The following is a 107862-nucleotide window of genomic DNA, read 5'->3' on the forward strand; positions in this document are numbered from 1 at the left end:
GGAGAAGAACCTCAAGGCCCGCCAGGGCGAGGTGCCCAAGGTGGAGGTCCTCATAGAGGGAGCCATTGGGGACTACCTGGAGTGGTATGCGGGCCACCGGGTGCGGGAGGCCATACGGGCCCTGAAGGGCCTGGCCTATAAGGAGGTGGTGCGGGAGTACCCGGAGGCCGATCCCCTTACCTGGCACAAGGAGGCGGGGCGCAGGGCCCATCCCTGGATTCTGGCCGTAAAGGCCCGGACCCAGGAGTTTTTCCAGGGTCCTCCCTGCCCTGGGGAGTGCCCGCTTCTGGCCTTCCGTCCCCCACGGCTATGACCGCGGTTTCCCTGCTGGCCCTGGTGGGGGTTCTCCTCCTGGCGGTGGGGTTGTTCTGGCCTCGAGGGCTTTTCCTCGGGGCCTTTCTGTACCTGGGGGCCGCCTTGGCCGATGCCTTCGCCAAGGGGTTTTTCTCGGGTCCAGCCCAGCCCGCCTTGGTCCTGGGGGGGCTTTTGGCCTTGCGGGGGGAGAGTTTGTTGCTTCGGCCAAGGCTTACCCCTCTCCGCCGCTACTTGGTTCTCCTGGCCATGCTCCTTGGCCTCTTTGCCCTCAAGGCCCTGCCCCATCCGGGGGGAAGCCTGCCCCTCCTCCTTACCCTGGTGCACGCCGGGGCCTTCCTGGTGGCCTACCTGGCCCTGGCGGTGGGGGTGGGGGCAGGGGTGATGTGCGCCATGCAGGACCTGCGCCTAAGGTCGGTGCCGGAAAAAGCCCTGCTTTCCGCCCCCCTTTGGAGCCTGAGGCGGCTGGAGCAGGGCTACCTTCGGGTGGGGTACCTGGCCACCACCTTGGGCCTGACCAGCGGCATGGCCTGGGCCTGGGGGTATTTCGGTAGCCCTTTGGTCCTGGATCCCAAGGAGATCTCCGTGCTCCTGGGCTGGCTGGGCCTCACCCTTTACTTCCTTCTCGAGGAGAGGCTTCAGGGCTACCCGCGCATGGCCTTGCTCCTACTGGCCTATGCTCTTTTGCTCTTCGCCTTCATCGGCGCTCCTTTCCTGGGTTCCCGCCATCCTTCGGGCCTGGGGTTTTAGATATGGAAACCTCAACTTGACAGATTTGGAACAACGGGTTTATAATCCTTCACAAGGAGGTGAAGGATGTGGAGCCCATGGTGGGACCCGGGGGCGGGGAAGAGGAGGCACGAGGAGCTCCTTTTGGAGGCGGAGGGTGGAGGGGTAGTCCTGGAGGGCGGGATCCCGGTCTATCGGGTTTCCCTGGGCGAGGGGAGGCTTAGGGTTCCCGAGGGGGCCGAGGTTTTGCTTTTGGCCAAGGGAAGCCACGTGGAGCTTGCCGGGGTGCTCCTCAAGGGCCGGGCCCTAGGGGCCAACCTGGAAGGGGATGGGCTTTTGGGCCTGGACCTGGCCCTTTCGGGAGGCAACCTGGAAGCAGGCCTTTTCCTTCGGGATGGAGAGCACCGCCTGGAGGTGCGGGCGGGCAACGCCGAGCTCCGCTTTCTGCCGGGTTCGGACCTGGAGGTGGAGGCCCAGGTGCGCCTGGGGGGCCTCGAGGTGGCGGGACCTTGGCGGCAGGTGGCGGCCCATGGCGGGCGGCGCTGGTCCCTGGGAGAGGGGAAGGCCAAGCTCGGGGCCAGGGTGGCCATGGGGAATCTGGAACTGGAGGCATAAGATGGAGGAAAAACGGCGTATTCTGGAAATGGTGCGTTCCGGCGAGATTGGGGTAGAGGAGGCCCTGGCCCTGCTTCAGGCGGTGGAGGAACCCAGGCCCCGGGCGCAGATTCCTGCCAGGCTCCTCAGGGTGCGGATCCAGGCCCACGACAAGGGGAAGCCGGTTCGGGTCCACGTGAACCTTCCCCTGGCCTTGGCGGAGCTTTTGGAGAAGTTCCTGCCCGAAGAGGCCAAGCTCACCCTGGAGGACCGGGGGGTGCATTTGAAGGACCTCTTGCGCCTGGTGCGGGAGGGGGTGCCCGAGGGGAAACTGGTGGAGATCGAGGCGGAGGAGGAGGGCAATCCGGTGCAGGTGCTGGTGGAGGTGGTGTGAGGCCAGCTTGGCCCCCTTTGCGCCCCAGGTTCCTCTACCTTCGGGTGCGGGGGCCTTTCCCCCTGCCCCTGGTCTTCCCCCTTCCCCTTTGCGCCCTGGAGTGGGGTTTGCTCCTGGCCCTCTGGGTGTGGAAAACCCGGGCCCTTTTCCGGGGAGGAACGCCTATTCCCTTGCCTCTTGGTGCCCTTTGGACCTTTAGGGTGTTGCCGCCTTTAACCCTGCTGGAGGTGGAGGCGGGGGAAGTAGAGATCAAGGTGGGGCTATGGTGATGAAACCCGTTCCCGTGCGGTGCCCGGCCTGCGAGGCTCCTTTGGCGGTGAAGGTCCTCTTTTGCCCCTCTTGCGGCACCGAGGTGCACGGCCGCTTCCAGCTGAACGAGTTCGCCCTCCTTTCCAAGGACCACCTGGACTTCCTGCGGCTTTTCGTGAAGGCCCGGGGCAACCTGAAGGAGGTGGAGAGGATCCTAGGGGTTTCCTACCCCACGGTGCGGGCGCGGCTGGACGCTCTCCTCAAGGCCCTGGGCTACGAGGCCGCAGAGGAAGGGGAAGACAGGCTTGAGGTGTTGGAGGCTTTGCGCCGGGGGGAGATCAGCGTGGAGGAGGCGGTGGCGCGGCTGAAGGAAGGGAGAAGCTGAAGGCCGTTCCCTTGCCCACCTCGCTTTCCACCCAGATCTCCCCCCCGTGGGCCTCGAGGATGGCCTTGACGATGGCCAGGCCCAGCCCTGACCCCCCCCGCTCCCGGTCCCGGGCCTTGTCCACCCGGTAGAAGCGCTCAAAGATGCGGGGGAGGTGTTCCTGGGGAATACCTTCCCCGTCGTCCTCCACCCGCACCACCACCCGCCCTTCCACCCCGAAGGCCTTGAGGGTAATCCTTTGCGCCTTGGCCTTGATGGCGTTGGTCACCAGGTTGGCCAGGACCTGGTGGAGGCGGTAGGGGTCTCCCAGGAGGTAGAGGCCGGGGTCGGCCTCCACCCGGATTTCCCCCGCAAACCCGGGGGCGAACTCCTCCCGGATCTCCTCCAGGAGGTCCAAGACCCTTAGGGGCACGGGCTCTATGCGCCAGGTGCCGCTTTGGGAAAGCTCCAGGAGGTCTGAGACCAGCTTTCCCATACGTTCTGCTTCTCGTTTTACGATCTCCAGGCTTTCCCTTTGGGCCTCGGTGAGGGGGGTGCGGCGGAGGAGGTAGCCCACATGGCCCAGGATGGCGGTGATGGGGGTCCTGAGCTCATGGGAGGCATCCTGCAGGAAACGGGTCTGGGCCAGAAAAGCCTCCTGCATTCGGGAGAGCATCCCATTCAGGGCCCGCACCAGGGTGGCCACCTCGTCCCGCCCCTCGGGTTCGGGCAGGGGTTCGGGGCGGGTGGTGATGGCCTCGGCCCGCCGGGCCACCCATTCCAGGGGTTCCAGGGCCCGGGCCACCAGGCTCCTGGCCAGGAGGATGGAGAGGAGAAGCACCAAAAGTGCCGTACCCGCATAGATGCGGGCGAACTGGGAGAGGGTGCTTTCCAGGCTTTCCACGGGCTTCCCCACCAAGAGGGCTCCCTGCCACACGGTTCCCCCCAGGTTGACCTCCACCCGGCGGGCGTAGACCAGAAGCTTTAAGGGGGGTCCTTCCCGCGGCAGCTCGGCGTAGGCCCAGGCCTCGCCCCGCTCCAGAAGGGTGCGGTAGTCTGCCTCCTTTAGGAGAAGGCGCTGGCTTCCTAAGGCGGGGCTTTTCTGGAGGCTAATCCCCCCTTCCTGGGCCAGGAGGGCAGGGTTCTCCTCGGGGATGAGGACGAGTTCCGCATAGAGGCTTGCAGGTAGGCCGGCTTCCAGAAGCGCTTGTCCCCCCAGGTTGAGCAGGCGGGCCACCTGGTTGCTGGCTTCCTGGAGCTCCTGGCGCAGGGAGCGGTAGAGGAAGTTTCTTAATAGCCCTTCCAGGGCAAGCCCCAGGACCAAAAGGGTTACCAAAAGAAGGCCTGCGGTGAGGAAGGTTATGCGGGAGCGCAGGGTCATTAGTCTTCGCGGAGCACATAGCCCACGCCCCGCACCGTGTGGATGAGGCGGCGCTCCCCGCCCGCCTCCAGCTTCTTGCGCAGGTAGCCGATGTAGACATCCACCACGTTGCTACCTCCCTGGTAGCCGGGCCAGACCTTCTCCTCAATCTCGTAGCGGCTGAAGACCTTGCCCGGATTTTTGGCCAGGAGCTCTAGGAGCTCAAACTCCTTGTTGGAGAGCTCTATCCGGCGCCCCCCCCGGAAAACCTCCCGGCCTTCGAGGTTGATGATGAGGTCCGCCACCCGGATCTCCCCGGTGATGGCGGGGCTCACCCGGCGCAGGTGGGCCCGCACCCGGGCCAGGAGCTCCTCTATGGAAAAGGGCTTCACCAGGTAGTCGTCGGCCCCGGCGTCCAGGCCCTCCACCTTGTCCTCGATGCGGTCCTTGGCGGTGAGGATCAGGATGGGCACGTTGGAGGTCTTGCGGATGCGCTTGGCCACCTCGATCCCGTCCATGACGGGAAGCATCAGGTCCAGGATCACCAGGTTGGGGTTCACCTCCCGGAAGCGAGAAAGGCCGGTGATGCCGTCGTAGGCCACCTCGGTGCGGTAGCCCTCGGCTTGCAGTTCCAGCTCGATGAAGCGGGCGATGTCCTTTTCGTCCTCCACGATCAGGATAAGGGGAGGTTCCATACCCTCCAGGATACTCACTTTCTCATGAGAAAGCTAGGTGTACAGGCTTAGGACCCCCAGGTACATAAAAAGGCTTCCCACGAGGACCAGGAGATGCCACAGGCCGTGAAACCCCACTTTCCCCGGCCAGGGGTCAGGCTTCTTTCTCGCATACACCCAGGCTCCCAGGGTGTAGAAGGCCCCGGAGAGGGCCATGAGGGCAAAGGTGGAAAGGGGCAGGTGGAGCTTGGGGAGAAAGAAGACGGAAAGCCAACCCAGGGCCAGGTAGGCCAGGGTGTAGAGCCACCGGGGTGCCCTGAGGAAGAAGAGGCGGAAGCCCACCCCCAGGAGGGCCAGGCTCCACACCAGGCCCAGGGCGAAGGGTTTCCAGCTTTCCTGAAGGCCCTCCACCAGAAAGGGGGTGTAGCTTCCGGCGATGAAGAGGAAGATGGCCGCATGGTCCAGCCGCCTGAGCCAGGCCAGGGCCCGATCCCCCACCCGCAGGGCGTGGTAAAGGGTGCTGGCACCGAACATGAAGGCCATGGTGAGCCCGAAGATGAGGAGAGCGGGCCAGACCTCCCTGGGGGCGAGGAGAAGGAGGAAGGCGCTTCCCAAAAGGGCTAGGGGCACCCCCAGGGCATGGCTTAGGGCGTTAAAGGGTTCGCGGACCATGCCCCAGCGTACCCTGACTTGGGCTTCAGGCACCAGAGTCCAGGGCGGCTTCGATCTCCGCCACCTTCTTCACCGTGCGCAGGAGGGCGTCGGGGTTGAGGCTTAGGGAGTCGATGCCCTTGGCCACCAAGAAGGCGGCGAACTCGGGGTAGTCGGAAGGAGCCTGGCCGCAGATGCCCACCTTTTTCCCCTTAGCATGGGCCTTCTCGATCAGCATGGCGCAAAGGGCCTTGACCGTTTCCCTCCTTTCATCGAAGAGCCAGGCCACCCTTTCCGAGTCCCGGTCCAGGCCTAAAGCCAGCTGGGTAAGGTCGTTGGAGCCGATGGAAAACCCGTCAAAGAGCTCGGCGAAGGCCTCAGCCTCGAGGACATTGGAGGGAATCTCCGCCATCACGTAAACCTCGAGGCCCTCCTCTCCCCGTTTCAAGCCTCCCTCCGCCATCACCTCCAAAACCCTGGCCCCCTCCTCGGGGGTGCGGCAGAAGGGCACCATCACCATGAGGTTCTTGAGGCCCATCTCCTCCCGCACCTTCTTGACCGCCGTCACCTCGAGGAGGAAGCCCTCCTTGTAGTCGGGGTGGTAGTAGCGGCTCGCCCCCCGCCAGCCCAGCATGGGGTTTTCCTCCTTGGGCTCAAAGAGGTGCCCCCCGATGAGGCGGGCGTACTCGTTGGTCTTGAAATCGGAGAAGCGGAGGATCACGGGCCTGGGGTAAAAGGCCGCGGCGATGAGGCCGATCCCCTGGGCCAGGGTGTCCACGAAGTAGGCTCGTTTGTCGGGGTAGGCCTCGGTGAGCTCCTCCACCTGGCGCTGCACCTCCTTGGGCAGGGTGGCAAAGCGGGTTAAGGCCAAGGGATGGATGCGCACGTGGCTGGCGAAGACGAACTCCATGCGCAATAGCCCCACACCGTCCGTGAGCAGGAGGCTTACCCTTAGGGCCTCCTCCGGGGTACCCACGTTGACCAGGATCCGGGTGCGGGTCCTGGGGAGGGTTTCCGGGCGCACCTCCTCCACCTCAAAGGCCAGGGCCCCGCGGTAGACGCGCCCCACCTCCCCCTCAGCGCAGGAGACCGTGACCTCTTCCCCCTCGGGAATGAGCCGGGTGGCCCCCACCGCCCCCACCACCGCCGGTACCCCCAGCTCCCGGGCCACGATGGCGGCGTGGGAAGTGCGCCCACCCCGTTCGGTGACGATGGCCGCTGCCCGCTTCATGATGGGCTCCCAGTCGGGGTTGGTGGTTTCCGTGACCAGGACCTCACCCTCCTGGAAGCGATCCATCTCCCTGGGATCCTTAAGCACCCGGGCCCTTCCCGTGGCGATGGCTTCCCCCACCGCCAGGCCCTCGGCCAGGACCTCGCCCCTTTCCAAAAGGCGGTAGATGCGGAGCACCGGGGCCTTCTGGGAGTGCACGGTTTCGGGCCGGGCCTGCAGGATGAAAAGCTCCCCCGTGGGCCCGTCCTTGGCCCACTCGATGTCCATGGGGGTGGGAGTTCCCCGCTTCCCGCTGTAATGCTCCTCAATCTTGATGGACCAGTCGGCCAGGAGGAGGGCCTCGTCGTCGGACAGGGCGAACTGCTTGCGAAGGTAAGGCGGGGTGGGGCGGTTTCTCAGCCGGCCCTCCTTGGGGTCAAAGGCCAGGGTAAGCTCCTTGGGGCCCAGTTTCTTGTGGACCAGGGCCCGGTAGCCGGCTTTGAGGGTTTCCTTGTGCACGTAGTAGGCGTCGGGTCCCACCCGCCCTTGGACGATGTTCTCCCCCAGGCCGTAGATGGCGGTGATGTAGACGAAGCCCCGGTGGCCGGTGTCGGGGTCCAGGGTGAAGATCACCCCGCTTGTGGCGGTGTCCGCCCGCACCATGCGCTGCACCCCCACGGAGAGGGCCACCTTCAGGTGGTCAAAGCCCATGTGGGCCCGGTAGCTGATGGCCCGGGCGGTGAAGAGGCTGGCCATGGCCCGCTTCACATGGAGGAGGAGTTCCTCCTCCCCTTGCACGTAGAGGTAGCTTTCCTGTTGCCCGGCGAAGCTGGCGGTGGGGAGGTCCTCGGCGGTGGCGCTGCTGCGCACGGCCACAGGGAGGGCTTCCTCCCCGGCTTCCTGGGAAAGCGTTCGGTAGGCCTGGCGGATCTCCTCCTCCAGGTCCTCGGGATATTCCCCCTTCAGGATCAGGTTTCTCAGGCGGCGGCTTGCCCTTTGCAAGGCCAGGAGGTTGTCGGGATCCAGGTCCTTTAGCTCCTGGGCGATGGCCTCCTTGAGGCCGTTGGCCTCGAGGAAATACCAGTAGGCCTCGCTGGTGGTGGCAAACCCCCCGGGGACCTTCACCCCCAAAGGGGAAAGTTCCCGGATCATCTCCCCGAGGGAGGCGTTTTTACCCCCCACCAAAGGCACATCCTCCAGGCCCACCTCGTGAAAAAACCGGATCCAGCGCATACCTTGCCTCCTTCCTAGGGGATGCCCCCCTTCTTGAGAAGCTCCTTCAGGATTCCCTCGGCGCTTTCCCCCCCGTAAAGGGCCTCCTCCGTGAGGAAAAGCCGGTGGGGAAGGGCCAGGAAGGCAGCGTCCTTTAGTTCCTTCCAGTCCACCAGGGGCTTGGCCCTGAGGTAGGCCAGGGCCCGGGCCAGGGACAGCCAGGCCTTGGCCCCGCGGGGGGAGAGGCCCATGCGCAGGCGGCCATCCTCCTGCGTGAGAAAAGCCACGTGGGTGATGGCCTCGAGGGCCTCCCTGGCCACCCTGACCCCCCGCACCTCCTCCTGGGCCTTAGGGAAGTCCACCCCCAGGGGTTCGGGAATCCGGGGTTCCTCCGTGAGAATCCTGAGCCACACCTCCCGCCTGGGGGGGCGGAAGGGGATTTTGGCGGTGAAGCGGTCCAGCTGGGCCTCTGGGAGAGGGTAGGTGCCCTCAAGCTCTAAAGGGTTTTGCGTGGCCACCACGAAGAAGGGCTCGGGCAGGGGGTAGCGCACCCCTCCTGCGGTCACGGCCCGTTCCTGCATGGCCTCGAGGAGGGCCGACTGCACCTTGGGCGGGGCCCGGTTGATCTCGTCCGCCAGGACCACCTGGGCGAAGAGGGGACCTTTCACGAACTCAAACCGCCCCTCCCTAAACACCTCGCTTCCCGTGAGGTCCTGGGGCAGGAGGTCGGGGGTGAACTGGATGCGCTTGTAGCTGAGGCCGCTTCCCTTGGTGAAGCCCTCCGCCAGAAGGGTTTTTCCCAGGCCCGGAACACCTTCCAAAAGGGCGTGCCCCCGGGCCAGCAGGGTGGCCAGAAGGGCCTCTATGGCCTCTTCCTGGCCGAAGAGGACCTCCTGCAGGGCCTCCCGGAGCCGGGCAAGCGCTTGAAGGGGGGTTTCCGCCATGGCCTCCAAGGCTTAGGTTTCCTCGGCGCTCTTGCGCTCCTGCACGATCTTCTGCGCCAGGTGGGGGGGCACCTCCGCGTAGTGGCTGAACTCCAGGGTGTAGGCCCCTGCCCCCCCGGTGAGGCTGGGCAGGGCTTTGTAGTACTCCAAAACTTCCGCCAGGGGCACCTCGGCCCGCACCGCCGCCAGGGCCCCTTCCTGCTCCATGCCCAGGATGCGTCCCCGCCTTGCCTGGAGGTCGGAGAGGATATCCCCCACCCGCTCCTGGGGGGCGATCACCTTGATCTGGTAGATGGGCTCCAGAAGAACCGGGCTTGCCAGCTCCATCACCTTCTTGAAGGCCATGCTGGCGGCGATCTGGAAGGCGAGGTCCGAGGAGTCCACCTCGTGGTAGGAGCCGTTATAGACGATGGCCTTGAAGCCCATCACCGGATAGCCCGCCAGGACCCCCTTTTTGGCCGCCTCGAGGATCCCCTCCTCAATGGCCTCCTGGTACTTGCTGGGGATCACCCCCCCGGTGATGCGCCATTCAAAGCTGTACTCGGGGGCGGGTTCCAGCCTCAGCCACACATCCCCGTACTGGCCGTGCCCCCCGGTCTGCTTCTTGTACTTGCCCTGTCCCTCGGCCACCTTGCGGATGGTTTCCCGGTAGGGGACCTTGGGCACGGAGAACTCCACCTCCACCCCGTAGTCGGCCAGGCGCTCCTTGGCGGTGGTGAGGTGAAGCTCCCCGTGTCCCCAAAGCAGGAACTCCCCCGTCTCCTCCTGGCGCTCCAGCTTGAGGCTTGGGTCCTCCTCCAGAAGCTTCCTCAGGGCCTCCCCCAGCTTGGCCTCGTCGGTCCTGCCCTTGGGCCGGATGGCCACGGGCACGTTGGGCTCGGGCAGGCGGGCGAAGGGTACCGCCTCGCTTTCCGGCCGTTCCCCCTGCCAGAGCACCATGCCCCGGTGGAGGTTTTCCGCCTTGGGCACGCCCAGGACATACCCTGCCTCCGCCTCCTCCACCTCCAGGAGGTCCTTGCCCATGGGCACGTAGAGGTGGGGTAGGCGGATGGCGCCCGCTTCGCTTTGGAGGGTATCCCCTGGCTTCAGCCTGCCCCGGTAAAGGCGCACGTAGGCTACCTGGCCCATGAAGGGGTCCACCTGCACCTTGAAGACCTTGGCCAGGGCGGGGCCTTCCCCAAAGCGTTCCTCCGGGGAAGGGAGGGCCTCCAGGATCAGGTCCAAGAGGGGCAGGACCCCGATGCCTTCCGTGCCCGAGGCCAGGGCCACCGGGTAGAGGAGGCCCTGGCGCACCGCCTCGTGGAAGGCTTTTTCCAGGGCCTCCCCGGTCACCTCTTCCCCCTCCAGGTACTTTTCCAGAAGGGCTTCGTCGGTTTCCACGATGGCCTCGAGGACCTCCTGGCGGAAGCGCTCGGCCCGCTCCCGCTCCTCCTCGGGCACGGGGACCTCCACCTCCTGCCCGTTCTCGTACCGGTAAGCCTTGCCGTGGAAGACGTCGATGAGCCCCACCCAGCGCCCGCCTTCGAAAAGGGGCAGGTCGATGGGCAGGATGTGCCCCAGGGTGGCCCGGAGGTCCTCCAGAAGGGCGTAGTAGTCCCCGCCCTTGTCCAGCTTGGTGACCACCACCATGCGGGGAAGAGCAAGCCGCTCGGCCACGGTCCAGGCCCTTTCCGTGCCCACCTGCACCCCGTTTTCCGCGGATACGGCCACCAAGACGGCGTCGGCGGCCTCCAAAGCCCCCCTGATCTCCCCCACGAAATCCCCGTAGCCGGGGGCGTCCAGGAGGAAGATGCGGTGGTCCTTGTACTTCAGGGGGGCCACCCCGGTGCGCACCGTGGTGCGGTGGAGCTTGGCCTCGGGGGTGTAGTCGGTGGTGGTGGTGCCGTCCTCCACCCGGCCCATGCGTTCCTTGGCTCCCGTTCGGAAAAGCAGGGCCTCCGTGAGGGTGGTTTTTCCGCTTCCCGCATGGCCCACCAGGGCCACGGTTCGGATGGGAGAGGTTCCTGGGATCATCTTCCCTCCTTCTTGGTGCCCATAGTATAGGCCTAAGGAGGGGGCGATTGTCCCAAGTGCTCTACGTGCCCAGGAGGCTTCTGGAGGAAACCCGCACCCACCTCCAAAAGGAGGCGCCCAGGGAAGGGGTGGGGCTTTGGGCGGGGAGGCGGGAGGTGGAGAGGGTGATTCCCCTGCCCAACGCCCATCCCGAGCCTCTGGTGGGATATCTGGCCGAGCCCTTGGCCCTGCTTCGGGCCCTAAAGGAGATGGAAAGGGAGGGTCTAGCCCTCCTGGCCATCTACCACTCCCATCCTCGGGGGCCTGCCTTCCCCAGCCCCACCGATATCCGCGAGGCCCGCTGGCGGGTGCCCTATGTCATCTTCGGCACCGATGGGGTCAGGGCTTTCCTTCTACCGGAAGGGCTGGAGGTACCCGTGGCCTTGCTGCCCTAGCCCCCGTAGAACCAGCCCGTGTCCCACATGATGAGGGGCTTGGCCTCCTGCCTCACCCCGGCCTCCACCACCTCAGCCACCACCACGCTGTGGTCCCCGCCCTCGTAGATGTGGCGCACCTCGGCCTCGAGCCAGTAGGGAAGCTCGGTGAGGAGGGGAAGGCCAAAGGTGGGGGAGGGTTCAAAGGGATGGCCGTTCAGGGTGCTCCCTTCCCGCACCGTGGGTTTGAAGAAGTCCTGGGCGATCTGCTTCTGGTCCTGGGCCAGGGTCATGAGGGCCAGCCTGCCCGTGCGCTGGATAAGCTCATGCAGGCGGCTATCCCGCTTAACCCCCAGGGCGACGAGGGGAGGGGTGAAGGAGGCCTGGGTCACCCAGTTCACGGTGCCGGCGGCGTAGTCCTCCCCGTCCTTGGCTGTGAGGATGTAAAGGCCATAGGTGAAGCTCCGCAGGACTTTCTTCTTGGCCTCGAGGTCCATACCAGCTTCCATTCTAGCCCTGGGCCAGGAGGGTTTGGATGAGGGCCTCATGGATGTGGCCGTTGGTGGCCACGATGTAGCGGTGCCCAAGGCGGTAGGGCCTTCCTTCCAGGTCGGTGACCTTGCCCCCCGCCTCCTCCACGATGAGCCAGCCTGCGGCCACGTCCCAGGGGTTCAGCTTCACCTCCCAGAAGCCCTCCAGCCTCCCGGCAGCCACATACACCAGGTCCAAGGCCGCCGCCCCCGGCCGGCGCACCAGGAGTCCCCTGGACAGGGCCCGGTGAAAGTAGGTGAGGTTTTCCGGGTCCTTGGCCACATCGTAGGGAAACCCCGTGGCGAGGAGGCTACCCAAAAGCTCCTTCCGCTCCGTGACCCGGATGGGCCGGCCGTTTAGGAAGGCGCCTTCCCCCCGTACCGCGTAAAAGGCCTCGTCCCGGCTGGTGTCCAGCACCACCCCCACCTGGATCTTCCCTTCCACCTCGAGGGCAAGGGAAACCCCATAGAAGGGAAAGCCATGGGCGTAGTTCACGGTGCCGTCCAGGGGGTCCACGATGAAGCGGAGGGCCTTGCCCCCCTCGCTTCCCCCCTCTTCCCCCAAAAAGCCCGCCTCGGGGAAGCGGGAGAGGAGAAGTTCCTTGATGGCTTCCTCCGACTCCCGGTCCGCCTGGGTCACCAGGTCGGTGGGGCCGGATTTGGTTCCGTGGGTGAAGCCCTTGGCCTGGTAATAGGCGTGGATGCCCTTGGCCAGGTGGGCGGCTTCCAGCATGGCCTCGAGGTAGGGGAAGTAGGGATGCTTCCTGCCAATCACTTCCCCATCATACGTCGGGATTCCAGGCTCTTCCTTTAGTGAAAAGGGCTTTTAGCTTCGCCTCGTCCTTTATCCCCGGGGCCCTTTCCACCCCGCTGGCCAGGTCGATGGCGTAGGGCCTCAGGGCCAGAACCTCCTCCAGGTTTTCGGGGGTTATCCCACCCGCCAGGATGATGCGCTTTCCCGTTTGCAAAAGGGGTTTGGCCCAGTCCCTGGGGTAGGTTTGGCCGCTTCCTGGAGCCTTGCTATCCAGCAGAAGGGTGCCTGCGGGGTACTGGGCCCAGCCGGGATCCGCAGGACCGGTTAGGGGAAAGGCCTTGATGACGGGAAAGTGCTTGCCGATGGCCTCGGCCCACTCCGGAGGCTCCTGGCCATGCAGCTGGACCACCTGGAGCCTGGCCTGTTCCGCAAGCCTCAGCACCTCCTCGGGGCCTTGGTTTTGGAAGACCCCCACCCGAACCACAAAGGGGCCCAAAGCCTCCGAGATGGTCCGGGCCACCTCGAGGTCCACCCGCCTTCTGGAGCCCGGAGCAAAGACGAATCCCACGGCGAAGGCCCCCAGGGCTTCCGCCAGAAGGGCGTCCTCCAGCCGGGTGATGCCGCAGATCTTGATGCGGATCAAGGGAGAACCCTCCTCCCTTTGTCCTCCTGGATCACCCCTGTTTCCAAAAGGTAAGGGTGCTTCTCCCAGGTGAAGCGCCGGGGCTGGACCATGCCTTTAGTTTAAGGGCCCCACCAGGGCGGCTGGTGGGGCCTGGACACCCTTACCTGAGGTCTAACCGCACTTGGAGTAGCCGCAGGCCTGGCATTTGTAGCATCCTTCCTCCCGCACCAGGGCCACCTCCCCACAGGAGGGGCACTTGGTGGCTCCCGCCAGGGCCAGGCCGCCTTGGGGCCCCCATACCCCGAGCGAACCGCCAGAGAGAGCGGGTACCTCGGTCAACTCGTCAAGGTAGCCCCCACGGGGCTGACCAGGGACTGCCTTGGCAGCGGTGGCCTCCCCCTTCAGGACCTCGGGGATGGTTTCCAGGGCCACGGCGATCAGGTCCGCCTTGCTGGAAACCAGCCTGCCCTGGTAGGTGCCGTAAAGACCGCCGTTGATGCCCCTTAGGGTCCTCACGATGGCCTCCGCAGGCACCCCGTACTGGAGGGCGATGGAAACCACCCGGCCCAGGGCCTCGGAGTCGGCGTTGGCCTCGTCCCCTGCCTTGCCCGAGGTGAGGATGACCTCTATGGGCCTTCCCCCCAGCATGTTCACCGTGACCAGGAAGCTCCGCTTGCCCCCGTCGGGGGAGAGGAGCTTGACCATGTCGGTAAAGCCCATGAGCCTGCCCGGGCGCTCGTACATGGGGGTGCCCGGTTGAGGCGCTGGCGAGGGGGCCTGGGGAGCAGGGCGGGAAGCCAAGGGAGCTTCTTCCTTGTCCTCCTCTGCCTTCTTCTCCTCTTTCCTCACCGTGAGCACCTGGAACTCCCGGGAGCCGTCCCGGTAGACGGTGATGCCCTTGCACCCCGTGCGGTAGGCCTCCAGGTAGGCTTCCTCTACCTCCTCCACGGTGGCGTGGTTGGGCAGATTGATCGTTTTGGAGAGCGAGTTGGCAGCGTACCCTTCGGCGTCGAAGGCTCGCTGCACGGCTCCTTGCATCCGCACGTGGTCCAGGGGATGGATGTCGTGGGCGCACTCGAAGACCCGGCGAATCGCCTCGGGGACAAAGGGAAGGTTCTTGACCGAGCCGTGCCCGTCCTCCTGGATGGCGGCGATGATCTTCTCCCAGTCCCACTTTCCGTCCTTCTCGTAATCGGGATGGGGCGGGTAGGTCTCCATCAGCTCCACGAAGAGGGGGTGGAGGAGGGGCTTGTACTCTCCGCCGATCCGCCGCCACACGAAGGGGCTGAAGACGGGCTCGATGCCGCTAGAAACCCCCATGACCATGCTGGTGGTGCCGGTGGGGGCCACGGTGAGGAGGGCCACGTTGCGCCTGGGCCTGATTCCCAGGGCCTCAAAGTACTCCTGGTGCGCCTCGTAGAGGGGAAAGACCCCCCTTTCCTTTGCCAGGGCCTCCGAGGCCTTGATGGCCTCCTCCCGCACGGCGGACATGATCTCGTAGACCTTCTCCCTGGCCTCCTCGGAGGAGTAGGGGAGGCCCATCTTGATGAGGGCGTCCGCCAGGCCCATGACCCCGAGGCCAAGCCTCCTGAGCTTCTTGGCCGCCTCCTCGTTATCGGGGAGGGCGAACCTGTTCACGTCCAGAACGTTGTCCAGGAAGCGGATGGCTGTGTGGACATCCCTCCTGAACTCCTCCATCTGGAACTCCCCGTCCTGCACGTAGGCGGCGAGGTTAAGGGCGCCGAGATCGCAAGGTTCGCCCACGGTGAGCGGGATTTCCCCGCAATTGTGAGCTACAACGCCGTTTGCGATGAGGCTATGGCTTGCGGGTTCCGTAAGGTCGAAGACCGGGGCCTTCCCTGCAGGCTCCACGCTTTCCACCGTGGCCAGGAAGGGCTTGGTGTAGCTCCCCCGCTTCCTTCCCTGCAGGAAGGAAAGAAGCTTGGCCTGCTTCTCCTCCTGCAGGAAGCCTATGACCTCGGCAAACCGGTCCCGGTTTTTGCCTCCCAGGATGAGCTCGTACTGGGGGGCTACAGGGGACACCTTGCGGCCACCCTTGCCGTCGGGTAGGGCCTTGGTGCCCGCTTCCCGGCGCTTATGGATCTTTCCAAAGATCCCCAGGTTGAGGAGGAGGAGCTGGACGTCCTGGAGGAGGCCCAGGCTGGAGGAGGCCAGGCGAACGGTGGCGTCCTGTTTCTTCTCGTTTACCTGCACCGAGCCGTCGGCGCTGAAGAGGCCTTGGAGGAAGCCCACCACGGCTTCCCTGGGGGCACGGAAGAGGCTTTCCGGGACCCGTTTCTCCGTGGCCTTGGCGACCTTAACCCCTAGGGCCTGGAAGAACTCCGCGGGGATGCGGTTGAAGTGGAGGTGGAAGGTGTTAGAGGGGGTTTCCTGGAGGCTTCCTCCGCCGAACCAGTCCCGGAGAAGGTCAGGAAGCCAGCTGAGGGCGGCGAAGTCCTTGCGGGAGAAGTAGAAGCCCACCCCATCTTCCCGCAGGTAGCCGTCCCCTAAAAGCCAGCCTAGGGCTATCCCGAGCTCCCGGCTCCAATGGGTGGGGAGGTTGTGGTACTTTTCCCGGACGTCCGCCCGGCCTTTTCCTCCCCGTCCCCCTGCGGTGGCCACCCGCTCCCGGGCCACGGCCAGGGCAGGGGCGGGCAGGGTGTCCTCCTTGGGGAAAAGCCCCTCGCCGCTTTGCACCAGGACCTTGTCCCCCGGCTTCAGGCTCCCCGCCTCCTTGTACCCCCTCGGAGTCAGGAGGAGGTGGTCCGGGGTGAGGGTGAGCTCTAGCCCCTCCCGGGTGCGGAGGCGAACTACGGGCTTCACCCCGGTGAAGAAGGCCTGGGTTGCTTTTCTCACTACCGCACCCTTACCTGAGGCAGGCCGCCCCATCCCTCCAAGGGGGGCCCGGGCGTCCGTGACCAGGTAGAAGCTACCCCCTTCCTGGGCAAGCTCCTCGATGGGGACGAGGCCCCTTTCCGTGGGGATGCGGGTGGAGCCCACGAAGCAGGGGTTGGTGGAGCGGATCTGGTACCTGGGCCCGAGGCCCTTGAGGGCGGAAAGCTCGTTGATGCGGTCCACGAAGATAAGCCCTGGCTCCCCGGTGGCCCAGGCGTGCCAGGCGATCTCGTGCCAGAGCCAGCGGGCGGGAACCTTGCCCCCGAAAAGGGGGATGGGTTTGGCCCCATCCTCCCGCTCCGGCAGGGTAGGGATCTGGCCCGTGTAGGTGCTTCCTAGGGGATGGGGGTAGTACTTTCCCGGCACCTCAATGGGGGTCACGGGCCAGAGGGCGTCCTCCTCGAGGGCCTTCATGAAGGCTTCGGTGACCAGGACGGAGATGTTGAAGGTGGAGATATCCCCCTCGGCCTTTTCCCGGTCCAGGTCCTTGGCGGTGAGGAAGTCCAGGAGGTCGGGGTGCTCTATGGAAAGGGTAGCCATCCCCGCCCCGCGGCGGGTGTTGTGGCTCACCAGCCCGTTGGCGAGATAGGTGTGGTTCCCCTCCACGGAGAGGTCCAGGGTCAGGATCGCCCCGCCGGGCTCCACGGAGCGTACCCGGACGTAGTACTCGTTGAAGGAGAATTCCGGAAGAAGGGAACCGACGAAGGGGTCCTCTCGCAGGGAAAGGTAGCTTGTTGCCGTCAGGTTGCGCTCGCCCCGGATGTAGCGAAGAAGGGTTTTACGAATGCCCGTGTGCTCCGAAGGGGAACCCTTGCGCCCTTTAAAGGTGGCCGAAAAGGCCGGTTGGAGCAGGCCCTGGACATGGGGGAAGGGCCAGGAAGACTCCCGCCTCGTATCCGGCTTGGAGGCGTATAGCGCCTCAAAGCGGGAGCCCTTGGGTACCCCGATCCTCTCCAGGTAGCGCTCCAAGCCCTTAGCCGTCATTACCCGCACCCGGTAGTGCTCTCGCTTGGAGAATCGGCCCGGTAGAGGGTTGTAGCGCACAAGCTTAGCCGGGATGCCGAGGCCGCCGAGGGCGACCAGGACGTCGTGGGCAAGCCGCTTTGAGGCGGTGGTGAGCAGGGGGTAACCTGCCGTGATGGCCCCGTCTGCCTCAAAGAGGCCCCGAAGGAAGGCGGCAAGGACGGGACGGGGGCTTTGGCGGATGGCCCTAGGGACCTCCAGCTCCTGAGCCTTCCCCTTAAGAAGGCCGTTTTTCCTGAGCCAGGTGACCAGGGGACGGCTCCGGACCACCAAGGTGACGCTCCGGTCCCCCGGCTTCCGTTCTTCCCGGAGCTCTAACCCGAAAAGCTCGCGGAAGAGGCGCTTGGCCTCTTCCCGCATGGGCTCCTCCTCGTGGACGGAGAAACCGATCCGGTCCCCGCTCACGAAACCCTCCCCGAAGAAGAACCCCAGGAGGAAGGCCAGGTCCTCGGTGAGCACCTCCGGGGTGCGGATGGGGGTGGCGTTGGGGTGGAAGGCTTCATCCAGTGGGGCGAGCTGGACCGGGGTCCCAGTGTGCTCGTCCAGTACCCAGATCACCCAATCCCCCGGCTTGAGGTCCTGGAGTTCCACCCAGGACCGGGTGCCGTCTTCCCGGAGAACTTTGAGCTTGTGGTTGGGGGTTCCTTGGACCTCGAGGCCGTTTTCTAGGGTAACTTTCAGGGTTTCGGCAATGCCGTTGTTGTACCCCTCCGGGCTTCGCCGCCAACCCTCGTCCGTGGCCACGCTTAGGGCGTGGGGCTGCCAGCCCCGGAGAAAGGGGTCCACGATCTCCCGAAGGCGCAGGGTACCCCTATCGGTGTGGACTAGGGTGTCGGGGTGCAAGCACCCCCCCTGCCTCACCACCCGAAGCACCGGGGCGTACACATACCGTAAGGTGGCCACGGGCCCGGCTTCCTCCCCTCCCAGGGCGGCCCACTCCAGGAAGTTGTCGAAGATCTCCATAAGGAAGCTCACCGGGCCGGAGCTGGTACCCCCGGAGCCCCGGATGGGGGCTCCTTCAGGCCGGAGGAGGGAGAAGTCCACGTGGGGCTCGAGGCCCTTCAGGGCCAAGGCGGCTGCCGCCTTGGCGGCTTCCACAATGCCCCCCATGTCGTCGGGTACCTGGATGGCCCCGGGAGGGGGTTCCTGGACCACCAGGACCCCGTAGCGTTCCGCCAGGTCCCTAAGTTCAGGGGAAACCTCCCCGTAGACCGCCCGCACGAAGTTCTTCAGGGCGATCTCCTCCTTTTCCCCTTCCGGGTTGGTGGGGGGGCGCATGAGGCCCCGGATGAAGTCGGCCACGTCGGGGTGGCGGGCGGAAAGATAGGCCACGCCCCGCACCGCCTGGCGCTGGCGGTTCCCCTTGGAGCGGTAGGGGTCCAGGTTGACCCCGTTCCCCCCGCCCACCTTGGTGACCAGGGCCAGCTTTTTGGCCACCTCCATGATTCCATTGAAGCTTTCCGGGGGGTTCTCCGTGGCCCCCTGCACGAAGCAGTTCAGGAGGTTGCCGTGGGGGGTGCCTGCCCCGGCCAGGATGCGCCCGCCGGGGGAGAAGCGCTTGGAGGCCATGAGGTCATAGAACTTTTCCTCCCAGTAGACCCGGTCCTCGGGTTTTTCCACCTTGGCGATCTCCCGGGCCACCCGGCGGAACATCCCGAGAATATCCCCGTCCCCTTCCTGGAAATACTGGCGCCTGGCGATGGCTTGCGCGTGATCGTCAAAGAAATACCGTTCCATAAATCCTCCAGGCCCCCTCGGGGGGTTTCCCCCACATCTTGGGGCAGACGCCTGGAATACTACAACCTTTGGGGTTTTCCCGGCAAGTGGGGTCGGTCACACTCTGCTTGCGGTTGTTGACTAAGCCCCCTTAGCCTACCAGAATGGGAAGGATGCGCGCGGCTTTCCGCACCCTCGGGTGCAAGGTGAACCAGGTGGAAACCGAGGCCCTGCTGGGTTTCCTCAAGGCCCTGGAGCCGGAGGTGGTTCCCCTCGAGGCGGGGGCCGACCTGGTGGTCATCAACACCTGCGCCGTGACCACCACCGCCGAGGCCGATGCCCGCAAGGAGATCCGCCGGGCCAGGCGGGCCAACCCAGGGGCCTTCATCGTGGTCACGGGGTGTTACGCCGAGCTCTCCCCGGAGGAGGTGCGGGAGCTGGGTGCCGACGCCGTGGTGCCCAACTCCCGCAAGGCGGAGCTTCCCAAGGTGATCCTGGAGCATTTCGGGCTTCCCTCGGATCCCATCACCACCCCCCCCAACGAGTTCTGGGGGGCGGGGGAGAGGGGGCTTCTCAATAGCCGGGTCCGGGCTTTTTTGAAGGTGCAGGATGGCTGCCAGGTGGGCTGCGCCTACTGCATCATCCCCCGGCTAAGGGGCAAGGAACGGCATCGGGATTACCGGGATGCTTTGGCGGAGGCGGAGGCCCTTCTGAGGATGGGCATAAAGGAGATCGTGCTCACGGGGGTGCGGCTTGGAAGCTACCGGGGCCATCCCAGGGGCCTTGCCGGCCTGGTGGAGGACCTCTACCACCTGGGGGCCAAGGTGCGGCTTTCCTCCATCGAACCCGAGGACACGGGGGAGGACCTCCTTAGGGTCATCGCCCGGTATGCCCCTGGGGTCAGGCCCCACCTGCACCTTTCCCTGCAGACGGGTTCGGACCGCCTCCTAAGGCTCATGGGACGCCGCTACGACAAGGCCTATTACCGCAACCTGGTGCAGAGGGCCTACGAGCTCATCCCCGGCTTCGCCCTCACCACGGATGTCATCGCCGGGCTTCCCACGGAAACCGAGGAGGAGCACCAGGAAACCCTGACCTTTCTGGAGGAGCTAAGGCCCACCCGGGTTCACGCCTTCACCTATACCCCCCGTCCCAAGACCCGGGCGGCCTCCATGCCCCAGGTGCCGCCGGAGGTGCGCAAGCGGCGCACCAAGGAGATCATCGCTTTGGCCCAGCGTCTTGCGGAGGAGCGCATCAGGCCCAAGCTGGGAAGCCAGGTGGAGGTGTTGGTGGAGAGGATCCAGGGGGGCCTTGCCCTCGGCCACACCCCCGACTACTACGAGGCCCGCCTTTCCGGTTCTGCCCGGCCGGGGGATACGGTTTTGGCGCGGGTGGAGGGAGCGGAGGGATACACCCTTTTGGGCCGGGTGGAAAGGGTGGAGGAGGCTTTGCTTCCCTTGGAACTCCCCATAAGGTAGACTTTTTCCCATGGAGTGCGTGTTCTGCCGCATCATCGCCGGGGAACTTCCTTCCCGGAAAGTCTACGAGGATGAGGGTTTCGTGGCCTTCCACGACATAAGGCCCAAGGCCCCGGTGCACGTGCTGGTGGTGCCCAAGGAACACATAGCGAAGCTTTCCGACTACCCCGACACGGAGGAGGGGGAGAGGAAGCTCGGGGCCCTTTTCCGCACGGCAAACCGGGTAGCCCGGGTCCTGGGCCTCGAGGGGTATAAGGTCCAGGTGCACGTGGGGGAGAAGGGAGGGCAGGAGGTCTTCCACGTGCACGTGCACGTCATGGGGGGCTGGGAGTAAGGAGGAAGCGGTCCAGGACCGCCCCCCTTGGGTCCCGGGCATAGACCCAAAGCCCCTCAGGGGTCACCTCCAGGAAAAGGGCGTGGTGGGCCTTGTGGACCAGGAAGCCGGGGAGAGGCCTAGGGGTGTAAAGGCCGGCCCCGCCCCCCCCTGTGACCACGTGGACCGTGCCCCCCACCCGAGTGCGGGCGTAGAGGTGGTCGTGCCCCGCAAGGACCAGCCCCACCCGGTAGCGGACAAGGAGGGGCCCCAGGAGGGTCCTTAGGGTGGGGCTACCCCCGTGGGGCCCGGGGGAGTAGAGGGGACGGTGGAGGAGGAGGATCCGGAAGGGGGCTGGGCTTTTCCTTAGGCTTTCCTCCAACCAGGCCCGCTGGGCCGCAAGGTCCATCTCGGTGTAGAGGACGAAGACCTCGAGGTCCCCGAAGCGGACCCGGTAGTAGGGCCTTTCCAGGCCGAAGCGCTCCAGCTGGGCCCTGAGGTTCGGGGCATCGTGGTTGCCGAAGGCGGGGTAAAGGGGTATGGGAGGAAGCTCCTTTAGGAAACGCTCCACCACCAGCCCCCGGGGATAGAAGTTGTCCCCCGCGGTGAGGAGGGCGGCCAGGGGCTTGCGGGCGTGCTCGGTCCGAAGCAGGTTAGCCACCTGGGTCCGGCCCGGGGTGTCCTGCCCCCAATCCCCTATGACCGCCACCCGCTGGCCAAAGGCCAGTCCAAGGAAAAGAAGGAGGAAAAGGAGCCTGCGCACTAGGCCTCAGCGGCTCCGTGGGGCTTTAGGCTGGCTTCCTCCACCCCCGCTTTTTCCACCACCTCCTCGGCCACCAGGATGGGGGCCTGGGCCCTGAGGGCCAGGGCCATGGCGTCGGAGGGCCTTGCGTCCACCTCCAGCTCTATCCCCCGGTGCTCCAGGATGAGGCGAGCATAGAAGGTGCCATCCCGGAGGTCTATGATCTCCACCCGCTTCAGTTTAACCTGGAGCATTTCCATCACGGAGAGGAGGAGGTCGGGGGTAAGGGGGCGCGGGGGTTTTTCGCCTTGCAAGGCCACCACGATGTGGTGGGCCTCGAGGGGACCAATGACGATGGGGAGAAGCTTGTCGTTCTCCGTCCTGAGCAGGACCACCACGCTCCCGTTCTGGGGGTCCACGCCCAGGGTCTCGATCTTGGCGTTCAGCATACCTTGAGTATACTAGCGGCGTGAGGACTTACCCTGTGGAGATCGCTGGGGTTCGGCGCGAGCTTCCCATCGTCCAGGTGGGGCCGGATGTGGCCGTGGCCCTTTTAAACCTTCTGGGGGACACCGAGCTCACCGAGGCCGCCGCCGAGGAGCTGGCCAAGCGCTTACCCCCTGAGGTGGAAACCCTGGTCACCCCTGAGGTCAAGGCGGTGCCCTTGGCCCATGCTCTTTCCCGGATTGCCAAGAAGCCCTATGTGGTGGCCCGGAAGACGGAGAAGCCCTACATGATCAACCCTGTGAGCCGCCAGGTGCTCTCCATCACCACGGGCAAGCCCCAGCTTCTGGTGCTGGATGGGGCGGATATCCCCCTCATCCGGGGGCACAAGGTGGCCATCGTGGACGATGTGGTGTCCACGGGTTCCACCCTTTCGGGCCTCCGGGAGCTCATTGAGAGCGTGGGGGGGCAAGTGGTGGCGGTGCTGGCGGTCTTCACCGAGGGCACGCCCCGCCAGGATGTCATCGCTTTAGGCCACCTGCCCCTCTTTAAGCCGGAATAGGAGGTTTTTATGGAAACCTATCCCATCACCATCAGCGGCGTCACCCGCCACGTGCCCCTCATAGAGCCCCTCCCAGGACGGCGGATCCCCCTGGTGGAGTTTTTGGGGGACCCCGAGCTGGTGCGGGCGGCGGCCCAGGCCCTAAAGCCCTTGGTGCCCGCGGGTACCGAGGTACTCTTCACCACGGAAACGAGCCCGATTCCCCTCACCCACGTCCTTGCGGAGGAGATGGGCCTACCCTACGTGGTGGCAAGAAGGCGGCGCCGCCCCTACATGGAGGATCCCATCATCCAGGAGGTGCAGACCCTGACCCTGGGAGTGGGGGAGGTGCTCTGGCTGGACCGGCGTTTCGCCGAGAAGCTTCTTAACCAGAAGGTGACCCTGATATCCGATGTGGTTTCCAGCGGGGAAACCATGAAGGCCATGGAGAAGATGGTGCTCCGGGCAGGGGGGCGGGTGGCGGGACGGATCGCCGCCTTCCGCCAGGGTACGCCTGCTTTGGAAGTGCTGACCGTGGCTGAGCTTCCCGTGCTGTGACGAGCTCTTCCTTCATGGATGTGTTTATCTTGAAGAGTCCGGAATTGTAGCGAGATATACCGAGGCTTTGAGCCCCAGGTTTGAGGCTACTTCCACGTTCTCCGGGTCGTCGTCCAGGTAAAGGGTTTCCTCCGGAGCCAGACCCAGGGCCTCGATGGCCATCTGGAACGCCCTGGGGTCAGGCTTGGTCACCCCCAGGGTGCAGGAGGCAAAGAAGCCATCCACGTAGGCATCCAGGCCGTGGTAGGCCAGGCTTTCCCGTAGGCTTGGCAAGGTGTTGGAGAGCACGCCCACCTTAAGCCCCTGTTCTTTGAGGCTCCGCAGGAGGGCTTCCGCCCCAGGGGCTTTGCGCATGAAGTGGTAGTAGCGCCAGGAGTGGATCTCCTTGGATAAGGAGGTTTTCCCGAGGCCGGAAAGCCCAAGCTCCTCGGCCACCTTTTGGGCCAAGGTGTTCCAAAAGGTGGCTTCCTCCTCGAGGGTGCGCACCTGAAGGGTGCGCACCACCTCGTTGATCTCCCGCACCGCCCGGGCCAGAACCGCCAGGGTCTTTTCCAGGCCAGCCCCGTGGATGGAAAGCTCCAGGGCCTTCTTGTAAAGGGCTTCCTCGTTCAAGAGGATCAGAACCCCGTCCCGATCCAAAAGGGCTCCCCGCATGGGCCTAAGTGTAGCACCCTCGGGCCTGACCCACGGGTCATTTGACCGGATGCACCCCCTCCTCGGTGGCCAAGGAGCTTACCGGCACGTCCCAGGGATCCCGGGGAAGGCGGGGAAACAGCAGGGCCTTGGGGATGACCCCAAGCTTCTCGGCCCGGACCGTGGCCAGGAAACGGTCATAATACCCCTTGCCGTGCCCCAGGCGGTAGCCCTCCTCATCAAAGGCCAACCCGGGGACCACCACTAGGTCCAGAACCTGGGGGTCCATCGCCTGGGTGGTGGGTTCCAGGAGGCCGAAGGGTCCGGGGACCAGGGGGCCTAAGGGGTGAACCGTAAGCCCTGTGCCGGCCACCTTGGGCAGGTAGTAGCGGGCAGGGTAAAGCCGGGTGAGGGAAAGGAGGTCCAGCTCGTGGGGCAGGGGATGGTAGAGGAGGATTTCCCGGAAGCCCCTGGCCTTAAGCCAGGGCAGGAGAATCTCCACCATCCGCTCGGAGAGGGCCCTTCGGTCTAGGGTCCGCCAAAGGCGGAGGCAGTGGCGGCGTAGGCTGGGCTTGTCCACGGGGGGAGGGTACCACTGCCCCTCCTTGACACTCAACCACCTTGAGTGTCAAAATGCCCAAACAGGAGGGTGGGTATGCCGGTGTACGTCTACAAAGGACTGGAAACGGGCAACTACTACGAGTTTGAGCAGGGTTTCCACGACGAACCCTTGAAGGCCCATCCGGAGACCGGGGAGCCCCTTAAGCGGGTCATCACGCCTCCCGCCATCATCTTTAAGGGGTCGGGCTGGCACGTGAAGGATTACGCCAAGAAGGACTCGAGCTCCAAGTCGGAAGGCGGGGAGTCCAAGGAGTAGCTCCAGCGCTATCCTGGGCAAGGCCATCCTGCGGGCTGGATCTCAGCTAAGGAAGCACCCGGTCGCCCGGGGCAAGTTTGAGAAGGCCTTCCCGTACCTCCAGAACCCCCCGGTAGGCCAGGCCCGGGGCGTAGGTCTTCCCGGGTTCCAAACGGACCACTTTCAGCACCCGGCCCTTGGCATCTAGGAAGGCCAGGACCACGGAAAAACGGTAGCCTTCCGTGTGGAAAGGGGCGTCGGTGGCCTCCGGAAAAAGGTATAGGAGGGCTTCTAGATCCTCGCCCCGCACCCCCAGGCCCCGGCTCCAGGCCTCCGGGGTGCGGGCTAAACGGGCCTGGAGCACCCTTTGGCCATGGGCGGTTTCCACCACCACCTTTTGGGGTGGAGGGGGAGTTTGCAGCCTCCTGGCGGCGAGCAGGTAGCCCATGAAGGAAAAGACGGAAAGGGCGATCAGCAGGGCAAAGGCCATCAGGGGGAAGAAGGGGTTTCGTTCCACCTTACTTGGGCCAGAGCTTCAAGGCCTCACCCCCCACCCTGGCTCCGGGGGTGAGGCCCCGCCTTTGGAACCAGCCTTGGTTCACCTCGAGGGCTCCTTGGTACACCACCCCAGGGTAGTACACAGGGCAGGGGTCTTTGCGGCAGGGCTCCATGTCCAGAATGCGGAGGATCTGCCCCTGACGGTCAAAGAAGGCGATGGAAAGGGGGATAAGGGTGTTTTTCATCCAAAATCCCCCGGCCGTGGGGGTGGGGAAAAGAAACACCATACCCTCATCCTCCCCCAGGTTTTTGCGGAACATGAGGCCCTGGGCCCGGCGTTCGGGGGTGTCGGCCACCTCCACCTTGAGGGTGTAGCGCCTTCCTCCCTGTTCCACGTAAAGGGTGCTCTTGGGAAAGGATAGGCCCTGGGCCAAGGCTACAAGCCCCAGGCTTAGGAGGGCCAGCCACCGTGCGAGGGGCAAAAGGGGCATGGGACCATTATAGCAGAGGGGGATGCTTTTCTTCTAGGGAAAGAGCTTTAGGATGCTTTCCCGGATGGTGGTCTGCACCTCCTCCACGGGCCTGGTGGCGTCCACCACCAGGAAGCGCCCGGGCTCCCTTGCGGCCAGCTCTAAATACCCCTGCCGTACCCGCTTAAAGAACTCCAGTCCGGCCTTTTCCAGGCGGTCTGGCGTGGAAACCCGCTTAAGGGCCTCCTCCGGGGGCAGATCCAGGAGGAAGGTGAGGTGCGGCTGTAGGCCCAAGGTGACCTCCTTAGCCACCTGCAAAAGCCAGGAGAGGGGAAGGCCGCGGCCGTACCCCTGGTAGGCCAGGCTGGAGTCCAGGTAGCGGTCGGAGATGACCCAAAAGCCCTCCTCCAGGGCGGGAAGGATGACCTTGCGCACGTGCTCCGCCCGGTCGGCGCTGAAGAGGAGGTACTCGGCTTCCGGGGAAAGGGCTTCTCCCTTTAAAAGGAGGTCCCGCACTCCCGGAAGCCCCCCGCCGGGCTCTCGGGTTAGGCGCACTTTTATCCCCTTTTCCTCCAGGAACTGGGCCAGGAGCCGGGCCTGGGTGGTTTTGCCCGATCCGTCCAAGCCCTCGAGGGTGAGGAAGAAGCCCTTCATAGCCCCGTGGGATGGTCCAGGAAGACCCAGGGCAGGCCGAAGCGGGCCTCCAGGTGCCGGGCCAGGGCCTTGACCCCGAAGACCTCGGTGTCGTAGTGGCCGGCGTAGATGACGTTTAGGCCCCGCTCAAAGGTTTCGTGGAAGACGCTATGCTTGGGTTCCCCGGTGATGAAGAGGTCCGTGTCCACCTGGCCGATGAGGCTCGCCGCCCCGCCGGATACGATGGTCACCGTTTCCACCAGGCCTTTGCCCCCTTGGTGGACCAGGGGCTGCATCCCGGTGAGCTGGCCCAGCATGTCCGCCACCTGGACCAAGGGAGTGGGAAGGGGAAAGCGCCCCTTCACCCCCACGTCGAAGGGCTCCAGCTCCACCAGGCCCAGGGCCCGGGCCAGCTCGTGGTTGTTGCCCACCTCGGGGTGGGCGTCCAGGGGAAGGTGGGCGGCGTAGAGGTTGATGTCCCCTTGGAAGAGGAGTTCCAGGCGGCGCTTGTGGTGGCCCACGATGGGAAAGGGTTTGCCCCAGAAAAGCCCGTGGTGGACCAGGAGGAAGTCCACCCCCTCCTCGAGGGCCTTCTGGAAGATGGCCTCGGCGGCATCCACCGCCGCCCCCACCTTGCGCACCTCCTTCTTTCCCTCCACCTGCAGGCCGTTTAAGGAAAGGTCCTGAGGGAAGTCCTTCAAGCGCAGGTACGTGTCCAGGTAGCGCACCAGCTCATCCCGGTCCATGGCGCCCAGCTTACCGGAAAGGCGGACCTGGGGGCAGGCGAATGACCGGTCAGTATTATAGAGGCATGGAACCGGAAATCCTTTTCAAGCTCCGCTTCCTGTCGGACCTCACCCCTGGCCCCGATGGCTTCCCCCTTTTCCTGCTGACCGATATCCAGGAGGGGGACCCGCCCCGGTACCGCTCGAGGCTGGCTCTTTTTGACGGCGCCTTGCGCTTGCTCACCCAGGAGGAAGCCAAAAAGCCCCGCTATGCTCATCCTTACGTCTACTTCCTGCGGAAGGTAGGCGAAGTCCAGGAGCTCTTCCGCCTGGACCTAAGGGGTGGGGAGGCGGAGAGGCTTACGGAAACCCCGGGGGGTCTTGGACTACGCCCTGGGCCCTGAAGGGGAGGTGGTTTTCCTGGCCCTGAAGGAGGCTCCCAAGCCGGGTAGCCCCCGCGTGTACGAGGGGTGGCCCTTCAAGTTCGACGGCCGGGGCCTCCTGCCCGAGGGGAATGTGGCCCTTTATGCCCTCGAGGGGGGCCAGAAGAAACTTCTTCTGGACCGCTACCCCGCCCCTAAGGAGATGGTGCCTTCCCCCGAAGGGCTCTACCTGGTGATGGCCGAGGATAAGGGGGCGCAGGCGGAGTGGCGGGATACCCTCTACCTGCTTAAGGAAGGCAGGTTGCAAAAGGTCTACGGGGGCTTTGGCCCCATCTTTGCCCTGGAGTGGAGTCCGGAAGGGCTCTTCTTCCTGGGCCACGCCTTTGAGCGGGGAGGGGGTACGGAGGCCCGGCTCTACCACCTGCATGGCGGGGAGGTTCGGGTTCTCTTTGAGGGTAGCCTGCAGAACTCCATCAACTCCGATCTCCGCCACGGGGCCCATACCCAGGGGCCCAGGTGGGCCGGAAATGGGGTCTATATCGTGCGCACGGAGGAGGGGACAGGAAGGCTTTACCGGGTGGGCCTCGAGGGGGAGGCCGAGGCCCTGGGCGTGGAGGGGAGCGTCCTCTCCTTTACCCACACGGAGCGAGGACTCTTCCTCCTCACCGAGGACTTTACCCATCCGGCCCGGCTTTGGGGTCCCCTGGGGGTCTACGACCCCAACGAGGGGGTTTCCCTACCCCTGGCCGAGCCCATCTACACCGAGTGGCCGAGCCCGGAAGGGCACCGGGTGCCGGGGTGGGTCCTGCTTCCGGAAGGGCAAGGACCCCACCCGGTCATCCTGTACATTCACGGGGGGCCCCACACCGCCTTCGGGCGGGCACCCATGCTGGAGCTCCAGCTCTTCCGCCAGGCGGGGTATGCGGTGGCCTTCGCCAATCCAAGGGGGTCCACCGGCTACGGCCAGGACTTCGCCCTGCTCCAGGGGGAATGGGGGGAGCGGGACGAGCGGGACCTCCTGGGCTTCTTGGACCACGTTCTGGCCCGCTTCCCCCTGGATCCTGGCCGTGTGGGGGTGGCGGGGGGAAGCTACGGGGGCTATATGGTGAACTGGCTCACCGCCCGCCACCCTGGTCGCTTCAAGGCGGCGGTCACCGACCGGAGCATCGCCAACTGGTTCAGCTTCTTCGGGGCCAGCGACATCGGCCCCCGCTTCACCTTCATGGAGCTTATGGCTAGGCCCTGGGAGAGGGCGGAAGTGCTTTGGGAGAAAAGCCCCTTGCGCTATGTCCACCAGGTGCGGACGCCCACCCTGGTGGTCCATTCCGAGCAGGACCACCGTTGCCCCATAGACCAGGGGGAAACCTGGTACACCGCCCTCCTTCACCTGGGGGTGAAGGCCCGCTTTTTCCGCGTCCCCGAGGAAGGGCACGAGCTTTCCCGCTCCGGAAGGCCAGACCGCAGGATCGCCCGGCTCAAGGCCTACTTGGACTGGTGGCGGGAAAACCTCTAGGGCTACCCCGCCCTGGCTTGTGCCAGGGCGGGGACCCGTGGCATTCCTTTAGGCCTGGCTTTCCGCCACCGGCTCGGGAATGGGGCCGAAGGTTTCCTCGTACCGGGCCACGTTTTCCGCCAGGCTCCGGAGAAGGGCCTTGGCGTGCTGGGGGCTCGTGATCACCCGGCTGACCACCATGGCCCCGCCCTGGGGTTGCAACAGGGCGAAGTCCAGGATGAACTCGTTCTTGGTGTGGGCGATGAGGGCCAGGTTAGTGTACCGACCCAGGGCCACGTCCTTGTCGATTTGGATGTCCAGCTTTAGCTCGCTCATCTAAGCGCCTCCTCCAACTTGGGTACGGCCCTTTTCAAGGCTAGGCGTACCCGCCCCAGGCTTCTCACGCTGTCCAGGAGAAGGAGCAGGTGATAGCCGGGAAGGGGCACCAAAAGCAGGGCCCCCTCGGGGTACTCTACCATGACCTCCTCCACCCCTTCCTGGCCCAGGGTCTGGGCCAGGGCCTTGGCGGTCCCCAGCACCGTGGCCGCCCGGGCGGAAAGAAGGCTGGCCTCCGGGGCATCCGCTTCCCGGGCCTCTTCCACCACGAACCCGTCCTCGCTGAGGAGGGCGGCCACCCGTACCCCCTTGGTGGCCTTGAGTTCCTGTAGGGCTTGCTCCACCATGCCTCCTTAACCGTCAGAGGTTCTGCACCTTTAGGGCGATGCGGGTTAACTCCTGGCCCACGGCCTTGCGGTCCATGCCCCGCTCGATGACCGCCCCCAGGACGTACTCCCCCACCCTTAGGGCCAGGATCTCGTGGTTTTCCGTGGCCAGGGTGAAGCGGCGCACCTCCCCGGAGAGGGCTTCCGCCAGGGGGGTCATGTGCCGCACCAGGGAGGCCAGCTCCGCCGCCAGGACCTCCGCCGGGGGGTTGCCCCGGCCCAGGGCCTCGATGACCAGGCCGTCCAGGCCCGTGAGCACCGCCCGCTTGACGCCAAAGGGGGCCAGGCTCTCTAGGTAAGCCATCCCGCCACCTCCGCCAGCTTTTCCACGGCCTTGGCTGTTTGCAGGCGCGCCTGGCCCAGGTTGGCTTCCGGTGCCATGAGGAGAAGGAGGAAAAGATCCTCGTGTCCCTTGCCTCGAGGCACGGGTCCCTGGGGTCGTGGGCCTGCCCTACGCACCACGTGGACATAGCCTACCACGGGGTGCCCCCCCACCAAAAGCTCGTGCACCCGGGGGGTGCCCAGGCTTCCGGCGTAGGCAGCCTTGGCCTGGCGCAAAAGGGCGGCGTGCTCTGCCACGGCCGCCTCGAGGTCCACCCGCCTGCGCCTGGCTCCTTCTACCAGGAGCCCGTCCAGGGTGCCGATGGCGGCGGCAAAGGCCCCCTCCACCTGGTCCAGGAGGTGTTGCAGAAGCTCCTCCATGCCCTTTCCCCAGGGCCTAAAGGGGTTTCCTCCCCTCCAGGGCCCGGCCTAAGGTTACCTCGTCCACGTACTCCAGGCTTCCCCCCACGGGGAGGCCGTAGGCCAGGCGGCTGGCCCTGATCCCCCGGCGCTTGAGCTCCTCCGCCAGGAAGAGGGCGGTGGCCTCCCCCTCCACGGTCATGGAGGTGGCCAGGACCACCTCCTCCACCCCGGAAAGCCTGGCCCAGAGGCCTTCCAGGTTGAGCTCCCTTGGACCCACTCCTTCCAGAGGGTTCAAGGCTCCACCCAGTACGTGGTAAAGCCCGTGGAACTCCCCGCTCCGTTCCAGGGCGTACAGGTCGGAGACCGTTTCCACCACGGCGATCACCGACCGGTCCCGCGTTTCGTCCTGGCAGATGGGGCAAAGCTCCCCCTCCGCCAGGTTGCCGCAGACCCGGCAGACGCCCAGGGCCTCGAGGCCCGCCAGGGCCCTTTCCAGCTCCTCGGCCTCCTCCCGGTGGAAGGCCAGGTGAAGGGAAAGCTTCTGGGCGGTCTTGGGGCCGATCCCAGGCAGGCGGGAGAGGGCGCGGGCCAGCTTGAGGAGGCTTTCGGGGTACCTCATCCTAGAAGAGCTTGCCCAGCATCTGCCCCACGCCGCCAAGCTCCCGGGCCATTTCCTTCTCCGAAAGCTCGTGGGCCTTCCTCTGGGCGTCCTGGATGGCCACCAGGAGGAGGTCTTCCAGGCCCTCGAGGTCCTCCTGGAAGTTCTTGAGCACCTCGGGCTTCAGGCGGACCGCCAGGATCTTGCCGTGGCCGTTGGCCTCCACCTCCACCAGGCCCTGGGCCGTGCCCACCACGGTCATGGTTTCCAGCCGCTCCTGGATCTCGGCGGCTTTCTTCTGGGCTTTCTGCGCTTCCTTCAAGAGCTTCTGCAGGTTCATGCTCCCTCCTTCCTGAGTATAGTGGAAGGCATGGAGCGCCCAAGAAGGCTGCGTTCGCCCCTTTTAAGGCCCTTGGTGGCGGAGGTGGAGCTTAGCCCCAGGCACCTGGTCCTGCCGGTCTTTGTGAAGGAGGGAGGGGAGCCGGAGGAGGTTTCCTCCATGCCTGGGGTCTTCCGGCACCCCCTGGCCCAGCTGCCCCGCCTGGCGGAGGAGGTGCTCAAGGCGGGCCTGGGCGGGGTGATTCTCTTTGGCGTGTTGCCCGAGGAAGAGAAGGATTCCCTGGGGCATGGAGCCTATGCGGAAGAGGGCATCGTCCAGCGGGCCATCCGCCTTCTGAAGCGGGAGTTTCCCGAGCTTCTCGTCATGGCCGACACCTGCCTTTGCGAGTACACGGACCACGGCCACTGCGGGGTGGTGCGGGAAGGCCCCTTGGGGTTTTACGTGGATAACGACGCCACCCTGGAGCTTTTGGCCAAGACCGCCCTTTCCCAGGCCCAGGCGGGGGCGGATGTGGTGGCCCCCAGCGCCATGATGGACGGGCAGGTCAAGGCCATCCGGGAGGCCCTGGACCGGGGGGGCTTCCTTCACGTGCCCATCCTTTCCTATGCGGTGAAGTACGCCTCCGCCTTCTACGGCCCCTTCCGGGAGGCGGCAGGGAGCGCCCCCCAGTTCGGGGACCGTACGGGCTACCAGATGGACCCGAAGGCCGGCCTCTGGGATGCCTTGCGGGAGGCCAGCCTGGATGACCTCGAGGGGGCCGACATGCTTATGGTCAAACCTGCCCTTCCCTACCTGGACGTGCTCTTCGCCCTTAAGGGGCGGTTTTCCAAGCCCCTTTTCGCCTACCAGGTATCCGGGGAGTACGCCATGCTGAAGGCGGCAAGCCAAAGGGGCTGGCTGGACGAAAGGAGGGCGGTTCTGGAAAGCCTTTACGCCCTAAGGCGGGCCGGGGCCCAGGGGATCCTTACCTACTACGCCTTGGAAGCGGCCCGCTGGCTGAAGGAAGCCTAGGTCAAGCTTCCTGGGTCTGGCGGGTTTCCTGGGGTGCGGGGATGCCCCCGGTGAGGAGGGTATAGCCTGCCGCCAGGCTCACCATGGCCCCCGCCAGCAGGAAGACCCGGGGGGCCCCCATCCATCCCTCCAAGGCTCCGCCCCACAGGGTGCCCAGGAGAACGGCGGCGTTCATCACCGCGCTGAAGGCGGCGAAAATCCGTCCCCGCATCTCCTGGGGGGTGTTGAGCTGCAGGATGGAGCGGGCGGGGACGATGAAGGCCATGTTGAGGAAGCCGCTTACGAAAAAGGCCAGGAGCACCCAGGCGAAAAGGGGAAAGGCTCCGATGGAGGCTTCAAAGAGGCCGAAGAGAAAAAGCGCCAACAGGAAGAGCCTCTCCCTGGGAAGGCGCCTTAGGAGATAGGGGATGGCAAGCCCTCCCAGAATGGCCCCCAAGGCCATGGCCGCTTCCATGAAGCCGAATCCCGCCGAGCCTACCTTGAGCCACTTGATGGCCAGCACCACCCCTAGAGCAGTTTCCACGGAGCCGAAGGCGGCGGCCACGAAGAGGGTGCCCACCGCCCGGCGGAGGGCGGGATGGCCTGCGAGGTGGCCGATTCCCTCCTTCACCCGGGCGAAGAAGGCCGCCTTGGGAAGCCTCTGGGGCTTTAGAGAGGGAAGGCCCATCAGGATGAGCCCCGAGGCCAGGTAGGTGGCGGCATCCAAATAGAAGGCAAAGGCAGGCCCCACCGCCGCCACCAGCACCCCCGCCGCCCCCACGAAAAGCACCTCGGAAAGACGGTCGGCAAGAAGCACCAGGCTGTTGGCCTCATCCACCTCTTCCTTGGGAACGAGGTCCGGGACCACGGCGTTTTGGATGGGGTCATGGAGGTCCCGCAGGAGTTCAATCAGGAAGACCAGAAGAAGCAGGATGGGAAGGCTCTTGGCCCCAAGGAGGGGGATAAGGGCCACCAAAGGAGCCCGAAGAAGGTCGGACCACACCAGGAGCCGCTTGCGGTCCTGGGTATCAGCCCAGGCAGAAAGGAGGGGGGAGAAGACCACGGTGCCCACAAGCTGGACTCCCAGGACCAAGGAAACCCAAAGGGCCTTTTCTGTGAGCAAATAGACCAGCACCAGGAGGGCCACCCGGTGTACCTTGCTCCCCGCCTGGGAAACCAGGTAGGAGAGGATTAACCGGGCAAAGGCTTTGTGCCCCAAAACTTTCATACTACCCCCTTGCCCGGGAGTATACCAGGAATGGCTTTAAGTCAAGGGTTTTCCATCACCAGGTACGCAAGCCGCCTTCCCTCTCGGGCCAGGATCACGGTTCCTTCAGAGAGGCGGTAGACCAGAAGGTCCTTGAGCCTTTGGGGTACCTCGCCCGCCTGGCCCACGTAAAGGACGTCCTCCTGGGGGTCTCCAGAAGGAGCGTTCCTGGGGCGCAGGGAGAGGACGGTTTGCCCCACCTTGAGGGCCAGGGGCTCGGCCCCGATGGAAAGCAGGTGCACTTCCCCCCCCAGGGTTTCCCGGGTGGGGGGGCGGCGGCCCAGGTACTCCCTTAAGGCCTCCGCCAAAACCAGGGCTTCCCGCTCCTGCCCCAGGGCTTGGCCCACCTCCTTGAGGAGGGGGGTGGGGTCCGCCCCACCCAGGCGTTTCAGGGCGAGCTCCAAAACCTTGCGGGCGAAGTCCTGCAGGGCTTCCCAGGGGGCCTGGCGGTACTTCTCCGCCAGCTCGGGGCCAAAGGCCTGGGGGCTGAACTCACCCTTCAATCGGGCATAAAGGGCCCTGAGGAGGCGCAGGTAGATGTAGTCCTGGTTGGGGCTTAGGAGGAGGGCTAGCATCCGCCCCTCGGCCAGGAGCTCGTAGAGCCTGATTCCGCTTCGGGCCTCGAGCCTCAGGTGGAGGAGATCCCTTTCCCGCACCGCCAGGACCTCGAGGTCCTCCCAGGGAATCACCAGGGTGTCCTCCAGCACGTAATCCTCCCCGCCCAAACCCAGGTGCCAGGTTCCTTCCACCTGGCTTAGGGTGAGGGTGAGGGGTCCCAAGGGGATCCGCCCTGGCCTCAAGGGCAAGGTGAGGAGGCTTTCCTCCCCCTGGCCGGGCTCGGGAACCCGGGGCCAGGGGGTTTCCCCTTGCGGGGTGGGAAGCAGGTTCAGGAGGGCGATGACCTTTTCCAGGGCCACGCGGAAGCGGCGCCGCTCCTCTTCCAAGAGGAGTTCCCGCCGCCTTTCCTCCTGGGCCTCTTTCCTGAGGCGTTCTTCCAGCCTGGCAATCTCCAGGGCGCTTGCCCCCAGACGCTTGGCTTCCTCCAGGGCTTTTTTCAAGGGCATGAGGTCCCGCTTGGGGGGAAGGCCGTAGGCGTCGTCCCACTCCAGGATGCGGTTCAGGAAGCGGCGGATGTAGGTGCGGGTTTCCTCAGGGGGCAGGGGAAGGTCCTGAGGAAGGTGCAGGGCGGTTTCCAAAAACTCCATCACCAGGGCCTCGGCCACCTTGGGGTCCTCGAGGTCCATGAGGCTATCGGAAAGAGAGGGGATGGGGTGGGTGGGGTGGAAGCGGGAGAGGTTGAAGTCCCGCTTGAAGGTTTCCTTTTCCTGGTACTCCAGGTAGTTCTGCAAGAAGGCGTGGATGAGCCTGAGTTCCTCCCGCCTCCCCGTCAGAAGGTCCTTGGCCCGGGCTTTGGCCTCCCGCTCTGCCAGGAGGTGCCACACCTTTAAGGCGATGGCCCGCAAGGGGGAAGGCTTGGGGGTGGGTTCTTCCAGGTGCTCCAAGGCCTGGGCAGGAAAGTCCGGGGAAGGGGTCTCTACGGGTGGGGGAGGGTTCGGGCTTTGCCGCAGGGCTTTGAAGCGAGCATCGGCCTGGCGGAAGCGCTTGGCCAAGGGCCCTGGCAGGCGGGTTTGGATGAGGAAGGCCCTCAGTTGCAAAAGGGCCCTCTTCCCCCCCTTAGGGGTGCGGCCTGCGGCCAGGTCCTCCACCCGGTACTCGTAGAGGTCCACCAGGTCGGCCAGGTGCTCCACCCATTCATCCTATAATGGGTCCGATGCGCCTTGCTCCCCGGTACAGCGTGGCCGCGGTCTCCCATGTGGGCCGCCGCCAGAACAACGAGGACTTCCACCGGGTGATGCGCCTCGAGGTCCCCCAGGGTAACCTCCTCCTCCTGGCGGTGGCCGACGGCATGGGGGGGATGGAGGCAGGGGAGTGGGCCAGCAAGGTGGCCATAGAGGCTATTTCCGAGGCAGCGCGGGCCTATGCGGAGCACCTGAAGGGAGGCCGGCCAGCGGTGGGCCTCTCCAAGGTGATGGAAAAGGCCTTCACTCTGGCGGCCAGGCGGGTGGAGAAGGAGGCGGAAAGGCTTGGGAAGAAGGGCATGGGCACCACCCTTACCGCCTTCCTCTATGCGGACTGGCTCAAGGAGGGGGTGGTGGGGCACATCGGGGACTCCCGGGCCTACCACCTCACCCCCAAGGGGCTTAAGCGGCTCACCGAGGATCACTCCTGGGTGGCCGAGCGCTTGAGGGAAGGGGTTCTGACCCGCACGGAGGCCGAGCGCCATCCCTACCGCAACGTCCTCACCCGGGCCCTGGGCCTGCCGGAAGCTCGCTTTGACCTCAAGGAGGTGCACCTTGCCCCTGGGGAAGGGGTGCTTTTGGTCACGGATGGGCTTTACGGCCTGGTGCCCGAGGAGGAGTGGGTCTTGGGCAAGGACCTGCAGGCGAGCCTCGAGGGCCTTCTGGCCGAGGCTTTGCGCCGGGGTGGGGACGACAACGTCACCGCCGTGGCCTTACGGGTGGAGTGATGCAGGGGCTTCTGGCCTTCCTCCTGGTTCTCCTCACCGCAGCCCTGGCTTCCCGCCTTTCCCCGTGGGCCCTATGGTTCCTCCTGCTCCTCCTCTCGGGAGCCGCCTGGGCCACGGGGGCCCGGGCGGAGGTGGTTTTCCCCTGGCTGCTTATGGGCCTGGGGCTGCTGGCCTCACCCCGGGTCTACCTGGGTCCCCGGCGGAGGGTCCAAAGGCGTTCCCGTACCCAGGGACGGGCTTCCTCCGGTTCCAAGACCACGGAGGAGGCCCGGGCTCTGGAGAAGCAGTACGAGATCCTGGAGAAGGTGGGCGTGGGGGGTATGGCCACCGTGTACAAGGCCAAGGATAGGAAAACCGGCCGCCTGGTGGCCCTCAAGGTTCCCCAGGAACGCTTTGTGGGCGACCCCCGCTTCGTGCGCCGCTTCCACCGGGAAGCGGAGGTCTTGGCCAAGATGGACCATCCCAACATTGTTAAGGTCTACGACCATGGCCAGGTGGATGGAGTGCACTTCATCGCCATGGAGTACCTGGAGGGGGAGGGTCTGGACAAGCTTATAGAGGAAAGGCGCCTTTCCCTGAAGCAGGCGGCAGCCATCCTCGCCCGGGTGGCCGATGCCCTTAAGCACATCCACGCCCAGGGAATCGTCCACCGGGACATCAAGCCGGGGAACATCATGGTGCTCAAAGGGGCCCTCAAGGAGGATGGCGTGGACCCCAGGGGGGTGCGGCTCATGGACTTTGGCATCGCCGCCGGCAAGGTGCTCACCCGCCTTACCATCACCGGTGCCCGCATCGGCACTCCGGTATACATGAGCCCGGAACAGGCCAAGGGCCAGAAGCTGGACCACCGCTCGGACATCTACTCCTTGGGCATCGTTCTCTACGAGGCCCTCACCGGCCAGCCCCCCTTCACCGGGGGGTATGAGACGGTGATTCACCAGCAGATCTTCCAGGTGCCCACCCCTCCTAAGCAGCTCAATCCCCAGATTCCCCAGGTTCTTTCCGACCTGGTCTTGAAGATGCTGGAGAAGGACCCAGCCAAGCGCCCGTCCTTGGACGAGGTGATCCGGGGCCTTTCCGCCTCCTGGGAGGAGGAGCGGGGCCTGCCCCACCCCTTCTACCTGCTGTTGGGGGTGGAGGCCAAGAAGGGCACGGTGCGGCTTCTGGACCTTTCCGGTACCGCTGCCCGGCTCCTTTCCGGCATTGGCTCCGGTCCGGGCTACTTCCCGGCCCCTCCCCTCTCCGTGGCCGCCGATGGGGAGGGGGGCATCTGGATCTCGGTTTTTGAGCACGGGGCCAAGCTCCTTCACCGCTTTTCCCCGGAAGGGGAGCTCCTCCTTTCCGCCGGGCCTTACGGCATGAAGCCCGGGGAGTTCCTCTTTCCCGCGGCCCTGGCGGTGGCCAACGGTAGCCTGTTTGTCCTGGACTCGGAGACCGCCACGGTGAGCCGGCTCGATTTGAAGGGGCAGTACCAGGAGCGCTTTGGCGGCCAGGGGCCGGGCCGGGGCACCTTCCAGGATCCCAAGGCCCTGGCGGCCACGCCGGAGTTCCTTTTCGTCCTGGACTACGGCAACCGCCAGGTGCAACGCCTGGCCCTGGATGGGCGCTACCTTTCCCGTTATGCCTTCCGCCGTTCCAAGGAAAGCGAGGAGCTGAGGCTTCTCGGTGGGGTGGGGGTGGAGGGGGAGAGGCTTTACCTCTACGATGTGGAGGCGGCCAAGGTGCGGGTGCTGGATCTGGCGGGATCCCTTCTCGCCTCCCACACCCTGCCCCTGTTGGAGGGGGAGGACCGCATGAGCCTGGTGGAGCTTCTGCCCTTTGGGGGCATTCTCTATGCGGCCAGGCGCGGGGCGAGCCGCATCCATCGCATAGACCTGAAGACCGGGGAGGCCCTGCCGCCCTTGGAGGTGTACGCCCCCGTGCGGGCCCTGGCCCTTTGGCGGAACCCGGCATGAGGGTGCTTCTGGTAGAGGACGACCCAGGAGTGCGGGAGGCCTTGGAGCTTGGGCTTTCCCTCGAGGGGCACGAGGTCAAGGCCACGGAAAGCCCAAAGGAAGCCCTAAGCCTCCTTCCCTGGGCGGAGGTGGTGATTTTGGACGTGCTTCTGCCCGAAAGGGATGGCTTTTCCCTGCTTAAGGATATCCGGGCTCGCTCGGAGGTGCCCGTGCTGATGCTTACCGCCTTGGATGCGGTGGAGTGGCGGGTGAAGGGCCTCAAGGAGGGGGCGGACGACTACCTGGTCAAGCCCTATAGCCTCTCCGAGCTCCTGGCCCGCCTCGAGGCCCTCTGGCGCCGCGCCCATAGGGGGAAGGAGGCCCCGGAAGTTTTGGCCTACAAGGACCTGAGGCTTTATCCCAGGCGCATGGAGGCCTTCCGGGGGGAGAGGAGGCTTTCCCTTCCCCCCAAGGCGTTCCTCCTCCTGAAGGCTTTTCTGGAGTCCCCGGAGGAGGTGCTTTCCAAGGAGGCTTTGATGCTGAGGGTCTGGGGGGAGGAGGTGGACCCCGCCACCTTGGAGGTGCACCTCTCCCTCTTAAGGAAGGCCCTGGGGGAGCCCAACCCCATCCAGACGGTGCGCGGCTATGGCTACCGCCTTTTCCTCCCTTAGGGGGAGGCTTTTTGCCCTTCTCTTCCTGGCCCTCTTGCTTCTGGCCCTGCCCCTGGCCTTTCTTTCCGCCAGGGAGGCGGAAGGAGCGGCCAGCGAGGACCTGCGCCGGGCCCTTTACACCCGGCTTTACCTCCTTGAGGAGGAGGGACCCAAGGAAGAGGAGGCCCTTCTTCTTGAGCTTTTCCGCCTGGCCCAGGTCTATGGGGGCGGCACGGGCTTCGCGATAGGGAAGAAGGGGGTGGCCTTCACCGAGGTGCCCTCCCCCGACCTTCCCCCTGGTCTCCTCGAGGCCCTTGCTCAGGGACGAGCCTACCAGGGAGTGTGGCGGGGGGTGCTTTACGTGGCCCTGCCCCGGGAGGAAGGAGGATTCGGCATGGCGGTCCCCTTGGAGGGGGTCGCCGGTCTGGGGCGGAAGCTTCTCCTCCTCTACGCCACCTGGGGTGGAGGGGTGCTTTTGGCCATCTTTCTGCTTTCCGCCCTGGGGCTCGCTTGGGCCCTGCGCCCCCTGGGGCAGCTGGCCAACCTCCTGGAGGCCCGGCGGCCTGAGGACCTAAGCCCCCTTCCCGACCCGGGCCTGGCGGAACTGAGGCCCTTGGTGGAGGCCTTGAACAGCCGCCTGGCCCAGGTGGGGGGGCTTCTTAGGGAGCTTTCCGAGAAGGAGGAGGCGGCCCGCCGGTTTGCCCGCCATGCCTCCCACGAGCTCCGCAATCCCCTGGCTGCCTTGAAGGGGTACTTGGAGGTGCTCCTGCGCAAGCCCGAACCCAGGGCCCTCACCGGAGCCTTACGGGAGGCGGAAAGGATGGAGGCTTTGCTCTCCGGGCTCCTCAGGTTATCCCGCCTCGAGGCCACCTCCTCCAGGCTCATCCCCCTGGACCTGCGGGCTTTCTTGGGGGGATGGGGCCTGGAGGTGGAAGGGGAAGGCCAGGTTCTGGCGGACCCCGAGCTTCTCGCCCTGGCGGTGGAAAACGTGTTGGACAACGCCCGCCGCCACGGGAAGCTTCCCCTTAAGGCCAGGATCCAGCGGGACAGGGAGGGGGTTTGGCTTTGGCTTGTGGACTCCGGGCCCGGCTTCCCCAACGAGCTTTTGCCCCGGGCCCTGGAGCCCTTTGTCCATGGGGGAAAGGGCACGGGCCTGGGCCTCGCCTTGGTGGCGGCGGTGGCCCGGGCCCATGGGGGAAGGGCGTGGGTGGACAACCAGGACGGGGCGGCGGTGGGGCTCTACCTGCCTTTGGCTTCCCTTAAGGTTTCGCCCGATGCGCCCTTTAGCCAGAGGGGATAGCCTCCAGTTCGGAGGTGATAGGGAATGAAACAGGTGCTCATGGGTTTGGTTCTCCTGATGGCGGGCCTTTCCTTGGCCCAAGGCACGGATTACCAGCAGGCGGCGGTAGCCTCGGCGGCCTTGGCCAGGCTCCAGGCGGTGGTCCAGGGGGCCACGGGGGAGGAAAAGCTTCTCGCCTGGGCCAAGGAGGTGAAGGCCCGGGCGGAGAAGAGCTACGAGGCCAAGGCGTACTTCAAGGCGGCGCGGGAGGCCCAGGCCGCCCTTCTCCTTTTCCGGGCAGCCTCAGGGGAACCCCAGGTGCAGGCCCGGGGGCCGAGGCCAGCCCCCCGTATGGGGATGGGGATGCACCATCCCTTTGGACCCAGGGGCCATGCCTTTGCCCCGTGGGGTAAGGGGCGGCCGGGCCCGGATGCCCGCTTGACCCAGCGGGTCCCGAGTGTGGTGGACCGGGCGGAGAAGGAGCTCGCCTACTACCGGGCCCAGGACAGCCTGGTGAAGGATCTGGTGGCCGAGGCCAAGAATAGGCTTTCCAAGGAGCCCGGACGGGCCTTCCTGTTGGCCCGGGCGGCCTTGGCCCTGATCTCGGCGGAGCGGGGCTTCTAAGCCCACCCCACCCTGGCCAGGCCAGGGTGGGGACCCTGGTTAACCCCATCCCGGGACGGATATGGGCGAGAAGGGGTACAAGGCCAGATCGGTCAAACTGGGAAGGATGCGGTGGCTTGGGGTCTTCCTCCTCCTGGCCCTCGGGGGCTGGGCCCTGGGGGAGGAGGGCCCCAAGGGCTTTGGCCCCTCGCCCGAAGAGGTGCTGACCCAGTGCTTTAAGGTGGTGCGGACCCTCGAGGTCCAGGCCCTCTACCGGGAAGGGGATACCCTGGTCCTGGTCCTGGGCCAAGCGGTGGGGGAGAGGCCCCTGCTTCTCTTGGCCCTCGAGGGGGGCAGGCCCATGCCCTACATGGGCCCCATCCGCGGTAAGCCCATGCGGATGCGCCCCTTCTTCTTCCTGCGGGAGCTTTCCCTGGCCCGGCGGGTGCTGGTCCTGCCGGAGGGGTACCGCTGTTTCGTCCTCCACCGGGGGCGGGTGGTGGGGGTGCTGCGCCTGGGCTTGGATCTCACTCCCCTGCCCCTTTCCCCGGAAGCCATTCCCTGATATAGCGCCAACCTGGTTTTCGCCAGGTTGGAGGCCCCGGAAGATCCCTTCCACAAGTCTTTTTCTTGGAGGGTGTAAGGGGTAGGGTTCGGCACGAAAGGGTATCACGGGTTCCCGGGCTTTCCGGTTTTAAAATGCCCCCATATGAAGCCGGGCCTCTATCCCCTCCTGGGCCCCCCCGCTTCGGGGAAGACCACCCTGGCCCGGGAATGGGCCCTGGAGGTCCTGAAGCGGCGGGGGAGGGTCTACTGGGTGGGCCTGCCCCACCAAAGGGCCTATGTGTACCGCCTTTTCGGGGGGGAAGGGGCGGTGCTGGGCCTGGAGTTCATGTCCTTCCAGGCCCTCTACTACCGGGTGCTGGCGGAGGTGGGCCGGCTTGGGCCCTTGCTTCCCGGGGCGGGAAGGGTGGCCCTGGTGGGGGAGGTCCTTAGAGACCTCTACGGGGAAGGGGTTGCCCCCGGGGAGGCCCGGCTTTTCGCCCGGGCCATTGCGGAACTCAAGCGCTATGGCCTTTCCCCCTTCGCCCTGCCCAAGGAGGGGGAGGCGGGAAGGCTCAGGCGGGTTTACTTCGCCTACGAGCGCCTGAAGGAAAAGGCCTTGGACTACGACGACTTCCGCCACCGGGCGGGCCGCGTGCCCCTTCGCCTTTTCCCGAGGCCGGACCTGGTGGTGGTGGATGGCTTTAGAGAGGTGGGTCCTTTGGACCTCCGCTTCCTTAAGCGCCTGGCCCGGGAGGTACCCGTCCTCCTCACCCTGGAGCTTCTTCCGGAGGGGCTGGAACCCTGGCAGACCCTTTCCCAAAGGCCGGTGAAGAAGGAGGTCTGGGCCCTGGCCAACCCGGTGGAGGAGGCTCGCCACCTCCTGAGGGCCCTCAAGCGGGCTTTGGCCTCGAGGGACCTGGGGGGCGAGGGTTTGGACCCCTTTGAGGTGATGGTGGTGGCCCCGGAGGACCGCATCCCTGGGCTTCTCCTCTTTCAGGACGAGTACGGCTTGCCCCTTTACGACGGGCGGGAGGGGGCCTTGGCGGACACGGAGGAGGGGGAAAGGGTCCTGGCCCTCCTGAACCCCATGCCCACCGGGCGGGACCTTCTGGCCCTGGGGTTTTCCGCCCTGGGCCGGAGGGCCCTGCGGCTTGGGCTTGCGGGGGAAGAGGCCCTGGCGCTTTTGGCGGAAAGGGAGGGCTTGCTTCAGGAATGGCAGGCGTTTTTGGCCCTGCGCACCCCCGGGCCCAACCTCCTGGCCTGGGCGGAGGAGGTCTTGGAGCGGCTTGGGGTGGCGGCCAAGGAGTTCTTCCTCTCCCGGCTTCGCCTGGCTTTGCGGGCGGATGGGGGAAACCCCTTGGCCTGGTGGCGGAGCTTCCTTCTGGATGAGGCCCTGCCTAAAGAACCCCTCCGGGGGGTGGCCCTCCTCCCCCCGCTTCGGGCCATGGGGGTGCGGGCCAGGCGGGTTTACGTGCTGGACTGGGTGGCGGGGCGCTACACCCTGGGAGAAGGGGAGGACTACTTCCTTTTGGAGGAGTTGCGGGAGCGGGGGCTTCTCAGGAGGCTACCTCGACGCCTTCGGGGCCTTGACCCCCTTTTCCTCCAGGCGCTTTCCACCCGGGGGGATGAGGTCTATCTCCTCTACCCAGAGGCGGGGCCTTCGGGGGCCTACGAACCCCTGGAGAAGGGAATGAGGCCCGAGCCCCTGCCGCCTTCAGGCCGCCTCGAGGCCCTGCCGGAGGAATCCTTCACCCCGCCCCTCCCCACCTCCCACGCTCCCCCGGCCCACCTGGAGGTCCTCCGCCGCCACGGGGAGTGCCCCTTTCGGACCTATCTGGAGCGCTTTCCCCTTCGCCTGGAGGATGGGGCCCTGGGCTGGCACCTCCTGCCAGAGGAGCGGGAACGGCTGTTGCGTGACCCCGAGGTAGGCCCCTGGCTGGAAGCGTATAGAGAACATTGGCAAACCATGCAGTTTTGGAGACTGTGGGAACGAAAGCCCCTGAACCTGCGCCTGGATGGGGTCCGGAGGGAAGGCGACATCATTCACCTTTACCGCCTTCTGCCTCAGGGAGGAGAGCCCGACCTGGGACCCCGAAAGCGTTGGACTGAGTGGTATGCCTTGGGGGTTTTAGTGGAGCGCAGGGATATCCATGAGGTCCACCTATGGACTTGGCCCTGGATGGGGAGGCCTACCCTTTACCGCCGCCAGCGGTCCGCTCAACTTCCCAAAGCAGTGGAGGAGGTGCGGCGACAAGTGGAGGAAGCCTATTCGCTTTGGCAGCAAGGGGCTTTCCGCCCAACACCTGGGAACCACTGCTACGCCTGCGGTCTGGCGGACATCTGCCGCAAGGAGGAGGTATGAGGCTCTACGTGGCTTCCGCGGGCACGGGCAAGACCCATGCCCTGGTGGGGGAGCTCCTGGCGCTCTTGCGCCAGGGGGTGCCCCTCCGGCGCATGGCTGCCGTCACCTTCACCCGCAAGGCGGCGGAGGAGCTGAGGCGGCGCATCCAAGGCGAGGTGGCCAGGCTCTCCTCCGCTTCTTGGGCAGAGGAGGCGCAGCGGGAGGTCTACGGGGCAGTCTTCACCACCATCCACGGCTTTATGGCCGAGGCCATCCGCCACACCGCCCCCCTCCTCTCCCTGGACCCGGACTTTGCCCTATTGGACGAGCTTTTGGCCGAAGCCCTCTTCCTGGAGGAGGCGCGAAGCCTTCTTTACCTGAAGGGCCTGGACCCAGCTCTGGAGGGGTCCCTCCTCGCTCTTTACCGGAAGCGCTCCCTGGCGGGGGCGTTTCGGGCCCTGCCCGGGGCGGAGGGGCTTCTTGAGCTGTTCCAGGAGGTCCTTTCCGGCTACCACCGGCGCACGCGGGAGGCCCTGGGGCCAGGGGACCTCGAGGCCCTGGCCCTTCGTCTCCTGGAACATCCCCAGGCGGTGAGAAGGGTGGTGGAGCGTTTCCCCTACCTCCTGGTGGACGAGTACCAGGATGTGAATCCCTTGCAGGGGCGGTTCTTCCGGGTCCTGGAGGAGGCAGGGGTGCAGGTGGTGGCCGTGGGGGATCCCAAGCAGTCCATCTACCTCTTCCGCAACGCCCGGGTGGAGGTCTTCCGCCAGGCCCTCAAGGAGGCGGCGGAGGTCCATCGCCTCGCCGAAACCCGGCGCCACGCCAAGGCAGTGGCACGCTTCCTGAACCGTTTTGTGGAGCACCTTTTCCCCGAGCCCGAGCGGGTGCCGGTGGTGCCCCTAAGGGAGGAGGAGGGCCTGGTGGAGGTCCACTGGGTGGTGGGGGAGGGGGGCTTGCCGGAAAAACGGGAGAAGGAGGCGGCCCTTCTGGTGGAGCGGCTTGCGGCCCTTCGGGGCCAGGGCTATGCCTACCGGGAGATGGCGGTCCTGGTGCGGAGCCGGGCAAGCCTTCCCTTCCTGGAAAGGGCCTTCCGGGCCCTGGGGGTTCCTTACGTCCTCAGGCGGGGGCAGAGCTTCTTCAAGAGGCCCGAGGTGCGGGATGTCTACCACGCTTTGCGCCTCGCCCTGCTGGAGGGTCCCCCAAGCCCTGAGGAGCGCATTTCCCTCCTGGCTTTCCTGAGGGGTCCTTTCGTGGGGGTGGACCTCGGGCAGGTAGAGGAGGCCCTGCAGGCGGAAGATCCCCTTCCCCTCCTTCCCCCGGAGGTGCGGATGCGCCTGGATGGGCTCAAGACGCTTGCGGGCTTGCGTCCCCTCGAGGCCCTGAAGGCCCTTGTGCGGGACGAGGTCTTCCTAAGGCGGCTTTCCCGGAGGGCCCGGGCCAATCTGGACACCCTTCTCCTCCTGGCCGCGGAGGAGCGCTTCCCCGACCTCGAGGCCCTTTTGGAGTGGCTAAAGGTGCGGGCCGAGGACCCGGAAACCTCCGAGCTTCCCGAGGGGGGAGAAGGGGTGCAGCTCCTCACGGTCCACGCGGCCAAGGGTCTGGAGTGGCCGGTGGTGGCGGTCTTTGACCTCGCCCGCCACGAGGGAGGGAGGTCCGAACCCGTGCTGGTGGGCTTAGACGGCGAGGTGGCCCTGGAGGGGACGGAGGGGTACCAAAACCTGAGAAGGACCCTGGCCCGCGCCCAGGAGGAGGAGTCCCTGCGGCTCCTTTACGTGGCCCTCTCCCGGGCCAGGGACGTGCTTCTCCTCACGGGAAGCCTTTCCGAACGGCCTGGACCCTGGGCCGAGGCCCTCATGGACCTGGGCCTGGGGCCTGCGGACCAGGACCCCCTGGTGCACCGCCACCCCTTGGCGGGCCTTCCTCCCTTGCCCTCCCCCCCACTTCTTCCTGAACCCCAGCCCCCCGCCCCTTACGCGGAGCACCTCATCCTGTCCAAGCGCTTTCCCCCGGTCTTTTCCCCCAGCGCTTACCGCAAGGGGGAGGGGGAGCCTTTGGCTCTTTCCCAGGCCCTCGAGGCCGAAACCCTCCCCGAGTACCCCCGGGCCCTGGGCACCCTGGTGCACTACGCTTTAGCCCGCAACCTGGACCCGGGGGACGAGGGGGCCATGCGGGCCCTCCTCCTGCAGGAGGTGGCTTTCCCCTTCCCCGAGGAGGAGCAAAAGCGCCTTCTTGCGGAGGTGCGGCTCCTCCTTTGGAACCACCGGCGCATGCTGGGGGAAGTCCTCCCTGCTTTGGAAAACCGGGAGGAGGACCACGCTGAGCTTCCCCTGGTCCTGCCCCTTGCGGGCACCGTCTGGTATGGGGTTCTGGACCGGCTTTACCGGGTGGGGGACAGGTGGTACCTGGAGGACTACAAGACCGACCAGAGGATGGCCCCGGAGCATTACCGCCTGCAGTTAGCCCTTTACTGGGAGGCGGTGCGGCGGGCCTGGGGGGTGGAGGCCGAGGCCCGTTTGGTCTATTTAAGGCACGAAAGGGTTCACGCCTTCTCGCCAGAGGAGCTTCAGGAGGCCCTTCGGGAGTTGGAAAAAGCCCCCGGGATCCTCTCCCAGGGGCTTGAGCCGGACCTGCTTTAGCGCTTGGAGTACTGGGGCGCCCGGCGGGCCTTGTGCTTGCCGTACTTCTTCCGCTCCACCACCCGCGCATCCCGGGTGAGGAAGCCCAGGGGCTTCAGCTTGGCGCGGTAGTCGGAGTTGTACTGGAGAAGGGCCCGGGCCACCCCCAGCCTAATGGCGTCGATCTGGCCGCTCTTGCCGCCTCCCTTCACGGTGATGTAGGCGTCAAAGCGCCCCAGGGCATCCACGGCCCTCAGGGGATCGAGGGCCGCCACCGCCCTTACCAAGCCCTGGAAATAGTCCTGGAAGTCCTGGCCGTTCACGGTGACCTTGCCGCTTCCGGGCCTCAAAAAGACCCGGGCCACCGCCTCCTTGCGCCTACCGGTGCCGTAGTACTGCTCCATCACTTGACCTCCAGCTTAACGGGTTTCTGGGCCTGGTGGGGATGGGTGGGGCCGGCGTAGACCTTGAGGCGCTTGAAGAGCCTCCGCCCCAGAGGCCCCTTGGGGAGCATGCCCTTTACCGCATGCTCCAGCACCCTCTCCGGGTGGGTGGCCAGCATCTTTTCCGCGGGGATCTCCTTCAGCCCCCCCTGGTAGCCGCTATACCGGGTATAGATCTTCTGCTTCAGCTTTTTGCCGGTGAGGCGGATCTTGTCGGCGTTGATCACCACCACGAAGTCGCCCATGGGAAGGTTGGGGGTCCAGTCGGGGCGGTGCTTGCCGCGTAGCAGGGTGGCGATCTGCGTGGCCAGCCGCCCTAAGGTTTTGCCCTCGGCGTCAATGAGAACCCACCGGGGTTCGATCTCCTTGGGTATGTACGTCTTGGGCTGCATGCGTTTGGGCCCTCCTTCAACTCTGTGTGCCAGGCACCATGTTCTTGCCGGGGGATCGGGGGACCCCGCAAGAACGCCAAAGAAAACTGTACCATAACCCCGGGGTCTTTTGCCAGATGTGGTAGGCTGAAGTCCCGTGAACGGGGTTTCCGAGAGCACGCAAAGGCCGAGGAAGTACGTGTTTGTCACCGGGGGTGTGGTGTCCAGCCTGGGCAAGGGCATCCTCACCTCTTCCCTGGGAGCCCTCTTTCGGGCCCGGGGGTATAGGGTTACCGCCATCAAGATCGACCCCTACGTGAACGTGGATGCGGGGACCATGCGTCCCTATGAGCACGGGGAGGTCTTCGTCACCGCCGACGGGGCGGAAACCGACCTGGACATCGGCCACTACGAGCGCTTCCTGGACCTGGACCTCTCCCGGGGCAACAACCTCACCACGGGCCAGGTGTACCTTTCCGTGATCCAGAAGGAGCGCCGGGGGGAGTACCTTTCCCAGACGGTGCAGGTGATTCCCCACATCACCGACGAGATCAAGGACCGCATCCGCAAGGTGGCGGAGGAGCAGGGAGCCGAGGTGGTGGTGGTGGAGGTGGGGGGCACGGTGGGGGATATCGAGAGCCTTCCCTTCCTGGAGGCCATCCGCCAGTTTCGCTTTGACGAGGGGGAGGAGAACACCTTCTACATCCACCTCACCCTGGTCCCCTACCTGGAAACCAGCGAGGAGTTCAAGACCAAGCCCACCCAGCACTCCGTGGCCACCCTGAGGAGCGTGGGTATCCAGCCCGATGCCATCGTTCTCCGCTCGGTGAAACCGGTGCCGGAGGAGGTGCGTAGGAAGGTGGCCCTGTTCACCAATGTGCGCCCTGGGCATGTGTTCAGCAGCCCCAACGTGGAGCACATCTACGAGATACCCCTCCTCCTCGAGGAGCAGGGCCTGGGCCGGGTGGTGGAAAGGGCCTTAGGCCTCGAGGCCGTCTTCCCCAACCTTTCCTTCTGGCAGGAGGCGGTGAGGGTGCTGAAGCACCCCGAGCGCACCGTGAGGATCGCCATCGCCGGCAAGTACGTGAAGATGCCGGACGCCTATCTCTCCCTTCTGGAGGCCTTGAGGCATGCAGGCATCCGGCACGGGGCCCGGGTGGAGGTGAAGTGGGTGGATGCGGAGAGCCTCGAGGGAGCCGACTTGGACGAGGCCTTTAGGGATGTTTCCGGCATCCTGGTCCCCGGGGGGTTTGGGGTGAGGGGCATTGAGGGGAAGGTGCGGGCGGCCCAGTACGCCCGGGAAAAGGGAATCCCCTATCTGGGCATCTGCCTGGGGTTGCAGATTGCGGTCATTGAGTTTGCCCGGCATGTGGCCGGGCTCAAGGGGGCCAACTCCACGGAGTTTGACCCCTACACCCCCCACCCGGTCATAGACCTCATGCCCGAACAGCTGGAGGTGGAGGGGCTGGGGGGCACCATGCGCCTTGGGGACTGGCCCATGCACATCCGCCCGGGTACCCTCCTCCACCGCCTTTACCGGAAGGAGGAGGCGCTGGAGCGCCACCGCCACCGGTACGAGGTGAATCCCCTCTACGTGGACCAGCTGGAGCGGGCTGGGCTGGTGATCTCCGCCACTACCCCGGGGATGCAGGGCCGGGGGGCGGGGCTAGTGGAGGCCATAGAGCTTAAGGACCACCCCTTCTTCCTGGGCCTGCAAAGCCACCCCGAGTTCAAGAGCCGGCCCATGCGCCCCTCCCCTCCCTTCGCGGGCTTCGTGGAGGCGGCGTTAAAGCACGCGGGGCTTTAAAGCAGGCTTCGGGCGAACTGCCGGGCCACGCGCCCGGAGAAGTCTTTTTGCAGGGCAAAACGCAGGGCCTCCCTTTCCTCCTCCGGGGTCAAGGAGCGGCCCAGGTGGTGGGCCACTGCCTTCAGGTAAAGGGTCTTGTCAAAAGGCGGGAAGGTGAGGACCAGCCCGAAGCGCTCGGAGAGGGCCAGGGTGTCCTGAAGCTCATCCCAGGCGGTGGGGTCGGCCCCGGGTAGGGGGTTTTCCCCGGTTTGGCGCACCAGGTGGCGGCGGTTGGAAGTGGCCAGCAAGAGAACGTTCTCCGGAGGGCCCTCCAGGCTTCCTTCCAGGAGGGCCTTCAGGTGGTGGAAGGATTCCTCTTTGGGATCCAGGGAGAGGTCGTCCAGGAAGAGGAAGAAGCGATGGGGAAGGAGGGTCAGCCTTTCCAGCAGGTCTTCCAGGTGGGCCAAGGCCTTGGGCTCCACCTCCACCATGCGGGCTTCTCTGAGGTGCAAAAGGCTTTTGGCGGCGGTGCTTTTGCCCGTGCCCCGGGCCCCGTAGAGGAGGGTGTGGAGGGCGGGTTTTCCCGAGAGGAAACGGAGGGCGTTGGCCCTGAGGGCCTTAAGCTGTTCCTCGTAGCCCAGAAGTTCGTCCTCCCGGGGCAGGCGGTAGCGTTCCAGGGGGCGCACCTCGCCAGCGAAGCGGAAGGCCCGGTAGAGGGCAAAGGGATAGGGTCCGTGGGTTTGGAGCACCCGGACTAGGGCCTCGGGGTCGCGGGTGAGGAGGGCGGCCAAAGCCCCTTCCTCAGCGGGGTGGGGAGGGCGTTCCCCCAGGTCGGCTAAAGGGTACTCCCTCCGCCTTCCCTCCAGTTCCAGGGAGAGGACCTCGAGGTCCTGCCGTATAAGCTGAAGAAGCCCCGGGGTGGGCCTTAAAGCCCGCCAGGCCCAGGGGGCTTTGAGGAGGCTTTGGGCGAAGGCGTAGCCCCAGGGTTCACCCCGGGGCAGGTCCAGGTCCAGGAGGTCCAAAGGGGTCTTGGGAAGCCTCATGGGCCCCATGGTAAAGGAAAACCCCCGGGGAAGGCCCCGGGGTTCTGTGGTGGGCCGCACAGGACTCGAACCTGTAACCCACCGATTAAGAGTCGGTTGCTCTACCGGTTGAGCTAGCGGCCCAAACGCCAAAAGCTAGTGTAGCTCTCCTTCAAAGCCCTGTCAAGGCAGTGTAGTCGGTCAACACATTTGAGACTCTGTGGGGACCGCCTCCCCCCGTATTCTAGCCAGGTACTCTAAAGGGGCCAGGCCCCCCAAGGCCTGGTGGGGTCGCCGGCGGTTGTAGTGGTCCAGGTAGGCATTAAGCTCCACCTGTAGCTCGCTAACCCTCGTGGGCAAAGGTCGGGTGTAAAACTCATCCCTAAAAGTCCGTTGCAGCCGCTCCACGTGCCCGTTAAGCCTAGGACTCCGGGGAGGCAGCACAAAAAGAGCGATGCCCAGGCCTTGGCACGCCATCTCAAACTCCGCCATGAACTCGCTACCCCCATCCACCTGCACCGCTCGGATGGGGAAAGGCGCCTGGGCCACCAGTCGGGATAGAAACTCCCCTGCCAGCCTCGCCGTGGCCCGGCTATGCACCTCCCCCAGGGCATACCGGGTAAACAGGTCCACCGCCGAAAAGTGCCGCACCACCTCCCCAGGCCCCAGGCTCACCATAAGGGTGTCCACCTGGATGAGGTCCCCAGGGGCTTGCGGTTGATATCCCCGGGGCTTCCTGTGGGCGTAGGGTCTCCTTGGCCTTCCCCTTCCCTTTCCCCTTCCCCTCCTGGCCAAAAAACTGGCCACGCTCTCCACCCGTCCGCTCCCCTCCAGGTAAGCCAGGATACGCCCCACCGTGCGTTCGCTCACCGAAAAACCCTCCTTCCGGAGGGTCAGCCAGATGGGCCACCGCCCCCAGGTGGGGTTCGCCCTCCGGAGAACCTCTACCCTGACCAGGAGCTCAGGTTTCCACTGCACCTTTCCCCGTGTACGCTTGGGGCGGCGGGACTTGGGCTTTAGTCCGGCTAGGCCCCTCTCCCTCAAGGCCCTTTCCCAGCGGTAGTAGGTGGCCCGGCTGATGCCCAAAAGCTCCTGGACCTCATCCCAGCTCCTCTTGCCCTCCCGCAGGGCTTTCACCAACTTCACCTTGCGCAGGCGTCCCTGGACATCCGGGTCGCCTGCCCCGGCCTCGGCCAGTCTTGCCCCTTGGCTAGCTCCTTTCCATATCGTTCGGCCAACCGTGGTAAGCTGCATATGGGGAACCTCCTCTCTCGGGTCGGTTCCCCATCTTTTTATCCCATTCAGCGTCTCACATGTGTCTGTCCGGGTTCAGCACCTTGCCCGGGTTCAGGAGCCCCTCGGGGTCAAGGAGGTCCTTTAGTTTTCGCATCCATTCCAGGGCAGACCCGTGTTCTAAGGGTAGATACTTCTTCTTCCTCAGGCCCACCCCGTGTTCAGCGGTGCAGGTGCCTCCCAACTCCAAGGCTTTTCGCACCAGGGCCTCGGCGTAGGCCTCCGCCTTGGGGTAGTCCTGGGGCAGGATGGGGACCAGGGTGTGGAAGTTCCCATCCCCCACGTGGCCCAGGATGTTTCCGGTAAGGCCCATTTCCTCAAGAAGCCCTTGGGCGTAGCGCACCATCTCCGGTAGACGGGAAAGGGGGACGGCCACGTCGGTGATCACGAAGCGATGGCCGGGGAAGAGGTGCACCAGGGCCCAGTAGGCCTGGTGGCGGGCTTCCCACTGGCGCCTGCGCTCCTCTTCGGTCTTGGCGGCCTCCACCTTCAAGGCCACTGCCTCCCGCATGATCTCCAGGGCCAGGGCGCTTTCCGCCTCCAGGGCCTCCCGGGTGGAGGAGTGGAACTCCAGAAAGAGGGCCGGGCGCTCCGGGAAGCCCGCCTGAAGGTAGCGGTTTAGGGCCCTTAGGGCTAGTTCATCCAGTAGCTCCAGCCGGGCCACGGGAAGCCCGCTGGCCATTACCTTGTAGCTGGCCTCCGCGGCCTCTTCCACCCGGGGGAAGAAGACCCTCAGGGTGTGGATGTGCTCGGGCAAGGGGTGGAGCCTTAAGGTGAGGCGGGTGATGATCCCCAAGGTGCCCTCCGAGCCGATGAAGAGGTCTTTCAGGTCATAACCGGCGCTGGTTTTGCGTACCCCCCGGCCGAGCTCCAGGACCTCCCCGTTGGCCAAGACCACTTGCAGGGCTAGGACATTCTGCCGCATCCCTCCGTAGCGCACCGTGGTGGTGCCGCTGGCGTTGGTGGCGGCCATACCGCCTAGGGTGGCGTCCGCCCCGGGGTCCACGGGGAAGAAGAGCCCTGTACCCTTTAGGGCTTCGTTTAGCGCCTTGCGGGTGAGGCCGGGCTCTACCACGCAAAGGAAGTCCTGGGGCCTCACCTCCAGGACCCGGTTCATCCGGCTCAGGTCCAGGCTGATGGCCTCCCTGACGGGGTAGAGGTGCCCCTCGAGGCTCGTCCCCGCCCCATAGGGGATCACCGCCACGCCCCACTCCCGGGCCCAGTGGAGGGCCTTCTGCACGTCCTCCACGCCCTCCGGGTAGACCACGGCCAAGACCGGCCTGGCCTCGGGGTAGCCCTCGTCTTTTCCATGGCGCAGGCGTTCGCTTTCCGAGAGGTCCACCCGGCCCGGGAAGAGGCGCCTTAGGGCCTCGAGCTTTTCCATACCCCTGAGTTTACGCCGCCCTTCCTCTTCTCCAAAGAAGGGCCAGGCCGAGGAGGAGCCCCCCGGCCAGGAGGAAGGGGAGGGGAAGGGCCACCCCCGCCAGGGCCCCGCCCAGGAGGGGGCCTAAGGGGGCCAGGGCCCCACTTAGGAAGAGAAAGCCTCCCGCCACCCGGCCCCGAAGCTCCGGGGGGGCCTCACCTAGGCGGATGGCCCCGGCCACTGCGCCGAAGAGGGCACCTCCAGCCCCCAGGAGAAAGGCCGATCCCGCAAGGAGGGGCCAAGGGGGAAGGAGAGCTCCTCCCAAAAGACCGAGCCCCGCAAGGCCCAGGGCTAGCCTTAGCGTCCTCCCTTCCCCCAGCCTTCCCAATACCGCCCCTACCAGGAGCCCTCCCAAGGCCCCTCCGAGGCTTTGGGCCGCGCCCAGAAGGCCCAAGGCCCAGGGGGCTTCCCCCAGGCCCCGCAGGACTAGGAAGGGCAGGAGGCCAGCGAAGAGAGCATAGGCCACGTTTAGGAGGGCTTCCAAGATGAGAAGGGGGCGGAGAGGGCTTTGCCAAAGGAAGCGCAGGCCCGAGAGGCTTCCCCCTTCGGGCCTCCCCGGGGGCCTTGGGGGCAGGGGGAGGGTGCGGTAGAGCCCGGCCGCGAGGAAGAGGAGCCCGCTTCCCAGGCCTACGGTCCAAGGGCGGCTTCGGGTGAAGAGGAGGCCCGCGAAAAGGTCGGAGAGGGTGTCGGCGGCGGTGTAGAGGGCTCCCAGCTTCCCCCGGGCTTGGGCTAAGGCCTCTTTGGGGAAGAGGTCAGCGAGGAGAGCCCCGGCAGCCACCATCCGCAGGGCCTCCAGGAGGGCGAAGAGAAAGCCCAAGAGGTAGAGGGGGAGGGGAGAGGGGGCACCGAGGAGGGGAAGGAGGGCCAGAGTGAGCCCTCCCTGGCCCGAAGCGGCCAGGAGGAGGAGCCTGCCTCTGGGCCACCGGTCGGCCAGATGCCCCCCATAGAGGGCGAAAAGGGGCTCGGCGAGAAGGCGCAAGGTTAGGGCCAGGCTGGCCTCCAGGGGACTTAAGGCCCCAAGGGCGGCCAGGGTGGCGTGGGCGAAGTAGAAGAACCCCGCCCCGAAGAGGCGGAGGGCTTCCAGGGCAAGGAGCGGGGCCGCAAGCATTAGGGGACGCTGGTCAAGAAGAGAAGCCTGCCTTCCGGGGTCCCCTCCACCTGGGTGGGCGCGTGCAGGTTCCAGGCGAAGGGCTTCACGTAGACCCGCCGCGTCCGGCCGCCGGCCTTGACCTCCTGCACTTCCTTGAGCATCTCCTTCACCCCCTTCCGGGTTAGCCCCAGGGTAGCAGGGGGGAGGTTACGCGAGGTTACGTGGAAAGGGTGCCACGGCCAGCATCCCGCGTGGCTCCCCGTAACCAGGGCCCCAAGCCCTTGCCAAATCCGGCCGGCCCCTCTAGCGGCGGGGCTCCTGACGGGCTAGCCGGGCCGTGGGGCCGAGGAGGAGAAAGGAGGCGAGGCAGAAAACGCTCCCAGGAGATCACCGGGTCCGTTTCTCCATTTGGCCGAGGAAGCCCCAGGCGACCAAGGCCAGGAGGAGAAATCCAAGCCCCGCTCCCAGATAGACCTCCTCCAAGCCCACCTTTCCCCCCACTGCCCCCGCCAAAAGTGCCCCCAAAAGCCCGGCCGAGCCGCTAAGGAACCTCATTCCACCCCCTACCCGGCCCAGCAGGGCATCCGGGGCCAGGGCCTGCCTTAGCACCACCTCTTGGACCCCCAGGAGGATGGCGCTTATCCCCAGGAGGGCCACGAGGAGCAGGCCCAGGGGAAGGGGAGGCTTGAAGAGCAAACCCAGGACGGCCCCGGCGTCCATGAGGAAAAGGAGGCTAAGCACCCTTTGCGGCCTTTTGCCTTTAAGTTTCCCTGCCAAAAGCCCTCCTAAGGCCCCCCCAAGGGAGAAGGCGGTGCTGAGGAGCCCATACCCTATGGGTCCGTACCCGGCTTGGAGGGACCAGAGGGGAAGAAGGGCGAAGGGCATGACCCGGAGGAAGCTGGCTCCAAGGACCGCTCCGGCTAGCCGACGAAAGAAGGCTTCCTGGTACAGCCACCTCAGGCCAGCCAGCACCCCCGGGGGGGCTTTTCCAAGAGGCGGTATGGGAGGGAGCCTAGCGGCGAAGTGAATGGCCACAAAGCCTAGCGCGCCCCCGAGGAAAAAGGGCCAGGAGGGATTCTGGACGAAGAGAAAGGCGCCTAAGGGGGCGCCGAGAAGGTCAGCAAGGAGACTTGCCGTGTAAAGACGCCCATGGGCCTTCTCCCGTTCCTGCGGCACGAGTCTAGGGACCAGGACCCGGACCTCCAGAAGAAGCTCAAGGATGTTGTCTACCAGGTAAAGGCCGAGAAAGGTCCATGGACCAATGAGGCCGAGGCTTGTTCCTAAAAGAAAGCGCAGGAGACTGCCAGAGAGAAGCCCGAAGCTGAGGGCTTTTTTGCGGTCCGTCCGATCTAGAAGGTAGCCTGTGAAGAGGGCTAAGACGGAGGCACCCCAACCGATGGCGTGTTGCAGACCCAGGTAGAAGGGGTTGTCTAAGCGAGCGAGGTGGAGGGAGGCCGCGGTGCCTACGGCCCCCCCAGCGCAGCTGGCCAAAAACAGGATCGTGGCTAATAAGAACACCCTCAGCTAAGTCAAGAAACCCTCTACTTCCCAGACCACCCCGTCAGCAGAGGAGCAAACGTACATTTTCTCCGAGTCCTGAGAGAACCTTACGCAAGTAGGCATCCTTAGCCCTCTCACAACGGGAGGCTGGAAGTGGTAATTGCCAGGTTGAGCGGGGTCTACGGCAATGACTTCTCCCATCTCTGGCTGAACGGCAAAGAGCAATCCGGATGAGGGATGAAACCGCATCCCTCCTAGGCGATGAAGCCCCCAGGCTACCAACGCATTCGGATGGGCAACCAACTCAGAGTAGGTAATTTTCTCCGGCAATTCATCCGGATTTATGCGGAAGATTTGGCCCAGGCTTCCTACAGCGAGGTAGAAGAAGCCCCTTCCAGCAGCATCGTCAATCCAATTTTTGACACATCCTGCTGCTGCATACTTTTCCCACTTGTCGGGCCATGACTCTGGGGGGGTCAGCCCAGGCTCACCATGTCGGGCAGGTATGTCTAGGATAAAAGCTTTGGGCTCTCGCTCATGGTCACCTAGACTTAGACAGGTGATTTGTGTCATGAAGGAAGAGGAACTTTCGCTTACAAAAAAGGTCTCCCCCTTTTTCCCTAGGTTCAGCACGGCTAGGGTGTAGGGGCCCTTTAGGTTTTCGGCTAATTTAGGTAGTTTTGTTGCATCACCCCCTCCGGCGATATCCGCAATAGCTCCTCCCCACGTTTCCACAACGAGAACCTTGCCGTCCTCAGTAGGGCGAATAGCAGCGGGACCCTGTAGATTGTACACCAAAGGTTTAGCCTCCGAAGCGTCCCCCCCTTTTGTAATGTCCCGAACAGTGCCCGCAGTGTGTTCGGAAACCAAAAGCCTGCCGTCTGGGGTCCACTCCATGTGGGAGGGATTCTTCAAACCCCAGGCGAAGGGCCTCACGTAAACCCGCCGCGTCCGGCCGCCGACCTTGACCTCCTGCACTTCTTTGAGCATCTCCTTTACCCCCTTACGGGTTAGCCCCAGGGTAGCAGGGGGAAGATTACGCGGGGTTACGTGGAAGGGGTTCCACGCCTGGCCTCCCGCGTAACCTCGCGTAACCCCAGGCCCTCCGCGTAACCCTCCCCGTGGCACCCTGGGGGCATGAGGGGCAAAGTCTTTTGGCTTTTGCTCTTGGCCTGGCTTCTCCTCCTGGCCCGGCCTTCCGGGCCCGCTTTGGCCTGCTGGGACCCCAACTGCGTCCCCCCGGCCTCACACCCCGTACTCCCGGCGGAGCCTCGCCACCCGGGCCCGGGCGATGGGGCGGCGGGGATCTTGGGGGGATAGCTTCTGGCGAGGAACAGGCCGAATCCTAGGGAAGCAGCTCTACCCCGGCCCGCCTTCGCAGCTTGCGGTCCAAAGTGGCGAGCCCGGCCCCTTGCCTGCGGGCGCGTTGAGCCAAGAAGGCGTCCACCAGGCTGAGCCCTTCCTTCCCGGCCTCCTCCAGGGCGGGGCGGAGGTCCTCCTCGTCTTCCAGAAGGACCCCCTCCCGGTCCAGTAAGTCCAAGAGGGCCCCCGCCGCCTCGGCCCGCCCCACCCCGTAGAAGGAGACCAGGGTGTAGAAGGCCTCGGCCACCGCCAAGGGGTGGACGGCCAGGGTGTAGCGCCCCTCCTCGGCCCCGCGAAACACCTCCAGGGCTTGGGCGGCAAGCTCCGGAGGGTCCCCGGTCAGGAGGCGGAGCATCAGGGAGGTGTCCAGATAGTAGGGCTTCAAGCCCCTTCCCTCCACGCCTCCTCCCGCGCCCGCCTCTCCGCCTCTTCCCCGGGGAACCCCCGCTTGCCCTTCAGGCGCCCGAGCAAGGCCTCCAGGGGTACGCGGCGCCGGGGGCGGAGAAAGGCCCCCCCTTCCCGGAGCTCAAAGACCACCTCTTCTCCCGGGCGGAGGCCAAGGGCCTCCCGGATCGCCTTGGGAAGGGTGATCTGCCCTTTACTGCTTACCCTGGACTTTACCATTCCCTTCTCACTTTACCACGGCCCCCATTCCGGCGCCACAAAGCCGCGTTTGCCGGCGAGACCTAGCCTCCTTTCACTGCCACCCCCTTCCCGCCGGGGGGCGAGGGGGAGGAGGAGGGGAAGACTCACGGGGACCTCCCCTCCCTCAAGGCGAGGAGCCGCCCGCACCCCAGGGGCCCCAAGGCCAAGGGCAGGAGGAGAAGGAGGCCCAGGAGGGCGGTAAGGAGGGGCACCCGGGGGCCAAGGGTTCCCAAGCCCCCCGCCAGGAGGGTGCCGAGGAGGCTCCCCAGGGAGAGAAGGGCCACCGCCCCCGCCTGCACCCGGCCCAGGAGGGCCTCCGGCGCGAGGCGCTGCCGGTAGGCCCGTAGGTGGACCCCGCTTAAGGCACCGCCTCCGCCCACAAGGAAAGCGCCAAGAGGCCCGAAAGGAAAGGGCAGGAGGAGGAGGGCAAGCCCCAAGACCCTCAGCCCGTGCCCGCCCCAAATCCCCAGGCAAGGCCCTACCCTCCCCGCCGCGAGGCTTCCCAGGAAGCCCCCCAGGGAGAGGCCCAAGGGGTAGAGGCCGTAGAGGGCAGGGGGCGTCCCCTGGGCCAGGGCCAGGAGGGGGAGGAGAGCCAGGGCCAGCCCGGAGAGGAAGCTCAGGGCCAGGGCGTAGAGGGTAAGGGGAAGGAGCCGCCTGTCCTCGAGGAGGAAGGCGAGCCCCGCGAGAAGGGCCCTCAAGGTAAGACCCTCCCCCTTCGCCGCCCGTGGAGGCGGGTAGGCGGGGAGGTCCCGGAGGAGAAGGCCCTCCCCCGCGAGGAGGAGGCCTCCCAGGGCAAAGGGCAGGGGCTTGGCCAGGAGCAGGAGGGGGGCGGCTAGGAGGTCCCCCAGGCCGTCCCCGAGGAGCTGGGCCGCTTGAAGCCTCCCCCCTTCCCGCTCTAGCCTGCCCTGGGCCAGGCGGACCAGGAGGGCATGCCAGGCGGGGAGGTCCAGGGCCAAGACGGCTTGGAAGAGGAAGGCCAGGGGGAGGAGGAAGAGGGGTTCTTTGGGAAGGAGGGCGAAGAGGCCCAGGATCCCAGCCCTAAGCCAGACCCCTGCGAGGAGGAGGGTCCTGCGGTCCAGCCGGTCCAGGAGGAGGCCGGCGAGTAGGTCCAGGGGCAGGGTGAAGTAGGGGAGAGCGGCCAAGAGGGCCAGGGTCCAGGTCGTTCCTTCAAGGCCCAGGAGGAGCCCGAGGCCTGTGAAGGCCAGGCTCCCCCCGAAGACGCCTAACGACTCGGCTAAAAGGTACCTCGCCCGCAAGCTGAAAGGCTCCAAGAAAAGGACCTCATGTGGCCCTCCTGCGTCCGGCCGCCGGCCTTAACCTCCTGCACCTCCTTGCATCCGCGTCGCCCTCTAATGGCTGACCCTCAATTTAGGCCCTCCGGAGCCACTTTCCTGGCTTTCGTACCATTCTCTTGCCGTTATCCCGTAGATTTCCATGTCTTCCCACTGCCCGGATTTCCAAACGGCGGCCCTCCGCTTCCCCTCCCACGTAAAACCGACCCGTTTTAGCAGGCGGATAGAGGCTTCATTAGAACTGAGCACATTGGCTTCCACGCGGTTTAAGTTTAGCCCCTCAAAGGCGTACCGAAGCGCCAGGCGCGCGGTCTCGGTTCCCAAGCCTTCACCCCGCCTAGACTCTTCGCCTAGGATGACGGCAAAAAAGGTGGAGCGGTTTCGCCAGTCTATCGGTTGAAGGGCGACCTCGCCTACGATCTCCTCTGTTTCGCGGTAGACCACGGCAAGGACCCTGGCGTGGGGGTTGCTTCGCAATTGCTGGAGCCAGGCCTCCATCTCTTCTAGCGATCTGGGTAAGGGGTCACCGAAGAAGGCGCGTGCGATGACCTCTTCTTTGTACATCCACGCGATAATTTTTTGTAGATGGGCCCGCTGTACCGGATCTAAACGGACTCTTTCCCCCACGAACATTCCTACCCTCCTAGGGCGATGTAGCGGCGCAGGCCTAGCCAAAAGGCCAGGCTTCCCAGGGTGAGGAATCCCAGACCGAATCCCCAAAGCGTGGCGAGACCAGAACCTTCAACAACGGCCCTTGCCGGTAGCGGTCCCAACCAGAGGGCCGGGATCAGGCTGAGAAGGAGCGCCTTGATGGCGGGTTTGTACACGCTAGGCGGCCAGGTGGCAAACTGAACGAGCCCGGCGTAGGCCACCGGGAGCAGGCTTTGCACCCTGAGGCCCCAGAGGGATAGGGAGGCCAAGGCGAGGAAGAAGCCCAAGGCCACTAGGGAAGCTCCTATCAGGGCGCATAGGGCGTAGAGCCAGTTCACGCCGAGGAATACCAGGGTCCCCATGGACCAAAGAAGGTCACCTAGACCTGTGGGCTGGAGGCGAAGGGAAAGGAGGTAGGGCAAGGGAGGAACGGGAAGCGCAAGGTGGACTTCTAGCTCCCCCGTTTCCGCCAAACGGGCTAGGCCCAACACCCCGCCCCAGAGCACCTGCAAAAGCCCCAAGGCGCCAAAGGCCATCGCCCAGGTGAGCACTAGGTCCTCAAAGCGGAAGCCCCGTACCTCAGGGAAGCGCAGGAAGAAGAGGTAAAAGACCAAGAGCCAGAGGCTGTTGTTGATCCCTCTAGCCAGGATGCTTGCCCAGAAGCCCGTGGAGTCCTGCCACGCCTCTAGGAAACGGCCTCTCAGCAGCAAAGGCCAGGCTCTAAACCACCGGGACCAGGCCTCCATCTACACCTCCCCTCTTTCCGATAAAGCGGCCAGGGCTCGAGGAAAAAGGCGGGCCAGAAGCCCTAGGAAAACCAGGATCCAACACAGGCTAACCAGAAGCCAAACCGGTTCACCCCCAGCGGCCACACGGGCCGGCAGGTAGAAGGTCGCGGCCAGAGGTTGGAGGAGGAGGGCTCCACCTTCGGGCCAAAACTCCAAGGGCAGCACCACGGCTCCCCCCAAGAGCCGCAACATCTCCAGGAGGACTCCCAGGGCCATGGGTGAGGTAGACCGAAAGGTCAGCAAGGCGAAGGTGAGTTCCAAAAGGAAGTTCAGGATGAGGCCCAAAGCCAAGGCCGGAAGGCTCCAAAGGCTTAGGGAGGCAGATAGTCCTAGCGCCCCAATGACCGCGCCCCCCACGGCGGCCACCAAAGGGATCTGAAGGAGGGCGGTGGCCAAGTAGCGTTGAAAGCGAAGGAAGACAAAGGGGTACGGAAGGGCCAGGCGTAGGCCTAACTCTCCCCTCTGGGCCTCCTGGTGAAGCTGGCCCCAAAACCTGGGTACCCCCATGTAGAGGGCCTCTGCCGCCCAGAGGTACCCTAGGACCCACGGCGGCGCTTCCAGGCTTCCCCAAAGGGAAAAAAGCACTACATAGACGATTAAGGTGTAGCCGAGGTATAGTGCCATTCCCGGCCAACCCCGCCAGGCCTCCTTGAGATGGAATCCCAGGACGGCTAGGTGCGAAGCCACTCCTCCATCACCTCCTCCAGGCTGGGTTCCTGGACGGAGACTTCCCGCATGCTCCCGAGGGCCAGCATCTGCGATAAGAAGCTAGGAATTTCCTCCGGGGCAACCTTAGCTTCTAGAACATACCCCCCCTCGGAAACGTTGGCCCCTGGGGGAGGGTTTCCCTGGAAGGGATCCTGGAAGAGCACCCTGACGCGGCGGAAGTTCAAACCCCTTCGGAGGGTGGCGAGGTCCCCTAGAAAGGCCACCTTCCCGCGCCGCAGCACCAGGGCTCGCTCCAGGACCCCTTCCACTCCCGAGAGCTCGTGGGAAGCCAGGATGAGGGTAGTACCCCGGTTGGCCTTAAGGGTTTGTAGGAGCCCTAAAACAGATTTGCGCCCCAAGGCGTCTAATCCGATAAAGGGCTCGTCCAAAAGGAGGAGCTCCGGTTCGGGTAGGAGGGCCAAGGCCAGTTCCGCCCGGTTGCGTTGTCCCAGGGAAAGGCGGGAGGCGGCAACCCCGAGGAGGGAGGTGAGGCCCAGGGCCTCCGCCACCTCCTGGATCCTACGCCTGGTGTGCGCCCGGGAAAGCCCGTAGAGCGCTCCCCAGAGCTTTAGGTTTTCCTCCACGGAAAGCAGGGGCGAAAGGCGGGATCGCCCGCCCAGAACAAGCCCGTAGCGGCGGGCCAGCCGAGTGCGGAAGCGCCAGGGATCCAACCCCCAAAGCCGGGCTTCTCCTTCTTTGGGCAGGAGAAGTCCAGCCAGAACCCGGATCAGGGTGGACTTGCCAGCCCCGTTCCCTCCAAGAAGGGCCAGGCCCTCCCCGGGACCAAGGCGAAACGTGACCCCCTGGAGGGCCTGCACTTCCTCCTTAGCCCTCCGGAAGGTCACCCCTAAGCTGCGGGCTTCTACGGTGGGCTTGATCTCGTCGTGGATCACCGGGCTAGGGCCTTAGCGTCCGCAAGAGCGAAGGCTTCTTCACGGGCAATGCAAGGGTTGCATGCCCCACACGGGGCTTCCCCTGAGGCAACGCAACTCCACGTTTCTTCAAGCGGCACTCCGAGCTCGTGGCCCAGAGCCACCACTTCTTGCTTGGTAAGCCCTGAAAGGGGCATCTTGAGTCGAACTTGGTTAAACTCCAAAAATTTCTTCACGAGGGCAAGGTACGCCTCCAGCCTGGGGTGAGAAGCAAAATCGTCCTTGATGACGCCCAGGTAGACTTCCTCCACGCCCATTTTGGCCGCTAGGGATCCCGTGATGGGGGTCATCGTACAAGGGTCTGTCCAGCCAGCCTGTATCGATTCCCTTCCAGGGAAAGCCAGCTCCGGTGGGCTGAAAAGACGATCTCCGAGCTCAAAGTGAGGCACGCGGTTCCGGTAAATGGCAACGCCAAGGCGCGAAGCCACCTTTTCCGCTGCCCTCCACTCCTTTTGGGTGGGAGGCGTACCCAGGTCCAAGTAAACCGCCGCGAGACCTTCTAAGCCGTCCTGCTTCTTGAGCTTGTACAGGAGAACGCTGGAGTCTAGGCCACCGCTGAGCATCACCAACCTTTTCATGCCCTATCTCTCCTTGTACCCCTGGGAAGGGGTGCTCCCCTTCCGGGTACCCCCAAAGTAGCAAGGGGAAGGTTACGCAGGGTTACGTGGAAGGGGTTCCACGCTTGGCCTCCCGCGTAACCTCGCGTAACCTCTGGCCCCCCGCGTAACCCTCCTCGTGGCACCCTAGGGGCATGAGGGGCAAGGTTCTTCTCCTCCTCCTGGCCTGGCTCCTCTTCCGGCCTTCCGAGCCCCATCTGGCCTGCTGGGACCCCAACTGCTTTCCCCCGGCCTCACACCCCGTACTCCCGGCGGAGCCTCGCCACCCGGGCCCGGGCGATGGGGAGGCGGGGGTCTTCGGGGGGAAGCCTCTCCAGGAGGGCCTCCCAAAGCTCCAGGTCCTCCCCCAGGCGCTCCGCCAGGGTGAGGAGGAGGTCTAGCCTCCCGCTGGCGAGCACCGCTTGCCTCAGGGCCTCCTCCAGCTCCAGGCGGAGTTCCTCCACCCCTGGGGCCTGGCTCCAGGGGAGGAGGGGGCCCCGGTAGAGGGCTAGGGCCCCTTCCAGATCCCCCTGGGAGAGGGCCTTTAGGAAGGCCGAAAGGTCCGAGGGGGGAGGGGTTGCCAGGCGGTAAGGAGCGCAGGAGACCCGGAGGCCTTTTCCCCGCAGGCGGTGGAGGAGGGCCTTCAGAGCCCCCAGGTTGGGCTCCCCGTAAAGCGCCTCCGCCAGGGCCTCTCCGGAGAGGCCCTCCTTGTGGGCGAGGAGGAGGGCCAAGGCCTCGGTGCCCCTGGGGCCTAGGGAGGGAAGGGGGCCTTCCCCAAGGAGGCGAAGGAGGGGCGCTTCGGCCTGGCCCAGGAGGAAGGCGCGGGCCTCCGGGCGGAGGCCGGGGGCAAGCCCCGGGGCCAGGGGGGCTTCCACCTCCACGCCAAGGGCCTTTAGGCGGGACTCGGCCAGGAGGGCGTAGAGGGCCCCATCTTCCCGCAAAAGGCCGTGGGCGGCGAGAAGGCAGGCCTCATCCCCCTCTCCAAGCCCCCGGGCGAGGAGGTAAAACCCCCAGGGCCAGCCCTCCCGGGGGAGGAAGACCTGGGCCCCCTCTAGGAGAAGCCGGACCTCCGGGGGGTCCAGGGCCAGGGCGCCAAGGACGAGGAAGCTCGCGAGGCTTGGCGACGCCAGGAGGGGGAGGAGGCCCCGGAGGAGGTTCCCCGCCCTCCCCCGGTTTCCCCGGAGGAGGTGGGCCAGGGCCAGGGTGTGCCCCGCGAGGAGGCGCACCCCGGGGAAGGGGTGGGGCAAAAAGGGCTCCGCCTCCTCCAGGACCGAAGGGAGGGGGGTGGTGCCGAAGAAGAGCTCGAGGCGCAAGTGATGCAAGGTGGTCCAGGGGGAGGGGTCCTTGAGGCGGGCGAGGGCCGCGTGGGCCAGGGCCTCGGGCCGGCCCAGGCGCTCCAGGGCCATGGCCAGGGCCAGGTGGAGCCGGGCCTCCCCCTTGGCGTCCCCCTGGAAGCGGCTTAGGGCCTCCTCCAGGGCCAAGGCCCCCGCCCTTGGGGGAAGGGCCAGGCCCAGGTGGTAGAGGGTGAGGGGGGTCTGGGCCCTCTGGGCGGCCTCCCAGGCCAGGGCCCGGTAGGCGCTCGAGTTCCCCTTGCGGGCCTCCACGAAACCTAAAAGGGCCAGGCGTTCCGCCTCCGGGAGGTCCTCTTGGGCGCCTTGCAAAAGGGCCAGGGCCTCCCCGTCCTTCCCCTCCTCCAGGAGGCGGAGGGCCGGGGCGAGGAGAGGCTTCCCCATAGGGGAAACCTACAGGCTCCCCCTTCCCTTGGGAGGGAAGGGAGGCACATTGCAGGGGCACCCCTTGGCCTTGCTCCGGCGTCCGGGCCCGATCACGTCGGGGGCGCGGGCTCCTCCTTTGCCAGAACGGCGCCGCCCTCTTTCCGGTTCGCCAGGAAGAGGGCCAGGCCCGCTACCTCCTCCACCTGGACCTGGCCTTAAGCCCCCTAGGCCTCCCCCTTGAGGATGGCTTCAATCCGCTCCAGGGCCTCCTTAGGCAGGTCCACCCCTGCCGCCCCCAGGCTTTCCCGGATCTGCTCGGGGCGGGTGGCCCCGGTGATGGCGCTGCTGATCCCGGGAAGCCGCAACACCCAGGCCAAGGCCAGCTGGGTGCGGGTGAGGCCCAGCTCGTCCGCCACCTCCTTCAGCTTCAGCACCTTCTTCCGGTTTTCCTCCGTGAGGAAGCGCTCGGCGAACTGGGGGTAGCGGGCGAAACGGCTGTCCTCGGGGATTCCCTGGTCGTATCGCCCGGTGAGCATGCCCATGGCCAAGGGGCTCCAGACCACCAGGCCCACGCCGAAGCGCTCTGCCTCGGGGAGGATCTCGTTTTCCACCCGCTCCCGGTAGAGCATGGAGTACTGGGGTTGCTCCACGATGGGCGGGTGGAGGCCGTTTTCCCGGGCAAAGGCCACCGCCTCGGCGATCCGGGCGGCGGGCCACTCCGAGGTGCCCCAGTAGAGGGCGTAGCCCCTTTCCACGATGGTGTGCATGGTGTGGACGATCTCCTCCATGGGCACCTCGGGGTCATAGCGGTGGGCGAAGAAGATGTCCACGTAGTCGGTCTTTAGCCGCTTCAGGCTTTTGGTGATGCTCTCCAGAAGGTGCTTGCGGCTAAGGCCCCGGTCGTTGGGGTCCTCGGACATGGGCCAGTAGGCCTTGGTGGAGAGGACCAGGGTGTGCCGGGGAAACTCCTTAAGGACCTCCCCCATGATCTCCTCGGCAAGGCCCTTGGCGTAGACGTCGGCGTTGTCAAAGAAGTTGACCCCACCTTCATAGGCGATCTTGACGATCTCCCGGATGGTTTCCTTGTCCTTCACCACATCCCCGAAGGTGACCCAGGCCCCCAAGGAGATCTCCGAGACCTTAAGCCCCCATTTGCCCAGTTTCCGATAGCGCATCTCGCCCATGGCTACCGGAGTTTACCCCTCGAGGCGGAAATTGACCAGCGGGTCAGTCCCCCATCTCCAGCTCCCCTCCCGGGGCCTGGAAGCCGATTCGCTTGTGGGTGCCGTCGCAGAAGGGCTTGTTGGCTGAGCCCCCGCAGCGGCAAAGGGAAACCCTGCCCTCTCGAACCTCCTCCCGTTCCCCGATGCGCACCACGATGCGCTGGCCTTCCAAGCGGATGGGCCCGTTTTCCACGAACACCAGCCTCATGATTTCTATTATAGTGACCCCCCTTTCGGATATTCAATGCATACCCCCTTGACAAGCCAAAGGAAAAGGGGGCGCTTGGTGAGCTGTGGAAGAACACCAGACGCCCCCTTCCATCCTACCCCTGCCCCTGGAGGAACTGGTCCCCCTGCTCCAGGCATGGCTCCAAGCCCGCTTGCCAGAAGGGGAGAGAAAACCCGGCAGGCCCAGGACCTTCTCCGACCTCAGCCTCTTTCTCTTCCACCTGGTCCGCGCCCTCCTGGGCTTCTCCAGCGAACGCATGCGCCGGGAACTGGCCCGCAACCCTAGGCTCCGCAAGCGCCTCGGTCTAGAGCGCGTTCCCTCCTCTGCCACCCTCAGCGAGCGGAGCCGGAAGCTACCCTGGCCCCTCCTGCGGGGAGGGAAGCGGGTGGGCCGGGGGAGGCGGGTGCTGGCCATGGACGCCACCCTTCTCCCCGCCCAGAGGTCGGATGGGGAGGCGGCTTGGGGCGTGGGCTCGGATGGGGGCTGGGTTTATGGGTACAAGCTCCACCTCCTCGTGGACCTGGACACGGGGGAGGTGCTGGCCCTACGGGTGACCCCGGCCTCATGGCACGACTCCCCGGTGGGGCGGGGGATGCTCTGGGGGGTGGAGAGGTTTCCTGGGGAGAAGCCCCCCGTGGTGGTGGCGGACGCGGCCTACGAGGGGGAAGCCAACTTTCGGTTGGCGAGGAGGCGAGGGATGCTTCTGGTGACGGGGCATAACCGGAGACGGGGAAGGCCAAAGGGGAGGGGGCGGCTTTTGAACCTGCGGCGGCGGGGGAGAGGTGCGTACCGGAGGCTTTTGGGGCGGCGGTGGGAGCTGGAGACGGTTTTTGGTCTGCTGAAGGGGCCGATGGGGCTGGTGGGGGCGGTGGGGAGGGTACGGGGGCTGAAGGCGGTGGCCCTGCAAGTGGAAGCTTGGGTGATGGCCTGGAGCGTGGTGGCCCAGCTTCTTGGGCAGGCGGGTCTGCCCATCACCCGGGTGTTGCGGGTGGTGGCGTGAGGTGAGTACGCAGGTGAATATCCGAAAAGGGGGTTATAGTGATATACTCGGTCCAACTATGAAACGCCTTTTGCGGGTTTTTGCCTGGCTTTTGGGCCTGGCCATCCTGGCGGTTTTGGGGGTGGTTCTGGCGGCCTATGTCACCCTGCGGGCCTCCCTGCCCCAGGTGGAAGGGCGGATGGTTCTGAAGGGGCTTTCCGCACCCGTGGAGGTGGGGCGGGATGCCCGGGGGGTGGTGCGGATCCGGGCCCAGACCCTAAAGGATCTCCTCTTCGCCCAGGGCTTTGTTCACGCCCAGGAAAGGCTTTGGCAGATGGAGTTTCAGCGGCGGGTGGGCCAGGGAAGGCTTTCCGAGGTGCTGGGGGAGGCCACCCGGGCCCAGGACCGCTTCCTGCGCACCTGGGGCTTTTACCAGGCGGCAAAGAGCGCCTACGAGCGGCTTTACCCTGAGGAGAAAGAGGCGGTGGACGCCTACGTGGCCGGGGTGAACGCCTTTTTGCAAAGCGGGGCTCCTCTTCCCCCCGAGTTCCGCCTCCTGGGCTTCCGCCCCGAGCCCTGGACGGGGCCGGATGTGTTGGTCTGGGCCAAGATGATGAGCTTTGACCTTTCCGGGAACTGGGAGGAGGAGCTTCTGCGCCACCGCCTCCTGGCCCGGGGGATCAGTCAGGAAAGGCTTTTGGAGCTCATTCCCCCTTACCCGGAGGATGCCCCCACCATCCTGCAAGGGGAGGACCTGGAGCTTCCCCTGAAGCGGGAGGAAGCCCCGGCGGCCCTGCTTAGGATGGCCCCGCCCCGTTTCCTGGAGGCCAGCAACAACTGGGTGGTGGCGGGAAGCCGCACGGTCACGGGAAAGCCCTTCCTGGCCAACGACCCCCACCTGCGCCTGGGGGCTCCCAGCCTCTGGTTCCTCATGGCCCTTGAAGCCCCCGGCTACCGGGTTATCGGGGCCAGCCTCCCCGGGGTTCCCGGGATCGTCATCGGGCGCAACGACCGCATCGCCTGGGGGGTCACCAACGTGGGGGCGGATGTACAGGACCTCTACCTCCTGGAGGACGTGGGGGGGAAAGGGTACCGCTACAGGGGCCAGGTGCTTCCCTACCGGGTGCGGGAGGAGAGGATCCCGGTCAAAGGGGGAAAGGAGGAGACCCTTCGGGTGCGGGAAACGGTCTATGGACCGGTGATCACCGACGCCCTCGAGAACCCTCCCCAGGTTCCCATGGCCCTTCGCTGGGTGAGCCTGGATGAGGAGGACCACATCCTCATGGCCTATCTGGGGATCAACCGGGCGCAGAACTGGCAGGAGTTCGTGGCCGCCCTAAGCCACTACTCCGCTCCCAGCCAGAACCTCGTCTACGCCGATGCGGACGGCAATATCGGCTACATCGCTCCCGGAAAGTTTCCCATCCGTAAGGAAGGGTACACGGGCATGGTGCCGGTGCCGGGGAATGGGGAATGGGACTGGCAGGGCTACCGCAAGCCGGAGGAGTGGCCCAAGGTGTTGAACCCCAAGGAGGGCTTCCTGGTCACCGCCAACAACAAGGTCACTCCCCAGGGCTTCCCCTACGCCCTCACCTACGACTGGGCCGAACCCTACCGGGCGGAGCGCATCCGGGAGCTCCTCCTGGCCAAGGAAAGGCTTGCCCTCGAGGACATGAAGGCCATTCAGCAGGACCAGAAGACCCTCCTCTTCCGGGACTTCCGCCCGGTGCTGGAGCTTCTAAACCCCCTCTCCGAAAGGGCTAAGACCGTTCGGGAAAGGCTTTTGGCCTGGGATGGAACCATGGATAAAAGTTCGGAGGAGGCCCTGGTCTTCGCCCTGTGGTACACGGAGCTCACCCGCCTGCCCAAAAGGGAGGTGGGGGAGGAGTTCTGGGACGAGCCCCGCTACCTCCTGCGGGCCATGCGGGAAGGGGATCCAAACTGCGACCAGCCGAACACCGAGTACCGGGAGTCCTGCCTGGACTTCGCCGCCTTGGCCCTGGAAAGGGCCTTGGACCGGAAGGAGGCCTTGAGGGTGCGCTCCTGGGGCCAGGTGCACCGGGCCACCTTCCCCCATGCGGTCCTCACCCACACCCCCTTGAAGCGGTTTACGGACCGGAGGGTTCCCTTTGGCGGGGACCGGTACACGGTGAACGTGGGCCCCTTTGACCCTGAAACCCTCCTCATGTCCCATGGGCCCAGCTACCGCCAGATCGTGGACCTGGCCCATCCGGAGGCCTCCCTCTTCATCTACCCCATGGGCCAGGCGGGGCACTTCCTGGCCCCTGGCTACGGGGACCTCCTGCCCCTTTGGGCCGGAGGGGAGTACCTGCCCATGGCCTTCGCCGCCCCGGCCCGGGAGAGGGTGTTGCTTCTGGAACCCGGGCGTTAGGGGGAGGGGTTCTCCTCCCCGTTTTCCATCTTGCGGAACTCCCCCAGGACCTCCCGCACCTTGTTGTGGACCCAGTAGGCCTTGCGGCCGAAGAGAAGCTCTATGGCCTGGTCCACCTCCTCCACCGCATAGAGGTGGAAGCGTCCCTTGGCCACCGCCTCCACCACCTCCTTCCGCAGGGTCAGATGAGGAAGGTTGGCCTTGGGAAGCACCACCCCCTGGCTTCCCGTGAGCCCCAGGGTTTGGCAGACCCGGAAGAATCCCTCCACCTTCTCTGCCACCCGGCCCACGGCCAAAACCCTTCCCGTCTGGTCTATGGCCCCGGTGACCGCCAGGTCCTGCCTTAGGGGAAGGCCAGAGATGGCGGAAAGCACCGCCAAAAGCTCCGCAAGCCCCGCCGAATCCCCCTCTATGCCCCCGTAGCTTTGCTCAAAGACCAGGCTCACCGTGGCGGAAAGGGCCCCCAGGCTGGCGTAGCTTCCCCGCAGGTAGCCCGCCAGGGTGAGGACCGCCTTGTGGAACACCTGCCCCCCCAGGCCCACTTCCCGGTCGATGGAGAGGATGCCTTCGCGCCCGGGGCCCGCCTGGGCGGTGATGCGCACAGGCCGTCCCCGGGGCAGGGGGCCTTCCACCACCACCAGGCCGTTGATCTCCCCCACCTGCATACCCTGGACCTCGAGGGCCACCACCCCCTCCTCGAGGTCCTTCAGGTACAGTTCCTCCTCCAGGCCGAACCGCTCCTCCCTTGCCAGTAGGGCTTTTTCTACCGCCTCCCGGTCCAGAGGGTGCTTGAGGGCCGAAGCCTCCCGGGCCAGGTCCAGAAGGCGGTAGAGCCTGGCGTCCAGGCGTTCCTTGTGCCCGGTCCAGCGCCGGGCCTCGTCCGCCAGGGCGGAGAGACCCTCAGGGGTCAGGGCCACCCCCTCGGCTTGCAAGAACCCCCCCAGGTAGGCCACGTTCTCCTTCGTGTAGGGGATTTCCGGGCTGAACTCCACGCGGAAGGGGAATAGCTCCAAGAACTCCTCATCCTCCTCCAGGAAGGCGATCACCTCCGGGGGGCCCACCAGGAAGACTTGGGCCTTGAGGGGGGCGGGTTTGAGGCGGGGGCCCTTGACCTCGGGCCGGGGGGAGAGGGGTTCCACCTCTCCCGTGGCCAGGGCCCGCTTCAGGAGGGGGTAGCTTCCCAGCTCCAGTACCCGGTGGGCCTCGAGGACCTCCACCCCCCCGGTGGCCCGCATGAGGGCCCCGGGGCGGAGGAGGCCCAGGTGGGTGGAGAGGACCCCATCCCGGGCCTCGTACTCCAGGTGGCCAAAGAGCCTCTCCGGGGTCGGGTTGGCCTCGTAGACTACCCGCTCCCCTCCCTCTACCAGGAGCCGGGGGAGGAGGTGTTCTAGGAGGAGCTCCTCCTCCAAAGCGGCGGCCCGGAGCAGGGTCTCCAGGATCCGGTCCAGGTAGCGCCCCGCTTGGGGAAAGCGGGCCTTTAGGGCCTCGGCCTTGGGCAGGAGGAAGCGTTCGGCGAAGCCCCGCCTCAAGGCGGCCACCTCCGCCTCCGCCCGCTGCCTTATGTCCACGTAGGCCAGGATGGTCTCCTCCAGCTTGGCGGAGAGCTCAGGGGGTAGGGGGCCCTTACCGGAGAGCTGGAGCCCTTCCTCGCCTTCCAAAAGGGTGAAGCCGAGGCTTTCCGCCTCCTTTGCTAAGGCCTTCAGCAGGGCTTCGGCCTCGCGCTCGTGGCGGGCCTCCACCAGGCTTTTAGCGTAGAGGAAGCCCTTTTCCCGAAAGAGGGCCGGGGTGAACTCGGAGAGGAGGGCCTCCACCCCTTCCACCAGGGCCCGGCCCTGCCCCTCGGGGAGGAGAAGGGGGAAGGCTTCCTCCCCCAGGGGCAGGTAGACCAGCTCCTCCTTGGGGAAGGGGCGGTCCTGCAGGTAAGCAAGGAGGCGCTTTCTTTTGCCAAGGCCGCTTGGCCCCACCAGATAGCCGTGCCCTCCCTGGCGGAAGGCGGCCTCGAGGGCCTTTAAAGCCCGCTCCTGGCCGAAGAAGGGAGGGGCAGGCTCAGGCTTGGTAGGTGGAGTAAACCAGGAAAGGGCACTAACCCGCATCGGGCTCACTATACCCGGACCCACGCCCTGAGGGGCCTGGGGTAAACTAGCGGACAAAGGAGGGATTTCATGGTTAAGGTGGAGGTCCTGGGCATGATCCTGGCAGGGGGGCAGGGAAGCCGCCTCTACCCCCTCACCGCCAAGCGGGCCAAGCCGGCGGTGCCCTTCGGGGCCAAGTATCGGATTATTGATTTCGTCCTGAACAACTTCGTGAACTCGGGCATCTACTCCATCTACGTCCTCACTCAGTTCAAGGCCCAGTCCCTCACCGAGCACATCCAGCGTTACTGGCGCTTCGGGGCTTTCCTGGAGGACCACTTCATCCTCCTGGTGCCCGCCCAGATGTACCGCTACGAGGAGCTGGGCCCCGTGTGGTACCGGGGTACCGCCGACGCCATCTACCAGAACCTGCACCTGGTGCACAATCACGCCCCCATGGCCGTGGCCGTCTTCGGGGGAGACCACATTTTCAAAATGAACATCCGCCACATGGTGGAGTACCACTATGAGAAGCGGGCCGACATCACCATCGCCGCCTACCCCGTGCCGGTGGAGGAGGCCCGGCGCTTTGGGGTTTTGCAGGTGGACGAGGATTGGCGCATCACCGAGTTCCAGGAAAAGCCCCAGAACCCCAAGCCCATTCCCCGCAAGCCCCACCTGGCCCTGGCCTCCATGGGCAACTACATCTTCCGCACCGAGGCCCTCTTTGAACTCCTGGAGGCCGATGCCAAGGAGAGCGCTTCCAGCCACGACTTCGGCAAGGACGTGATCCCCCGGGCCCTCAAGGAGGGGTACCGGGTGTTTGCCTACGACTTTCACCGCAATCCCATCCCCGGCCAGGAGGGTCCCAACCTGTACTGGCGGGACGTGGGTACCCTGGACGCCTACTTTGAGGCCAGCATGGACCTGGTGAAGGTGGTTCCCGAGTTCGACCTCTTCAATCCCGAGTGGCCCCTCAGGACCGCCAACCTCTTCAGTCCCCCCGCCAAGTTCGTCCACGAAACGGGGGAACGGATAGGGCGGGCGCTGAACAGCCTTCTGGCCGGGGGGGTCATCGTGAGCGGGGGAACGGTGCGGGAGTCGGTCCTTTTCCGGCGGGTACGGGTGAACTCCTACAGCCTGGTGGAGCGCTCCGTCCTCTTTGACGACGTGGAGGTGGGCCGCTACTGCAGGATCCGCAACGCCATCATCGACAAGGACGTGAAGATTCCTCCCCATACCGAGATCGGCTACGACCTCGAGGCCGACCGTGCCCGGGGCTTCACCGTTACCCCGGAAGGGGTGGTGGTGGTGCCCAAGGGGTACCGCTTTTAGCCATGGAGAAGCATCCGGGTAGGCTTTTCTATCGCCTTTCCCGCCTGGCCCAAGGGGAGGAGCTTCCCCTAAAGCGGAAGCCCAAGTCCAAGGTTTACGCCAATCCCCTGGAAACCCAGGTCCTGCCTCCCTTCCGGGAGGAGGGAGGGCCGCCTTTGTTCCGGGTTCTTTCCCAGCTCAGGCCCCTCCTGCCCGAGGTGGGTTCGGCCCTGACCCTGAAGGATCTTTCCCAGGTCCTCTATCCCCTGGCGGAGCGCTCGGGGAGGCGGGGTTTTCCCTCGGCGGGGGAGGCTTATCCCGTGGAGGCCTACCTGGTGGTGCGCCGGGTGGAAGGGGTTTTCCCGGGGGTCTACCACTACTTCCCCAAGGAGCACCAGCTCTTCCAGATCGCCGCCAGGGTGGAGGAGGCTTCCTGGTCCGAGGCGCTTTTGGGCCTTGGCCTCGAGCAGGCGGCGGCCCTTTTGGTCTTGACTCTGGTTCCGGAAAGGAGCGAGGCCCTCTTCGGCCTCAGGGGATACCGGTATGCCCTCCTCGAGGCGGGCTATGCGGCGGGCTTGGTGCTTCTTTCCGCCATCGGTCAGGGACTGGCCGCATACCCGGCCGAGACCTTTTATGATGAGATGGTGGCTCACCTCCTGCGGTTGCCCGAGGGGGAATACCCTGGGGTGGTGGTGATTTTAGGACGCTAAAGGGTATTTGGGGAAGGATTTATGGCACGGATTTTCTTGGTGGAAGATGATCCGCAGGTAGGGGAGCTGGTCAAAAGGTTTCTGGAAAAGGAGGGGCTTTTGGTGGTGTGGGCCCGCACGGGGAGGGAGGCTCTGAAGCAGGCCTGGGAAGGGACCAAGCCGGATCTGGTGGTCCTGGATCGGGGGCTTCCCGATTTGGAGAGCCTCGAGGTCCTCAGGTCCTTGCGAGACCTGGACCCCCTTCTCCCCGTCCTCCTCACGGGCCGCGCCGAAGAGGATAGCCGGGTGGAAGGGCTTTTGGAGGGGGCGGACGATTACCTGGGCAAACCTTTTTCCTTGCGGGAGCTGCTTGCCCGCATCAAGGCCCTCCTGCGCCGGAGCGGCAAGGAGGGGAGGCGGCGGTATGGGCCTTTGGAGCTGGACCTCGAGGCCCGCAAAGCCTACCTGGAGGGTGAGATCCTAAAGCTTTCTCCCACGGAAACCACCCTCCTTCTCACCCTGGCCCAGGCGCCGGGCCGGGTGTACACCCGGGAGGAGCTGCTGGAAAGGGTCTGGGGGCCCGAGTTTGAGGGTTCGGAGCGGGTGGTGGACGCCTACATCCGGCTTTTGCGAAGAAAGCTAGGGGACAATCCCCAGGCCCCTCGCTTCATAGAGACGGTGGTGGGGATGGGCTACCGCTTCCTGGGGGGTGAGGGCGAGTGATGGAGCGGGTTTTCGTCTACGGGACCCTGAAGCGGGGGGAAAGGAACTACCCTTTGGTGGAAAGACGGGTGGTGAAGGTCCTTCCCGGGTACGTGGAGGGGTATCGCCTCTTTCACCTGGCCGAGGGACTGGGCCGTCCTTACCCTTATCCCGGCATGGTTCCCGGGGAGGGAAGGGTCTATGGGGAGGTCCTCTTCTTGCCGGAGGAGGCCCTCTCCCTATTGGACGAGCTGGAGGAGGAGGGGGTGGAGTACCGGCGGGTTAAGGTCCTGGTGGAAACGGAAGAGGGCCCCCTTCTCGCCTGGACCTACCTCTACCTGGGGGGCCTGGAGGGTGCGGTTTGGCTTCCCCAAGGGGTGTGGCCGGCCTAGGCTTCCCCCGGGTCGGGGAGGACGGGAAACCCTTCCCTAAGGGCTGCTCCCGCCAGGCGTGCATCCAGGGTTACAAAGGGAAGGTCCTGGGGCCGGCCCCGGCTGGCCACCCAGGCTGCGGCCAGCTGAAGGGCATCCCCGGTTCGCAAGGGGTGGGCGAAGAGGAGGCGGCGTGCGGTTTTCCGCACCTCCTCCCCCGGCAACACCTCGTACCACGCCCTTTGTAACCTTTCCAGACGATCCAGGGCTTTGGCCAGGGGCGCATCCTTTAGGATTCCCTCTCGGGCTTTGCGGGCAAGAGCGGAAACCAGTTCCAGCTCGGTTCCCCACCAGACCACCACCAAGGGATTTTCCAGATAGAGGTCCTGCACCCTTTCCGTGGCGGCCTCGAGGGCCAGAAGGGGAAGAAGAGCCGAGGCGTCCCAGAACCTCATCCTTCCTCCCGTCGCTCCTCCAAAAGGGCCTCCACCAGCCCGGGTATCCGGGGCATTCCGGCAAAGTCCAGCACCTCCCCGCTCCCCGGACGCACCATTCCCAGGCGTACCAGCTCTTCCAGGCCCTCGGGCAAGGCGGCGGGCACCAGCCTGGCCACGGGTTTGCCGCGGTCTAGGATGAGGATTTCCTCCCCCGAGCGCACCTCCCTTAGGAGCTTGGAGAGGTGGGCCTTGGCCTCGCTCACCGACACCCTACGCATAAGACCATTATAGTCGATTATAGTATGACCATGAAGGTCCTTATGGTGGCCCCCGAGGCCTATCCCCTGGTGAAGGTGGGGGGGCTCGCCGACGTGGTGGGGGCCCTGCCCAAGGCCTTAAGACCCCTGGGGGTGGAGGCCACGGTGCTTCTTCCCTGGCACCGCTTTGTGGAGGCGCAGCGGGTGGGAGAGGTGGCCTATGCCTTCGCCGGACAGGAGGAAAGGGCTCCCCTGGGGGAACGGTGGGAGGGAGGGGTGCGGTTTCTCCTTCTGGGCGTGCCCGGGTTTGAACGGGACCGGGTCTACGGCTACCCCGACGACGTGGAGCGCTACCTCCGCTTTGCCGTGGCGGCGGGCCGGGTGGCCCTGGGGTTTGACCTGGTCCACGCCCACGACTGGACCGCTGCCCTCCTGCCCCTTACCGCCAGGGTGCCTGCCGTCTACACCATCCACAACCTGGCCCACCAGGGCCTGGTGGACCCCGCCCTCTTCTTCCACTGGACGGGGCTTCCCTGGAGTCTTTTCCACATGGAGGCCCTGGAGTTCTACGGCCAGGTGAACCTGATGAAGGGGGGTATTGTCTTCGCCCGGGCGGTGACCACGGTGAGCCCCTCGTATGCGGAGGAGATCCAGACCCCGGAGTTCGGCATGGGGCTGGATGGGGTGCTGAGGCGCCATGCGGGTAAGCTTTTCGGCATCCTGAATGGTTTGGACCTCGAGGTCTTTGACCCGGCCAAGGACCCCCACCTTCCCGCCCCCTACTCCCGGGAGGATGTAAGGGGCAAGGCCCTGGCGCAAAAGGCCCTTTGGGAGCGCACGAGGCTTAAGGGGCCCCTCCTCGCCTACGTGGGCCGGCTGGACGGGCAAAAGGGCCTGGACCTTATCCTGAAGGCTGTTCCCCGCTTGAAGGAGCTGGGCTTTTACCTCCTGGTCCAGGGGGTGGGGGACGAGGGCCTAGCGCAAGCCCTCAGGCAGGTGGAGGAGGAGAATCCCGGCTTTGTGCGCTTTGTGGAGGCCTACGACGAGGCCTTGGCCCGCCTGGCCTACGCGGGGGCGGACGCCCTTTTGGTGCCGAGCCGCTTTGAACCCTGCGGCCTGGTGCAGATGATCGCCCAGCGCTACGGCACCCCGCCCGTGGCCCGGGCGGTGGGGGGGCTTAAGGACACCATAGAGGATGGCCGCACGGGGGTACTCTTCCAGACCTACCACCCCGAGGGCCTCCTCTACGGGGTCTTGCGCCTTTTCCGCTTGGGGCCGGAGGCCCTGGGCCTGAGGGGCATGGAGAAGGACTTCTCCTGGGAAAGGTCCGCCCGGGCCTACCTGGAGGTCTACCGAAAGGCCCTGGGCTAATATGGGGGGGATGCTTCCGGACCTCGAGGCCAAAGCCCTGGCGGGGGATCCCGAAGCCCAGGCCCTGCTCCACTTTCTCCGGCTTCTAAGGCGCAAGGAGTACCAGGAGGCCAGAGTCTATGCGGAGGGTTTCCCCGAGGAACTTAGGGAGAGGCTTTTGGCCGGGCTTAGCCTGCTAGTTGCTTTTGCCGAAGGCAAAACAAGTCTTGAGGAAGCCCCTGAGCGCCTGGAAGACCCCCTGTTCGCCGCGGAGCGGGAGGTCCTCTTGGGGGTAAGGGCCGTGAGGGAGGGGAGAAGGGAGGAGGCCGAGGCCCGTTTTCAAAAGGCCCTTGCCCTGGATCCCCATCACCACCGGGCCCTCAGCAACCTGGGCAACCTTTACCTGGAAAGGGGCGAGCTGGAGGCGGCCTTGGATCTTTACCAGCGGGCGTTGAAACTGGCCCCGGAGGACCCCCTGGTCCACGAGAACCTGGCGGCCCTTTATAAGCGGAAGGGGGACCTGGACAGGATGATAGCCCACATGAAGCAGGCCACCCGCCTCAAGATGCGCCCGCCTGTTTCCCTAGATCCCCTGACGGGAAAACCCCAGCGCCGCCCGCTTCACCGCCGCATTCCCCTTTGGGTCTGGGTGTTCCTCCTCACCCTCCTGGCCTACCTGCTCCTGAAGAAGCCCTAGGGCCTGGTCCAAGGCGTCCAGGGAACGCCCTTCCGAAAGCAGACGTCGCCAAAGCCGCCCCCCAGGCTGCCCCCGAAAGAGGTTCAACATGTGCCTCAGCACTGCCCACGGAGGGGTACCCTTTTGCGCCTCCGCTTCCAGGTAGAGCCGCATGCGCCGGGCCACATCCAGCCGGCTTGGCCTATGCGCCAGGCCGAACACCCGCCGGTCCGCCTCCGCCAGCACAAAGGGGTCCTCGTAGACCGCCCGGCCCATCATGACCCCATCCACCTTCTCCAGGTGGGGAAGGGCTTCCTCCAGGGTTCGCACCCCTCCGTTCAGAATGAAGGTGAGGTGGGGAAAGTCCGCCTTTAGCCGGTGGACCCAGTCGTGGCGCAAGGGGGGAACCTCCCGGTTTTTCCGGGTGGAGAGGTTAAGGAGGGCGCTACGGGCATGGACGATGAAGACCCGCACCCCGGTTTCCCCATACGCTTCCACCCAGCGGGCGAGGAGGGGGTAGCTTTCCCCTTCCACCCCCAGCCGGAGCTTCACCGTGACGGGGATGTCCACCGCTTCCACCATGGCCTTGAGGATCTCCCTCACCCTTATGGGGTCCAGGAGGAGGCAGGCGCCAAACCCCCCCTCCTGGGCCTTTTCCGAGGGGCAACCCAGGTTTAGGTTCACCTCGTCGTATCCCCAGGCCTGGCCGATCCGCGCCGCCTCCGCCAGGCTTTTGGGATCCGAGCCCGCAAGCTGCAGGGCGATGGGGTGCTCCTCGGGGTGGAAGGCAAGGAGCCTTTCGGCTTTTCCCCGGAGCACCGCCTGGTCCACGGTCATCTCCGTGTAAAGCCGCACCTTGCGGCTGATCTGGCGGACCAGGTAGCGGAAGTGCCGGTCCGTCCGGTCCACCATGGGGGCCACGGACAGGCGGTGGTCAGACATCCTGCAAGACCTCCGCCGGGGACAGGACCCTGGGTTCGCGGAAGGCGATGTCCTCTTCTTCCCCTTCCTCGATCACCTCGAGGCCCGGGTATTTTGCCCGGAGCAACTCTACCAGCTCCTGCACCAGGTCCTCGGGGGTGCTGGCGGCAGAGGTGATGCCCGCGCTTTCGGCACCCTGGAGCCACTCCTCCTGGAGATCCCTGGCGCTTTCCAGGCGGTAGGCTCTGCCGGTAAGGCTTTGGGCCAGTTCCAAAAGGCGCATCCCGTTGGAGGAGTGGGGGCTGGTGAGCACCAGGAAGAGGTCCACATGGGGGGCGATGCGCCGCACCGCCTCCTGGCGGTTCTGGGTGGCGTAGCAAAGGTCCTTTCGCCTGGGCACCACCAGCTTGGGGAAGCGGGCCTTGAGGATCTCTATGGTCTTTAAGGTGTCTTCCACGCTCAAGGTGGTCTGGGTGAGGACCACTACCCGTTCCGGGTCGGGGACCTCCACCGTGTGCGGGTCCGCCAGGCGGGGGTCCTTGCCCACGTGGGTGTGCACCGCCACCAGGATGGTCCTTTCCGGGGCCTCCCCGTAGGTGCCCTTCACCTCCTGGTGGTCGGCGGAATCCCCCACCAGGAGGATCCAGTACCCTTCCTGGGCATAGCGTCTAGCCTCGATGTGCACCTTGGTGACCAGGGGACAGGTGGCGTCCAGGATGTGGAAGCCCATTTCCGCCGCCTGCCTGCGCACGGCCGGAGGGTGGCCGTGGGCGGAAAAGACCAGGGTGCCCGCCAGGGGCTTTTCCCGGCGAAGGCTATCGATCTCGGAAAGATCCTCCACGAAGTGCACCCCTTTGGCCCTAAGCCGCTCCACCACCGCACGGTTGTGGACGATCTCGTGGTACACCACCAGCTCCCCCTGGGGTTTCAGGGCCTCCGCCCAGCGCTCCACCGTCTGGATGGCCATCACCACCCCGGCGCAAAAGCCCCTGGGCCGGGCCAAGTAGAGGCGCTTTAGCCCCCTCTCCATGCCCTCCATTCTAGGCGTCCGCCTCCTGGGCCTTTGTGTCCCGGGCGAGGAGCCTTTCCGCTACCTCCCGGGCAAAGGGGGTCTTGGCCCTTTCCAGGGCCTTCCTGGCGGTTTCCCGCCCCTTGCCCCCAGGGCGGAAGCCCTCCTGGGCCAGGGCCAGGAGGGCCAAGGCAGTGGCAGGGAAGGGGAGACCTTCCTTTTCAAGAAGCCCCAGGCCCTCCCCGTAGCGGTGGAGGGCCTCCCGGTACGCCGCCCTTAGGAGGGCCTGGCTGCCTTCCTGGAAGGCCCGGGCTACCCTCAAGAGGCCTTCGGCCTCGGCCAGGGGTTCGCCTTCCTGGGCGGAGAAGTGGGCCGCCTCGAGGAGCCTTTCCAGGGCCAGGGTTCGCTCCTCCTCGGGCAGGAGGGGGGAGTATTCCCGCTGGAAAAGGGGGGCGAACCAGGAGAGGCGGAGGGGTTTCCGCAGGCGAAAGGTTTCCCCTTGGGCTTCCACCTCCTGGTCCAGGGCCTTGAGCAAGGGCACCAGCTTGGGGAAGCGGGCCCGCACCTCCTCCCGTCTGGCTTCTCCCCTTAGGGCCAGGAAAAAGAGAAAGGCCTCTACTCCTTCCACGCCTCCACTTCCTTGTAGTGCACCAAGGCGGCGAAGAGGGGAGAGGACCCCTCGGCCACGGAGAACTTCACCTCCACCAGGACCGCGTCCTCGGGAAGCTCCTCCACAAAGCGGTTGAGCCTTTCTTGAAAGATATCGGGATCGTTGGCGGTGATCACCTTGAACCTAACCCCCTGCATGGCCCCATTATGCCCTGCGTTCCACCAGGGCGGTGAGGAGGTTTTGCAAATGGGAGGTGGCCTCCCGTCCGGGGAGGGTGTCCAGGTAGGGAATAAGGGCACCCATCCCCTCTTGGGCAAGTCTCCTGGCCTCCTCCTTGGCCCAGGCCACGGCTCCGGAGACCAGGAGGTTTTGCCAAAGCCAGCGCACCTCGGCCTCGGGCTTGGCCTCCCGGGGAAGGCTTAGGAGGGCCTCGGCCCGGATGCGGTCCTCCTTGGGGGCTTCCTGGAGGTAGCGGATCAGGATCAGGGTGCGCTTGCCCTCGTAGAGGTCACCGGCGAGCTCCTTGCCGTAAGCCTGGTCCCCCTCGAGGTTGAGAACATCGTCCATGATCTGGAAGGCTATCCCCAGCTTTAGCCCTGCTTCCTCGTAGAGGGCAGGGGGCGTTTTCCCGGAAAGCAGGGCTCCAAGCCTCAAAGGAGCCACGGCGGTGTAGTAGGCGGCCTTATGGGCCACCAAGTGGAGGTAATCCTCCGGGGTCAGGTCTAAGCGGCCGGAAAGGGTCCAGAGGAGGTCCAGGTGTTGCCCGTAGGCAGTGCGGTGCACCACCTGATGGAACTCGGCCAGCACCTCCGGTCCAAAGAGGCCTTCGTTCAAACCTCGGATCAAAAGCCCCCACATCTCCCCATGCAAGGCATCCCCGGCATTCAGGGCCAGGGGCATGGGGTAGAGGCGGTGCAGGGCGGGCCTTCCCCGGCGTTCCTCGGAGCCATCTTCGATGTCGTCGTGGATGAGCACCCAGTTTTGGAAAAGTTCCAGGGCAGTTCCTGCCCAAAGGCTGGCCTCGAGGGTAGCACCATGGGCCAGCCCCGCATAGACCACCAAAAGCCCCCGGAGCCTCTTTCCACCTCGGGATGGATACTCCTGAAGAAGCGCCTGGTAAGCGGGATCCGGGTGGGTCAGGTAGCCCAGGAGTCTTTCGTGGAGGGCATCCTTCACTTCCTGGGGAGAGGGCACCATGCTATACACTTTAGGCCATGCGCGGCTATGCCTTGGGCCTCCTGGCCCTCAACCTCCTCACCCTTCTTTGGGGCACCACCTTTGTGGTGGTCAAGGGGGCGGTAGGGGAGATGACCCCAAGCCTCCTGGTCTTCCTGCGCTTTCTTTTGGCCAGCCTCTTCTTCCTCCCCTGGGCCTTTCGCCTGCCCAAGGGGGTGTGGGGCCCGGGGATGGAGCTGGCCTTTTGGCTGCTTCTGGGCTATGCCTCCCAGGCCGTGGGCCTCATGTACACCTCGGCGAGCCGAAGCGCCTTCATCACCGCCTTGAACGTGGTCCTGGTCCCCTTGATCCTGGGCCTGGTGGGCCGGAGGCTTGGGGGGGTTTGGCTGGCGGCCCTTTTGGCCTTTTTGGGCGTGGGGTTTCTCTCCTATGATCCCCGGCAGCCTCCCTTGAACGTGGGGGATCTCTGGACCCTTCTTACCGCATTCACCTACGCTCTATACATCGTGCGCCTCGAGGTGCACGCCAAGGCCTTTCCCTCCTTGCCCCTCACGGCGGTTCAGATCTTCGGCACGGCATTACTTGCCCTGCCCTGGGCCCTTTGGGAGGGGGTGAGGTGGGAAGGGATACCCTGGGGTGCTGTTTTCTACCTAGGGGTGGTGGCCACGGCCCTCACCACCTGGCTCCAGACCTGGGGACAGAGGTACGTGCCTGCACCCCAGGCGGCCATCCTTTACACCATGGAACCCGTCTGGGCCACCCTTTTTGCCTTCGCCGTTCTGGGGGAAAGGCTGGGCTTTCTGGGGGGCCTTGGGGCCTTTCTGGTGGTCCTGGCCACCTTCCAGGCTATCCGCCGATCCCCAGCATGACCCGCTTCCTTAAGGTGGGGAGGGTGTTGCCGAAGGCGGGCTTGCGGTTGGTGGCGATCAGGATGGCATCCACCAGGGCCTCCACCGGCTCCTCTGCGGCAAAGGCCCAGGAAATATCCATCTCCAGATCGGTGAGGAGGCAGGGCCGGAGCTTTTTGTCGGAGGTGAGGCGAAGCCGGGAGCAGTTGGAGCAGAAGGGCTCGGTGACGGGGTTGATGAACCCCAGGGTGCCCTGGGCCCCGGGGATCCGAAAAACCCGGGCCGGGGAGGTGGGGTCATGGGGAACGGGTTCCAAGGGACCAAAGACCGCCTCGATCCGCGCCCGGATCTCCTTTCCTGACACAAAGCGGCGGCGGTACTCCTCGGGGTCGGAGTTGTCCAGGTGCATGTACTCGATGTAGCGCATGTGCAAGGGACGGTCCAGGGAGAGGCTGGCTAGGGGCACCACCTCTTCCTCGTTCATCCCCCGGATGACCACGGCGTTGAGCTTGACGGGGTGAAGCCCAAGCTCCAAAGCGGTTTCTATGGCCTCTAAAACCCGCTCCACCTTGCCGCCCCGGGTGATGCGGGTGAAGACCTCAGGGGTGATGGCGTCCAAGGAGATGTTCACCCGGTTCAGGCCTGCTTGCACCAGCTCCTTGGCCCTTTTGGCGAAGAGGAGGCCGTTGGTGGTGATGGCCACGTCCTCGATGCCCTCCTTGCTCCGGGCCCGTTCGATCATCTGGGGAAGCTCCTTGCGCACCAAGGGTTCCCCGCCCGTGAAGCGCACGGCGGATAAGCCCAAGAGGGAGGCGGCCTCGAGGAAGTGGTCCACTTCCTCCACCGTGAGGGTCCCTGGGGGTTCGGCCATCTCGAGGCCTAGGGGATGGCAGTAAAGGCAGTGCAGGTTGCACCGGGGGGTGATGGAGATGCGAAGGTCTTTGATAAGGCGCCCGTAGTTGTCCAGTAGCTTCATGCCTTTCCCTCTTCGGGCCACCATACTACGCCCTAGGCCGGAGGGCAAGGGATAAAAAAACAAACCCCCAGGCCTAGGCCTGGGGGTTGATGTGGAGCGGGAGACGGGACTTGAACCCGCGACCCCGACCTTGGCAAGGTCGTGCTCTACCAACTGAGCTACTCCCGCAAGGAAAAATCCCCCGCACCGACCTACTCTCCCAGGACCCTGCGGTCCCAGTACCATCGGCGCTGGCGCGTTTCACTTCCGTGTTCGGAATGGGAACGGGTGGTTCCACGCCGCTATGGGCACGGGGGATTCTCGTGTTTTGTTTTTCAAAATCCCACGCCGCCTTCAAGCGGCAGGGGATCCAAGCTGGGGTGGTCATCAGGGCAAAAGGGTCAAGACCTCGGACGATTGGGACCGGTCAGCTCAACGCCTCACGGCGCTTACACCTCCGGCCCATCCACCGGGTAGTCTTCCCGGGTCCTTACCGGCTTCACACCGTGGGAGGCCTCATCTTGGGGCGGGTTTCCCGCTTAGATGCTTTCAGCGGTTATCCCTCCCGCACATGGCTACCCAGCTTATGCCCCTGGAGGGACAGCTGGGAAACCAGAGGTGCGTCCCTTCCGGTCCTCTCGTACTAGGAAGAGCCCCCCTCAAGCCTCCTGCGCCCGTGGCGGATAGAGACCGAACTGTCTCACGACGTTCTGAACCCAGCTCGCGTGCCGCTTTAATGGGCGAACAGCCCAACCCTTGGGACCTTCTTCAGCCCCAGGATGCGACGAGCCGACATCGAGGTGCCAAACCTCCCCGCCGCTGTGGACGCTCGGGGGAGATCAGCCTGTTATCCCCGGGGTAACTTTTATCCGTTGATCGATGGCCCTTCCACACGGGACCACCGGTTCACTAGGCCCGGCTTTCGCCCCTGCTCGGCTTGCAGGCCTCACAGTCAGGCTCCCTTCTACCCTTGCGCTCTCCGGCGGATTTCCGTCCCGCCTGAGGGAACCTTTGGGCGCCTCCGTTACCCTTTAGGAGGCGACCGCCCCAGTCAAACTGCCCGCCAAGCGCTGTCCCCAATCCCTTGGGTTAGGCCCCCAGCCGCATCAGGGTGGTATTTCACCGGCGCCTCCACCGCCCCCGAAAGGGCGGCTTCACAGGCTCCCACCTATCCTACGCAGACGCGACCAAGAGCCAACACCAGGCTGCAGTAAAGCTCCACGGGGTCTTTTCGTCCTGCCACGGGTAGGCCGCATCTTCACGGCCAGTTCAATTTCACCGGGTCCCTCGCCGAGACAGCGCTCCGGTCGTTACGCTTTTCGTGCAGGTCGGAACTTACCCGACAAGGAATTTCGCTACCTTAGGACCGTTATAGTTACGGCCGCCGTTCACCGGGGCTTCGGTTCAGGGCTTGCACCCCTCCCCTTGACCTTCCGGCACCGGGCAAGCGTCGCTCCCTATACCTCCTCTTACGAGTTCGCAGAGAGCTGTGTTTTTGGTAAACAGTCGCCAGAGCCTGTTCACTGCGGCTCGCCCAAAGGCGAGCACCCCTTCTCCCGAAGTTACGGGGCTAACTTGCAGAGTTCCTTGGCGAGGGTTATCCCGCGCGCCTGAGTGCTCTTGCACCCGCCCACCTGTGTCGGTTTGCGGTACGGGTTCCCGCAGGTTGTGCTTAGAGGCTTTTCTTGGCTCCCTGGCTTCGGGGGGTTGTCACCCGTACGGGCTTCCCCACCACGCAGAGCTTGTTGGGAGGCGGATTTGCCTACCTCCCACCCTGCGCTTCTGGCCGGGCTCGTCCATGGCTCCGGTCCCCCTAGCCTAGAGCGTCCCCCCATCGCACCTGCGGGAAGGGCCGGAATATTAACCGGCTGTCCTTCGGCTACGCCTCTCGGCCTCACCTTAGGCCCCGCCTAACCCTACGCTGACGACCATTGCGTAGGAACCCTTGGGCTTACGGCGACAGGGATTCTCACCCTGTTTATCGTTACTCATGCCGGCATTCGCACTTCCCTTACCTCCAGCCGCCCTCGCGGACGACCTTCATCGGCATCGGGAACGCTCCCCTACCGCCTGAGGGATCACCCCTCAGACCCGCAGCTTCGGCGCTGGGCTTAAGCCCCGATCATTTTCGGCGCAGCGTCACTCGACCAGTGAGCTATTACGCACTCTTTAAAGGATGGCTGCTTCTAAGCCAACCTCCTGGCTGTCTCAGCAACGCCACATCCTTTCCCACTTAGCCCAGACTTCGGGACCTTAGCTGGCGGTCTCGGTTGTTCCCGCGCTTGGACACGGACGTTATCGCTCGCGCCCTCACTCCCAGGCTCCACCTTAGACCCTTCGGAGTTTGACAGGGTTTGGTAGGCTGGTGGGCCCCCTAGCCCTATCAGTGCTCTACAGGCCCCAGTCAGCACCTGAGGCTGACCCTAAAGTCATTTCGGGGAGAACCAGCTATCTCCGGGTTCGGTTAGCTTTTCACTCCTAACCCCAGCTCATCCGAGGGGTTTGCATCCCCCACCGGTTCGGGCCTCCACTGGGCTTCACCCCAGCTTCACCCTGGCCAGGGCTAGCTCACCCGGTTTCGGGTCCACGGCCGCGGACTAACGCCCTATTCGGACTCGGTTTCCCTACGCCTCCGCCTCAACGGCTTAAGCTCGCCCACGACCGTGAGTCGCCGGCTCATGCTTCAATAGGCACGCCGCAACCCCTAAAGGGGCCGCGACTGCTTGTAAGCCCACGGTTTCAGGCTCTATTTCACTCCCCTCCCGGGGTTCTTTTCACCTTTCCCTCACGGTACTGGTTCACTATCGGTCACCCGGAGTACTTAGCCTTAGGCGGTGGTCCGCCCAGATTCCCCCATGGCTCCACGAACCACAGGGTACTCGGGTACCCTCACCTATCCCCTCCCCTTTCGCCTACAGGGCTTTCACCTTCTCTGGCGCTGCTTCCCAACAGCTTCGGCTAGAGTCGGGGATTCGGTATCCGAGGGCCCCACTACCCCGCCCGGACAAGCCAGACGGTTTAGGCTCTTCCCCTTTCGCTCGCCGCTACTCAGGGAGTCGCTTTCGCTTTCCTCTCCTCTGGGTACTGAGATGTTTCAGTTCCCCAGGTTCCCCCCGCCAATCGGCGGTGACCCGTGTTCCCACGGGCCGGGTTCCCCCATTCGGACATCCAGGGATCCACGCCCGCTACCGGCTCCCCCTGGCTTATCGCAGGTAGCCACGTCCTTCATCGGCTCGGGTGCCAAGGCATCCACCGTGGGCCCTTAGCATCTTGACCCTCAAAGGCCGCTCATCACGGCCTCTAACTACCTATCCTCCACCCCAGCTTTCAAGATCCCCCGCCGCCCCTTCAGGCAGCGCAAAGAAAAAACTACCAGACCAACACAAGACTGTCAAGGGGGGCCGTGGGGGTAGGCCTCTGGGTATCTTGACGGAAAGGCTTCCCCTCGTTAAGCTAGTTTTTGCGTGCGGGGGCGATTAGCTCAGCTGGTCAGAGCGCACGCCTGATAAGCGTGAGGTCGGTGGTTCAAGTCCACCATCGCCCACCACGATGAGAAAGGCAAATCCCCGGGGTCACCAAGGCCCCGGGGAGCGCCTTTTGACACCTACACGACACCTAATAGCCCGTTGTTAGGTGGTAGACCAAATAACCCATAGCCCCGCCCAAAAGGGCGGCCATGACCCCTGCCCACCACGGATGCCTTCGGGCCCACGCCAGAAACTGCCCCGAGATGGTGAGCCCCGTGCGGCGCACGGCCCACAGCTCCACGATCCCAAGCCAAAGGATCAGGCCGCCTAGGAAGAGCAGCCACCACCAGAGGCCCGCCAACGCAAAGGCGACAGCCAGTGTCGCAAACATGAGCAGGATGCCCCAAGGAAGCTGCCTCATACCCTCAGCTCGGAGTATTGGGACGCCCAGGCCAGGATCTGGTCTACATAGGCGTCATTCCGCTCACCCCGCCTATAAGCGGTAGGCCCCCGGTTGTAGGCGTGCAGGACATCGCACCACGTGGGAAACTGCCCCTTCAACCACGCCAGATAGCGGATCCCCGCCGCCGTGGCGTACTGCACCCGGGCCGGGATGGGCATGTTGAGGAGGAGGGTGGGGTCCATGCCCACCTGGCGGAAGGCGCAGGGTTTGACCTGAAGCGGGCCGATCTCGGACCCCGAGGCGCAGGTGGCCCCGTTGCTGCTGATCTGGAGGGCGTACGCCACCCGGTCCACGTGGGGGTTGAAGGAGGACTCTCGCCGGGCCAGGGCCACCACGAGGTCCGGGGGCACCCCCATCCCTTCCGCCTGGGCCAGGGCCCCGGCCACGATCTGGGCCAGGTTCCGCCCCCCGCAGTCCCCGCAGGACTGCCGGGCCAGGGCGGGGTTGACTTCCGAAATGCGAGCATAAATGCGGTCAATCAAGCTCCACCGGTCCTTGTCCAAGGGCGGGGGCCCCGGGGGAGGGTAGGGGCAGGCGCTTCCAGAACCAGGGGTTCCCCCACCCCCACCACGCGCCGGGCGGGGCCGAAGGAGGAGGAAGGCGGCCAGGCCGCCCAACGCCACCACCCCCCAGCTAACCCCTCCGGTGCGCAACGTCTTCCACCCCCCTAGCCGTGCGGCGGATCCGCTTCATGCCCCGGTTCAAGGTCAACATCCCGCCGGCGTGGTACCAGACAAAGCCGTGGATGTCCCAGTAACGCGCCATGCCCCCTTTGGCCTCTGCTCCCGGGACGTGCCGTCCATGTTTGCGGGCCAACGGGAATAGTCCAACGTCCAAAACGGGCACCCCCTGAGCCGGGGGTACAACCAGGTCTCGGATTGCCCATCCTTGCGGGATCATCACGGCCCCCAGGTCAAAGTCCATTCTCCAACGACGAGCTTGTAGAGGTTGCTTTTGGTGAACTTTACGCCGCTGTTGAACGCGAGGGCGAAGCCGCCGACGTGGGACGAGCCAGAGTACCTGATTATCGCAAACCCATAGATGTCGCGGTTGTAATCGGTGGCGGGGATGGTGATGGCGTTTATCTTCCGACCTCTGGTGATGGCTGTGAACATCCCGGAAGTTATTTGGTACCCGACTGGGGAGGAGTAGTTTCCAAACTGAGAGTCTAAGTTCGGCGCCTTATAGGCGTCTAGGGGGTAGAAATACAAGGCGTCGATGTTGTTTCCCACGTACGCCATAGCCCACCACGACAGCAGATAGAGGTCGCCCATTCCGCTATCGTATGCGTTATAGTAGCGCGTGGCGAACACCTTCCCGGCGAAGGTACCAAGGTTGGCAATGTTTATGCTTGCGTCCTGCGGCGCCCCGGCGTTTGGAGAGTAGCTGACCTGATAGGCGTAAATGAGCCGTAGCCTCTGGTCCGAAGCTAGCGAGATGACCACGGGGTTACCCAGCCCGTCCCGGAACAGCTCCCTGGTCATCAGGTTGCCCCCTGCGCTACCGGAGGGACTGAACCCCCACTCGGTGAGGTTTCTGCCGCCCACCTGGGCTTCGGTGAACTCGCGCTTCTTTGTGATGATGAATGTTCCAACCCCGGGGCCGGAGGTGGACTGGCGCGCAATCGTGTCGGGTTCGCCGCTTACTCCGGCGTTCGTCCTCGCTACTTCGGCTACTAACCCCGCCTGGGTCGCATTCGGTGGCGTTGAGCCCGTGCCCACTACGGCGTAGTCGGCGAGCGAGGCAAATCCGCTGCTCGGTATTAGCGCGTCATAGGTCTGGGTCAAGATGAGGTTGTGCTGTTCGGCCTCCTTCTCAACGACCCAAATCTTCTCCCTTCCGAGCCCGCCCGGGCCGGAGGTCAGGCGCTCCTTATAGCGCCCCACCTGCCAATGCAGGTGTTGCGGTTGCAGGCGGGCGCTGAATGTCGGTGGCGGCGGCAGAAGGGGCCGCACCACAACCCTCGGTATCAGGATTTCCTTGCCGGGCACGATAATCTTTCCCATGCTTCCTCCTTAGGCGAGTTCGTAGCTCCCTGTGGTTGGGGCAGAGAGGGTAGCCGAACCCAGGGCTTCGTAGCCAGGGGGGAAGTAGTTTGCCCCTCTCGAGTCCACGACCACCACTACCAGGGCGTAGGTTCCCGTGGTCGGGGCGGAGAGGGTAGCGGTGCCAAGGTTCTCCGTCCCAAGGTTCTGAACGACCACGATAGGAACGTAGCTCCCCGTGGCGGGTGCCGATAGGGTGGCCGAGCCAATGCCCTCCGTCCCGAGGTCCACGATGACCACGATGGGGATGTAGTCCCCAGTAGCGGGAGCGGTAAGGGTAGCTTGGCCTAAGTCCTCCATCCCGAGGTCCAGGGTGACTACGATGGGGATGTAATCGCCCGTGGTGGGGGCGGAGAGGCTGGCCGGGCCCAGAGCGTCCTCAACCCGCACGGGATATATCTCGGACCGCACGGCGTAGCCGGTGGCCCCCAGGGCGTCCAAGAAGCTTCCCAACAGCTCCACCTGGTAGGGCAAGGCTACGGCCTGGTCCAGCACCACAGGTTGGTCAAAGGTCTGGATGGTGTGGGCCGTGGCGTACAGCTCCCGCTGGACTCGCATGGCCAGGCTCGTGCGGTCGGGGGAGAGATGGAAGAGGAGCACGTCCGAGTCCGGAGGGTAGTAGCCAATGGTGGCGTCCTGGATGAGGACGGGGTCCACGCCCGGGAAAGGGCCCCGCTGAACGAAGGACTGACTAAGGGGGTCCCACTGCCGCACCCAGACCTCCCCCTCCCGCTCGTAGGCCACCACGTGCCGGGCCGCCTGGTCAAAGGCCAGGGCCATATGGGCGACTTCCTCCACCGGGTGAGGGAGGGGAGGCACCTCCACCTCCACCCACACCGCCACTTCTGCCCCCCGTGAGTCGTGCAAGGGCCAGGGGCCCTCCCCGGGCACCTGGGCCTGGAAGAGGCGGAAGCGCCGCTCCACGCGGTCCAGGAGGCCCGCCCACGCGTAGCCGTAGAGGGTGGCATAGGAGCCGTCCCCGGTGTCCCCCATGCTCCGAGGGCCGGGGGCTGGGCGCACCTCGGGGGCGAAAGTGTCGCCCCGTTTGTACGTTTTGGCAGTTACCATTGCTACATGCTATTCCAGCGTTGCAACGTTACCCTCTCTATGTCTTTGAAGTAATCGTGAGGGCCACACGGGTCGTGTAAGGATTTATGTGTAAGGGTCCGTGTTTAATAGGGGGGCACACCTTAGCACGAGGAGGTGCCCCGTGGACCAGGATACCTTGCGGATCTTGCTGAGGGAAGCGGTGCGGGAGACAGTAGCCGAGGTTCTGCAGACGGTTCTGGAGCTGGACCGGACGGCCTTCTTGCAGGTGCACGGAGGCCGCAGGAACGGCTACTACCCCCGCAAGCTGGAGACCGCCTTCGGCCAGGTGGACCTGAAGGTCCCTAGGGATCGGGAATCTCGGTATTACCCGGCTTTCCTTAAGCCCTACGTCCGCCGCCTGGTGGACGTGGGGGAAGTGGCGGTAGCCCTTTACGCCGCCGGGGTCAGTCAGCGCAAGGCGGCCGAGATACTGAGCCTGCTCTTAGGCCACCGCTACTCCCACGAGACCCTGAGCGCCCTGACGGACGAGGTCCTGGAGGCGGCAGGAGCCTTCCGCACCCGGCCTTTGCCCGAGGAGATGGCCTTCGTCTACCTGGACGGGCTTTCCCTAAAGGTCTTCAGGGAAGGAGAAGGGATCGTACGGGAAAGCGTGTATGTGGCCCTGGGCATCGCCCCTAATGGGGAGAGGCGGGTCCTGGGGTTTTGGCTGTTGCCCACGGAGAGCGCCCTGGGATGGGAGGGGGTCCTGGGGGAGCTTTGGCAGCGGGGCCTGCGGCGGGTATTGCTCTTCATCACCGACGGGCTGCCCGGGCTTCCCGAGGCGATCCGCAGGGTCTACCCTCAGGCGGAGTGGCAGCGGTGCGTGGTGCACGGGGTGCGGTGGAGCCTGTCCCAGGTGCGCTCCCGGGACCGGGCCCTGCTGGCGGAGGACCTGAGGCGGGTGTACGGGGCGGAGAGCCGGGAAGAAGCTCTTGGGGCCTTGGAGGAGGTGAAGGCCGCCTGGGGTTCGCGGTACCCGGGGGTGGTGGGGCTTTGGGTACAGGATTCGGGGGCCTTCCTGCGGTTCTACGGGTACCCCAAGGTGCTTTGGCCGTACCTGCGGAGCACCAACCTGATGGAGCGGTTTATCCGGGAGCTACGGCGGGGGACGAAGGTGCGGGACCACAAGTTTCCTAAGGAAGAGGCGGTGTACAAGCTTCTTTACCTGGAGTCGGAGAGGCAGGAAGGGAGGTGGGCAGAACGGAAACTAAAGGGGTTCTCGGAGGTGAAGGAGGTGCTGGAGAAGATGCTTCAGGAGCGGTATGCCCCCCGTACACAGACTCTTACACATAACTCTTGACACGACCGCCACACGCCTCAAAGTTGCCGTCAGGCCAGTAGGCATTTAGGACACGCTGGTAGTACGACTGCAACGTGGGCATGCTTCTCCCTTGGTATTCCCACGAGAAAATGCATGGCCCAAACCCCGCCTGTTTTGTTTTATGAATCACGTCCGCCGCTAACGACTCCGCCACGCTGTGGGTAGTGTTGTAAAAGCCGGGGTTTTCTAGACGTAAAACGGCTTGGTACAGCTCATCTTGAAGGGTTCGCGCTTCCTCTGACACCTCATCGTAGTATGCAGATCGGTCAACCTGAGCTAAGTTAGTCAGGCTCACAAGCCCTAACTCCCACAAATGTCCTTTTCTACACATCGCGTCTAACGTAGTTAGTGCGTTTCGTTTCCCATCTTTCGAACGCCATGGATACTCTTCAATCCTTTTTCTGAAAACCTCCCTCCAGTTTGGCCCATACATTTTCACCATGTGCTCTTCACATGCATCGGCAGACGATTTGGGAACATCGGGGATCGGTCCGGCGTAGTTTAATGAGTCTTTAGACAAAGGCGCATTTTCCCAAGGGCGAGACTGCTCAACAGGGCTTCGATCAGGAGGAGCCTGTTCACTAACCGGAAGCGGAATCTCTTTGTCTTTTTCTAGTTTTTGTGATTTGCGCCTTCGGGCAAGTGCGTATCCAAACAATCCACCCGCTACTATTGGGGTAAGCAATATCGCTATTTTGGCTGGCATGTTTACCTCCTCATTGCATGAGGAACTGAACCACGACAGGTCCTTCCCCGGCGTCAGAGATCTCCAGCACTTCTAGAGCAAAAGACAACTCTAGCGCAGCCGCGGGCGGGAGGATGTAGGGCCCCACCCGCTGCGGCCCGAAGGTGAACCAAAGGCGGGCCTTGGCGTCCCCGATGTTCACGATGTGCCCCCGGGTAGCAGGTTTGCCCAAGAGGCCAGTCACGTCGATGCGCCGCACCTCCCCTTCCACCAGCACCTGGGCCACCAGGGGCATCCGGGCCGGGTCGTGGCCCTGGAGATCCCGCCGGGGGCGGCCAAACTCGTACTCCAGGGTGCGCTGCACCGCCCCGAGCTGGTCCTTCAGGCAGGCCATGTCCTCCCGCAAGGCGGCCAGGGCCTCTTGAAAACGTTGGGGCAAGCTCGCCAACTCTTCTTGCTTCAGACCCAAGAGGTTGAGCACGCACCACCTCCTTTAGGGGCACTCTGCCCAGGGTTCCCCAGATTTTCAAGTGCGGGACGCACCACAAGGGCCCCGATCAGGATGAGGGCCGCCAGGTAGATGGTGAGGAGCCCAAGGCCCACTCCTAGGCCCTGCTTGTAGGACTGCCAGAAGATGTTCTCCACGGCCTACTCCTTCTGCGCGCCCACGAGAGCTCCGATGAGGGCCAGGATCAGGGCCAGGCCCACCCAGACCAGAAGAGCTCCCACCACGAAGCCAGCGCCAAGCTGCACGCCGTCCCGAAAGCTCATTTCCCACCTCCTGCCTTCTGCTCCATGCCCATGGCCCGGATGCGGGCCAGGGCGGCCTCGATCTGCTTCTCCGCAATAGACCGGGAAAGGCCAGGCGCAAGCTCCTGCAAGGTGCCGATGGCTTCCTCCAGCTTGCGGGCCGCCCGCTCTTGCGCGGGCAGATCGCTCTTGCGGAAGCGCTCCTCTACGGCTAGCACGGCCTGCTCCGCCAGGCGGGGCACCCTTTCGCTCAACCAGCGCTCATAGTTCGAGGCCAGGATGCGGATCAGGCTTGCCAGGAAAGGCCCCACTACGGGAATCCCGGCCACTAGGCGCACCAGCAGGCCCGCCAGAAGAGCCACCACGCCCAGGGCTACCACGGCCTGCAGGGCCCACGCCGCCCACACGCTCCCAGGAGGCACCAAGTCCGTCCAGCTCATAGCGTGGCTCCCAGCCCGGCCACCCCGCCCCGGCTAGCGCAATCGCAGGGCGTGGGGGCCACGGATCCGTCCTTGCACGTGGCGATCACCTGGGGGCACATGGTGGTTTCGGAGTAGCCGGAAGATCGGTCTTTCCAGCGCACCGTGCCCCCGCCGCTGGGGGTGCTGGATGGGGCAGGGGAGGCCTCCTTGCCCTTTCGGGCCCACCACATTCCCACAAGGGCTCCACCTGCCATAGCCACAGCTATCCAGAAGGCCTTCATCCCCACCTCCTACCAGAGGAGCTGCCCGGGAGCAGGGCGGGGCACAAGGGCAGGGTTGTACCAGGAGCACAGGCTGGGGGCCACGCGGCAAAGGGCGTTGTCCCCCAAGTCGCTCAGCCCGAAGCCCGCCAATCCCCCAGGTTCATTGCCGTAGTCCACCACCGCCGGGGGTGCGGCCTGGCCCCCACTACTCCCTCCAGCCTCCCCACCGGAAGTACCAGAGCTGGGTCCCCCTTTTGCCAGGGAATAGGCCAGGTACGCAGCCACTCCACCGCCGATCAGTACCAAGATCAAGGTCTTCCCATCCATCTAGGTCTCCTTCTCCTTCCTTAGTCGGACCCCCTGGCGGTAGGCCAGGGCCTCCGTGGCGTTGACCAGGCGCTGGAGGAGGTGGGTCTGCTCCCGCTGGCCTCCCTCCAGCTGGGCCAGGCGCGCCTTCATCTCGGCGATGTCCACGAACACCACCCTTAGAAAGGCGGCGAAGGCCGCCACCGCCAGGCCGGAGTCCAGCAGGTCCTTCCACTCCATTAGCACACCACCCCTTCGCTCGCGAGTTGCGTCAATTGCTTACGCAAAGCCTCTATCTGGGTTTCGTAGGTGGCCAATTCATCCTTCAGTTTCTTGTATTCTTGAGCCGCGGCATCCACGGCTCGAGAATCATTGAAGTTGAAGAGGTTAGCGGGGCTCGGCCCCTCGCCTTTTACGTACTTCATGCAGGCATCGTAGTTTCCGCCCAGGGCAGGGGAGCAGATTTCCCAGAAGCACGCCTCCCGCTTGGCGTAGCTCCAGCAGTTAACATCCGCACTGGACCCCTTTGCCACCAGATCGTTCAGCTTCTTTCGCACATCATCGGCCAACGACTGAAGCTTTTGGAGATTTGCTTTGGTTTCAGAGCAAAGCTGCCCCTTGGTCACTGTAGGAGTTGGCGGGGGAGTCGTTGGCGGAAGAGTCTGAGGGGGTGGATAGTAAGGCGGAGCTACGGGAGGTTGAGGAGTAGGGGCAGGTGCGGGCAAAGCTGGTTGCTGGGAAGGGGGTAGGGCAGGCTGCTGAGATGGGGGCAATGCCGGCTGCCCAGGGGGATACGGAACCTGCTGCCCTGGCGCGTAGGCCACCCGCTGGCGATTAGGATCCAACATCCTCCAGGCAATAAGGCCCCCGATGCCAACTGCCCCGATAGCCGCGATGCCTAAAAGGGTATCGCTGTTCATGCTGTCCTCCAGATGAATGCCGCCACCACGACGGCTGCCCCAAGGGTTAAGGCGGCCACCATGATGGCCTGGGTCTGGCGGGCTTTAGCCGCGGCTTCCAACATGGCCCGTTCCTGAGCCAGTTTCGCGGCTTCCAGCTGGGCCTGGGCCACCTGTTGTTGGGTCTCTAGGGCCATACGCTCCTGATCCGTAAAGATCCAGTCATCCAACAGATTGCCGATTGCGCCGACACCAGCTGCAATGCCCGCCAGGATCTCCATGCTTACTCCCTCAAGAGCAGGACCAGCACGACCACGACAGCTCCCCCTGCCAGCAGCCAGGCCCAGATGGGGACACGCGGCTGAGTTTCAATGCCGGCCTGACGTGCTTTCTCCATCTCGGCCAGATACTGGAGCCGCTGGAGCTCAGTCTGGGCCATTTCCTGCTCGGTGAAAATGTAGGGGTCCAGGATAGAGTTAGCCTGCTGCAGGCCGTACAGGATTTGAAGCCAGAGGGGATCCGAGGCCGTGGGGGCTGCCCCGGCCCCGGTCCCGTTAGTCAGGGTGTATGGGGGGGTGTAGCCCGCGAGGGGGAGAGACGGGGAAAGGGCGTTGCCGATGCTGAACATAGCCCCTCCTTAGAGGCCGCCCCGGGCTTCCAGCTCCGCCAAGCGCTGGAGTCTGCCCTTGTCCAGCACCTCGATGCGCCGCCCCAGGGCCGCGATCTGGATGTAGTGCCCGGCCCGCTCGTTCCAGACGATGGGGGTGTTCTGGGTGAAGACCTCCAGCACCAGGCGGGTGCCGGGCACCAGCTCCACCTGCTGGGGCCAGGCGATCATGGTTTCCAGGTTGTTCTGGTCGATGGCGTGCATTGTGGCAAAGGACTGGTTGAACACCGTGGCCGCGCTGTCGTCCACCCCGCCCCCGTCCCGGGCCACCCGGAGGCGGAACTGGCCATCCCCGTGCACGTAGTAGACCTCAATGCCCTGAGGATCAGTGACCCCGGCGGGCTCCTGGATGGTCACGTCTCCCGTGTTGTAGTTAACGCTCACGATCGGGATTGCCTGCCATACCCCGCCCACTTTGGCCCAAGCGGCGATCTCTGGATGGTACACGCTGGGCAACGTGGGTTTCGCTTGAGGAGTTTGCACGAGACCAGGCAGGTTGACCGTGCGGTTGGCGGCAGAAGCCAGGTTCTGGCCTGCAAGAACCTTCTGCCCTTTGATGTAAATCCGCAAACGGCGCTCCTGGGCCAGGATGCGGAAGTGGGCAGTCTCCGGGGTGCGCATTTGGGCCACAGGGAAGTATTCGTTGGCCCGGTAGGCCAGACCCGTGGCCTCAAAATCCTCGTTGTCGATCCAGGTGAAGCCCCAGACCCCCACCTGCACCGCCGCCGGGGGAGGCGGGGGAGGGGCCACCGGGGCCTGGGCGGGTTGCACCTGGGGCACGTCCCCCCGGAAGACGTCCAGCCCCCGCCCGAAGGCCTGGCCCACGCCCCGACGGATCCGTTCAAGTAAGCTCATGGCACCTCCTCAAAGGGTGGGGTTGGAGTTGTCCACGCCCACCGGAAGCTCAATGCGGGTCCTGGGATCATTGAGGTTCACCGTGACGCCTGCGGGGGCCTCCACGTACACCTCCACGGTGTCCCCCTCCCGGAAGACCAGGCCCGTGGGGGGCGTGGGGGCCCGCAGGGGGGATGCGGTCTGCAGGATGTTCTGGTAGAACTTCGCATCCCTGAGCTGGGCCTCGCTGAGGTCATAGTAGCTGGCGTACTGGGCCTTGATGAGGAACTCGGGGAAGTCAAAACCCTTGGTGCGCTTGGCGAAGAAAACATCCGTGGTATGGGGAAGCTGGTTCCCTGAAGCGTCGTACAGCTTGAGGATAATGGGCACAGGGTTAGGCACGACCCAAGCCGCCCCTGCAGGCACCACAAACTCCCCCACCTTTACCCGCTGCGTGCCCGTGTACTCCTTAAATTCGGGCCCAGACTGCAGGATGGTCACGGGCCTAGCCCCAGGCCGAAGGGCCTTAATCCGATTGAATGCCTCTTGCATCTCCCTTTACCTCCTCAGTCAATGTTCAGAATCGCCATGACGAGGTTCGCGAACGACCCCGCCGCCACGCCTAAGCCGATGTAGTCCACCATCGGGTCTTGGGTGAGCTGGTTGTTGATGAGCAAGGAACCCAGGATCACCCCGCCCAAGTTCAGCAAGATGCGGTTGGTGTAGGCGTTGGGCACCTCCTTGGTGGTGTCGGGCTTCCCGTCAGGGCCCACTTGGTAGTAATGGATGCGCCCATCTGGCCCCTTGGCTGCCCAGCCAAAGAGGTCGCGCCGGGACGTGTAAAGGCTTTTGCGGGCCAGGTACGCTCCCAGCACCCCTAGGCTGACCGAGACCACTATGGGGTTCTGCACCACCTCCAACGGGTTGGAGGTCTGGGCCAGCTTGCGCATGTCTTGCGCCGCGATTGCCGCCGTGTCCGCCATTCGCCCTCCTTACATGGGCCATGCTGAAAAAGAGGACGGGGCATATAAAGGGCGTTCCGGTGCGCCCATAGGGAGGAGCAAGGGGCACCCAAGGGGCATGGCGGAGGTGCGCCTTGCACCTCCGCCGCGGAGAAATGCCGTTTAGAAGCCTATCGGCACGTACACCCGCCGCCTGGGGTCCCGGGGGTCCCTCAGTATCAGGCCCGCCCGGTCCCGGTCCAAGTCCTTCACTCCATACTCAGGGGGCAATCCCCCTTCAGGCCGCTTGAGGGCGGCCACCCGCTCCCCTAGTTCAGGGAACATCTCCGCCACAGCCCGCACCTCGTTGGGCTCACTCACGCGGAAGGCCACCAGGTGGGAGGCCTGGCGGCGCACCCCGGGATCAATGCCCCCCACTGCCCCCCGCATCATCTGGGTCACGAAGATCACAGAATGGCCGGCCTCGCGGCCTCCCGTCAGCACCTCGAAGAGCCCCCGGGGTACCTGCCCCCTGGGGAAGAACTGGTGGGCCTCGTCCACCACCAGGAGGACGTCTTTCAATCGCATGACCTCCTGGCCCAGGGCGTCCAGGAAGGGGCGGGGGTCATAGCCCGTCACGTGGAAGTGCACCCGGGTGTGGCGCTTGAGGGCAGGCCCGGGGTCCCCCTCCTCCCCCACGCGGTAGCGCCCCTCTGCCAGATCCCAGAACTCCGTCTTGCGGTTCACGATGACCAGGCGGCGGAAGCGGCCTTCCATGCCCTGCACGATTTGCCGGGCCAGGGTGCTCTTCCCCGAGCCTGACTTACCGATGATGAGGATGCGGAAGGTCTGCCTGCCGCCCATGCCCATCTAGCCCTGGTAGGCCTGCCACAGCTCCCACCCGGCCCACGCGGCCAGGGCGAAGGCCACCACGGCCTGGGCGGTCTCGCACTTGGGGCAGCCCTTGCCCTCCCGGAGGTTTTTCAACCGTCCGAGGCCCAGGTAAAGCCCCCCGGCCAGGACGGCCAGGGGGAAGGCGTTTTCCTTGGCGAACTCCATCATCTTCTCCTCCTTCAGGCGGTCCAGCGCGTCGGCTCAAAAAGCCTCCCCGCCTGGGCCTGCTTGGCCAAGAAGGCCTCGGGGTCCACGCAATAGGTGAGGACCTTTTGCCGGGCCTCCTCTCCCCCGCGGGGGAAGAAGGCCCACAGGCCCTCGCTGGCGGGGGGTTGGCGGTGGAAAACATCGAAGTGCAGGTGGCAATAGCCCCCCGTGGTCATCTTGCCCACGGTGCCGATGATCTCCCCGGCCCCCACCACTTGCCGCAGGCTCACCCGAATATCCCGCAGGTGCCCGTAGCGCGTCCACACCCCGGCGTGGGGGTGCCTGAGGACCACCACCCCGCCCCACACGGGCAGGCGGCCCGCAAAGACCACGTACCCGTCCGTCATGGCGTGCACGGGCTGGCCGCAGTCCGTGTCCCCTCCCCCGGGGCCGTTCAGGTCAATGCCCGTGTGCCAGTAGCCGGGGGGCACCAGCCACTTTCCATCCGCCCCCCTCACCCCCTGGTAATAGTTGGGGTCCAGGAAGCGCACGTCTGGGCGCGGCTTCCTGGGGTTCATGGGCCAGTAGTAGCGCCCCGAGCGGGGCACCTCAGGCTCGCCCACCATCCACCTCCCTAGCCACGCCAGGCCCAGTAGGCCCAGCGCGGCTGGCACGAACTTCCATAGCTGCACGCACACCTCCATACGCTGCCGCGGCCAACACCACCCCGCCCAGGGCTACCCGCACCCAAGGGGGCAGGTTTTCCGCCTGGCCCATGCCTGGCAAGCGGTTTTTCCCGATGCCGTACTGGGCCAGTGCTTCCCCCACCTTGAGCATGTCCAGCACCTGGGCCGGGGGCAGGAAGGTGCTGGCCTGAAAGGCCCGCTGGAAGGCCTCCACCTCCTCGGGGGACTGGAGCCTCAGGCCCAAGGCCAGGAGCATGGCGGTACCGTTCGCCAGCTCCTCCCCGGTGAAGGGGATTACGGGCTCCAGGGCCGGGGGCAGGTCCTGGAAGCCGGGCTCCCCGGTTACCTGCGTGTCGTCTATGGGCTGGAAGCCAGGCTCACTCCCAGAGTCTGGGGGCGGGGGCCCGGGGGTCACTGACCCCGGGGGCGCTCCCTGTCCCGGCGTGGGTTCCGCTACCGCCTCCACTCACTCCTCCCTTCATGCCCAGGGCCAGGCCCAGGACTACCGCCACCCCGGCCCCGAGGGCCGCCAGAAACCCCAGGGGGGTTTTCTTGACAGGGGGTGTGGCCGTTTGGGGTGGGTTTGCGTCCTGGACGGGGCCGTTGCCCTCCCGTTCACCGGAGAAGGCCTCCGCGGATCCTGCGGATACCCCCCCTCCCACCATGGGCTGGGACTCCACGGCCTCCTCTAGGACGGGGTCCAGGGGGCCTTCCAAGGGAATGGCCCGCACCTCCTGGCTCCCTTCTGCAGTCCCCTCCTGTTCCAGCACGGCCTTCTCGCCCAAAAGCTCCTCCGGCAAGCGGAGCTTTAACATGGCCTACCTCCGGGTCTTCCGCTTAGGCATACCTTCTCCTCCTTCCGCCCACCAGGGCCAGGGCCACCACGCCCAGGGCGGCCAGGCCCATGGCGCCAGCGCCTATCCCTGCTCCCGCCACGGCGATCCCCCGTGCAGGGGCGGGCACTAGCTCAACCGCCTCCTTCAGCTCGGAGATGATCCGCCACACCAAATAGAGCACCGCCGCCACCGCCGCCGCAGTGAGTACCACAGGCAGCACCGCGGGGTAGACGTACTCCTCCGTGCCCCCGTACCACACCATGGGCTGCGGGCACCGGGTGGAGCCGCACCCCCCGCCCCCGTAGGCCGGTGGCGTGGAGGCGTTCTGCGTGGAGGCCACCACCTTCAGGCGGATGACCAGGTCCGCCCCCCGCTTGCCCCAGTCCAGGACCCGGACCCCGGGGCCGTAGCGCTGCTGGAGCGCTTTCTCCAGGCCTGAACGGGTCACGCGGGAGATGTCCCCACCCTTGTGGGCTAGGACAAGCTCGTAGAGCTTCCCCGGCTGCAGGGGCGCATCCTTGCCCACGGGCACCCGTTGGTACTCCGCCATGCCCCCATGCTGGGCGGGCGCAATGGGCGCACGAAAGCCCGCCCCGGCGGTGCGGGGCGGAGATACGCGGGGGAGGTGCCTCTCGGAGATGCGCCGCGGAGATTACCGCTTCTGCACGAGCCTGCGGATGATTTCCACCAGCGCCACCAGCTTGCCCACCGTGCCCTGACCCACCCCCGGAAGGGCCTCCAAGTCCCTCACGTCCCAGTTGTGGATGTTGCGAATATCCCCGTTCAGAGCATCGGCGATGGCCTCCGCCGCCTTTTGGTTGCCAAGCAGGGAGTAGAGGAGTTCGGCCAAGGACATGCTTTCAGGGCGGATGGGATCGCGCTTGCGGCTCGCCAGCTCCACCAGACGCTTTGAGGGGCGGCCTTTTTTGAGTACCATCACCCGCATGATAGCACGCTTCTAGGTGTCAAGGCACTTCTACCCACGGACACGCATCTAGTGCGATCTGCACCTCCGAGAGGGCAGGCCGCGGCAACACCAAGCGGCACTCCGTGCCCGTGCAGGTGTCTGCCACACGCGCTTTGTACTCCCCGGAGGGCCACCGCGCATATACGTTCTCTGCTTCCCCTTCAAACGCAAAGTTGATCTCCGCCCCCGCGCGCGTTATCCACGTGATTCGTGCGTGGCAGAGTTCCGATGCGGACACCCGTGCCTCCCGGTTCTCCGAAAGGGAGATTTGCGCACTGGCGGGCATTTCTACCTTTTGCATCTCCGCCTCAGCTCTCCCTTGCGGTTCTCCGATATGCCAGATGGACCAGAAATAGCCGATGATGCCGGCCAAAACCACGAGGCTCAACGCGGTGGTCCGAGTCATATCTCCCCCTTGATCACTCCAGCCTTTACGCTACTCCTTCCAGCTTCTCCGATTCGGAGATTTTGGCACACTGGGCCACTAGATAGCTTCTCCTTCCCGCCCAGCCGGGGCGCACCAGCTTCCCCTTTTCCTCATACGGGCCCTTGACGATGCGCAAGCCCATATGCCGGGCCAGGGCCTCCATTTCCCGGGGATCCTCCTTTCCCCCAGGCCGGCGAAGGGCCACGTAGACCACCCCGTCCCTGACCTTCACGAAGATCTGCACGCCATCGGAGGGGCTGGTGGGCAGGGCCATGCGGACCACTTTCCCCGGTTCCATCATGGCCTCCTTCACCATGGCCCGCAGGATGTCCGAAACTGCCCGCAGGTTCACCCGATCCAGCCTCATGCCACCACCCCCACCTTGAAGGCCCGGAAGGGATTGACCAGGTCCCAGTACCCTTCCCGACGGAGGAGGCATTGGGCATAGGCCCCGGGCTTGCGGGCAAAGCCGTCCTCCTTAGCCTCCTGGGCCATGTAGATCACACGGGCCAGAACCCGCAGGGCTCCGTCCCCCCCGCCGAAGAGGACCGCCTTCAGGGCCGCCCACACCACCCGGAGCCAGAAGCGGAAGCTTTGGGCGTCCCCAAGGGCGGCGCTGATGGCCGCGGCCACGTCCTGGGCCCACCGCCGCCTTCCCTCGCGGCCCCCCGGGATGCTGGCCGCCCGGAGGAGTGCCCGCAGGTTCCGGGCAGTGTCGGGATATAAGGGAAGTAACGGGTTTTGTTTTTGAACCAGGGTGGCTAACGGCGCACCTACTACACCTTGGAGAGTTATTCCTTGTCCTAGAAGAAGACCCTCTTTATATCCCGACACTGAGTCCGGGGCGCTCAAGACCCTTGCGGTTTTGCCCTTAGCTTTGTCCTCCTTCAGGTCCCGCCAAGGGAAGCGCAGGTAGGGGGCCAGGACCTTCAGGCCTCTATCGCGGAAGACGGGCCGCACCCGGACCCGCCATAGGGTGCCCCCTCGGACCGCGTGGGCCTTCTCGAGGGCCTCCCCGTCCGTGTACCAGGTTTCCCAAGCGATCCACATGCGGGCCGCTTGGCGGTAGCGCTCGTACCGGGGGTCGTGGAGCCAGCGCTCCACCGTGCGCTCGGACACCCCCAGCATGGCCGCCATCTCCCATTGGGCTAGGAAGACGTGGGCCTCCCGGCTGGGGTCCTGGCGGGCCCCGAGGCGGATGGCGTGGGCCACCAGGAGGCGGACCATGGGGGCCAGAGGGCCCAGGAGCTTCCAGTGGCCCCAGCGCTTTAGGAGGTCCTCTGCTTTGGTGAGGAGGTCCTGCCACTCAAAGGCCCGCACGTCCCGCCAGGTGGGGTCGGCCTGGGGCACTGGAGAGGGGCTGGTGGTTTCCTCCGGGGCCTCCACCTGAGGGGCCTTTTCTGCCGTTTCAACACGGGTCGCTTTCCAGGAAACGGGGGGAGGGGAGTCCTCTGCCTGGTCCGCCTCCCCAACCCTGGCCTTTGTCGCGGCCTGGGCTTTGGCTTCCCGCTCCTTCTTGGCCTGCCAGATCCGTAAGAGGCCTTCCGCCATCTTTGGGGACTTCCGAGCCACTTCCTCCAGCTGGGCCCGGATGTCCTCGGGCATATCGGGAGGGAACTGGATCATGATTGCTCCTTTGCAAACAAGAGATTCTCAATGGCCTGCCGTTCCGTTTCGCCTGTGGCCGCCCAGATGCTCCGGTACTCGCGGTGGACCCCGTGCGCGATCCAGCCCGGACCATCCGGGTTCTGATAGACGTGGAAGGCGAAGAAGGCCTTCTTGGCCTGCTCGTACAACTGGGCTTTAGTCAGCCGCTTCCGCATGGCCAAGCTCCCGGGCCAGGGCCACGATGGCCTCGTCATGGTTCGTTCCCCAGGCCTCCGCCACCTCAACGCCTTCCACTAGGGCCATGGCAATCCATTCCCACGACTCCAACGATGAATCGCGAGGCTCTGGCCAAACGGTCACCTCGTACCCCAACTCCTGCAAGCGCATGAGCAGCCGTTCCGCCTTAACAGCTTCCTCGGAAATCTCCTGGCCCTTATAGAGCAGCTCGGCGATGCGGATGGATACATGCCGTATTCCCTCGGCCTCTTCTACCGCTTCGAGCGCATTCAGCACGCGCTGCACGTCTGCCCATGAGGCCAGCCGGTCCAGGCCAAGATGGCGGTCAAAGGCGTTCAAAGCCCGAGCAGGCTCGGCCACGGGATCAACCTCAGCCGCCATCCGATCCAGGGCCAAGGCGATAACAGGGGGGTTGTCTGCCCGTCCAATCAACGCCCGCATCTCCCGTTTTGCCCGATCCAACGCAATCCCCAAAGCCCTTTCCAACCGCTCCTTCATCACTCACCTCCCAAGCGCTGCTCCAGGCGCTTTATCTCCGCTTGCAGGTCCTTCGCGCTGGACCACCGCCGGCGCGGAATGCCGGCATCCGACCGCATGCGCGTCAGCCATTCCTCTACCCAGTCCTCCCGAGTCCAGATGGTTCCGCCCGCCCCCAGGCGTACATGGGGAAGGTGATGGGGATCAGCCGGAGACGACCGGGCTGCCCGATAAAGGCTGTCCATCGGGATGCCGTAAAGCTCCGAAACCTCCTTGAGCCGCAAAAGCCGCATAGCTACCACCCCTCCGGTACCCGGGCGAACATGAGGGCCAGGCCCAGGATCAGCCCCGCAAGAAGGCCTCCCAAAACGTCCAGGCCCCAGGCGTGGAGCCAGGAGCCCTTGGAGGGCCAGGTGGGGTAGTCGTTTAAGGCTTTGAACGCTTCCCGCTTCACCTTCCACCTCCCACGGCCAGCACCACCAGCACCGCCGCCATGAGCCCCGCCAGGAAGGCCATGGCGGCGGCCAGGGCGGGCCCGGGCTGGCCGTACCGGGCCCGCACGTAGACGCCCAGCAGGGCGTAGAGGGCGAGGGCGAGGAGAAAGTAGGGGGCCGCCAGCTCAATCACGGCTACCCCCTTTTACCAATCCATTGGTATCTGCGTTCAAAAAAAGGTCCAGGTCTTGCTCCGTAATCCTGTAACCCTTGCCTAGTTTGCGGGCTCGCAACCTGCCGTTCTTTATCCATCTCAGCACGGTGATGCGGCTGACCTTAAACATGCGGGCTACCTCGTCTACCCTGTAGACCTGCATACCCACACCTTACCAGCACATTAATGATTAGTCAAGCATTGGTAACGATGCGCCTAGTAAAGTGAGGGCATGCTTCTCCAATACATTGGAGACGTGGCCGTGAGGGTTAAGTCTAGGCCGCCATGGGCCGAAGCTTTGCGCAGAAGGCGCGAAGAACTAGGCTTGACCCAAGAGCGTCTAGCAGAACTGACTGCTTTGGATGGACCGGAGCCTCTAGTCTCCCAAACCATGATTTCCGCCTTAGAAACAGGCTCCAGTTTGCCCACCAAGCTTCAAGCGGAACGCCTATTTGCTTTGCTTCGCGCCCTCCGCTGGACCCCGGAGGAGTTCGCCGAAGCCACGGGCCTGGACGTGCCCCTGGTCTACCGCCCCTCGGGGGAGCCTCGGGAGGATGTGGTCTGGGTGCCCGTGGTGGGCTCCGGCGTGGCGGGGCGGCCCTGGCCCGAGTCCGGGAGCATGCCCGTCCCCCGCCCCCTGGTGCGCCCGGGCTCCGTGCTCATCCAGGTGGATGGAGACTCCATGGACACCGGGGAGGAAGACGGCCTCCGGGACGGGGACTTGGTGCTGGTGGACCAGAACCTCAAGGACCTCCGGGAAGGCCGGGTCTACGCCGTGGAGATCATCGGGGACGGCATCGCCATCAAACGGGCCCGCAAGCTTGGCAACCGCTGGATTTTGATTTCGGACAACCCGAAAGGCCCGCTTTTGGAACCCGAGGAAGTGCGCGTGATTGGGGAGGTCTACCGGAAGATCAGCATCCGGGAGGTGAAGTGATATGAAACCATCAGGAATACGGTGGGGTTTAGTGGTCTTCGGCCTGGTACTGGCGGCATGCAGCTCCAACCCGCCCATAAACGCCACCGGCACGTGGCTTGACCTCACGGCTAAAACTCGCCCCCTCAACAAAGCAGATTGCCCTGAAGACCCGATAAACACAGGGGAGTTAAGATTCTCCCTCAACCAAAGCGGCTCAAATGTGTCGGGCACCGTCCGAGCTTATACCCCCGGGCAACCCGCCGCTTACGGAGACGTGACCGCGCAAATAAGACAGGACGGCACCATAAACGGCAACATGGTATTTAGCTCCCAGTCTGGAAACTCCGTCATTTCAATCGCTTTTGAAGGTCGGATACAAGGCACTTACTTCATCGGCAAAACCATCAGCCCCCTCACGAGCCAGTGCCCTTCCAACCAGAACATGGTGAGCGTTTACCTTGAATGGAACGCCCAGAAACAATAGGCACCTTGACTGAATCTTGGCTCATAGGGGGGTCTTTCCCACGAAGTCAAATGAGGCCCGATCCGCTGCTAAAACTGCTTGAGGACCCGGCCTATTTGGTCCAGGCGGATAGGGGGGAGCTTCTTGAGGTGGTGGTCCAGGCCCTCTTCGCCCGCCTGCCCGGGTGGAAGGCCTCCCGCCCAAGCCAGACCAACGCCCCGGACAACGGCCTTGACGTGGAAGCCATAAGCCCCCAGGGCAAGCGCTACCTCATCCAGTGCAAAAACCTTTCCACGCCCGCAGATGCCAACCTGGTGAGGCTGACCCATGCGGCCAAAGACCTCCACAGGACCCACAAGGGCATCCTCATCTGCCCCTCGGGGTTCACCAAGCCGGCGCTGGAAAACGCCGAAGCCCTAGGGGTGCTGACCTGGGGACCCGAGGAGTTGAGGCTTCTATACCAGGCGGCTTCCTCCGAGGCCGCCATGCGCAAGCTCGGTCTTTGGGAAGCGCCAAAGTCTCCGGGATTTTGGGATGGCCTCGCAATCCACTTCAAAAACTGGCTTGCCCAAACCCGGAAGGAAACACTTTACGTGGGCATCGCCATCCTGATAGTCCTCGGTTTCCTCTTCCTTTTGACGCAGGGGTCTTCGCCCCAAAAGGCCAAACGCCCGGTCTCCTCACCCGAGGCCGTGGCGAAAGGGTACGACTCAGCCTATCGCTACGCCTTGAGCACCAACGACTGGGCCCCCCTCTACGAGTGGGCCTTCGCAGACTTCCTGGAACGGAAGGTTCTCCCCTTCATCCGGGAACGCCAGAGCCGGGGGTGCGTGCTTCGGACCGAAGAGCTTGAACCCATGCGGATCACCGCCGTGGAAGCCCTGCCCGACATGGCCGAAGTCTACGTCAGCAAGAAGTGGCAGCAAACCCTGGTTTGCCAAGACAGGCCCCCCAAGGAAGTGCTCAACAAAGCCTTCAGCACTTACTACCTCATCAAGCCAGATGCAGATAGCCGGCTGAAGGTCTGGCTTTCTGATTGGAACTGACAGAGGTTTTTGAGCAAAAGCCGCCTATGAAGCGTAAACGAGGCAGGGGAGAAGGCTCCATCTTCCAGCGCAAGGACGGCCGCTGGGCCGGCTTCGTGACCCTCGGGTACACCCCGGACGGCCGCCAGCGCAAAAAGTGGGTCTATGGCCGTACCCGCCAGGAAGTGGCTGAGAAGCTAGCCCGCCTCCTTCCCAAAGCGTGGACCGGCACCGTACCGGATCCATCTGGATTGAAGCTGGGGGACTGGCTCCTTCACTGGGTAGAAGAACGCGCGTTGCGGAAAGGGCTTCGCCCCACCACTATCCGCAACTACCGGGTCTACATGGGCCACCTGGAACCCCTCCTGGGCATCCCCTTGCCACGCCTAACCTCCTTGCAGCTTCGGGCCTTTTTCGCTAATCTAGCCCACTTTTCCCCTTCGCACCGCCGCCACATTTACCAGTTCCTTCGGGCCGCCCTACGGGATGCCGTCCGCACCGATTTAATCCCTTCCAACCCTATGGACGCCGTAGATCCACCGGAAGGGGGTGCGGTAAGGCCGGCACGGGCCTGGACCCCGGAAGAAGTGGCCAGGTTCCTGGAGGCCTCCAAGGATCACCGCCTTCACACCCTTTTCCGGCTTATGCTGGCCACCGGTCTGCGGATAGGGGAGGCCCTAGCCCTCCGCTGGGAGGACTGGGAAGGGGAGCGCCTTTGGGTGCGCCATACCCTCCGCCGGGACGGGACGCTAGGACCTCCCAAGACGGCCAATTCCCACGGCTACCTTTACCTAGACCCCAGCACGCAAGCCCTCTTGGCGGATTGGCAGGGCCGCCTCGAAGAGGAGAAGGCCCAGGCTGGGGATGATTGGGAGGAACACGGCCTCATCTTCCCCTCCCGCCGGGGGACGCCCCTCCAGTACCGCAACGTGATGCGCACCTTCCAGGAACTTCAGGCCAAAGCAGGGGTGAGCCCCCTCAACCTTCACGGCCTGCGGCACACGTACACCTCCCTGGCCCTCCGGGCCGGCCTCCCGCCGAAGGTGGTGGCTGCCCGCCTGCGGCATAAAGACGTGAAGCTCACCCTCCAGGTCTACCAGCAGCTTATGGACGAAGACCTCAAAGAAGCGGCCCTTCCCCTTGACACCTTGCTACACCTTCAGAACCGCAACAAACGGGATCGATCCGCCTCCAAAGCTGGGCGAAAAAAGGCCCTCCAGTAAGGGAAATCGGTCACGCTTGCTTTAGTTTGCCTCTCGACCTTTTAGTGCTGATAAGCGTGAGGTCGGTGGTTCAAGTCCACCATCGCCCACCACAGCAGGTCCCCCGGGGAGATTCCCGGGGGGTTTTTGTTGGAAGCGCTCGCTGGGGGGTCTACTGGGATATGAAGCCTACCCTTTACCTTGGCCTTTTCCAAGATTTAAAGAGAAGCTCCACCCCCAAAAGAAGGCCAAGGGCCACGAGACCACCGTAGAGGAAGGCTTCATCAGGGAAGTGGGTTCCCAACCATCCCGCAATGGGATAGACCAGAACCCACCAGAGGTGGTTCCAGGCAAAGTGGGCTCCGTAAACCCGCCCCTGGAGGGCCTCAGGGGTCCGGTCAGCGATCAGGGCTTGTGTGGGAAGGTTAACCCAGTTTTGGCCCGCGCCGGCCAGAACCCAGACGAAAAGGAGCAGGTGCAGGGAGGCCCAGTCGGCGGGTAGGACCGCCAGGCTGGAAACCAAGGCACCCAGAAGGACAAAGGTGGTGCGGGGGATGCGGTTTTCCCAAGCGCCCATGACCAAGGCAGCCAAGGTAGCCCCGATGCCAAAGGCAGCCATGGTCCAGCCGTATTCCAACTCGCCTAGCCCTAACCTTCCCCGGACCAAGCCCACGGTGCCCACCAATACCAGGGCCCCGGACACCGCGGCCGAAAGCCCTAGGAGCAGGGCGTAGCGCAGGGGGCCATCCCGCCACAACCAGAGGGTTCCCTCCCGAATATCGCCCAGGGGGCTGGTGGGAGTGTTTTCCCGTTCCACCCGGAGGCTTGCCGGCAGGGTAAGGATGAGCAGGGCGGAGAACAAGAAGGTTATCCCGTTTAGAGAAAAGAGGGGGCGTGGGGGAGCTATAATCCCCCGGTTTTCAAACCGGGGATACATGGACTCCCCCACCGGGGAGGGATGGGAAGGCAGCACGGTATACTGTGGTGGAGGGCATGACCAAGGCTGAGCGCATCAAGGAGAGCCTCCGCCAAACGAAGGAGCGGAGAAAGGCCTTAAAGCCCACCATCCTCCAGCTCAAGCTGTAGAACTTCACTAAGACCAAGAAAGAGCACCTGAGAAGGGCCTTCCTTGAAGCCAAGCGGAAGGGGCTTGGCCAGAGCCCCAATCAGGCCGTAGGGCTGGACCGGTCCGAACTGAAGCCCCTGGAGAGGGAAGCCGCCATGCGGATTTTGGGGAGTTCTCCCCATATCCGCGTAAGCTTCCACGAGGTGTTTGCCTTCGGGAAAGCACCCGCTGAAGGGGGAAGCCCGCCCCTTTAGGGGTGGGAGGAGGTCACCGGAAAGCGACCAGGCTATAAGGAACCTTTCTGAGGCCTCCCTGAAGGGGTTGCGGAAAAGGGGGAGGGACCTCAGGCGGCCAGGAAAGGGGAAAAGGTCTCCTGGGGTCCTGGGAAGGGGGATCCTGGAAAAGAAGCCAAGCTGAAGGCAGAGCTTGGAAGCCGCTCATCTACAGCTACTGTTAGAGCTGGAGCGCCTATCGCTATAATACCTAAGGTCTTGCCACTGATAGTAGTAACCTGCCCAGGCATAGCTTTGGCAATTTGTGTTGCCATAAGCTACGCTCATGCATTGGGAGAAGGGCCATCCGGAATCGGAACAGGGTGGGGGCCAATCATTACCAGCCCTCGCCGAGGTCCTTGTCTCCACAGACCCCCAGATGATTGAGTTTGTGCTACAGCTCGCTGTGGCATAGGCCTTGGCTCCAGGTGAGGCGGTAGTAGGCATAGCAGAGGCCGCCAGGCTACATGCGGGGAAAAAACTTT

Annotated in this window: 121 protein-coding genes, 3 tRNA genes, 2 rRNA genes and 2 pseudogenes (2 of these 128 running past the window's edge); 37 read left to right on the forward strand and 91 right to left on the reverse strand. The window is 64.9% G+C overall.

What is annotated here, in order from left to right:
• From hemA to MI302_RS02310, 6 genes are all read left to right on the forward strand, one after another.
• Positions 1 to 313, forward strand: the end of a protein-coding gene (gene hemA, locus MI302_RS02285; RefSeq protein ID WP_239726081.1) for a glutamyl-tRNA reductase. The gene continues 866 nt to the left of window position 1, outside the view; the window shows 313 of its 1179 coding nt (coding positions 867-1179); its start codon lies beyond the left edge, outside the window; its stop codon occupies positions 311 to 313.
• Positions 310 to 1062: a cytochrome c biogenesis protein CcsA gene (gene ccsA / locus MI302_RS02290; RefSeq protein ID WP_126170437.1), complete on the forward strand. Its 753-nt coding sequence runs from the start codon at positions 310 to 312 to the stop codon at positions 1060 to 1062. Before hemA ends, ccsA begins: the two co-directional genes overlap by 4 nt.
• A 66-nt stretch (positions 1063 to 1128) precedes the next feature.
• Positions 1129 to 1656: a hypothetical protein gene (locus MI302_RS02295; protein ID WP_126187936.1), complete on the forward strand. Its 528-nt coding sequence runs from the start codon at positions 1129 to 1131 to the stop codon at positions 1654 to 1656.
• 1 nt (position 1657) lies between these two features.
• On the forward strand, positions 1658 to 2029 hold the full coding sequence (locus tag MI302_RS02300) for a hypothetical protein (protein WP_054392177.1): 372 nt from the start codon (positions 1658 to 1660) through the stop codon (positions 2027 to 2029).
• Positions 2026 to 2298 carry a hypothetical protein gene (locus MI302_RS02305; protein WP_239726082.1) on the forward strand — a complete coding sequence of 91 codons (273 nt, stop codon included), beginning with the start codon at positions 2026 to 2028 and terminating at the stop codon, positions 2296 to 2298. The genes MI302_RS02300 and MI302_RS02305 overlap by 4 nt, the downstream gene beginning before the upstream one ends.
• On the forward strand, positions 2292 to 2663 hold the full coding sequence (locus MI302_RS02310; RefSeq protein ID WP_019550848.1) for a DUF2089 domain-containing protein: 372 nt from the start codon (positions 2292 to 2294) through the stop codon (positions 2661 to 2663). Before MI302_RS02305 ends, MI302_RS02310 begins: the two co-directional genes overlap by 7 nt.
• Here MI302_RS02310 and MI302_RS02315 read toward each other — a convergent pair.
• From MI302_RS02315 to MI302_RS02340, 6 genes are read right to left on the reverse strand one after another with little or no spacing between them, the layout of a single operon-like run.
• A complete protein-coding gene (locus tag MI302_RS02315) occupies positions 2617 to 4023 on the reverse strand; it encodes a cell wall metabolism sensor histidine kinase WalK (protein WP_239726083.1) in 1407 nt (468 codons plus the stop codon). The genes MI302_RS02310 and MI302_RS02315 overlap by 47 nt on opposite strands.
• A complete protein-coding gene (locus tag MI302_RS02320) occupies positions 4023 to 4697 on the reverse strand; it encodes a response regulator transcription factor (RefSeq protein WP_126201055.1) in 675 nt (224 codons plus the stop codon). The genes MI302_RS02315 and MI302_RS02320 overlap by 1 nt, the downstream gene beginning before the upstream one ends.
• Before the next feature lie 33 nt (positions 4698 to 4730).
• Positions 4731 to 5348 (reverse strand): hemolysin III family protein, encoded by a 618-nt coding sequence (locus tag MI302_RS02325; RefSeq protein ID WP_239726084.1) that lies wholly within the window; start codon positions 5346 to 5348, stop codon positions 4731 to 4733.
• Positions 5349 to 5373: 25 nt separating this feature from the next.
• Positions 5374 to 7770: a phosphoenolpyruvate synthase gene (gene ppsA / locus MI302_RS02330; RefSeq protein WP_239726085.1), complete on the reverse strand. Its 2397-nt coding sequence runs from the start codon at positions 7768 to 7770 to the stop codon at positions 5374 to 5376.
• A gap of 14 nt (positions 7771 to 7784) precedes the next feature.
• Positions 7785 to 8693, reverse strand: coding sequence for a MoxR family ATPase (locus MI302_RS02335; RefSeq protein ID WP_239726086.1), 909 nt, complete (start codon positions 8691 to 8693; stop codon positions 7785 to 7787).
• A 12-nt stretch (positions 8694 to 8705) separates the two neighbouring features.
• On the reverse strand, positions 8706 to 10706 hold the full coding sequence (locus MI302_RS02340; protein WP_126164592.1) for an elongation factor G: 2001 nt from the start codon (positions 10704 to 10706) through the stop codon (positions 8706 to 8708).
• 47 nt (positions 10707 to 10753) lie between these two features.
• On the opposite strand from MI302_RS02340, the gene MI302_RS02345 reads away from it, so the two are divergent.
• Positions 10754 to 11140, forward strand: a complete 387-nt coding sequence (locus MI302_RS02345) for a Mov34/MPN/PAD-1 family protein (RefSeq protein WP_019550842.1) — start codon at positions 10754 to 10756, stop codon at positions 11138 to 11140.
• Here MI302_RS02345 and MI302_RS02350 read toward each other — a convergent pair.
• The 4 genes from MI302_RS02350 to MI302_RS02365 all read right to left on the reverse strand — a co-directional run bounded on the left by MI302_RS02350 (position 11137) and on the right by MI302_RS02365 (position 18683).
• Complete coding sequence (locus MI302_RS02350) at positions 11137 to 11616, reverse strand: flavin reductase family protein (RefSeq protein ID WP_239726087.1); 480 nt, start codon at positions 11614 to 11616, stop codon at positions 11137 to 11139. The genes MI302_RS02345 and MI302_RS02350 overlap by 4 nt on opposite strands.
• A 13-nt stretch (positions 11617 to 11629) precedes the next feature.
• Positions 11630 to 12424 (reverse strand): inositol monophosphatase family protein, encoded by a 795-nt coding sequence (locus MI302_RS02355; protein ID WP_219759656.1) that lies wholly within the window; start codon positions 12422 to 12424, stop codon positions 11630 to 11632.
• Positions 12425 to 12431: 7 nt separating this feature from the next.
• Positions 12432 to 13043 carry a phosphoribosylanthranilate isomerase gene (locus MI302_RS02360; protein ID WP_239726494.1) on the reverse strand — a complete coding sequence of 204 codons (612 nt, stop codon included), beginning with the start codon at positions 13041 to 13043 and terminating at the stop codon, positions 12432 to 12434.
• 156 nt (positions 13044 to 13199) lie between these two features.
• On the reverse strand, positions 13200 to 18683 hold the full coding sequence (locus MI302_RS02365; RefSeq protein WP_239726088.1) for an LAGLIDADG family homing endonuclease: 5484 nt from the start codon (positions 18681 to 18683) through the stop codon (positions 13200 to 13202).
• 152 nt (positions 18684 to 18835) lie between these two features.
• Here MI302_RS02365 and MI302_RS02370 point away from each other — a divergent pair, with 152 nt between their 5' ends.
• Complete coding sequence (locus MI302_RS02370) at positions 18836 to 20140, forward strand: MiaB/RimO family radical SAM methylthiotransferase (protein WP_054392181.1); 1305 nt, start codon at positions 18836 to 18838, stop codon at positions 20138 to 20140.
• A 10-nt stretch (positions 20141 to 20150) separates the two neighbouring features.
• A complete protein-coding gene (locus MI302_RS02375; RefSeq protein ID WP_239726089.1) occupies positions 20151 to 20474 on the forward strand; it encodes a histidine triad nucleotide-binding protein in 324 nt (107 codons plus the stop codon).
• On the opposite strand, the gene MI302_RS02380 is transcribed toward MI302_RS02375, so the two are convergent.
• Positions 20455 to 21216, reverse strand: coding sequence for a metallophosphoesterase (locus tag MI302_RS02380; RefSeq protein WP_239726090.1), 762 nt, complete (start codon positions 21214 to 21216; stop codon positions 20455 to 20457). The two genes, MI302_RS02375 and MI302_RS02380, sit on opposite strands and share 20 nt — an antisense overlap.
• Positions 21216 to 21644, reverse strand: coding sequence for a bifunctional nuclease family protein (locus MI302_RS02385; RefSeq protein ID WP_239726091.1), 429 nt, complete (start codon positions 21642 to 21644; stop codon positions 21216 to 21218). Before MI302_RS02385 ends, MI302_RS02380 begins: the two co-directional genes overlap by 1 nt.
• A gap of 20 nt (positions 21645 to 21664) precedes the next feature.
• Between MI302_RS02385 and MI302_RS02390 the strand changes: the two genes are divergently transcribed.
• Together MI302_RS02390 and MI302_RS02395 are read left to right on the forward strand one after the other, a co-directional pair.
• Positions 21665 to 22201 (forward strand): phosphoribosyltransferase family protein, encoded by a 537-nt coding sequence (locus MI302_RS02390; protein WP_026329118.1) that lies wholly within the window; start codon positions 21665 to 21667, stop codon positions 22199 to 22201.
• A gap of 9 nt (positions 22202 to 22210) precedes the next feature.
• Positions 22211 to 22738 carry an adenine phosphoribosyltransferase gene (locus tag MI302_RS02395; RefSeq protein ID WP_239726092.1) on the forward strand — a complete coding sequence of 176 codons (528 nt, stop codon included), beginning with the start codon at positions 22211 to 22213 and terminating at the stop codon, positions 22736 to 22738.
• A gap of 24 nt (positions 22739 to 22762) precedes the next feature.
• Here the strand turns inward: MI302_RS02395 and MI302_RS02400 are convergent, their stop codons facing one another.
• Together MI302_RS02400 and MI302_RS02405 are read right to left on the reverse strand one after the other, a co-directional pair.
• Complete coding sequence (locus tag MI302_RS02400; protein ID WP_239726093.1) at positions 22763 to 23392, reverse strand: HAD family phosphatase; 630 nt, start codon at positions 23390 to 23392, stop codon at positions 22763 to 22765.
• Between the two features lie 37 nt (positions 23393 to 23429).
• Complete coding sequence (locus tag MI302_RS02405; RefSeq protein WP_239726094.1) at positions 23430 to 23951, reverse strand: 5-formyltetrahydrofolate cyclo-ligase; 522 nt, start codon at positions 23949 to 23951, stop codon at positions 23430 to 23432.
• A 75-nt stretch (positions 23952 to 24026) separates the two neighbouring features.
• On the opposite strand from MI302_RS02405, the gene MI302_RS02410 reads away from it, so the two are divergent.
• Positions 24027 to 24248, forward strand: a complete 222-nt coding sequence (locus tag MI302_RS02410) for an FmdB family transcriptional regulator (RefSeq protein ID WP_126165229.1) — start codon at positions 24027 to 24029, stop codon at positions 24246 to 24248.
• A 46-nt stretch (positions 24249 to 24294) separates the two neighbouring features.
• Here MI302_RS02410 and MI302_RS02415 read toward each other — a convergent pair whose 3' ends face one another.
• Genes MI302_RS02415 through MI302_RS02430 form a run of 4 tightly spaced genes read right to left on the reverse strand, consistent with a single transcriptional unit; the run spans position 24295 to position 26574 of the window.
• Positions 24295 to 24744, reverse strand: a complete 450-nt coding sequence (locus MI302_RS02415; RefSeq protein ID WP_239726095.1) for a DUF192 domain-containing protein — start codon at positions 24742 to 24744, stop codon at positions 24295 to 24297.
• Position 24745: 1 nt separating this feature from the next.
• Positions 24746 to 25216 carry a DUF192 domain-containing protein gene (locus tag MI302_RS02420; RefSeq protein WP_239726096.1) on the reverse strand — a complete coding sequence of 157 codons (471 nt, stop codon included), beginning with the start codon at positions 25214 to 25216 and terminating at the stop codon, positions 24746 to 24748.
• Between the two features lie 33 nt (positions 25217 to 25249).
• Positions 25250 to 25849, reverse strand: coding sequence for a dTMP kinase (gene tmk, locus MI302_RS02425; RefSeq protein WP_239726097.1), 600 nt, complete (start codon positions 25847 to 25849; stop codon positions 25250 to 25252).
• Positions 25846 to 26574: a Nif3-like dinuclear metal center hexameric protein gene (locus MI302_RS02430; protein WP_239726098.1), complete on the reverse strand. Its 729-nt coding sequence runs from the start codon at positions 26572 to 26574 to the stop codon at positions 25846 to 25848. Before MI302_RS02430 ends, tmk begins: the two co-directional genes overlap by 4 nt.
• A 65-nt stretch (positions 26575 to 26639) precedes the next feature.
• Here MI302_RS02430 and MI302_RS02435 point away from each other — a divergent pair.
• Positions 26640 to 28449, forward strand: a pseudogene (locus MI302_RS02435) (prolyl oligopeptidase family serine peptidase).
• A gap of 48 nt (positions 28450 to 28497) precedes the next feature.
• Here the strand turns inward: MI302_RS02435 and MI302_RS02440 are convergent.
• The 6 genes from MI302_RS02440 to MI302_RS02465 are packed head-to-tail and all read right to left on the reverse strand — an operon-like array spanning position 28498 to position 30772.
• Positions 28498 to 28764: a DUF3467 domain-containing protein gene (locus MI302_RS02440; RefSeq protein WP_015718004.1), complete on the reverse strand. Its 267-nt coding sequence runs from the start codon at positions 28762 to 28764 to the stop codon at positions 28498 to 28500.
• Positions 28761 to 29111: a roadblock/LC7 domain-containing protein gene (locus tag MI302_RS02445; protein WP_019551541.1), complete on the reverse strand. Its 351-nt coding sequence runs from the start codon at positions 29109 to 29111 to the stop codon at positions 28761 to 28763. The genes MI302_RS02440 and MI302_RS02445 overlap by 4 nt, the downstream gene beginning before the upstream one ends.
• A gap of 13 nt (positions 29112 to 29124) precedes the next feature.
• Positions 29125 to 29454, reverse strand: coding sequence for a roadblock/LC7 domain-containing protein (locus tag MI302_RS02450; RefSeq protein WP_015718002.1), 330 nt, complete (start codon positions 29452 to 29454; stop codon positions 29125 to 29127).
• Complete coding sequence (locus tag MI302_RS02455) at positions 29442 to 29852, reverse strand: hypothetical protein (RefSeq protein WP_019551542.1); 411 nt, start codon at positions 29850 to 29852, stop codon at positions 29442 to 29444. The genes MI302_RS02450 and MI302_RS02455 overlap by 13 nt, the downstream gene beginning before the upstream one ends.
• 16 nt (positions 29853 to 29868) lie before the next feature.
• Positions 29869 to 30453 carry a recombination mediator RecR gene (recR, locus tag MI302_RS02460; RefSeq protein ID WP_019551543.1) on the reverse strand — a complete coding sequence of 195 codons (585 nt, stop codon included), beginning with the start codon at positions 30451 to 30453 and terminating at the stop codon, positions 29869 to 29871.
• Position 30454: 1 nt separating this feature from the next.
• Positions 30455 to 30772, reverse strand: coding sequence for a YbaB/EbfC family nucleoid-associated protein (locus MI302_RS02465; protein WP_019551544.1), 318 nt, complete (start codon positions 30770 to 30772; stop codon positions 30455 to 30457).
• Positions 30773 to 30802: 30 nt separating this feature from the next.
• Here MI302_RS02465 and hemB point away from each other — a divergent pair, with 30 nt between their 5' ends.
• The gene (hemB, locus tag MI302_RS02470; RefSeq protein WP_239726099.1) at positions 30803 to 31783 is read left to right on the forward strand and encodes a porphobilinogen synthase; all 981 of its coding nucleotides are present in this window, start codon (positions 30803 to 30805) and stop codon (positions 31781 to 31783) included.
• Position 31784: 1 nt separating this feature from the next.
• Here hemB and MI302_RS02475 read toward each other — a convergent pair whose 3' ends face one another.
• Positions 31785 to 32990, reverse strand: coding sequence for an MFS transporter (locus MI302_RS02475; protein WP_239726100.1), 1206 nt, complete (start codon positions 32988 to 32990; stop codon positions 31785 to 31787).
• A 41-nt stretch (positions 32991 to 33031) separates the two neighbouring features.
• Entirely contained in the window at positions 33032 to 34777 is a 1746-nt protein-coding gene (locus MI302_RS02480; RefSeq protein ID WP_239726101.1) for a hypothetical protein, read from the reverse strand.
• A 23-nt stretch (positions 34778 to 34800) separates the two neighbouring features.
• Here MI302_RS02480 and MI302_RS02485 point away from each other — a divergent pair, with 23 nt between their 5' ends.
• The 8 genes from MI302_RS02485 (at position 34801) to MI302_RS02520 (ending at position 45545) form a co-directional block, all read left to right on the forward strand.
• A complete protein-coding gene (locus MI302_RS02485; protein WP_172957787.1) occupies positions 34801 to 35556 on the forward strand; it encodes a PP2C family serine/threonine-protein phosphatase in 756 nt (251 codons plus the stop codon).
• A complete protein-coding gene (locus MI302_RS02490; RefSeq protein WP_126204539.1) occupies positions 35556 to 37511 on the forward strand; it encodes a protein kinase in 1956 nt (651 codons plus the stop codon). The genes MI302_RS02485 and MI302_RS02490 overlap by 1 nt, the downstream gene beginning before the upstream one ends.
• A complete protein-coding gene (locus MI302_RS02495) occupies positions 37508 to 38161 on the forward strand; it encodes a response regulator transcription factor (protein ID WP_015717993.1) in 654 nt (217 codons plus the stop codon). Before MI302_RS02490 ends, MI302_RS02495 begins: the two co-directional genes overlap by 4 nt.
• The gene (locus tag MI302_RS02500; protein WP_239726102.1) at positions 38136 to 39440 is read left to right on the forward strand and encodes a HAMP domain-containing sensor histidine kinase; all 1305 of its coding nucleotides are present in this window, start codon (positions 38136 to 38138) and stop codon (positions 39438 to 39440) included. The genes MI302_RS02495 and MI302_RS02500 overlap by 26 nt, the downstream gene beginning before the upstream one ends.
• A 24-nt stretch (positions 39441 to 39464) precedes the next feature.
• Positions 39465 to 40043, forward strand: coding sequence for a hypothetical protein (locus MI302_RS02505; RefSeq protein WP_239726103.1), 579 nt, complete (start codon positions 39465 to 39467; stop codon positions 40041 to 40043).
• A gap of 106 nt (positions 40044 to 40149) precedes the next feature.
• On the forward strand, positions 40150 to 40587 hold the full coding sequence (locus MI302_RS02510; protein ID WP_126165219.1) for a hypothetical protein: 438 nt from the start codon (positions 40150 to 40152) through the stop codon (positions 40585 to 40587).
• Between the two features lie 144 nt (positions 40588 to 40731).
• Positions 40732 to 42930: a hypothetical protein gene (locus tag MI302_RS02515; RefSeq protein WP_239726104.1), complete on the forward strand. Its 2199-nt coding sequence runs from the start codon at positions 40732 to 40734 to the stop codon at positions 42928 to 42930.
• A complete protein-coding gene (locus tag MI302_RS02520) occupies positions 42927 to 45545 on the forward strand; it encodes an exodeoxyribonuclease V subunit beta (protein WP_239726105.1) in 2619 nt (872 codons plus the stop codon). Before MI302_RS02515 ends, MI302_RS02520 begins: the two co-directional genes overlap by 4 nt.
• On the opposite strand, the gene rpsI is transcribed toward MI302_RS02520, so the two are convergent.
• Positions 45542 to 45928, reverse strand: coding sequence for a 30S ribosomal protein S9 (gene rpsI / locus MI302_RS02525; RefSeq protein WP_239726106.1), 387 nt, complete (start codon positions 45926 to 45928; stop codon positions 45542 to 45544). The two genes, MI302_RS02520 and rpsI, sit on opposite strands and share 4 nt — an antisense overlap.
• Positions 45928 to 46359, reverse strand: a complete 432-nt coding sequence (rplM, locus tag MI302_RS02530; RefSeq protein WP_015717986.1) for a 50S ribosomal protein L13 — start codon at positions 46357 to 46359, stop codon at positions 45928 to 45930. The genes rpsI and rplM overlap by 1 nt, the downstream gene beginning before the upstream one ends.
• A gap of 136 nt (positions 46360 to 46495) precedes the next feature.
• Here rplM and MI302_RS02535 point away from each other — a divergent pair, with 136 nt between their 5' ends.
• Positions 46496 to 48145, forward strand: coding sequence for a CTP synthase (locus MI302_RS02535; protein ID WP_239726107.1), 1650 nt, complete (start codon positions 46496 to 46498; stop codon positions 48143 to 48145).
• Here the strand turns inward: MI302_RS02535 and MI302_RS02540 are convergent.
• The 19 genes and pseudogenes from MI302_RS02540 to MI302_RS02630 all read right to left on the reverse strand — a co-directional run bounded on the left by MI302_RS02540 (position 48142) and on the right by MI302_RS02630 (position 64572).
• On the reverse strand, positions 48142 to 49167 hold the full coding sequence (locus MI302_RS02540) for a DUF815 domain-containing protein (protein WP_239726108.1): 1026 nt from the start codon (positions 49165 to 49167) through the stop codon (positions 48142 to 48144). The genes MI302_RS02535 and MI302_RS02540 overlap by 4 nt on opposite strands.
• Before the next feature lie 47 nt (positions 49168 to 49214).
• A tRNA-Lys gene (locus MI302_RS02545) sits at positions 49215 to 49290 on the reverse strand.
• Positions 49291 to 49318: 28 nt separating this feature from the next.
• Positions 49319 to 50400: pseudogene (locus tag MI302_RS02550) on the reverse strand (integrase core domain-containing protein).
• Between the two features lie 55 nt (positions 50401 to 50455).
• Positions 50456 to 51823 (reverse strand): FAD-binding oxidoreductase, encoded by a 1368-nt coding sequence (locus tag MI302_RS02555; protein ID WP_239726109.1) that lies wholly within the window; start codon positions 51821 to 51823, stop codon positions 50456 to 50458.
• Positions 51824 to 51833: 10 nt separating this feature from the next.
• A complete protein-coding gene (locus MI302_RS02560) occupies positions 51834 to 52970 on the reverse strand; it encodes an MFS transporter (protein WP_239726110.1) in 1137 nt (378 codons plus the stop codon).
• Positions 52970 to 53113 (reverse strand): hypothetical protein, encoded by a 144-nt coding sequence (locus MI302_RS02565; RefSeq protein ID WP_239726537.1) that lies wholly within the window; start codon positions 53111 to 53113, stop codon positions 52970 to 52972. Before MI302_RS02565 ends, MI302_RS02560 begins: the two co-directional genes overlap by 1 nt.
• 226 nt (positions 53114 to 53339) lie before the next feature.
• Positions 53340 to 54470, reverse strand: coding sequence for an MFS transporter (locus tag MI302_RS02570; protein ID WP_015716356.1), 1131 nt, complete (start codon positions 54468 to 54470; stop codon positions 53340 to 53342).
• 6 nt (positions 54471 to 54476) lie between these two features.
• Entirely contained in the window at positions 54477 to 55442 is a 966-nt protein-coding gene (locus MI302_RS02575) for a hypothetical protein (RefSeq protein ID WP_239726111.1), read from the reverse strand.
• A gap of 355 nt (positions 55443 to 55797) precedes the next feature.
• Positions 55798 to 56214, reverse strand: a complete 417-nt coding sequence (locus MI302_RS02580; RefSeq protein WP_018110291.1) for a PIN domain-containing protein — start codon at positions 56212 to 56214, stop codon at positions 55798 to 55800.
• Positions 56196 to 56438: an AbrB/MazE/SpoVT family DNA-binding domain-containing protein gene (locus tag MI302_RS02585; RefSeq protein WP_008631141.1), complete on the reverse strand. Its 243-nt coding sequence runs from the start codon at positions 56436 to 56438 to the stop codon at positions 56196 to 56198. The genes MI302_RS02580 and MI302_RS02585 overlap by 19 nt, the downstream gene beginning before the upstream one ends.
• Before the next feature lie 125 nt (positions 56439 to 56563).
• Positions 56564 to 57715 carry an MFS transporter gene (locus MI302_RS02590; RefSeq protein ID WP_239726112.1) on the reverse strand — a complete coding sequence of 384 codons (1152 nt, stop codon included), beginning with the start codon at positions 57713 to 57715 and terminating at the stop codon, positions 56564 to 56566.
• 93 nt (positions 57716 to 57808) lie between these two features.
• Positions 57809 to 58384, reverse strand: coding sequence for a GNAT family N-acetyltransferase (locus MI302_RS02595; RefSeq protein ID WP_239726113.1), 576 nt, complete (start codon positions 58382 to 58384; stop codon positions 57809 to 57811).
• Positions 58385 to 58386: 2 nt separating this feature from the next.
• On the reverse strand, positions 58387 to 59148 hold the full coding sequence (locus MI302_RS02600) for an ABC-2 family transporter protein (RefSeq protein WP_239726114.1): 762 nt from the start codon (positions 59146 to 59148) through the stop codon (positions 58387 to 58389).
• The gene (locus MI302_RS02605) at positions 59149 to 59877 is read right to left on the reverse strand and encodes an ABC transporter permease (RefSeq protein WP_015716360.1); all 729 of its coding nucleotides are present in this window, start codon (positions 59875 to 59877) and stop codon (positions 59149 to 59151) included.
• Positions 59862 to 60716, reverse strand: a complete 855-nt coding sequence (locus tag MI302_RS02610; RefSeq protein WP_239726115.1) for an ABC transporter ATP-binding protein — start codon at positions 60714 to 60716, stop codon at positions 59862 to 59864. The genes MI302_RS02605 and MI302_RS02610 overlap by 16 nt, the downstream gene beginning before the upstream one ends.
• Before the next feature lie 71 nt (positions 60717 to 60787).
• The gene (locus tag MI302_RS02615; protein ID WP_015716362.1) at positions 60788 to 61408 is read right to left on the reverse strand and encodes a 7-cyano-7-deazaguanine synthase QueC; all 621 of its coding nucleotides are present in this window, start codon (positions 61406 to 61408) and stop codon (positions 60788 to 60790) included.
• Between the two features lie 272 nt (positions 61409 to 61680).
• Positions 61681 to 63159, reverse strand: a complete 1479-nt coding sequence (locus tag MI302_RS02620; RefSeq protein ID WP_239726116.1) for a hypothetical protein — start codon at positions 63157 to 63159, stop codon at positions 61681 to 61683.
• 206 nt (positions 63160 to 63365) lie between these two features.
• On the reverse strand, positions 63366 to 64325 hold the full coding sequence (locus MI302_RS02625) for an aldo/keto reductase family protein (protein ID WP_239726117.1): 960 nt from the start codon (positions 64323 to 64325) through the stop codon (positions 63366 to 63368).
• Positions 64326 to 64368: 43 nt separating this feature from the next.
• Positions 64369 to 64572, reverse strand: coding sequence for a CDGSH iron-sulfur domain-containing protein (locus MI302_RS02630; RefSeq protein WP_126164516.1), 204 nt, complete (start codon positions 64570 to 64572; stop codon positions 64369 to 64371).
• An 85-nt stretch (positions 64573 to 64657) separates the two neighbouring features.
• On the opposite strand from MI302_RS02630, the gene MI302_RS02635 reads away from it, so the two are divergent.
• Together MI302_RS02635 and MI302_RS02640 are read left to right on the forward strand one after the other, a co-directional pair.
• Entirely contained in the window at positions 64658 to 65593 is a 936-nt protein-coding gene (locus tag MI302_RS02635; RefSeq protein ID WP_239725638.1) for a transposase, read from the forward strand.
• Between the two features lie 58 nt (positions 65594 to 65651).
• Complete coding sequence (locus tag MI302_RS02640; RefSeq protein WP_239726118.1) at positions 65652 to 67964, forward strand: penicillin acylase family protein; 2313 nt, start codon at positions 65652 to 65654, stop codon at positions 67962 to 67964.
• Here the strand turns inward: MI302_RS02640 and MI302_RS02645 are convergent.
• Positions 67961 to 70057 carry an AAA family ATPase gene (locus tag MI302_RS02645; RefSeq protein ID WP_239726119.1) on the reverse strand — a complete coding sequence of 699 codons (2097 nt, stop codon included), beginning with the start codon at positions 70055 to 70057 and terminating at the stop codon, positions 67961 to 67963. The two genes, MI302_RS02640 and MI302_RS02645, sit on opposite strands and share 4 nt — an antisense overlap.
• A 69-nt stretch (positions 70058 to 70126) precedes the next feature.
• Here MI302_RS02645 and glgC point away from each other — a divergent pair, with 69 nt between their 5' ends.
• Genes glgC through MI302_RS02665 form a run of 4 tightly spaced genes read left to right on the forward strand, consistent with a single transcriptional unit; the run spans position 70127 to position 73133 of the window.
• Positions 70127 to 71371 (forward strand): glucose-1-phosphate adenylyltransferase, encoded by a 1245-nt coding sequence (glgC, locus tag MI302_RS02650; RefSeq protein WP_019551322.1) that lies wholly within the window; start codon positions 70127 to 70129, stop codon positions 71369 to 71371.
• Positions 71372 to 71373: 2 nt separating this feature from the next.
• On the forward strand, positions 71374 to 72060 hold the full coding sequence (locus MI302_RS02655; RefSeq protein WP_038044673.1) for a SagB/ThcOx family dehydrogenase: 687 nt from the start codon (positions 71374 to 71376) through the stop codon (positions 72058 to 72060).
• Between the two features lie 21 nt (positions 72061 to 72081).
• Positions 72082 to 72762, forward strand: a complete 681-nt coding sequence (locus MI302_RS02660; protein ID WP_239726120.1) for a response regulator transcription factor — start codon at positions 72082 to 72084, stop codon at positions 72760 to 72762.
• Complete coding sequence (locus tag MI302_RS02665) at positions 72762 to 73133, forward strand: gamma-glutamylcyclotransferase (RefSeq protein WP_239726121.1); 372 nt, start codon at positions 72762 to 72764, stop codon at positions 73131 to 73133. The genes MI302_RS02660 and MI302_RS02665 overlap by 1 nt, the downstream gene beginning before the upstream one ends.
• Here the strand turns inward: MI302_RS02665 and MI302_RS02670 are convergent.
• Positions 73130 to 73567 (reverse strand): type II toxin-antitoxin system VapC family toxin, encoded by a 438-nt coding sequence (locus MI302_RS02670; RefSeq protein WP_038031940.1) that lies wholly within the window; start codon positions 73565 to 73567, stop codon positions 73130 to 73132. The two genes, MI302_RS02665 and MI302_RS02670, sit on opposite strands and share 4 nt — an antisense overlap.
• Positions 73564 to 73827: a type II toxin-antitoxin system Phd/YefM family antitoxin gene (locus MI302_RS02675; protein ID WP_019551327.1), complete on the reverse strand. Its 264-nt coding sequence runs from the start codon at positions 73825 to 73827 to the stop codon at positions 73564 to 73566. Before MI302_RS02675 ends, MI302_RS02670 begins: the two co-directional genes overlap by 4 nt.
• Positions 73828 to 73857: 30 nt before the next feature.
• On the opposite strand from MI302_RS02675, the gene MI302_RS02680 reads away from it, so the two are divergent.
• Positions 73858 to 75177: a glycogen synthase gene (locus MI302_RS02680; RefSeq protein WP_239726122.1), complete on the forward strand. Its 1320-nt coding sequence runs from the start codon at positions 73858 to 73860 to the stop codon at positions 75175 to 75177.
• Between the two features lie 10 nt (positions 75178 to 75187).
• A complete protein-coding gene (locus MI302_RS02685) occupies positions 75188 to 75853 on the forward strand; it encodes a tetratricopeptide repeat protein (protein WP_126203414.1) in 666 nt (221 codons plus the stop codon).
• On the opposite strand, the gene dusA is transcribed toward MI302_RS02685, so the two are convergent.
• Genes dusA through MI302_RS02710 form a run of 5 tightly spaced genes read right to left on the reverse strand, consistent with a single transcriptional unit; the run spans position 75740 to position 79569 of the window.
• A complete protein-coding gene (gene dusA / locus MI302_RS02690; RefSeq protein ID WP_126187570.1) occupies positions 75740 to 76774 on the reverse strand; it encodes a tRNA dihydrouridine(20/20a) synthase DusA in 1035 nt (344 codons plus the stop codon). The genes MI302_RS02685 and dusA overlap by 114 nt on opposite strands.
• Positions 76767 to 77792 carry a 4-hydroxy-3-methylbut-2-enyl diphosphate reductase gene (gene ispH, locus MI302_RS02695; protein WP_239726123.1) on the reverse strand — a complete coding sequence of 342 codons (1026 nt, stop codon included), beginning with the start codon at positions 77790 to 77792 and terminating at the stop codon, positions 76767 to 76769. Before ispH ends, dusA begins: the two co-directional genes overlap by 8 nt.
• Position 77793: 1 nt before the next feature.
• Complete coding sequence (locus tag MI302_RS02700) at positions 77794 to 78390, reverse strand: hypothetical protein (protein WP_038031952.1); 597 nt, start codon at positions 78388 to 78390, stop codon at positions 77794 to 77796.
• A complete protein-coding gene (locus MI302_RS02705; RefSeq protein ID WP_126218378.1) occupies positions 78378 to 78569 on the reverse strand; it encodes a hypothetical protein in 192 nt (63 codons plus the stop codon). Before MI302_RS02705 ends, MI302_RS02700 begins: the two co-directional genes overlap by 13 nt.
• A gap of 7 nt (positions 78570 to 78576) precedes the next feature.
• Positions 78577 to 79569, reverse strand: a complete 993-nt coding sequence (locus tag MI302_RS02710) for a polyprenyl synthetase family protein (protein WP_239726124.1) — start codon at positions 79567 to 79569, stop codon at positions 78577 to 78579.
• Positions 79570 to 79586: 17 nt separating this feature from the next.
• On the opposite strand from MI302_RS02710, the gene MI302_RS02715 reads away from it, so the two are divergent.
• Positions 79587 to 80417, forward strand: a complete 831-nt coding sequence (locus MI302_RS02715) for a DMT family transporter (protein ID WP_126204558.1) — start codon at positions 79587 to 79589, stop codon at positions 80415 to 80417.
• On the opposite strand, the gene moaA is transcribed toward MI302_RS02715, so the two are convergent.
• From moaA to MI302_RS02735, 4 genes are all read right to left on the reverse strand, one after another.
• Entirely contained in the window at positions 80395 to 81372 is a 978-nt protein-coding gene (gene moaA / locus MI302_RS02720; RefSeq protein ID WP_172960111.1) for a GTP 3',8-cyclase MoaA, read from the reverse strand. The genes MI302_RS02715 and moaA overlap by 23 nt on opposite strands.
• Positions 81373 to 81464: 92 nt before the next feature.
• A tRNA-Gly gene (locus tag MI302_RS02725) sits at positions 81465 to 81540 on the reverse strand.
• Between the two features lie 10 nt (positions 81541 to 81550).
• Positions 81551 to 81667 (reverse strand): 5S ribosomal RNA (rrf, locus tag MI302_RS02730).
• Positions 81668 to 81748: 81 nt separating this feature from the next.
• Positions 81749 to 84627, reverse strand: a 23S ribosomal RNA gene (locus tag MI302_RS02735).
• Between the two features lie 194 nt (positions 84628 to 84821).
• Here MI302_RS02735 and MI302_RS02740 point away from each other — a divergent pair.
• Positions 84822 to 84898 (forward strand) — tRNA-Ile (locus MI302_RS02740).
• A gap of 68 nt (positions 84899 to 84966) precedes the next feature.
• On the opposite strand, the gene MI302_RS02745 is transcribed toward MI302_RS02740, so the two are convergent.
• The 4 genes from MI302_RS02745 to MI302_RS12165 form a co-directional block, all read right to left on the reverse strand.
• Complete coding sequence (locus MI302_RS02745) at positions 84967 to 85239, reverse strand: hypothetical protein (RefSeq protein ID WP_239726125.1); 273 nt, start codon at positions 85237 to 85239, stop codon at positions 84967 to 84969.
• A complete protein-coding gene (locus MI302_RS02750; RefSeq protein ID WP_239726126.1) occupies positions 85236 to 85904 on the reverse strand; it encodes a transglycosylase SLT domain-containing protein in 669 nt (222 codons plus the stop codon). The genes MI302_RS02745 and MI302_RS02750 overlap by 4 nt, the downstream gene beginning before the upstream one ends.
• 276 nt (positions 85905 to 86180) lie before the next feature.
• On the reverse strand, positions 86181 to 87287 hold the full coding sequence (locus MI302_RS02755) for a hypothetical protein (protein WP_239726127.1): 1107 nt from the start codon (positions 87285 to 87287) through the stop codon (positions 86181 to 86183).
• A gap of 9 nt (positions 87288 to 87296) precedes the next feature.
• The gene (locus MI302_RS12165; protein WP_304653893.1) at positions 87297 to 88394 is read right to left on the reverse strand and encodes a hypothetical protein; all 1098 of its coding nucleotides are present in this window, start codon (positions 88392 to 88394) and stop codon (positions 87297 to 87299) included.
• Positions 88395 to 88494: 100 nt separating this feature from the next.
• Here MI302_RS12165 and MI302_RS02765 point away from each other — a divergent pair, with 100 nt between their 5' ends.
• Positions 88495 to 89715, forward strand: coding sequence for an IS256-like element ISTth4 family transposase (locus MI302_RS02765; RefSeq protein WP_239725337.1), 1221 nt, complete (start codon positions 88495 to 88497; stop codon positions 89713 to 89715).
• On the opposite strand, the gene MI302_RS02770 is transcribed toward MI302_RS02765, so the two are convergent.
• The 26 genes from MI302_RS02770 to MI302_RS02890 all read right to left on the reverse strand — a co-directional run bounded on the left by MI302_RS02770 (position 89699) and on the right by MI302_RS02890 (position 102593).
• Entirely contained in the window at positions 89699 to 90442 is a 744-nt protein-coding gene (locus MI302_RS02770; protein ID WP_239726128.1) for a hypothetical protein, read from the reverse strand. The genes MI302_RS02765 and MI302_RS02770 overlap by 17 nt on opposite strands.
• A 10-nt stretch (positions 90443 to 90452) precedes the next feature.
• On the reverse strand, positions 90453 to 90902 hold the full coding sequence (locus tag MI302_RS02775; protein ID WP_239726129.1) for a hypothetical protein: 450 nt from the start codon (positions 90900 to 90902) through the stop codon (positions 90453 to 90455).
• Between the two features lie 167 nt (positions 90903 to 91069).
• Positions 91070 to 91192, reverse strand: coding sequence for a hypothetical protein (locus tag MI302_RS12090; protein ID WP_255721690.1), 123 nt, complete (start codon positions 91190 to 91192; stop codon positions 91070 to 91072).
• Positions 91189 to 91611: a hypothetical protein gene (locus tag MI302_RS02780; RefSeq protein ID WP_239726130.1), complete on the reverse strand. Its 423-nt coding sequence runs from the start codon at positions 91609 to 91611 to the stop codon at positions 91189 to 91191. The genes MI302_RS12090 and MI302_RS02780 overlap by 4 nt, the downstream gene beginning before the upstream one ends.
• Positions 91612 to 92183: 572 nt before the next feature.
• Positions 92184 to 92402: a hypothetical protein gene (locus MI302_RS02785; RefSeq protein ID WP_239726131.1), complete on the reverse strand. Its 219-nt coding sequence runs from the start codon at positions 92400 to 92402 to the stop codon at positions 92184 to 92186.
• The gene (locus MI302_RS02790) at positions 92402 to 92788 is read right to left on the reverse strand and encodes a hypothetical protein (protein WP_239726132.1); all 387 of its coding nucleotides are present in this window, start codon (positions 92786 to 92788) and stop codon (positions 92402 to 92404) included. Before MI302_RS02790 ends, MI302_RS02785 begins: the two co-directional genes overlap by 1 nt.
• 290 nt (positions 92789 to 93078) lie before the next feature.
• The gene (locus MI302_RS02795) at positions 93079 to 93342 is read right to left on the reverse strand and encodes a hypothetical protein (RefSeq protein WP_239726133.1); all 264 of its coding nucleotides are present in this window, start codon (positions 93340 to 93342) and stop codon (positions 93079 to 93081) included.
• A 2-nt stretch (positions 93343 to 93344) separates the two neighbouring features.
• Positions 93345 to 93689: a hypothetical protein gene (locus MI302_RS02800; protein ID WP_239726134.1), complete on the reverse strand. Its 345-nt coding sequence runs from the start codon at positions 93687 to 93689 to the stop codon at positions 93345 to 93347.
• Between the two features lie 9 nt (positions 93690 to 93698).
• Positions 93699 to 94583: a hypothetical protein gene (locus MI302_RS02805; protein ID WP_239726135.1), complete on the reverse strand. Its 885-nt coding sequence runs from the start codon at positions 94581 to 94583 to the stop codon at positions 93699 to 93701.
• Between the two features lie 9 nt (positions 94584 to 94592).
• Positions 94593 to 95114 (reverse strand): hypothetical protein, encoded by a 522-nt coding sequence (locus MI302_RS02810; protein ID WP_239726136.1) that lies wholly within the window; start codon positions 95112 to 95114, stop codon positions 94593 to 94595.
• 14 nt (positions 95115 to 95128) lie between these two features.
• A complete protein-coding gene (locus MI302_RS02815; protein WP_114314097.1) occupies positions 95129 to 95545 on the reverse strand; it encodes a hypothetical protein in 417 nt (138 codons plus the stop codon).
• A 141-nt stretch (positions 95546 to 95686) separates the two neighbouring features.
• Positions 95687 to 96367 (reverse strand): AAA family ATPase, encoded by a 681-nt coding sequence (locus MI302_RS02820; RefSeq protein WP_239726137.1) that lies wholly within the window; start codon positions 96365 to 96367, stop codon positions 95687 to 95689.
• 6 nt (positions 96368 to 96373) lie between these two features.
• Positions 96374 to 96565 carry a hypothetical protein gene (locus MI302_RS02825; RefSeq protein ID WP_239726138.1) on the reverse strand — a complete coding sequence of 64 codons (192 nt, stop codon included), beginning with the start codon at positions 96563 to 96565 and terminating at the stop codon, positions 96374 to 96376.
• A gap of 11 nt (positions 96566 to 96576) precedes the next feature.
• A complete protein-coding gene (locus MI302_RS02830) occupies positions 96577 to 97170 on the reverse strand; it encodes a M23 family metallopeptidase (RefSeq protein WP_239726139.1) in 594 nt (197 codons plus the stop codon).
• Positions 97154 to 97645 carry a hypothetical protein gene (locus tag MI302_RS02835; protein ID WP_239726140.1) on the reverse strand — a complete coding sequence of 164 codons (492 nt, stop codon included), beginning with the start codon at positions 97643 to 97645 and terminating at the stop codon, positions 97154 to 97156. Before MI302_RS02835 ends, MI302_RS02830 begins: the two co-directional genes overlap by 17 nt.
• Entirely contained in the window at positions 97608 to 98045 is a 438-nt protein-coding gene (locus MI302_RS02840) for a hypothetical protein (RefSeq protein ID WP_239726141.1), read from the reverse strand. The genes MI302_RS02835 and MI302_RS02840 overlap by 38 nt, the downstream gene beginning before the upstream one ends.
• A 22-nt stretch (positions 98046 to 98067) precedes the next feature.
• Positions 98068 to 98616: a hypothetical protein gene (locus tag MI302_RS02845; protein WP_239726142.1), complete on the reverse strand. Its 549-nt coding sequence runs from the start codon at positions 98614 to 98616 to the stop codon at positions 98068 to 98070.
• Between the two features lie 102 nt (positions 98617 to 98718).
• Positions 98719 to 99012, reverse strand: a complete 294-nt coding sequence (locus MI302_RS02850) for a hypothetical protein (protein WP_239726143.1) — start codon at positions 99010 to 99012, stop codon at positions 98719 to 98721.
• A 452-nt stretch (positions 99013 to 99464) separates the two neighbouring features.
• Positions 99465 to 99827, reverse strand: coding sequence for a hypothetical protein (locus MI302_RS02855; RefSeq protein WP_239726144.1), 363 nt, complete (start codon positions 99825 to 99827; stop codon positions 99465 to 99467).
• On the reverse strand, positions 99824 to 101086 hold the full coding sequence (locus MI302_RS02860) for a hypothetical protein (RefSeq protein WP_239726145.1): 1263 nt from the start codon (positions 101084 to 101086) through the stop codon (positions 99824 to 99826). The genes MI302_RS02855 and MI302_RS02860 overlap by 4 nt, the downstream gene beginning before the upstream one ends.
• Positions 101083 to 101283 carry a hypothetical protein gene (locus tag MI302_RS02865; protein WP_239726146.1) on the reverse strand — a complete coding sequence of 67 codons (201 nt, stop codon included), beginning with the start codon at positions 101281 to 101283 and terminating at the stop codon, positions 101083 to 101085. The genes MI302_RS02860 and MI302_RS02865 overlap by 4 nt, the downstream gene beginning before the upstream one ends.
• Complete coding sequence (locus MI302_RS02870; RefSeq protein ID WP_239726147.1) at positions 101264 to 101803, reverse strand: hypothetical protein; 540 nt, start codon at positions 101801 to 101803, stop codon at positions 101264 to 101266. The genes MI302_RS02865 and MI302_RS02870 overlap by 20 nt, the downstream gene beginning before the upstream one ends.
• Positions 101803 to 102075, reverse strand: a complete 273-nt coding sequence (locus MI302_RS02875; RefSeq protein ID WP_239726148.1) for an AlpA family transcriptional regulator — start codon at positions 102073 to 102075, stop codon at positions 101803 to 101805. Before MI302_RS02875 ends, MI302_RS02870 begins: the two co-directional genes overlap by 1 nt.
• A gap of 2 nt (positions 102076 to 102077) precedes the next feature.
• Positions 102078 to 102236 carry a hypothetical protein gene (locus MI302_RS02880; protein WP_172596932.1) on the reverse strand — a complete coding sequence of 53 codons (159 nt, stop codon included), beginning with the start codon at positions 102234 to 102236 and terminating at the stop codon, positions 102078 to 102080.
• Positions 102233 to 102409 carry a hypothetical protein gene (locus MI302_RS02885; RefSeq protein ID WP_172596931.1) on the reverse strand — a complete coding sequence of 59 codons (177 nt, stop codon included), beginning with the start codon at positions 102407 to 102409 and terminating at the stop codon, positions 102233 to 102235. Before MI302_RS02885 ends, MI302_RS02880 begins: the two co-directional genes overlap by 4 nt.
• Positions 102402 to 102593 carry a helix-turn-helix domain-containing protein gene (locus tag MI302_RS02890; protein WP_039459759.1) on the reverse strand — a complete coding sequence of 64 codons (192 nt, stop codon included), beginning with the start codon at positions 102591 to 102593 and terminating at the stop codon, positions 102402 to 102404. The genes MI302_RS02885 and MI302_RS02890 overlap by 8 nt, the downstream gene beginning before the upstream one ends.
• A gap of 162 nt (positions 102594 to 102755) precedes the next feature.
• Between MI302_RS02890 and MI302_RS02895 the strand changes: the two genes are divergently transcribed.
• From MI302_RS02895 to MI302_RS02905, 3 genes are all read left to right on the forward strand, one after another.
• Entirely contained in the window at positions 102756 to 103367 is a 612-nt protein-coding gene (locus MI302_RS02895; RefSeq protein WP_370687357.1) for an XRE family transcriptional regulator, read from the forward strand.
• A gap of 516 nt (positions 103368 to 103883) precedes the next feature.
• Positions 103884 to 104858 (forward strand): restriction endonuclease, encoded by a 975-nt coding sequence (locus MI302_RS02900; RefSeq protein WP_239726149.1) that lies wholly within the window; start codon positions 103884 to 103886, stop codon positions 104856 to 104858.
• A 26-nt stretch (positions 104859 to 104884) separates the two neighbouring features.
• Positions 104885 to 106060 carry a tyrosine-type recombinase/integrase gene (locus MI302_RS02905; protein ID WP_239726150.1) on the forward strand — a complete coding sequence of 392 codons (1176 nt, stop codon included), beginning with the start codon at positions 104885 to 104887 and terminating at the stop codon, positions 106058 to 106060.
• A 175-nt stretch (positions 106061 to 106235) separates the two neighbouring features.
• Here MI302_RS02905 and MI302_RS02910 read toward each other — a convergent pair whose 3' ends face one another.
• The gene (locus MI302_RS02910) at positions 106236 to 106976 is read right to left on the reverse strand and encodes an MFS transporter (protein WP_239726151.1); all 741 of its coding nucleotides are present in this window, start codon (positions 106974 to 106976) and stop codon (positions 106236 to 106238) included.
• Positions 106977 to 107542: 566 nt separating this feature from the next.
• On the reverse strand, positions 107543 to 107862 hold the 3' end of the coding sequence (locus tag MI302_RS02915) for a hypothetical protein (RefSeq protein WP_126165135.1). It continues 559 nt past the right edge of the window; the window shows 320 of its 879 coding nt (coding positions 560-879); its start codon lies beyond the right edge, outside the window — the gene reads right to left on this strand; it ends in the stop codon at positions 107543 to 107545.

Source organism: Thermus sp. NEB1569 (genome assembly GCF_022385295.1).
Taxonomy (GTDB): domain Bacteria; phylum Deinococcota; class Deinococci; order Deinococcales; family Thermaceae; genus Thermus; species Thermus scotoductus.

Bases quoted from the DNA above. Each gene is read 5' to 3' on its own strand.
- MI302_RS02830 (WP_239726139.1), bottom strand. From the start codon at position 97,170: ATGGTGGGCGAGCCTGAGGTGCCCCGCTCGGGGCGCTACTACTGGCCC.
- MI302_RS02655 (WP_038044673.1), top strand. From the start codon at position 71,374: ATGGAGAAGCATCCGGGTAGGCTTTTCTATCGCCTTTCCCGCCTGGCC.
- tmk (WP_239726097.1), bottom strand. From the start codon at position 25,849: ATGAAGGGCTTCTTCCTCACCCTCGAGGGCTTGGACGGATCGGGCAAA.
- moaA (WP_172960111.1), bottom strand. From the start codon at position 81,372: ATGAAGCTACTGGACAACTACGGGCGCCTTATCAAAGACCTTCGCATC.
- MI302_RS02365 (WP_239726088.1), bottom strand. From the start codon at position 18,683: ATGGAACGGTATTTCTTTGACGATCACGCGCAAGCCATCGCCAGGCGC.
- MI302_RS02430 (WP_239726098.1), bottom strand. From the start codon at position 26,574: ATGGACCGGGATGAGCTGGTGCGCTACCTGGACACGTACCTGCGCTTG.
- MI302_RS02770 (WP_239726128.1), bottom strand. From the start codon at position 90,442: ATGCCAGCCAAAATAGCGATATTGCTTACCCCAATAGTAGCGGGTGGA.
- MI302_RS02450 (WP_015718002.1), bottom strand. From the start codon at position 29,454: ATGGCTTACCTAGAGAGCCTGGCCCCCTTTGGCGTCAAGCGGGCGGTG.
- MI302_RS02685 (WP_126203414.1), top strand. From the start codon at position 75,188: ATGCTTCCGGACCTCGAGGCCAAAGCCCTGGCGGGGGATCCCGAAGCC.
- MI302_RS02560 (WP_239726110.1), bottom strand. From the start codon at position 52,970: ATGCTTGCGGCCCCGCTCCTTGCCCTGGAAGCCCTCCGCCTCTTCGGG.
- MI302_RS02555 (WP_239726109.1), bottom strand. From the start codon at position 51,823: ATGGAAAAGCTCGAGGCCCTAAGGCGCCTCTTCCCGGGCCGGGTGGAC.
- MI302_RS02850 (WP_239726143.1), bottom strand. From the start codon at position 99,012: ATGCGGGTGATGGTACTCAAAAAAGGCCGCCCCTCAAAGCGTCTGGTG.
- MI302_RS02890 (WP_039459759.1), bottom strand. From the start codon at position 102,593: ATGCAGGTCTACAGGGTAGACGAGGTAGCCCGCATGTTTAAGGTCAGC.
- MI302_RS02385 (WP_239726091.1), bottom strand. From the start codon at position 21,644: ATGCTGAACGCCAAGATCGAGACCCTGGGCGTGGACCCCCAGAACGGG.
- MI302_RS02295 (WP_126187936.1), top strand. From the start codon at position 1,129: ATGTGGAGCCCATGGTGGGACCCGGGGGCGGGGAAGAGGAGGCACGAG.
- MI302_RS02800 (WP_239726134.1), bottom strand. From the start codon at position 93,689: ATGTTCAGCATCGGCAACGCCCTTTCCCCGTCTCTCCCCCTCGCGGGC.
- MI302_RS02575 (WP_239726111.1), bottom strand. From the start codon at position 55,442: ATGCTCAAAGAAGTGCAGGAGGTCAAGGTCGGCGGCCGGACGCGGCGG.
- MI302_RS02640 (WP_239726118.1), top strand. From the start codon at position 65,652: ATGAAACGCCTTTTGCGGGTTTTTGCCTGGCTTTTGGGCCTGGCCATC.
- dusA (WP_126187570.1), bottom strand. From the start codon at position 76,774: ATGTCTGACCACCGCCTGTCCGTGGCCCCCATGGTGGACCGGACGGAC.
- MI302_RS02520 (WP_239726105.1), top strand. From the start codon at position 42,927: ATGAGGCTCTACGTGGCTTCCGCGGGCACGGGCAAGACCCATGCCCTG.
- MI302_RS02540 (WP_239726108.1), bottom strand. From the start codon at position 49,167: ATGAGGCTTCCCAAGACCCCTTTGGACCTCCTGGACCTGGACCTGCCC.
- MI302_RS02780 (WP_239726130.1), bottom strand. From the start codon at position 91,611: ATGAGCTGGACGGACTTGGTGCCTCCTGGGAGCGTGTGGGCGGCGTGG.
- MI302_RS02910 (WP_239726151.1), bottom strand. From the start codon at position 106,976: ATGTATCCCCGGTTTGAAAACCGGGGGATTATAGCTCCCCCACGCCCC.
- MI302_RS02395 (WP_239726092.1), top strand. From the start codon at position 22,211: ATGGAAACCTATCCCATCACCATCAGCGGCGTCACCCGCCACGTGCCC.
- MI302_RS02660 (WP_239726120.1), top strand. From the start codon at position 72,082: ATGGCACGGATTTTCTTGGTGGAAGATGATCCGCAGGTAGGGGAGCTG.
- MI302_RS02505 (WP_239726103.1), top strand. From the start codon at position 39,465: ATGAAACAGGTGCTCATGGGTTTGGTTCTCCTGATGGCGGGCCTTTCC.
- ppsA (WP_239726085.1), bottom strand. From the start codon at position 7,770: ATGCGCTGGATCCGGTTTTTTCACGAGGTGGGCCTGGAGGATGTGCCT.
- glgC (WP_019551322.1), top strand. From the start codon at position 70,127: ATGGTTAAGGTGGAGGTCCTGGGCATGATCCTGGCAGGGGGGCAGGGA.
- MI302_RS02490 (WP_126204539.1), top strand. From the start codon at position 35,556: ATGCAGGGGCTTCTGGCCTTCCTCCTGGTTCTCCTCACCGCAGCCCTG.
- MI302_RS02630 (WP_126164516.1), bottom strand. From the start codon at position 64,572: ATGAGGCTGGTGTTCGTGGAAAACGGGCCCATCCGCTTGGAAGGCCAG.
- MI302_RS12090 (WP_255721690.1), bottom strand. From the start codon at position 91,192: ATGAGCTTTCGGGACGGCGTGCAGCTTGGCGCTGGCTTCGTGGTGGGA.
- MI302_RS02680 (WP_239726122.1), top strand. From the start codon at position 73,858: ATGAAGGTCCTTATGGTGGCCCCCGAGGCCTATCCCCTGGTGAAGGTG.
- MI302_RS02325 (WP_239726084.1), bottom strand. From the start codon at position 5,348: ATGGTCCGCGAACCCTTTAACGCCCTAAGCCATGCCCTGGGGGTGCCC.
- MI302_RS02865 (WP_239726146.1), bottom strand. From the start codon at position 101,283: ATGCGGAAGCGGCTGACTAAAGCCCAGTTGTACGAGCAGGCCAAGAAG.
- MI302_RS02900 (WP_239726149.1), top strand. From the start codon at position 103,884: ATGAGGCCCGATCCGCTGCTAAAACTGCTTGAGGACCCGGCCTATTTG.
- MI302_RS02815 (WP_114314097.1), bottom strand. From the start codon at position 95,545: ATGGCGGACACGGCGGCAATCGCGGCGCAAGACATGCGCAAGCTGGCC.
- recR (WP_019551543.1), bottom strand. From the start codon at position 30,453: ATGAGGTACCCCGAAAGCCTCCTCAAGCTGGCCCGCGCCCTCTCCCGC.
- MI302_RS02455 (WP_019551542.1), bottom strand. From the start codon at position 29,852: ATGGAGGAGCTTCTGCAACACCTCCTGGACCAGGTGGAGGGGGCCTTT.
- MI302_RS02500 (WP_239726102.1), top strand. From the start codon at position 38,136: ATGGCTACCGCCTTTTCCTCCCTTAGGGGGAGGCTTTTTGCCCTTCTC.
- MI302_RS02615 (WP_015716362.1), bottom strand. From the start codon at position 61,408: ATGAAAAGGTTGGTGATGCTCAGCGGTGGCCTAGACTCCAGCGTTCTC.
- MI302_RS02665 (WP_239726121.1), top strand. From the start codon at position 72,762: ATGGAGCGGGTTTTCGTCTACGGGACCCTGAAGCGGGGGGAAAGGAAC.
- MI302_RS02510 (WP_126165219.1), top strand. From the start codon at position 40,150: ATGCGGTGGCTTGGGGTCTTCCTCCTCCTGGCCCTCGGGGGCTGGGCC.
- MI302_RS02410 (WP_126165229.1), top strand. From the start codon at position 24,027: ATGCCGGTGTACGTCTACAAAGGACTGGAAACGGGCAACTACTACGAG.
- MI302_RS02875 (WP_239726148.1), bottom strand. From the start codon at position 102,075: ATGCGGCTTTTGCGGCTCAAGGAGGTTTCGGAGCTTTACGGCATCCCG.
- MI302_RS02320 (WP_126201055.1), bottom strand. From the start codon at position 4,697: ATGGAACCTCCCCTTATCCTGATCGTGGAGGACGAAAAGGACATCGCC.
- MI302_RS02855 (WP_239726144.1), bottom strand. From the start codon at position 99,827: ATGAGGCTGGATCGGGTGAACCTGCGGGCAGTTTCGGACATCCTGCGG.
- MI302_RS02675 (WP_019551327.1), bottom strand. From the start codon at position 73,827: ATGCGTAGGGTGTCGGTGAGCGAGGCCAAGGCCCACCTCTCCAAGCTC.
- MI302_RS02870 (WP_239726147.1), bottom strand. From the start codon at position 101,803: ATGAAGGAGCGGTTGGAAAGGGCTTTGGGGATTGCGTTGGATCGGGCA.
- MI302_RS02625 (WP_239726117.1), bottom strand. From the start codon at position 64,325: ATGGGCGAGATGCGCTATCGGAAACTGGGCAAATGGGGGCTTAAGGTC.
- rplM (WP_015717986.1), bottom strand. From the start codon at position 46,359: ATGCAGCCCAAGACGTACATACCCAAGGAGATCGAACCCCGGTGGGTT.
- MI302_RS02475 (WP_239726100.1), bottom strand. From the start codon at position 32,990: ATGAAAGTTTTGGGGCACAAAGCCTTTGCCCGGTTAATCCTCTCCTAC.
- MI302_RS02515 (WP_239726104.1), top strand. From the start codon at position 40,732: ATGAAGCCGGGCCTCTATCCCCTCCTGGGCCCCCCCGCTTCGGGGAAG.
- MI302_RS02620 (WP_239726116.1), bottom strand. From the start codon at position 63,159: ATGGGGAAGCCTCTCCTCGCCCCGGCCCTCCGCCTCCTGGAGGAGGGG.
- MI302_RS02600 (WP_239726114.1), bottom strand. From the start codon at position 59,148: ATGGAGGCCTGGTCCCGGTGGTTTAGAGCCTGGCCTTTGCTGCTGAGA.
- MI302_RS02400 (WP_239726093.1), bottom strand. From the start codon at position 23,392: ATGCGGGGAGCCCTTTTGGATCGGGACGGGGTTCTGATCCTCTTGAAC.
- MI302_RS02840 (WP_239726141.1), bottom strand. From the start codon at position 98,045: ATGTTAAAGCTCCGCTTGCCGGAGGAGCTTTTGGGCGAGAAGGCCGTG.
- MI302_RS12165 (WP_304653893.1), bottom strand. From the start codon at position 88,394: ATGGTAACTGCCAAAACGTACAAACGGGGCGACACTTTCGCCCCCGAG.
- MI302_RS02810 (WP_239726136.1), bottom strand. From the start codon at position 95,114: ATGCAAGAGGCATTCAATCGGATTAAGGCCCTTCGGCCTGGGGCTAGG.
- MI302_RS02745 (WP_239726125.1), bottom strand. From the start codon at position 85,239: ATGAGGCAGCTTCCTTGGGGCATCCTGCTCATGTTTGCGACACTGGCT.
- hemB (WP_239726099.1), top strand. From the start codon at position 30,803: ATGGAGCGCCCAAGAAGGCTGCGTTCGCCCCTTTTAAGGCCCTTGGTG.
- MI302_RS02785 (WP_239726131.1), bottom strand. From the start codon at position 92,402: ATGGAGTGGAAGGACCTGCTGGACTCCGGCCTGGCGGTGGCGGCCTTC.
- MI302_RS02755 (WP_239726127.1), bottom strand. From the start codon at position 87,287: ATGGGAAAGATTATCGTGCCCGGCAAGGAAATCCTGATACCGAGGGTT.
- MI302_RS02585 (WP_008631141.1), bottom strand. From the start codon at position 56,438: ATGGTAAAGTCCAGGGTAAGCAGTAAAGGGCAGATCACCCTTCCCAAG.
- MI302_RS02825 (WP_239726138.1), bottom strand. From the start codon at position 96,565: ATGATGGAGTTCGCCAAGGAAAACGCCTTCCCCCTGGCCGTCCTGGCC.
- MI302_RS02375 (WP_239726089.1), top strand. From the start codon at position 20,151: ATGGAGTGCGTGTTCTGCCGCATCATCGCCGGGGAACTTCCTTCCCGG.
- MI302_RS02445 (WP_019551541.1), bottom strand. From the start codon at position 29,111: ATGGTGGAGCAAGCCCTACAGGAACTCAAGGCCACCAAGGGGGTACGG.
- MI302_RS02820 (WP_239726137.1), bottom strand. From the start codon at position 96,367: ATGGGCGGCAGGCAGACCTTCCGCATCCTCATCATCGGTAAGTCAGGC.
- MI302_RS02315 (WP_239726083.1), bottom strand. From the start codon at position 4,023: ATGACCCTGCGCTCCCGCATAACCTTCCTCACCGCAGGCCTTCTTTTG.
- MI302_RS02595 (WP_239726113.1), bottom strand. From the start codon at position 58,384: ATGTTCGTGGGGGAAAGAGTCCGTTTAGATCCGGTACAGCGGGCCCAT.
- MI302_RS02670 (WP_038031940.1), bottom strand. From the start codon at position 73,567: ATGAGGTTCTGGGACGCCTCGGCTCTTCTTCCCCTTCTGGCCCTCGAG.
- MI302_RS02795 (WP_239726133.1), bottom strand. From the start codon at position 93,342: ATGGAGATCCTGGCGGGCATTGCAGCTGGTGTCGGCGCAATCGGCAAT.
- MI302_RS02335 (WP_239726086.1), bottom strand. From the start codon at position 8,693: ATGGCGGAAACCCCCCTTCAAGCGCTTGCCCGGCTCCGGGAGGCCCTG.
- ispH (WP_239726123.1), bottom strand. From the start codon at position 77,792: ATGGAGGGCATGGAGAGGGGGCTAAAGCGCCTCTACTTGGCCCGGCCC.
- MI302_RS02340 (WP_126164592.1), bottom strand. From the start codon at position 10,706: ATGATCCCAGGAACCTCTCCCATCCGAACCGTGGCCCTGGTGGGCCAT.
- MI302_RS02485 (WP_172957787.1), top strand. From the start codon at position 34,801: ATGCGCCTTGCTCCCCGGTACAGCGTGGCCGCGGTCTCCCATGTGGGC.
- MI302_RS02370 (WP_054392181.1), top strand. From the start codon at position 18,836: ATGCGCGCGGCTTTCCGCACCCTCGGGTGCAAGGTGAACCAGGTGGAA.
- rpsI (WP_239726106.1), bottom strand. From the start codon at position 45,928: ATGGAGCAGTACTACGGCACCGGTAGGCGCAAGGAGGCGGTGGCCCGG.
- MI302_RS02465 (WP_019551544.1), bottom strand. From the start codon at position 30,772: ATGAACCTGCAGAAGCTCTTGAAGGAAGCGCAGAAAGCCCAGAAGAAA.
- MI302_RS02710 (WP_239726124.1), bottom strand. From the start codon at position 79,569: ATGGTGCCCTCTCCCCAGGAAGTGAAGGATGCCCTCCACGAAAGACTC.
- MI302_RS02860 (WP_239726145.1), bottom strand. From the start codon at position 101,086: ATGATCCAGTTCCCTCCCGATATGCCCGAGGACATCCGGGCCCAGCTG.
- MI302_RS02300 (WP_054392177.1), top strand. From the start codon at position 1,658: ATGGAGGAAAAACGGCGTATTCTGGAAATGGTGCGTTCCGGCGAGATT.
- MI302_RS02905 (WP_239726150.1), top strand. From the start codon at position 104,885: ATGAAGCGTAAACGAGGCAGGGGAGAAGGCTCCATCTTCCAGCGCAAG.
- MI302_RS02715 (WP_126204558.1), top strand. From the start codon at position 79,587: ATGCGCGGCTATGCCTTGGGCCTCCTGGCCCTCAACCTCCTCACCCTT.
- MI302_RS02495 (WP_015717993.1), top strand. From the start codon at position 37,508: ATGAGGGTGCTTCTGGTAGAGGACGACCCAGGAGTGCGGGAGGCCTTG.
- MI302_RS02350 (WP_239726087.1), bottom strand. From the start codon at position 11,616: ATGGACCTCGAGGCCAAGAAGAAAGTCCTGCGGAGCTTCACCTATGGC.
- MI302_RS02440 (WP_015718004.1), bottom strand. From the start codon at position 28,764: ATGAGCGAGCTAAAGCTGGACATCCAAATCGACAAGGACGTGGCCCTG.
- MI302_RS02845 (WP_239726142.1), bottom strand. From the start codon at position 98,616: ATGGCGGAGTACCAACGGGTGCCCGTGGGCAAGGATGCGCCCCTGCAG.
- MI302_RS02310 (WP_019550848.1), top strand. From the start codon at position 2,292: ATGGTGATGAAACCCGTTCCCGTGCGGTGCCCGGCCTGCGAGGCTCCT.
- MI302_RS02805 (WP_239726135.1), bottom strand. From the start codon at position 94,583: ATGAGCTTACTTGAACGGATCCGTCGGGGCGTGGGCCAGGCCTTCGGG.
- MI302_RS02645 (WP_239726119.1), bottom strand. From the start codon at position 70,057: ATGCGGGTTAGTGCCCTTTCCTGGTTTACTCCACCTACCAAGCCTGAG.
- MI302_RS02420 (WP_239726096.1), bottom strand. From the start codon at position 25,216: ATGCCCCTTTTGCCCCTCGCACGGTGGCTGGCCCTCCTAAGCCTGGGG.
- MI302_RS02565 (WP_239726537.1), bottom strand. From the start codon at position 53,113: ATGCTCAAGGAAGTGCAGGAGGTCAAGGCCGGCGGCCGGACGCGGCGG.
- MI302_RS02705 (WP_126218378.1), bottom strand. From the start codon at position 78,569: ATGCAGGGGGTTAGGTTCAAGGTGATCACCGCCAACGATCCCGATATC.
- ccsA (WP_126170437.1), top strand. From the start codon at position 310: ATGACCGCGGTTTCCCTGCTGGCCCTGGTGGGGGTTCTCCTCCTGGCG.